Genomic DNA, 84,027 nt, shown 5'->3' with positions numbered 1-84,027 from the left:
TCGGGATTCGGGATTCGGGATTCGGGATTCGGGATTCGGGATTCGGGATTCGGGAGCGAGCGTTGCCGCAGGCGGAGCGAGATGCAAGGTCTAGCCTAGGCTCGCGTATTCATAGGGTGGGCCCTGGCCCACCGGAGCTGCAGGCCCGCCTCGGGTCGGCGAGTGCGTACCAGGCGTTCGCGCTCACACCATCGACGTTCATCCGCTGAACATCGCGCCAGGCATGCGCCCTGGCCCGCATTCGATGTGCCTTGTCGAAGGGCATGGTCAAGGCAGGTGCGAATCCACCGTGGGCGAGGGACAACCCTACGGCTTGCGGCGGCCCGAGATCCGCACCCAGTCCTCGCGGCGATCCACGCGCAGTTCGGTGAAGTGCGGCGCATAGCGCAGCAGCAGCTCGTCCTCCTGCCCATCGAGGATGCCGGACATGGCGATCAAGCCGCCGGGCGCGGTGCGCGCTGCCAGCAGGGGTTCGAGCTCATCCAGCGCGGTGGCGAGGATGTTGGCGACCACGACCGGATACTGCGCGGTCGGCTCGTCTTCCGGCGCGTAGACGCGCAGACGAGCGCCGACGCCATTGCGCTCGGCGTTGTCGGCGGTGGCAGTCAGCGCCTGCGGATCGTTGTCGACACCGACCGCAGCCTCGGCTCCCAGCACCAGCGCGGCCAGCGCCAGCACGCCCGAGCCGCAGCCGAAATCCAGCACGGTCTTGCCGCGCAGGTCGAGGCCATCCAGCCACTCCAGACACAGGGCCGTGGTCGGATGCGTGCCCGAGCCGAAGGCCAGACCCGGATCAAGCCGGATCACTGCCAGCTCGGGATCGGCCGGCGGCTCGATGTTCCAGGGATAGACCCAGGTGCGGCGGCCGAAGGCCATCGGCTTGAACTGGTCCATCCAGGCCCGTTCCCAATCCTGGTCGGGCACTTCCTCGGTACTGGCGCTGGCGGCGACCTCGGCCGGCATGCGCGCGGCGAGTTCGTTCTGCAGCAGCGCGGTATCGACGTCATGCTCGAACAGCGCCTCCAGCACGATCTCGCCCCACAGCGGCATCTCGCCCACGCCGGGCTCGAAGATCGCCTGCTCGTCCGGCGCATCGGCGTGCGCATCGGCCAGGGTCACCGCGAGTGCGCCCAGCTCTTCCAGCGCTTCTTCGACGGCGGGCTGCTGCGGCAGGGTGCAGGTGAGGCGGAGTTTGAGGTGGGGCATATCAATCGTCGTCTTCGTTCATGTGATCGTTGGAGCGCGCAGTCTGACTCTCGACAAACTCCTGGATCTGAATGGCGAGGTTCACCAAGCGGGTGGATTGAACTCCATCGATGTGTTCGTGGAGATGATCGCCAATGGCTCGCCCCATCGGATCAAGCATGAAATCGATGCCCTCACGCCGCGCAAGCTTGGCCGCAGGGAGGAAGTCCGCATCACTGGTGACCAAGATCACTTGATCAACCAATCGCCGATAAGCAAGCGAAGCAATATCGAGCCCGATGCGCATGTCGACGGCCTTCTGCTGAACCGTCAGCTGGAAATCGTCGTCGGAAAGCTCTGACCAGGACCGTTCGCGCTTGAGCAAACTCTTTAGGACAGCATCCTTCAGCGCCCAGCCTACGTGGTCGGACAGCTGTCCCAGACGAAGCGCGACCTTTCGCTGACGGCGGAGAGCCTGATGCATCGCGATTCGAAACTTGGCCTCGTCACTCGTTGCCAGATCAACGCTTCGATTGCTGATCGGCCTATGCATGCGCTTGAGGAGAGGCGGAGCGTCGTAGAAGAAGATCCGATACAGCGCTTGCTGATCGCGCCCCAAGCGCTTCAGGTGCTCCTGCGCGAGGACATGAACGGTGTGAGCTATGACAGCTGGACTCCGGAGGCTTCCATCAGGAAACACTCGCCGAAATCGCTTGAGAAAGAACGCGCCATCGACCAGAACCGCAGTACGCATACAACACCCCACCCCATAAAAACAGAGCCCCCGGGCTCGGCAATCGACGGATAACCGCTTGCGCGGGTCGAGAGCGTACTACCGGGGGCACGATTCAGGGCAACTTTCGTGTTGCAGCGGATGCAACAGTACGTGAGCCTAGGCGCCTAGGTCAAGCTGGGTTGACATCGGTGTTCAGCCCAGCCCAATCCCCTTCTCCCGCGCCTCCGCCAGCTTCTTCTCAAGGTAGTGGATGTTGGCGCCACCGGCCTGGAAGCCGCCGTCGGCCATGATCCGCTGCTGCAGGGGCACATTGGTCTTGATGCCGTCGACGACCATCTCGCTGAGCGCCACACGCATGCGGGCGATGGCCTGGGCGCGATCGGCGCCGTGCACGATCAGCTTGCCGATCATCGAGTCGTAGTTCGGCGGCACGCGATAACCCTCGTAGATGTGGGTATCGACGCGCACGCCGGGGCCGCCCGGCGCGTGGAAGTGCTTGATCAGGCCCGGCGAGGGCATGAAGGTCTCGGGGTCTTCGGCATTGATGCGGCACTCGATCGCGTGGCCGCGCAGGACCACGTCTTCCTGCTTGATCGAGAGTTTGTGCCCGGCGGCGATCAGCAGCTGCTCGCGCACCAGGTCGATGCCGGTCACGAGCTCGGTCACCGGATGCTCGACCTGGATGCGGGTGTTCATTTCGATGAAGTAGAAGCGGCCGTTCTCGTACAGGAACTCGAAGGTGCCGGCGCCGCGGTAGCCGATGCGGATGCAGGCCTCGACGCAGGTCGCGCCGATCTCGGCGCGCTGCTCCGGCGTGATGCCGGGCGCGGGCGCTTCTTCGACCACCTTCTGGTGGCGGCGCTGCATCGAGCAGTCGCGCTCGCCCAGGTGGATCGCGCTGCCCTGGCCGTCGGCCAGCACCTGGATCTCCACGTGGCGCGGGTTCTCCAGGAATTTTTCCATGTAGACCATGTCGTTGCCGAAGGCCGCCTTGGCTTCGGCGCGAGTGGTCTGGATGGCGTTGTTGAGCGCGGCCTCGGAATGCACCACGCGCATGCCGCGACCACCGCCGCCGCCGGCCGCCTTGATGATCACCGGAAAACCAATTTCGCGCGCGATGCGGATGTTCTCCGCGCCGTCATCGCCGAGCGGCCCTCCCGAACCCGGCACGCAGGGCACGCCCGCGGCTTTCATCGCCTTGATGGCTTCGACCTTGTCGCCCATCAGGCGGATGGTGTCGGCCTTGGGCCCGATGAAGACAAAGCCCGACTGCTCGACGCGTTCGGCAAAGTCGGCGTTCTCGGACAGGAAGCCGTAGCCCGGATGGATGGCCTGGGCGTCGGTGACCTCGGCCGCCGCGATCAGCGCCGGCACGTTGAGATAGCTCTCCGAGGCCGGCGCCGGGCCGATGCAGACCGACTCGTCGGCCATGGCGACATGCTTCAGGTTGCGGTCCACCGTGGAGTGCACGGCGACGGTCTTGATACCGAGCGAGTGGCAGGCGCGCAGGATGCGCAGCGCGATTTCACCTCGGTTGGCGATGACGACTTTATCGAGCATTGGAGGGCCGGGAATCGGGAATCGGGAATGGGGAATCGTCAGAAGCGGGCGCGCCGCGGTCCGTACGACTGAGGGAGTTCATAAGGGCGGTCAGCTTGGCGAAGCAGCGGTCCACCAGCGCATCCAGGTTGACGTCCGTTTCCGCGAATTTGAGTCGTCGCGCGATCTGGACGTGCGTGTCGACTTCAGACAGCGAGCCTCGCGCGATGGACAGAAAACGCAGGTACTCCTGTTTGGACCTGCGCGCCGCACCTTCGGCCACGTTGGAGGGAATGCTCACGGCCGCGCGCCGGATCTGCGAGACGAGACCGAAGCGCTCCGAATCCGGAAAGCGGGAGGAGAACCGATAGACCGCCTCGACGAGGTCCATGGCGTCGCGCCAGACCTCCAACCGCTCGTGCGGCCGCTTCGACGATTCCCGATTCCCCATTCCCGATTCCCGTCGGCGTCAGCCGATCACAAACATCGGCTCATCGAACTCCAGCGGCTTGCCGTTCGAGACCAGTACCGCGACCACGGTGCCGGACACATCGGCTTCGATCGGGTTGAACATCTTCATCGCCTCGATGATGCCCAGCGTGTCGCCGGCCTTGACGCTCTGGCCGAGCTTCACGAAGGGCGGCGAGTCGGGATTCGGCGAGGCGTAGAAGGTGCCGACCATGGGCGAGCGCACCACGTGGCCCTCGGGCAGGGCGGCGCTGGCGGTGTTCTTCACCGAACCGGTGGCGGCTTCGGTCGGCGAGGCCATCGGCACCGCGACCGGTGCGGCGACCTGCACCGGCGCGGGGGCGGCATAGACCGGGGCGGGCGCCGGCGCGGCGGTGCTGGCGCGCGACAGGCGCACCGACTCCTCGCCCTCGCGGATCTCGATCTCGGTCAGGTTCGACTCTTCCAGCAGATCGATCAGCTTCTTGATCTTGCGCAGATCCATGCAGTCCTCGTTGCGTGTTGCCCGCGCGGGCGGGCGAGAAAGGTCAGCCCGCGCCCAGCCGCGAGAGCGCGGCGGTGAGCGCGAGGCGGTAGCTGTCGGCACCGAAGCCGCAGATCACGCCCACCGCGAGGTCCGACAGGTAGGAGTGCTGGCGGAAGGGCTCGCGGGCATGCACGTTCGACAGGTGCAGCTCGATGAAGGGGATCGCCACCCCGGCCAGGGCATCGCGCAGAGCGATGCTGGTGTGGGTGAAAGCGCCCGGATTGATCAGGATGAAGGCGGTGCCGTCGCTGCGGGCGGCGTGGATGCGCTCGATCAGGGCGTGCTCGGCATTCGACTGGAAGCAATGCAGGGGGTAGCCTGCGGCTTCGGCGCGTTGGCTCAGATCGGCCTCGATGTCGGCGAGCGTGGTGCGGCCGTAGACCTCCGGCTCGCGCGTGCCGAGCAGGTTGAGGTTTGGTCCATTGAGCAGCAGCAGTGCCGACACACGCCCCCCGGTTCAATCGCCGCGCATCCTGCGCGGGGCGCGTAGTGTGCGCGTGAAGCCCGAAGCTGTCCAGCAGATGCGCGGCTGTTTGCGGGAGATCGCGGGCGTTTGAAATTTCTGGATACGGGCGGATGCGGCCTTCCTGGCCGCACCGCCCGGCGCCCTGCGCGGAGTGAATCCGCACAGGGCTACGCCATACCGGCCTACGGCCGGTCTGCGGGCGCGCCTTCCATGGCGCGCGAACTCGCTCCACGCTGTCGCAAGACTCCTGTGCGGCCTTCCTGGCCGCACCGCCCGGCGCCCTGCGCGGAGTGAATCCGCACAGGGCTACGCCGGCTCGGCCTGCGGCCCAGCCGCGGGCGCGCCATCCGTGCCGCGCGGGCACAATCCCAGACTCGTCAGGCCCGGCGCCTGTCCTAGGCCCCCAGCGCTTCGCGCGCTCGCGCGCACTGCTCGGGGCTGCCGAACACCACGACGGTGTCGCCGGCGGCGAGGCGCAGGTCCTGGGGCGGGTTCAGCAGGCGCCGGCCCTCGCGCACGATCACCGCGATTTCTCCGGCCAGCTGTCCGCCCTCGGCGGCCAGCTCGGCAAGGCTGCGGCCAACGACGGCGCTGCCGGCCTCGACGCGCACGCTGCGCAGGCGCGCCGCGTCGTCCAGTTCGCGGCCGGTCGCCAGGGCATCGCCCGGAAACAGCTCGCGCAGCAGGCGGTACTTGGCGCTGCGCTGCTCGTCCATCAGCTGGGCGACGCGCGGTGCCGGCACGCCGAGCACGCGCAGCACCTGGGTGGCGATCATCAGGCCGGCCTCCAGGGTCTCTGGCACGACCTCGGAGGCGCCCGCCGCACGCAGGGCATCGACCTGGCTCTCGTCGCGGGTGCGCACCATCACCCGCAGGCCGGGCTGGTGGCGACGCACGTACTCCAGGATGCGCAGGGCGGCGCCCGTGTCCTCGCTGCTGATCACCAGCAGGCGCGCCCGCGCCAGGCCGACCAGTTCCAGCACGCCGTTCTCGCTGGCGTCGCCGTAGAACACCGGCTCACCGGCCCGGTGCGCCTCGCGGACCCGCGAGGGGTCGAGGTCGAGGGCGACGTAGGCGATCCGCTCGGCTTCGAGGAAATTGCCCACGCTCTGGCCGATACGACCGTAGCCGCAGACGATGACGTGGCCATCGAGGCCGGCACAGGCGGACGAATCCGGACGCGGCAGATCCTTCAGGTCGGGCGCGATCTGGCGCCCCGAGAGCCAGCGAGCCAGCGGCCCGTTGTAACGGATCAGGAAGGGCGCCAGCACCATCGAGAACAGCACCGAGCTCAGCACCACCTGGCCGGCCTCCTGCCCGATGACCCCGCCCTGCAGGGCCAGGGCCAGCAGGGCGAAGCCGAACTCGCCGCCGACCGCGAGGATCAGCGCGGTGCGCCAGGCGGTCGCGGTCTCGATGCCGCTGGCGCGCACGATCGCGACCACCACCAGCACCTTCAGCAGCAGCAGGGCGAGCGCACCGAGCAGGGCCAGATGCCAGATCTGCGGCAGCGCGGCGGGGTCGAACAGCATGCCGATGCCGATGAAGAACAGGCCCAGCAGCACGTCGCGAAAGGGTCTGATCGTGCTTTCGACCTGGTGCCGGAACTCGGTCTCGCCGAGCACCATGCCGGCGAGAAAAGCGCCGAACGCCATCGACAGGCCAAGGCCGTGGGTGATCGCACCCGCGGCCAGCGCGACCAGCAGCACGGCCAGGGTGAACACCTCGGCGGAGCGGTTGCGGCTGACCAGATGGAACAGCGGCCGCAGCAGCCAGCGCCCGGCGAAGAACACCAGCAGCAGGGCCAGCGCGGCCTTGAGCAGGGCCCAGCCCAGAGCGCCGCCGAGCTGGGCGGCGCCGGCCGCCGTGCCCAGCACCGGAATGATCACCACGAAGGGCACGGCGGTGACGTCCTGGAACACCGACATCGCGGTGCCGAGGCGGCCGTGGCGCGAGGCGTCCTCGCCCTGGTCGGCGAGCTGCTTGCTGATGATGGTGGTGGAGGACTGCGCGAACACCGCGCCGACGACGAAGGCCGCGGCGGCCGGCAAACCGATCAGCCAGGCCATCAGGCCGACCACCGCCGTGGTCAGCGCGACCTGGCCGGTGCCCAAACCCAGCACCTGGTGGCGCAGGGCGTGGATCTGCGGCAGCGAGAAGTTGAGACCGATGGTGAACAGCAGGAAGACGATGCCGAACTCGGCGACGGCCTGGATCGGCCCTGGCTCCATCACCACGCCCGGCGTGTGCGGGCCCAGCACCAGGCCGACCAGCAGGTAGGCGAGGCTGGTCGGCACATGCATGCGCTGGAAGCCGAGGATGATCGCCACGGTGATGGCGAGCAGGATCAGGACGTGGGTGAGGTCGATGCCCATTGCGAGGCCGATGGCTGAAAGCCGCCGAAGTGTAGCAACGACGATCCTGCGCCCCGCTGCAGGCAGCACATCAGCGCTGCCGCCAGAACGCCTCCATCTCGATGTAGGTGAAGCTCGCCGACCAGCCGATCAGCAGCAGCCCGACCAGGGACTCGGTGCCGATCAGGAAGCGCAGCGGCCCCAGCGGCGCGACGTCGCCGAAGCCCACCGTCGTGTAGCTGGCTGCAGACAGGTAGACCGCGTCCAGCAGCAGCGGATGCGCCATGCCGGCGATGCCGCCCGCGCCCGGCACCCACATCAGCACGTACAGCGAGACCCCGAACAGCCAGATCTCGACGACGTGGATCAGCACGAGTGCGTAGACGCCCACCAGCACCCGCCGGCGGCGCCGGCCGGCCATGCGGCGCAGGCGCTCCGACAGCCACTGCAGGGCCTCGTAGTGCAGCAGCACGCACAGCGAGACGATCACCACGGTCGCCGCCACCACCAGCGCATTGACGCCCCAGTCGCCGTAGTCCCCGAACATCGCTCGTCCCCCGCCCTGCCTCGCGCATCGTATGCCGCCGGCAGGACCGATGGCGCAGGCCGCCGCGTGAACGCCTTGCTACCATCGGCGCCCCTTCGCACTCCAAGGAATGCCGCGCATGCGACTGCTACCGCTCGCCGCCGCACTGACGCTGGGCCTCGGCCTGGCGGCCTGTTCATCCGAATCGCCGGCACCTGCGCCGGCCACGCAGGCCGAAGCGCCCGCCGCGGCGGCACCCGCTGGGGAAGGCCACGCGTTCTCGCCCGACATCAGCACCGCCGACTGGGCCGAGCACGTGCGCGTGCTGGCCTCCGACGAGTTCGAGGGCCGCGCGCCCGGCAGCGCCGGCGAGAAGAAGACCGTCGAATACCTGATCAAGGCCTTCCAGCAGATGGGCCTGGAGCCCGGCAACAAGGGCAGCTGGGTGCAGACCGTGCCGATGGTGGCCACCACCACCGACAAGGGCGCCAAGCTGAGCTTCAAGGTCGGCGACAGCGAGCTGGCGCCGACCTACGGCAGCCAGATGGTGATCGGCACGCGCACCGGCGCGCCGGAGTCGACGCTCGATGCCAGCGAAGTGATCTTCGTCGGCTACGGCGTCAACGCCCCCGAGCAGGGCTGGAACGACTACGCGGGCCTCGACGTCAAGGGCAAGACCGTGGTCATGCTGATCAACGACCCCGGCTTCCACGCCAACGACGAGAGCCTGTTCGAAGGCAAGCGCATGACCTACTACGGGCGCTGGACCTACAAGTTCGAGGAGGCCGCCCGCCAGGGCGCGGCACTTGCCCTGATCATCCACGACGACGCCGGCGCGGCCTATCCCTGGGCGGTGGTGGAGAACGGCTGGACCGGCCCGCAGTTCGACCTGCCCACCAGCGTCGACCCCGAGCCGCGCCTGCCGCTGCAGGGCTGGATCGACACCCCCACCGCGACCCAGCTGATGGCGGCCGCCGGTCAGGACCTCGACGCCCTGCGCGCCGCCGCCAACCAGCGCGGCTTCACCGCGGTGCCGCTGAACGCCACCGCCAGCGCCGCGATCAAGAGCAGCGTTCGCGAAGGCCAGTCCGACAACGTGCTGGCGATGCTGCCGGGCACCAGCCGCGCCGACGAGGTCGTGGTCTACATGGGCCACTGGGACCACCTGGGCCGCAGCTTCCAGCCCGGCGGCGACCAGATCTACAACGGCGCCATCGACAACGCCTCGGGTGTGGCCGGCATCCTCGAGATCGCCGGCAAGTTCGCCGGCGGCCCGCGCCCGGCGCGCTCGCTGCTGTTCACCGCGGTCACCCTGGAGGAATCCGGCCTGCTCGGCTCGAAGTACTACGTCGCCAATCCGGTGGTGCCGCTGCACAAGACCGTGGCCACCATCAACCTCGACGCCATGAGCGTGATCGGCCGCGTCCGTGACTTCACCGTGGTCGGCTACGGCAGCTCCGAGCTGGAGGACATCCTGCGGCCGATCGCCGAAGGCCAGGGCCGCATGCTGCAGCCGGAGTCGGCGCCGCAGGGCGGCTTCTACTTCCGCTCGGACCACTTCAACTTCGCCAAGGCCGGCGTGCCCTCGCTGTACGCCAAGGGCGGCGTCGACCACTTCGAGAAGGGCGAGGAGCACGGCAAGCAGCTGGCCGCCGACTACACCGCCAACCGCTACCACAAGCCCGGCGATGAGTTCGACCCGAACTGGGACCTGGCCGGCGTGAAGGAAGACCTCGACGCCCTCTACCAGGTCGGCGAGCGCATCGTCACCAGCGAAGTCTGGCCGAACTGGTACGCCAGCAGCGCCTTCAAGGCGACCCGCGAAGCCTCGCTGGAAGCCGGTCGCCAGGCGGATGCCACGGCGGCGGGTACCGGCAGCGCGCAGTAGGCGCCCGCCACAGCAGGTGTTGCGGCAGACCGGGCCCGTGTGGCCCGGTCTGCGTTCGGGCGGAGTGGACAGCGGGCGCAGCATTGCGGTGTCGGCGAGTCGGCGAAAAAGCTGGTGGATGCGCTTCGCTTATCCACTCTACGCGCACAACGGTGGTGGGCTTCGTTGGAGAGATCGCGTCGCTCGTGGTCGTAGGGCGGATAAGCGCAGCGCATCCGCCGCAGCCTCACGTCACGCACGGACGTTGCGATACCCAAGCATTGGGATGCCGCGCGCCGCTCGAAGGTCCGCTTGAGGCGGCACCCACCCGCGGCGGAGACGGTCGCGCCCCTCAGCCCTCGAACCCGTCAGCAAACACTTCCGTCGGACGCTGCAGCTCCAGGGTGATCTCGGCGCTGGCGCCGGTGCCGAGCTGGGGCACCACCAGCACGCGGTAGTCGATCGGCGCGCCCAGACCGTGCGGACGCGCCTCGGTATTGGCGACAACGCCGTCGAGCCTCACCTGCCACGGGAACTCCGCCGGCGGCGGGCGCAGCCATAGCGAGGCGCCCGCCACCGCGATGTCGCCGTCGTTGTGCAGGCGCAGACGCAGCAGGTCGACGCGGCGTTCGACCAGCTCGATGCGGAGGTCCTCGCGCTGCAGCCACCAGGCCAGGACGGTGTCGAGGCGCTGCATCCAAAATCCGCCGTCGTCGCGGGCGGCGCTGAGGATGGCCTCGACGTTGGCCATCACCCCCGGACGCACCGGTGGGCCCGAAACGTCGCCGGCGGTGCGGCCCTCCAGCACCCAGGGATGGGTGACCCAGTTGAACAGGCCGCGCCGGCTGGCGACATAGGCGGCCTTGTCGATCATCACCGCCTCCAGCTGGGCGCCGCTCAGCTGGTACTGGTCGATCAGGATGTAGTCCATCGGCGCGGTCGGCGGCAGGCTCCAGACCTCGCCGGTCCACCAGGGCAGGCTGCATTCGCACCAGACGTCCTGGTCGCTGCTGTCGTAAGCGAGCCCTGCAGTCGCGGCCGCCCGCCAGGTCGCGCGGTCGATCGCCAGCCCCGGCGCGCGGAATCCGAGCAGCGGCGGCACGCCCGGCGCGCTGCTCTCGATCAGTTGACGCATCGACTGCAGACGCTGGGTCTGCAAGGCCTCGGACTGGCCGACGAAGCGCAAATGCACGTCGCCATGGCCGGCGATTTCGGCGCCGGCCTCCAGCAGGGCCTGCACGATCTGCGGATTCTCGACCGCGCCCTCGCTGCCGGGGTCGCCACCCGTCGTGCCGACCAGGAAGAAGGTGCCGAAATCGCCGAGCTGCAGGCGCTCGAACATGTCGAGCAGCACCGGCACGGCGGTGCGCATGGCGGCGCTTTCGGTGTCGGCAGTGAAGGCGTAGGCCGCGCGCTTGGCCTGCGGCCAGTGACCGAGCTGGACCAGGGCGCCGCGCCGGTTGACCCAGGCCAGGCCTTCCTGGATCGGCTCGCGCCAGCCCAAGGGATAGGCCCAGTCGGCATAGACCCCGGGAAGCGCGCCGAACCACAGGGTCCGACCTTCGCCGTGCGCGTGCGTGAACACGGCGGGAGCAGCGTCGGCCACGCTCCAGGCGTCGCTGCTGCCGCGCCAGCGCGCCAGGGTCTCGGCGCCCGCGCTGGCGGCGGTATAGGCCGGCCAGACCGCGCGATTCAGCAGCTGCGGCACCGTCGGCAGCTCGGAGCCGGGCATCGGCGGCACCTGCATCGAGGCACCGTTCCAGTAGCTGCCGGTGGCGGCAGGATGGGCCACGCCGAAGCGGATCTCGTCGAGGGTGGACTGACCCGGGCGCTCGCGCGCCAGTGCCTGCACGCTGGCGAGGCCGAGCGCGGCCTGCAGCCCGAAGGCCGAGCGCCCGGTCGCGAACAGGCCGCCGCCGGCCTGCACCCAGGCCTCCACCGCGGCCGCATCGGCGGGATCGAGCTCGACATGTGCCAATGCCAAGGCGGTGCGCCCGTCCAGGGCATCCGACGGCAGGCGCTGGCCCGGCGCCAGCGCGAGTTCGTCGAAGGGCGCGCGCTGCTCCTGCAGGGCCTCGCGGATGCCGCGGGCGTCGAGCTCGGACACCGGATCGCCGGCGGCATGAACGAGCAGGACATCGGGCTGCGCGGCACTGGCGACAGCGGCGAAGGCAAGGCCGAACACAAGCACGAGGACACGCAGCAGCGGGCCGACCCCCATGGCTGGAAGGCGCACGCGCACCGTCAACTTGGGACACACAGGGGCAGACATTCGGACGCTCGAAGACGGGGCCTATGCCTCAAGCAGCATGCGTGCCACGGTGCCTTCGCGGGCGTGAATGCAACGCGGCCACGGTTGAGCCTGGGGCTCGACCGTGGCCGCATCAGTGCGGATCGCGGGGTGATCAGCGCTCGTCGCGACGGCTCTGGGCGCTGTAGTCGGCGCGCTCGCGCGCGGCCAGGGCGCGCTCCTTGGCCGTCTCGAAAGCGGCCTCGGCATTCGCCTGGCAGGCATCGCGCTGGGCGCCGGCGTCGATGCCCTCGCAGCGCTCAAGGGCGACCTTGCGCTCGCCCTCGGCGCGGGCCACCGCCAGCTCGTAGGCGGCTTCGGCCACGCTCTCGCCGGCGTCCGCCTGGGCCTCGGCCACCGAGTCGCGGGCCTCGCGCTGGCGCTCGGCCAGCTCCTCGGCATCGACATCGGGGTCAAGCTGGGCGTCGCGCACCTCGTACTGGGCCTCGGCGAGGTTGCGATCGACCTTGGCATTGGCATCGGCGACCGTGGTCTTGAGCTCGCGCTCGGCCTCGGCGACTTCAGCCGCACGCTCGCGCTGCGCTTCGGCGACATCGCGGGCGGTCTGCTCGGGCGATTCGGTGCAGCCGCCGAGCACGAGGGCGAAGGCCAGCGCGCCGGCCAGCGGATGGATCAGGGTGGTGGTCTTCATGGGGCTCTCCTGGGGAGGGGAATCGATGGACCCGCACGCCATGGGCGCAGCGGGTGTTGGCTTGGGGGGCCGGGTCGGCGACGCCGCGCAGGGTGCGGCCTTACAGCGAGGACTCGAAGCGCTTGACCTGCTCCTCGGCCTTGTCGCGGGCGATGCCGTAGCGCTCCTGGACCTTGCCGACCAGGTAGTCGCGGTGGCCCTCGACGTAGGCGAGGTCGTCATCGGTCAGCCGGCCCCACTCGGACTTCATGCGGCCGGTCAGCTGCTTCCATTTGCCCTTGATGCGATCACTGTTCATGCGATGTCTCCAGTCTTGAAGGAAGGAAGGAAAAACGGCGCCGCCTCAGCGACGGCGCACCAGCAGCGAACCCGCGGTGAGCAGGCCGCCCAGGGCCAGCAGTGCGTAGCCGAGCACCGGCGGCGCCTGCTCGCGCGTCTCCACGCTGAGCGAGGCCTCGCCCACGCTGACCAGGGTCTTCTCGTCCGGAATGCCGACTGCTCCAGTGGCGAACAGCGCACCGGCGAGCAGACAGACAATGCCAATCACCAGAACGATCTTTTGCATGGGTCACTCCTTGGCTGCAGGTGGAGGATGGATTGGCGATTGAGCCAACACTCGGGCGCCACCGGAACCCTTCCGGCTGCACCCTGACCATGCTTCAGCAGCAGCCGTGCCAAGTGCGGAAAGCGCCCCATGCGGACGCGGCAAGCCTCTGTATTTCCTGCCCTTTTTCAACTATCGCCCTGGCGCTTGGCGGGCGCCACGGAGGAGCCCTCCAGCGCGTGCGCGCAGCGAACTGCACGATGCGGCCTGCAGCCTGCAAGCCGGGGAGCTTCCCCGCCCCGCGCGGCGGATCAGGCGATCTCGAAGACGCATGGATTCACCGGCTCGCGCTGAGCGCGAAGTCACCGGCACGCGCTGTGTGTAGAAGCCTGCTCACAGGCGACCGCAGCCTGCGCTCTGTGCCTGCGCAGCGGGTCGCGAGCAAGCTCGCTCCTACAAACAGCCGGGAATCGGGAATCGGGAATCGGGAATCGGGATTCGGGATTCGGGATTCGGGATTCGGGATTCGGGATTCGGGATTCGGGATTCGCAGCGCCGCCGACAGTGAGCGACACGCGAGGCGCCTCCGCTCCTGGTAGGAGTCTGCTCGCAGGCGACCGCAGCCCGGGCCTCGCAGCGAGCCTGCCGGTCGCCAGCAGGCTTGCTTTCGCGTTCGGGCAGCACGCACGGGGCAACAAGGGCAGCAGGACACCCGGGAGGGCCAAACGCCGCCCCGGGCGTCGTGCCCAGGCCCCTGGCAGAGATCCCGCGCCCGCCCTCAGCAGTCGGAAGCGGGGTCGCGCAGCGCGTCCTCGACGTGGGCGTCGAACTGATGCAGCAGGGATTCCATCTGCACCACGTCGAAGCGCTCGACGGCACCGGCCAGGCGCTGTGCATAGGCGGCCAGGGCCTCGCTGCCGAGGGTCTGGGCCAGATCGCCGAGCTCCTCGGCCAGGCCGCGCACCTCGGACACGCGCAGCGAGCGCAGCAGGCCCGGCAGCAGGGTCTGCTGCAGCTGGCGCAGGCGCTCGCAGGCATCCGCATGGCGCTGAGGATCGATGCTCGATAGCGATGCCTTCGCTGCTGGCGTGGCGCTCAAGCTGGGGGCGTGCGCAGCGACAGCCGGTTCACCAACGGCCTCCGCATCACGTGCCGGCAGCAGGCGGGCCAGGGCCTCGAACAAGGCCTCGCGACTGACCGGCTTGCGCACATAGGCCTCGAATTCGCCGCGCACCGCGCGCTCTTCCGCCGCCATGCTCGACGCGCTGACCGCCACGATGCGCAGCGGCGACCGCTGCGGCGCATCGAGCTGGCGGGCGGCATCCCATTCACGCAGACGGCGGGTCGCCTCGCGGCCATCCATCACCGGCATGCGCAGGTCCATCAGCACCAGTTCGGGATCGAAACGCTCGGCCACGGTCAGGGCCTCCTGGCCGTGGCCGGCGAAGGCCAGGCTGTGCCCGCCTTCGGCGAGGAAGGCCGCGAGCAGCTCCCGGTTCCAGGCGACGTCATCGACCACCAGGATGCGGCTGGGTGCGAGACGCGCGAAGTCGACCTCGTCGCCGCGCTCGCTGTCGCTGCTCGGCGACTGGGTGCTGACCGCCACGCCCTGCAGCAGCACGCGGAAGCAGCTGCCGCGTCCGGGCGCGCTGTCGAGTTCGATCCGCCCGTCCATCAGGGACAGCAGGCGGCCGACGATGGCGAGGCCGAGGCCGGTGCCCTGCGGTGCATCGGCGCCGGCGACCGCGCGCTGGAAGGGCTCGAACACGCGCTGCTGCAGCTCCGGCGCGATGCCGGGCCCGGTGTCGCGGACCTCGATGACCAGATCGCAGCTGCCCGGCGAGCGTGGCCGCGCCTCGGCGCTGACCGTGATCTCGCCGCGCTCGGTGTACTTCACCGCGTTCGAGACCAGGTTGTTCAGCACCTGGCGGACCCGGTGCGGGTCCAGCCACAGGCTGGCAGGCAGGGCCGGCGAGATCCGCGCGCGCAGCTTCAGGCCCTTGGCCTTGGCGCTTTCGCCGAACACCGTCAGGGTGGAATCGATGAGCTCGCGCAGGTCGCTGCGCTGCGGCTGCAGGTCGAGCTTGCCTGCCTCGATCTTGGACAGGTCGAGGATGTCGTTGATCAGCGCGAGCAGGGCGCGGCCGCTGGTCTGGATGGCGCGGATGTACTCCTGCGCCTGCGGCTCGATGCGGGTACGCGCCAGCAGCTGCGAGAAGCCGAACACCGCGTTCATCGGCGTGCGGATCTCGTGGCTCATGCTGGCCAGGAACTGGCTCTTCTCGCGGCTGGCGCGCTCGGCCTCCTGCGCACGCACTTCGGCCAGCTCCTCGGCGGCGCGCGCGCGCGCGCCGCGGCGCAGCGAGACCAGCGCCACGCCGCCCAGCACCAGGGCCAGCACGTTCACCAGCAGCACCGTGACCGTGCTCTGCACGATCACCGCGTCGAGCTCGCTCTTGCGCGCCTGCAGCAGGCGGGCCTCCTCGCGCTTCATCTCGACGACCAGCGCCTGGGCACGGCTGAGGATCTCGTGCCCGCGGCCCGCGCGCACGCGCTCGACCGAAGCGGGCAGGCCCAGGGTCTGGGCTTCGCCGACGGCGGCGCGATAGAACTCGTCGCGCGCCGCCAGCAGGCCGCGCAGCTCCATCAGCCGATCGGCCTGGGCGGGGTTGTCGGCCAGCAGCGGGCCGATTTCCTGCAGCTGCATTTCGACCGCCTCGATCGCCAGCGCGTGCTCGCGCAGGTAGTCGTCGCGCTGGCTGAGCAGGTAGCGCAGGCCATAGGTTTCGACGTTGTGGACGGTGGCGATCAGCTGGTGCAGGCGCGCCTGCAGCCCCTGCGTGTGCGCGACCCAATCAACCGAGTTGCGGACCTTGCCGACGGTGCTGGCGCTGTAGATCGCGGCCGCGATGATCAGCAGCACCGACAGCGTGAGCAGGCCGCGCTGGAAGGCACTTCCCGCGCTGCCGGGAAGTCGCGGATTGTCGTCGCCGGTCGGATTGGAGCGCATCGTGTTCACTCGGAGCGCGGGGCACAGCCGTCGGCGGAGGGGTCGTAGGGCGGGGAGGGCGCGAACGGCCGGCGGACCCGTGGTTCGCGGCAGGCCTCAGATCGGATTCAGGGCGACGATAACGCCATTCAGCACCAATGCGAACGACACCCAGGCCAGCGTGGGCACCTGCAGCCAGCCTGCGGCGGGCCGCAGCTTGAATGCGGCGAGGATGCTGCCGAGCTGGGCGATCCACAACAGGCAGATGCAGACGAAGGCCAAGGAGGGCTGCTGCAGGCCGAAGAACAGCGGGCTCCAGGCCGCATTCAGCGCCAGCTGCACGCCGAACCAGACCAGGGCGACGCTGCGTCGCGGGCCCGGCCGCGCCTGCAGCAGCAGGGCCAGCGCGATCGCCAGCAGGGCGTACAGGCTCGACCACACCGGTCCGAACAGCCAGTTCGGCGGCTGCCAGGTCGGCTTGCGCAGGGCGGCGTACCAGTCGCCGGGCGGGAACAGGGCGCCGCAGGCCAGCACCACGGCGATGGCGGCGATGGCGATGCTCCAGGCCTGCGCCGGTCGCATGCCGGTGCGCGTTCGGTGGATATCCATTGGCTGGGTACTCATGGGCAGTCCTCGCAGCCATCGGCGCGTTCCAGCGCAGTGGCCGTCATGGTCGGGCGCTGTGTCGCGCCCTGGAGTGATGAGCCCGCGCGAGCGCGAGCCGTACGTGTCGCATCAGGCACAGCAGGGACCGTGCCATCACGCCGCCTGCATGTCCGCCGGCCCGGAGCGTGTCGCCCTGCACAGGGCGGCGCTGCGGGCGCGCGAGGCGGCGTGCAATCTGCACGCCTGCGGGGCGGATGGCCCTGCATTTCGCACGACCATTGGGCCGGCGCTTGCCGTGACCGACACCTGCAGCCGCCTCAACTCAGCCCGTAGGCCTTGCGCTTGCGATACAGGGTCGAGGCATCGATCCCGAGGATGCGCGCGGCCTCGTCGAGGGTTTCGGCGCGCGCCAGGATGGCCTCGATGTGCAGGCGCTCCAGCTGCTCCAGGCTGATGTCACTGCCGGCGCGCGCTTCGACCGCGCCCCCGGCCGCGCTGGCGCCCGCCCCAGGCCCGGACTGCAGGCTCAGCAGGCTGGCCGGCACGCGCTCGTTGGGGCTCAGGATCACCGCCCGCTCGATCACGTTCTGCAGCTCGCGCACGTTGCCGGGCCAGTGGTAGCCGGCCAGTGCGCGCTCGGCGGCGGGCTCGAAGGCGCGCGCCGGGCAGCCGTAATCGCCGGCGTAGCGGGCGAGGAAGGTCTGCGCCAGCTCGAGCACGTCCTCGCGGCGCTCGCGCAGCGGCGGCAGGGTGATCGCCACCACGTTCAAACGGTAGTAGAGATCCTGGCGGAACTCGCCCAGCTCGCACTGCTTCGCGAGGTCGCGGTTGGTGGCAGTGACCAGGCGCACGTCGGCCTGGCGGGTCACCGGGTCGCCGACGCGCTCGTACTCCTTGTCCTGGATGAAGCGCAGCAGCTTGGGCTGCAGGGCCAGGGGAAACTCGCCGATCTCATCAAGAAACAGGGTGCCGCCCTCGGCCAGGGCGACCCGGCCCTCGCTGCTGTCGGCGGCGCCGGTGTAGGCGCCCTTGCGGTGGCCGAACAGTTCGTTCTCCAGCAGGTCGGCACCCAGCGAGGGGCAGTTGACCGCGACGAAGCCGGCGGAGGCGCGCGGGCTCCAGCCGTGGATGGCGCGCGCGAACACGTTCTTGCCGGTGCCGCTCTCGCCGAGGATCAGCACATTGGCCGGCGTGCGCGCGACCTGCCGGGCCAGGGCGATCGCCTCCTGCATGGCCTTGGACTGGCTGCCGAGATCGCCGGGGCCGCGGGCGCGCACGTCGCGCTCCAGGGTCTCGACCTTGCGGTTCAAGCGCCGGGCTTCGATCTGCCGGGCCAGGGCGATGCGCAGCTGCTCGGGCGAGAAGGGCTTGACGAGGTAGTCGTCAACGCCGAGCCGCAGCGCTTCCAGCGCGGCCTCGGTGTCGCGGTGCGCGGTGGCCATGATGATGCGCAGACCCGGCGCCTGCTGCTTCAGCTCGGGCACGGCCTCGGTGCCGAGCTCGTAGCCGATGTTGCGGTCGAGCAGGCAGACATCGAAGGGCCGCGTGGCCGCCAGCTTCAGGCCTTCCGCCAGCGACTGCGCCGGGGTCAGGCGCATGCCCTGGGCCTCGACGATGGCGGCATAGCTGTCGAGCAGATCGGGCTCATCGTCGATGGCGAGGATGCGGGCGCTGGGCTCGGCGGTACGTGACATGGGAAATCCTTGAAAGGGAGGGAGGGCCGCGCCGACCGAGTCGGATCGTGCAGCTCGCAGGCCGCGACCGTGCCCCTTGCACGGACGTGGACTCGGCGTCGCCGCGTGCAAGGGCTCCAAGCAACTGAAAGAAAAGCAGAACTCAAGGCCGAAAGGGCTTGGCACGCATCCTGCGAATGCACTCCTGTGAAGCCCCGGGAGTTTGCCATGACCACCCTCTGCCTTTGCGACGTCAATGAACATGACCTTCAGGTCTTCGCCGAGATCGCTGCCGCCGGACGCCGTCCGGCCCAGGCCGATCGCTCCGCTGTGGATGCGGAAGGCCGCGTCGACGCGCTCGCGCCGCAGGCGTCGCGCCCGCTGCCGGTGGCTGCAGGAGCGCAGGCATGAATGGGCGTGGCCGCCACTTCGCCCTGCTCGCGCTTCTGCTGCTCGCAGCGCCGGTGATCGCCAGCGAAGACCGCGGGCGCGCACAGGGCGACGCGCGTGCCGCGGCGACTTCCGCCCTGCTGCGCGAGCAGCTGGGCAGCCGGGTCGAGGCCGCGCTGGCCCAGGGCGAGGCGCGCCCGCTGCGCTTCGAGGTGGTCGAGATCAGCCACTGGCAGCTGCGGCCACGCGACGCCGAGTTCGTGCTCTGGGGCCTGCTGCACGTGGCCGATGCGCCGGCGCGGATGCTCCGCGTCGAGAGCCGCATCGACCGCCGCAGCTTGGAGCTTGATGCCCTTCAGCTGCAGAGCTTCGACGAATTACAGGCGCGACAGACACCGATTCCACGCTGAACCGCGGCGCCCAGGCGGCGCCGACTCCCTCCCCACCAAGCCAAGGAGATCCACCATGGCCAGCAAGCGCAACTCCATCCAGGAAACCCCCGAAACTGTCGGCACCGGTGCCCATCTGCAGTCGGCCGGGCAGCATCTGCTGCAGGCCGCCCGCGAGGCCGCAGCCGGCGTCGGCGAAGCGCAAACCGCGGCGCGCGTCGCCCTGCAGGAGGGTCTGGCCGCCGCCGGCCCCGAGCTGGGCGCTGCGCGCAGCGAAGTGCGCGAGGCCGGCCACGCCGCGGCCGTGCAGGCCCAGCAGCAGTGGCAGGACCTGCGCCTGCGTTCCGAAGGTTTCGTCCGCGAACATCCGCTGGCTGCACTCGGCATCGCTGCTGCCGGTGGCTTCCTGATCTCGCGGCTGCTGCGTCGCTGACCATGGACGCGCGGCCTGCAGCCAGCAGCCCGGCGAGCGGCGTGGATCCCCGCGCCGCATCGCCGAACGCCGTTCCCGCGACATCGTCAGCGGAGGACGCAGTCGCCCTGCCCTCGCTGCGGCAGCTGATGGACGACCTGCAGGCGACCCTGCTGGCCCTGGCCGCGCTTGCCCGCAGCGAGCTGCGGCTCAGCTTCGCCCTGCTGCTGCGCGCCGGCGTGCTCGCCGTCATCGGCCTGCTGCTGATCGGCCTGGCGGTAGTGCTGGGCTGCGCCCTGCTGGTGGCGACCTGTCTGGCCCTGGGCCTGTCCTGGCCTGCTTCGCTGGCGATCAGCCTGACGCTGCTGCTGGCGGCAGGTGCTGCCTGCTGGCTGCGCGCCTCGCGCCACCTCGGCGACTGCGGCCTGCCGCGCACGCGCGAACAGCTGTCGGCGCTGTGGCGGGAGCATGCGCCATGAGCCTCGGCCGGCGTCGCGCGGACGTGCGTGCGCAGACCCGCGAGGTGCAGGCGCTGCGGGCACGCAGCGCCAGCGAGGCGCGCAGCGTCGCGGGTCGCGTGCGCGAGCTCTGGCCCTGGCTGTGGGTCGGCGGCGGCGCGGTGCTCGGTGCCGTGCTGGAACGCGACCTCGACCGGCGGCCGCGCGCGCGGCCCGGGCTGTCCTTCTCGGTGCTGGCCGCCCTGCCCTGGGGCATGCTGGTGCCGCTGCTGGAGCGCGCCCTGCGCGCACCCGCCAGCGAGGATGCGGCGCCGACTGTGGCGTCCAGCGAGGAGGGAACCGGCAGCCCATGAGCGCGAGCACCGAAGCGGCGGCGGAGTCCGCAGACGCGGAACCGTCCCAACACGCAGCGAGGATGCGTGCGCCGGCACGCTACAGCCGCTGGTCTCTGGTCGTGCTCGCCCTGCTGGCGCTGGGCGTGGCTATCGATGTGGCGGCGCCGATCCTGCTGCCGGTGCTGCTGGGCGGCTTCATCGCCCTCCTGCTGAACCCCGCCGTGCGCGGCATGGCCGCCTGGGGCCTGCCGCGCGGACTCGCCGCAGCGCTGGTGGTGGGCAGCCTGATCGCCAGCCTGGGCGCGATCGGCTACGCCGTGCAGGCGCCCGCCCTGCAGGCCGTCGAGCAGTCGCCGCGGGTGATCGGCGAGCTCAAGCGCCGCATGCAGCGCATGACCCAGCCCGTGCTCGCCGCCGGCAAGGTCAACGAGGCCCTGCAGGCGATCGAGTCGATCGGCGGCGAGGCGCCGGCCCAGCGCAAGGTCGAAGTGGTGCGGCCGCGGGCGGGCTTCAGCGAACGCTTCGGCGGCCTGCTGTTGGTCGCCGCCTCGGTCGGCAGCACCCTGATCCTGGTGTATCTGTTCCTGGTCTTTGGCGAAGGCCTGTTCCGGCGCGCAGTGACCATCGCACCGACCCTGCGCGAAAAGCGCACCACGGTGGCGATCGTGCGCTCGATCCAGAGCGACATCAGCCGCTACGTCGGCACCGTGACCCTGGTGAACCTGCTGCTCGGCGCTGCTACCGCGGGCGCCCTGCACCTGCTCGGCGTGCGCGATCCGCTGCTGTGGGGGCTGCTGGCCGCCCTGCTCAACTTCATCCCCTATCTCGGCCCGCTGATCTGCGCGCTGGGGCTTGCCGCCCTCGGCATCCTGCAGTTCGACACACTCGGCGCGGCCCTGCTGCCGGCCGCCGCCTACCTCGTGCTCAACACCCTGGAAAGCCAGTTGGTGACCCCCCTGTTGCTGGGCCGCAGCTTCGCCCTGAATCCCGTGGTGATCGTGCTGTGGCTGCTGTTCTGGGGCTGGCTCTGGGGCGTGCTCGGCCTGCTGCTGGCGATGCCGCTGCTGGTCTGCGCCAAGATCGTGCTGGGCCACAGCGAATCGCTGCGACCCTGGGCGCAGATCATCGAGCGTTGAGGGGCGCGCCCATCAGCCAGCGATTTCGATGCAGTCCCGGCGAACGACCAAGCACATTCCGTGGGCCTGGCGCTTGGAACGAGGGGTAGCGAACAGTCACTGGTGGCTGGGTTCGAGGCAGGGCGTCCTTCGAATTCGTAGGGCGGATAAGCGCAGCGCATCCGCCAGCGAGTCCCGCGGAGTCCGGGCCAGGAACGAAGCACATCTCCTGAGCGAGGGGCTCGATCGAAGCGCGGCGAACAGCTGGCAGCGCTTCGCCACCACGCCACACCCGCAAGCGACCCAGAAACGAAAAGCCCGGAGCCGCAGGGCCCCGGGCTTCCGGTGCTGCACCTCGGCTGCGTCAGACCCGCGGTCGGCGGCCCAGGATCAGGGACACCACGAACAGCACCAGGAACACCAGGAACAGGATCTTGGCGATGCCGGCGGAGGCACCCGCGATGCCGCCGAAGCCGAGCACGGCAGCGATGAGGGCGATGATGAAGAAGACGACGGCGTAGTGAAGCATGGGTGGACTCCTTGGAATGGGATGCGCCATTCGCGCATCCAAGGCAGTCCACGCTTCGTGCCAAGCGCGCATTGTCTGAAAATTCATGCACTTGCAGAGCCCGCTCCGACAAGCCGCGTGGACGCTTCGTGCACTCTGCGGTGCGTGGTGATGCAAAACGCCGGCCCGTCGCGCAGCCGGCTCACCGCCCCGCAGGCGGCTGGGCCATGCCCGCTCCGTCGCGCGTGCGGCCTCGCCCGCGCCGAGCCCGCAGGGCCTACACCACCGGCGCCAGCGGCAGCTCCAGCACGAAGGCCGCACCGCCGCCGGGGGCGTCCTCGTACCACAGCTCGCCGCCCATCCAGCGCGCTTCCTTCAGCGCGTCGGCAAGGCCGAGGCCGGTCGAGCTCTCGCCGCCGGTGGGCTGCGTCGACAGGCGCATGAAGCGCTGGAACAGCTTGGGCCGCTCCGCTTCGGGAATGCCGGGGCCCTGGTCGATCACCGCGATCTGCAGATGGCCGGGCTTGCCGCGCCGGCAGGCCAGGGTGATGGTGCTGCCCGGCGGCGCGTACTTGCTGGCATTGGACAGCAGGTTGCGCAGCACCAGCCCGACCGCCTCGACATCGGCGAGCACCGGATCGAGCTCCTGCACCTCGCGCACCAGGCGCTGCTGTTTGTGCACCAGCACGGTGTCGAACTCGCGCTCCAGCACGGTCAGCAGCGCATCGCAGTCGCAGACCGAAGGCTGGTAGTCGCGACGCAGCTCGACTTCGGCGCGACGCTCCAGGTAGTTGCTGACGAACTCCATGGTCCGCTGCGCGGCCGCCTCGATGCGCGTCGCCAGTTCGCGCACGCGCTCGGGGTCATGCGCCTGCTCGCGGATCACGCCGGCCTTCAGCGCGATCGTGAACAGCGGGTTCTTGAGATCGTGGGCCACCATGCTGCTGGTCTCCTCGCGCTCGCGGATGGCCCGCCGCAGACGATCGCGCAGCTGCTTGGCCTCGGCGTGCGCACGCACGCGGGCGATCAGCTCCTCGGCCACGAAGGGTTTGGTCAGGTAGTCGGCAGCCCCCGCCTCGATCGCCTGCACCACACGCTCGCGATCGTGCTCGGCGGTCACGAACAGCACCGGGATATCGGCCAGCTCAGGGTCGTGCTTCAGCCGCTCGAGCACGCCGAAGCCATCCATGCCGGGCATCCGCATGTCGAGCAGGATGGCGTCGGGCGCCTGCGCGCGCACGCGCTGCAGGGCCTGCTCGCCGCTCAGCGCCGGCATCACGTCGAAGCCGACGGCGCCCAGCACCTTGCCCATCAGCTGGATGTTGGCCTCCTGGTCGTCAACCACCAGCACCAGGGGGGCCTGCGCCGCGCTTCGCCATGGGGACATCGCTGCTTCCTTGCCGGGGTCGCGGCCTGCGCCGCACGGCTGGGGATGATGCCCGCTTGCCGCGACGCCGTCAGCGTCCGGTTTCGTTCAGATGCGCGACAGATTGGGGCCGGCCGACCTTGCAGGGCGCATGGCCTGATCTGTCGATCTGCACGGACAGGCCGCGTGGCGACTTCGAGCTCGATTCACAGGCCCTTGATTCTTATCGCTTTTCGCAGTTGGCACGGAAGCTGGATTGACCACAGTGGGCGCAGCGATCCGGGTTCCCACCGCCTCCCTCCCCCGGGCCGGGCCCGGATCGCGCCCCACCTCTCCGATCCGGCACCTGCGTGCCCGATCCGCGAGGGCGCCAGCCCCGGCGCGCGGCAAGGCTGAACGCTTCGGCCTTGCCCTCTTTCCCTCAATGCAAGGAGCAGCCCAATGAGCACTTCGATGAACCATGCCGACACCGTGCAGGACCTGGTGCGCATCGCCAACGACGGCGCCGAGTTCTACGGCGAGGCCATGGTCAAGACCAGCAACCCGCAGCTGCGCAACGTGTTCAGCCGCATGCGTGAACACAAGCAGCGTCTGGCCAGCGCGCTGCGCGGCCAGCTGCACTTCAACAACGAGGACGCGCCGCGCGACGGCACCTTCGCCGGCACCCTGCGCCAGACCTACACCGAGCTGCGCGCCAAGCTGAGCAGCAATGAGGACAAGGTCTACGTCGCCCAGCTTGAGGAAACCGAGGACCGCCTGCTCAAGCACTTCCAGGAAGCGATGACCGAAGTCACCGACCCCTCGGTGAAGGCGCTGCTGCAGACCCACGCGCCGCAGGTGCGCGCCTGCCACGACGAGATGCGCAGCCTGAAGAAGTCCTTCAACGCCTGATTCGCCAGGCCTGACCCCAAGGTCATGACCCCGGTCGAGCGGCGCGCCGATGCCGCCGGCCAACGCCCTGCACTACCCCCCCCCAGAAGGAGAGACACCATGAATACCCTCAAGACCTCGCTGATCGCCGCCTCCATCGCCGCCGTGCTGGCCACCGCCGCCCTGCCGCTGAGCGTCCACGCCAGCGAAGCCGCGCCGCAGCGCACCGCCGGCCAGGCCATCGACGACGCCACCATCACCGCCAGCGTCAAGACCAAGCTGCTGGCCGACGAGCGCACCAAGGGCTTCGACATCAATGTCGATACCCGCCAGGGCCGCGTGACCCTGAGCGGCGGCGCCGACAGCGCCGCGGCCAAGCAGGCGGCCACCGAGCTCGCCACCCACGTCGATGGCGTGGTCAGCGTCGACAACCAGCTGGTCGTTGCCGCCCCGGGCACCCAGGCCCGCCAGGCCGCCAACACCGCCACTGCCTCCGGTGAGGTGCGCGCCGCCGCCAGCGAAACCGGCGAAGTGATCGACGACGCCTGGATCACCACCAAGGTGAAGTCGAAGCTGGTCGCCGACAGCAACGTGCCGGGCACCGACATCAGCGTCGAAACCAAGAACAACGTGGTGCACCTGCGCGGCGTGGTCGCGACCACCCAGGCCCGCGCCGAGGCGATCCGCATCGCCGAAACCACCGAGGGCGTGCGTGGCGTCGAAGCCAAGGACCTGGTGGTCCGCGGCAGCTAAGCCCTCAGGCACCGCACCGTGCCCTTCGGCCGCCACGACCCTGTCGTGGCGGCCATTCTCTTGGATGGGCTTCGCGCTGGGGCGATAGGCGATCGCCGCAGCAACCCGGGGCTTCATGGGCGCATAAGAAACACGAGTCTCGTAGCGCCACTGACCTCATCCCCAGCGCAAGTCTGCTTTTTGTAGGAGCGAGCTTGCTCGCGACCCGCAGCGTGGGTCGCAACGCGCAGGCTGCGGTCGCCTGCAAGCAGGCTCCTACAACGCGCGCAAGCGAATGAATCCGGTTTGCTCAGGAACGGCCGTGCTTCGACGCGTTGTCCTCCAACTCTCAAGAAACTGAACGATTGCGACCCCATCGATCGTCGCCCCCGCGTAGGCGGGGGCCCAGTGTCGCTTGCCGCGGTCGCACGAGTCCTGGATCCCCGCCTCCGCGGGGATGACGACCCCGTGTTTCTTCGAGAACACCTGACCCGCGACGCGGGGCCGAGAGGCTCTCACGCCGCCGCAGCGAGCTCCACGCCGCCGAAGGCATAGGCCGCCATCGACAGCACGCCGAACTCGATGCCGTCGGCGATGCGTCGCGGGCGTTCGCCCTCGGCTGCCGCACCCACCGCCGCCAGCAGCGGCAGGTAGTGCTCCTCGCTGGGATGCGCGCGCGCGCCGCCTTCGATGCGCTGGCGGTAGTGGATCAGGCTGTCGACATCGCCCTGCACCAGGGCGCCCTCGACGCCCTCGACGAAGGCCTGCGCGTAGGCCACGGGCGGGCTCTGCGGCGCCTGCAGCTCGTACAGGTTGTGGGTCAGGCTGCCCGAACCCAGCACCCAGACGCCCTGCTCGCGCAGCGGCCGCAACGCCAGGCCGAGTTTGTGTGCCAGCACCGGCCCGGCCATCTGCGGCAGCGAAACCTGCAGCACCGGCACCTCGGCCGCCGGCAGCAGGTGCATCAGCGGCACCCAGGCGCCATGGTCAAAGCCTCGCACCGCGTCGAGCTGGGCCGGCAGGCCGGCCGCCACCAGCAGATCGCGCACCTCGGCAGCCAGCGCGGGCGCACCGGGCGCGGGGTACTGCAGGCGATACAGCACCTCGGGAAAGCCGGCGAAATCGTGCACGGTCGAAGGCTGCGCCGCCGCCTGCACGCGCAGGCCCGGCGTCTGCCAGTGCGCCGACACCACCACCACCGCGGAGGGCCGCGGCTGCGCTGCGCCGAACGCGCGCAGCGCGCGGGCCGGGGCCGACTGCGCCAGCGCGAAGGTCGGCGCACCGTGGGACACGAACAGGCTGGGAGCGAGCGACATGGTCATCCATCCTTCTTCTGACATGCCATGAAGGATGGGCGCGCGTTGGAGCACCGACAATCCGCCACCCTGCAACGCTGTGTCGCGCCGCAATCGCAGGCCTATGTCCCAAGGCGATGAATTCCGCCCGCGGGCCTCGCCGTTTGCCATCAAGCGCGACGCATGGCTTACGTAGGTTGGGCCAAGCGCAGCGCGGCCCAACGCCCCGCGTAGGAGCCTCGCCGCAAGCCAAGAACGCCGCGACTGCGATCGCGCAAAGGGAATCCCATAGGGTGGGCCCTGGCCCACCATGGCGTGAACACTCGCCACTGCATTGCCCTGTCTTGCCAGCGCTGGCTCTGCCGCCAGCGCCTGCAACATCGACAGCGACATCGGGGCCGGCGTTGAGCTCACGGTGGGCCAGGGCCCACCCTATTCGAGCTCTGATTCCTCTGCGTGGGCCACGGGCAACGCGGCCCAATGCGTTCGCTCAATCCTCCCTTCGAACTCCAAGGCTCTTGCCAATCGCCCTGCCGTAACCGTCGCCGCGACGAAAGCCGCGGCGGCGATCAACGCCTCAGCGCAGGCCCTTGCAGTTGGCGTAGAAGCTGACCGTCGCCGGCCAGTCGGTGAAGATGCCGAGCACGCCGACGTCCTGCGCCAGCACGTCGATCACCTCGAATACATCGCCCTCGCGGCGGATCGCGCTGTCGAAGGTCTGGAAGTAGAAGCCGTTGTTGCCGTCGGCGAGGATGCCGCTGCGCTCCAGCGTCCAGGTGATGATCTGCAGGCCGGCGGCGCGTGCATCGCGGGCGTACTGCGAGGGCATGATCCGGTTCTGGCCATCGACCGCCAGCAGCGCAAAGGTTGGCGGCGCAACGATGCGGATGCCCTGGCTGCGGTAGTTGCGCAGTTCGGCAGCACTCGGCAGGTCGGCGACGGTGTTGGCGTCGTCGAGGAAGACCGCCTGGCGGCCGTAATCGCCGCCGCGCTGCACCCAGTACAGCACGTCGGCCTGGTTGAAGCTCTGCGGCCAGACGCGACGCGCCGGCACGCGCGCAGCGCGGTATTCGTCGAGCAGCTTCTGCGCGTAGTCCTGCTGGCTGAAGCCCTCGAAGGGCATGGCCACCACCGGCGACTTCAGCTCCGGCGTCATGTCCACGCCGAGCTGCTTGAACAGCTCGATGCTCTCGGCGTGGGTCATCAAGGTGCCGCTGCTCGGGCCGGAGTACAGGTCCGTGCGCCAGTTGGCGGTGCCCGCCATGTACTCGGTCACCGTGCGGGCGCGTGGATTGAAGGCGTCCATCTTGCCGCGCAGGGTCTTGAATTCGGCCAGCGTGATGTCGCTGGTGCGGCACTCGGCGCTCGCCGCGCGCACGAGGGTGCCGGCGGCGTCGAACTCGGCCGGCGTGAACGGCCGCGTGCACTTGGCCGCCAGCGGCGTGGCCAGGATGTTGGTGGTGGTGTGCAGGTCGTCCTGGGCGTGGCGACAGACCAGTGCCTTGTCGCGGGTGAAGGCCACATCGCACTCCAGCACGCCCGCGCCCATGCGCGCCGCAGCGATGTAGGACTCGCGCGTATGCTCGGGGAACTGCATCGGCGCACCGCGGTGGCCGATCGAGAACTGGCTGGGCCGGTACAGCGGCCGGGTCGCGGCGCAGCGCTGCAGATCGCGCTTCAATGCGCCGTCCTGCATGTCATCTACCAGGAAGAAGGGACGCGGACCCAGCTGCACGGGCAGTGCACCCAGCAGCTTGGCCTCGGCAGGCTCGGCGGACGGCTGTGCAGCGCAGGCAACGGGCAGCAGCAGGCTCAACAGCAGGACGAGACGCATAGAGGACGCTCCGCAGCGAAAGGAGCGCGCATCCTGCAGCCCGGGCATGACTGTTCATTGACACAGCGATGACAGTCGAGACGGAGCAGTCCCACCCTGCGAACCGCGACAGCGCGTCGCTCGGATCGCAGCGCGAGGCGTCATAGGGTGGGCCCCGGCCCACCATGGGCTTCACACTCGCCCCGTTCTAGCGCGCAAGCGAGCGCTCGCTTCCAACGCTCAACGCTGGCCGCGGTCTTACCTGCAGGAGTGCACGCGCGTCCGGACAGCGGCGGAGCCGGAACCGGGGCGAGCATTCGCGTCATGGTGGGCCAGGGCCCACCCTATGGGTGCGGCTTGCGCTGATCCTCGACGATCCGCCCGTCGACGAGCCGGACGATGCGGTCGCAGCGCTCGGCCAGCCGCGGATCATGCGTCACCACCAGCACCGCGAAGCTGCGCTCGGCGTGCAGCTGGCGCAGCAGGGCGAACACCTCATCCGCAGTCTGGGTGTCGAGGTTGCCGGTGGGCTCATCCGCGAGCAGCAGGGCCGGCTCGCTGACCAGGGCGCGCACGATTGCCACGCGCTGCTGCTGGCCGCCCGAGAGCTCATTGGGCTTGCGGTGGGCCAAGGCGCCCAGGCCCACCGCATCCAGCAGCCGCTGCGCGCGCTGGCGCTGTTCGGCCGAGGGCTTGCCATGCCGCGCCATCAGCGGCATCAGCACGTTCTCCAGCGCGGTGAACGCCGGCAGCAGATGGTGGAACTGGAACACGAAGCCGATCGATTCGGCGCGCAGCCGCGTGCGCGCGTCGTCATCCAGCGCCCGCGTCGGCTGGCCCACCAGGCTCAGCTCGCCCGCGGTCGGCGAATCCAGCAGACCCAGCAGATTCAGCAGGGTGCTCTTGCCCGAGCCCGAGGGCCCGATCAGCGCCGCGAACTCGCCGCGTGCGAGGGTGAGATCGAGCCCGTGCAGCACTTCGATCTCGGCCGGCGTGCCGATCGCATAGCGCTTGGTCAGGCCGTGCAGTTCCAGAACGGGTGAGGACTCAGCCACCGCGCATGGCCTCCACCGGATCGAGCTTGGCCGCGCGTCGCGCGGGCGCCACCGCGGCCAGCATGCCGACCACGGTCGCCAGCAGGGTCGCACCGATGAACAGCTCGGGGCTGACCGCCAGTTCGAAGGAGCCGCGACCCGAGCGCGACAGCCCGGCCGCGCTCCAAGCACCAATCAAGCCCGCGCCGCCCAGCGCACCCAGCGCCGAGCCGAGCAGGCCGACCACGCCGCCCTGGATCAGGAACACCCGCAGCACCTGGCCGCGGCCGGTGCCCATCGCGCGCAGGATGCCGATCTCGCGGCCGCGCTGGACCACGCTCACCGCCAGCACGCTGGCGATGCCGAAGGCCGCCGACAGGCCGACGAAGAACTTGATCAGGTTGGTCGACATGCTCTGCGCCGACAGCGCGTCCAGCACGTTGCGGTTGAGCGTCATCCAGCTCTCGGCATTGACCCCGAGCCGCGCGCTGATCCTTTGCGCGATCGGCTCGGCCGCGAAGATCTCGGTCACGCGCAGATCCAGACTGCTGACCCCGCCGGGCAGATCCAGCAGCGCCTGTGCGGGCTTCAGCGCGGTGTAGACGAAGCGCTGGTCGATGTCGCGCACGCCCAGCTCGAAGATGCCGACGATGGTGAACACGTCGGCGCGGCCGTCGCCGGCATCGAGCCGCAGCCTGTCGCCGAGCCGCGCGCCGAGCTCGGTGGCCAACTGGCGACCGATGGCGATGTCGTTGCCGACGATGGCAAAGCGGCCTTCCTGCAGCGAGTCCTGCACCGGCACGATCCGCGTGTAGCGCTCGGGCTCGATGCCGAGGATCACCACCGATCGACTGGCCGCACCGCGGCGCGCCAGCGCCGGGCCCGAGGCCAGCGGCGAGACCGCGGTGATGTCGTCGGCGGCGAGCAGGCTCTGCTCGATGCGCTGCCACTGGTCCAGCGCGCGCAGGCGCTGGGCGCGCTGGTCGACCTGCGAGATCAGCCCGGCCTCGGCGTCGGCCTCGGTGCGCAGCGGCCGCGCCAGTTCCTCGGGCGGACGCACGCGGATATGCGCCTGCGTGCCCAGCGTGCGGTCGATGATCTGCTTCTGCAGGCCGCCGATCAGCGCGGTCAGGAACACGATCACGCACACGCCCACGCCGATGCCGCTGATGATCAGCAGACTCTGCGCGCGGCCCTCCAGCAGCAGGCGGATCGCCAGCAGCCATTCGAACCACAGCGAGTCGAGCGCGCGCTTCAGCATCGTGGATCAGCCCGCCGGCCGCGGGCGCACGCGGGCGCCGGGCTCGATCGCCGCGCGTGCCGGCAGCACGAACTCGCCCGCGGCCAGCCCCTCAAGCACCTCGACGCGCCCCAGCCCGCGCAGACCGGTGCGCACGGTCACACGCTCGACGCTGCCCTCGCGCACTACCAGCACTTCGGCCGCCCCCGCGCGCGGATTGCGCAGCGCGTCCAGCGGCAGGCTGAGCGCGTCCTCGCGGCGGCCAACCTCGACGTCGATCGACACGGTCATGTCCTGGCGCAGATAGGCCGGCGGCTCCGGAACGCGCACGCGCACTTCGACCGTGCCGGTCTGCGGGTCCACGGCGGGCGCGATGAAGCCGACCTCGCCGGGCTCGCGGCGCTCGGGGAAGGCATCAGCCGAGACCAGCGCGGGCTGGCCGAGCGCGAGCCGATCGAGATTGCGCTCATCGACCTGGGCAACGATTTCGGTCGGCCCATCGACCGCCACTTCGACGATGCCGCGGCCGGCGCTCAGCACGTCACCGGGCTCGGCCAGTCGCCGCAGCACCGTGCCGGCGATCAGGCTGCGCACCTCCGTGCGCGCCAGCAGCGCGGTGGCGGTGGCGATGCGCTCGCGCAGCAGCTTCTCCTCGACGCCACCGGGCGCCAGCGCCTCGGCCACGGCCGCCGCACGCGCGGCCTGCGCCTGCGCGATCTCGCGGGTCTCGGCGGCCTGCTCGGCCTGTTCCCTGGCGATCAGCCCGCGCGCCAGCAGGGCCGCCGCGCGTTCGGCCTCGCGTGCCGCCTGTTGGGCGCGAGCGCGCGCCTCGCGCAGCGCGGCCTGGCTCTCCGGCCGCTGCCGTAGTTCGAGTTGCGCCAGCGCGGCCTCGGCCTCGTGCAAGCGCGCGCGCAGCTCATCGTCGCGCAGCCGCGCGATCACCTGTCCCGGCGCGACGCGATCGCCATCGGTCACGCTGCGCTCGACCAGCACGCCGGCGATCTCGCTGCCGAGGGTCACGCGCGAAGGCGTCTGCACGCGCCCGGTCGCCACCACGTTGGCCAGCAGCGGACCGTGCTCGACCGCATACACCGTGACCTCCGGCCCCTGCACCCAGCCGGGCACGCGCAGCAGCACCAGCACACCGACAGCGATCGCCAGCAGCCAGGGCCATCGCGGCAGACGCAGTCGCGCCATGGGGGTTCTCACGGAAGTGAAGAGTCAGCGCGCGAGCATACGCAGACGGATGCGAAAGCAGCCTTCACGGCGGATCATGCGTCTACCGGGCCGGCGCCTCGATCCCGAGCGCGAGCCCAGCGACCCAATCATCCTCACCCTATGCGGGCCTTGAGGATGCACGCCGCACGACCTTGGCTCAGCGCCTGCGTCCTGCGCGCAGCGTCCGGTCGCGAGCAAGCTCGCTCCTACAAACAGCCGGGAACCGGGAGTAAGAACGAGGAACGAGGAACGAGAAACGAGAAACGAGGAACGAGGAACGAGTAACCAGTAACCAGTAACGAGAAGCGAGAAACGGCGCAGGAGCGCGCCATCCGCCGCACCACGGCTCTTTGTAGGAGCCTGCTCGCAGGCGACCGCAGCCTGGGCCCTGCCTCACAGCCTGCGCCCTGCCCCAGCCCACAGCCTGCGCCCTGCCTCAAGGTCTGCGCCCCGCACGCAGCGGCCGGTCGCGAGCAAGCTCGCTCCTACAAAGAGCCAGACGGCGCCGCTGGCCTCCCCACCGTGGCATCCTCGCCGCTTCCTCTTCGATGCCTTCCCGACCTCCTGCATGAGCGCCGATACGCACACCTTCGATCTCGCCGCGGTCGAGGCTTTCATCGCCAAGTGGAACGGCGTCAATGCCTCCGAGCTGTCGACCTCGCAGAGCTTTCTGATCGACCTCTGCCACCTGCTCGGCGTCGACACCCCGCACCCCACGGCCGAGCAGAACTACATGTTCGAGCGGCCGATCAGCTTCAGCCATGGCGACGGCAGCAGCAGCGCCGGGCGCATCGATCTGTATCGCCGCGGTGCCTTCGTGCTGGAGTCGAAGAAGCTGCGCAGCGCGCTCTCGCCCAAGGGTTTCGACCACGCCCTGCTCCGCGCGCGCAGCCAGGCCGAGGCCTATGCCCGCGCCCTGCCGGCCAGCGAGGGCCGGCCGCCCTTCGTGCTCGTCGTCGATGTCGGCCAGCGCATCGAGCTGTACAGCGAGTTTTCGCGCTCCGGCGCCACCTACACGCCCTTCCCCGATCCGCGCAGCCACCGCATCGCGCTCACCGACCTGCGCCGGCCGGAGTTGCTCGCACGCCTGCGCCGCATCTGGCTGGACCCGATGGGGCTGGACCCTTCGCGCGAATCCGCCCGCGTCACTCGCGAGATCGCCGCCAAGCTGGCCAAGCTGGCGCGCAGTCTGGAGGCCAGCGGCCACCCGGCCGAAGCCGTCGCCCAGTTCCTGATGCGCTGCCTGTTCACCATGTTTGCCGAGGACGTGCGCCTGCTGCCGGCCGAGAGCTTCCGCAACCTGCTCAAGACCCACGTCGAGCGCCCCGACACCGCCATGCGCATGCTGGCCCAGCTCTGGCGCGACATGGACAGCGGCGGCTTCTCGCCCGCGCTCGCCGCCGACGTGCTGCACTTCAACGGCAAGCTGTTCAAGGACCCAAGCACACTGCCGCTCGACCGAACCCAGATCGAGCTGCTGATCGAAGCCGCGCGCGCCGACTGGCGCTATGTCGAGCCCGCCATCTTCGGCACCCTGCTGGAGCGCGCGCTCGACCCCACCGAGCGCCACAAGCTCGGCGCCCACTACACCCCGCGCGCCTATGTCGAGCGCCTGGTGCTGCCCACCGTCATCGAGCCCCTGCGCGAGGAATGGGCCATCGCCCGCGCCGCCTCCGGCATGCACGCGCAGGAAGCCGCCGAGCTGGGCGAACGCCTGCTGGCAAAGGGCCTGAAGCCGCGCCAGTTCGACGCGCTGAAGCGCCAGCAGAGCGCCGCGCTGGATGCCGCAGCCGCCGAGCTGCGCGCCTTCCACCACCGTCTGTGCAGCGTGCGCGTGCTCGACCCCGCCTGCGGCAGCGGCAACTTCCTCTACGTCACCCTCGAACACCTGAAGCGCCTCGAAGGCGAAGTGCTGAACGCACTCGACGATTTCGGCGACCGCCAGACCGGGCTGGCCCTGGGCAGCGAACGCGCCGACGCCGCCGCCGGCGAAACCGTCGACCCGCACAACCTGCTCGGCATCGAGCTGAACCCGCGCGCCGCGGCGATTGCCGAAGTGGTGCTGTGGATCGGCTACCTGCAGTGGCACTTCCGCACGCAGGGCGACATCCACCCGCCGCAGCCGGTGATCCGCGACTTCCGCACCATCGAGAACCGCGACGCCGTGCTGGCCTACGACCGCGTCGACTACGCCCGCGATGCCAAGGGCGAAGTGCAGACCCGCTGGGACGGCCGCACCATGAAGCCCTCGCCGGTCACCGGCGAACCCATCCCCGATGAGGCCGCGCGGGTGCCGATCGAGGTCTATGTGAACCCGCGCAAGGCGGCGTGGCCGGAAGCGGATTTTGTGGTGGGGAATCCGCCATTCATCGGCAACAAGCGCATGCGTATCGCCCTGGGCGACGGCTATGTCGAAGCCCTGCGCGCGGTATGGAGCGATGTGCCGGAGTCGGCCGATCTCGTCATGTACTGGTGGCACCACGCCGCCCAGCTCACGCGTCGCGGCGCGCTCAAGCGCTTCGGCCTGATCACCACCAACTCGATTCGGCAGGCCTTCAACCGCAGGATCATCGAAGCGGCGCTGGCCGAGCCCAGCGGCAAGAGCAAGGGCAGCGAGCGGGCGATCTCGCTGGTGTTCGCGATTCCGGATCATCCTTGGGTGGATACGGCGGATGGCGCGGCAGTTCGCATTGCGATGACGGTCGCAGAAGGCGGGCGATCTGGCTTGGGGCGTCTCCTCACAGTTGTCTCCGAAGAGGCGCTAGCTGATGGTGAGGTGTCGGTTGGATTGCGCTCCCTCACGGCGAAGATCCATGCTGACCTCGCGATTGGAGCCAACGTCTCCGGCACGCTTCGCCTTGACGCGAACAGCCGGTTGGCATGCCCTGGTGTTCAACTCTCGGGTCAGGGCTTTGTTCTAGCCAGGGCTGACTTGGACAACTTCAGCAATGAAACCCGTCACTCGATCGTCCGGCCGTACCTGATCGGCTCTGATCTCGCGAAGTCAAGGCAAGAGAAGTGGGTGATCGACACGTTCGGACTGGACGAGAACTCGCTGCTATCGAAGTTTCCTGACGCCTTTCAGTGGCTGAAAGAGAGGGTCTTTCCAGAGAGACAGACAAACCCGCGCGCCACCTATCGAACATATTGGTGGCGCCACGCGGAACCCAGATCGAAGTTCCGTACATCATTGGTCGGGCTCTCTCGGTTCATCGCGACTTCGCGGACGGCTCGACATCGATGCTTTCAGTTCCTGCCAGCAGAGTCCCTGCCCGAGACGAAGGTGCTGCTGATCTCGCTAACCGATGCCAGCTATCTGGGGATTCTCTCAAGCGTAGTCCACACGACGTTCGCGGAGGTTGCCGGCGGCCACCACGGCGTTGGCAACGATCTCACATACAACCACAGTGACTGCTTCGAGAAGTTCCCCTTCCCCACCCCCACCGAAGCCCAGGCCGAGCGCATCCGCGCGCTCGCCGAACAGCTCGACGCCCACCGCAAGCGCCAGCAGGCGGCCCACCCCGGCCTCACCCTCACCGGAATGTACAACGTGCTGGAAGCCCTGCGCGAAGGCCGCGAGCTCAGCGCCAAGGAGCGCGGCATCCACGGCGAAGGCCTGGTCAGCGTGCTGCGCCAGATCCACGACGAACTCGATGCCGCCGTGCTTGAGGCCTACAGCTGGGCCGACCTGCTGCCCGACCTGCGCATCGCCCACGGCCTTGATGCCGCGCCCAGCGGCGACAGCCGCGTCGAGGCGCGTCGCCGCTTCGACGAAGCCGTGCTCGAACGCCTGGTCGCCTTGAACGCCGAACGCGCCGCCGAAGAAGCCCGCGGCCTGATCCGCTGGCTGCGCCCCGAGTACCAGAACCCGGACCACCGCGACCGGGACACCCCCAACCCCGCCACGCACGCCGCCAGCGCAGCTGCGGCCGCCCCCGCGGTCAACGCAGAAGACGCCGTCGGCAGCGCGAGCGCCATCACCTCCGACAGCACCGCGGACGCGCAGGCCGCAGGCGCAGCGATCGTAGGCGCGCAGCACAGCGCAGCGCAGGCCAGCCTGCTGCCAACAGCAGCGGACGGAGGAACCGACGAAGCCGACGCCAGCGGCGACGATTCCGCCGCCGACAGCACGCCTGCGCCGCTCACCCCGATCAAGGCCCAGCCCTGGCCCCGCGACACCGTCGACCAGATCCGCGCCATCGCCGACCTGCTGCTCGCCGCCCCCGCCCCGCTGAGCCTCGACCAGATCGCCGCCCACTTCAGCAGCCGCGGCCCCTGGAAAAACCGCCTGCCCCAGCTGATCGACATGCTGCTCGCGCTGGGCCGCGCCGAGGCCAAGGGCGAGGGCTATGTGGGGAGGCGGTGAGGTCAAGGAGCAGGGCTATGTGGGGCAGCGGTGAGGGTGGCAACCACGCCCTTACCCGCCTCTCCGAGCTGTTTGTGGAGCCTGCTTGCAGGCGACCGCAGCCTGCGCCCGGCCTTAACGCCGCGGGTCGCGAGCAAGCTCGCTCCTACACACAGCCGGCTTTGGCATCGTCTGCCGCACAGCCGGCTTTGCCAGCGTCTGCCGCACAGCAGGCTGTGGCAGCGTCTGCCAAGGCTCCAAACGCCCCCGCTGTTTGTAGCCTGCTTGCAGGCGACCGCAGCCTGTCCCTCGCCTCACGGGCTGCGCTTCGCCCAATCCCACGGGTCGCGAGCAAGCTCGCTCCTACACACAGCCGGCTTTGGCATCGTCTGCCAAGACTTGAAACGCCGACGCTGTTTGTAGGAGCCTGCTTGCAGGCGACCGCAGCCTATCTCTCGCCTCACGCGCAGCGCTGGGCCCAAGCCCGCGGGTCGCGAGCAAGCTCGCTCCTACACACAGCCGGTTTTGGCACCGTCTGCCGCTCAGCAGGCTTCTGCACCGTCTGCCGCAGAGAAGCTTTGGTCGCGCATGCCAGGCCCTTGCAGCGAATGCACCTCCGCGTCTGGATGGGCAACACTAACCAGAGGACTCCCGCCCTCACCTTTGCCATGAGCCCCCAGCCGACTGCGTTCAACGGAACCCGAAGCGGGCACCGCGCGTTGCGCAGGGGGCGTGTCTCCATGCCAGAGCAGGCCTATCTGGTGACCACCGTCTGCCAAGACAGAACGCCGATCTTTCTGGATACATCGCTCGCAGCGCAGGCGACCGCCCTACTGAACTCGGCCGAAGCTTGGCCAAACGCCTCCGTCGAGGCCTGGGTGCTGATGCCGGATCACTGGCACGGACTTGTGATACTGACGAGCGACGAACCCCTCAGCCGGGTCGTCCAGCGATTCAAGGCACTGGTGTCGCGGCAGCTGCCAAGACCGCATGGGCAGATCCGGCAGCTCTGGCAACGCGGTTTCCATGACCACGCACTTCGGAACGAGGCCTCACTTGTGAAGGCCGCGCGCTACGTGCTGGACAACCCGGTGCGCGCCGGGCTGTGCGCACGGTGGAGCGATTGGCCGCATCACGGAGGGCGCCTCATCAGCACCCTCGATCCCGCGGATCCGATGTGGCTGTAGGCATGCGCATGTTTTCTATGAGCAGCTCCAAACGCCCCCGCTGTTTGTAGGAGCCTGCTTGCAGGCGACCGCAGCCTGTCCCTCGCCTCACGGGCTGCGCTTCGCACAGAGCTACTGGTCGCGAGCAAGCTCGCTCCTACACACAGCCGGGTTTGGCACCGTCTGCCGCACGGCCAGCTTTGGCTCGTCTGTCGCACAGCCGGCCTTTGGAGCGTCTGCCAAGACTCCAAACGCCCCCGCTGTTTGTAGGAGCCTGCTCGCAGGCGACCGCAGCCTGTCCCTCGCCTCACGGGCTGCGCTTCGCACAGAGCTACTGGTCGCGAGCAAGCTCGCTCCTACACACAGCCGGGTTTGGCACCGTCTGCCGCACGGCCAGCTTTGGCTCGTCTGTCGCACAGCCGGCCTTTGGAGCGTCTGCCAAGACTCCAAACGCCCCCGCTGTTTGTAGGAGCCTGCTCGCAGGCGACCGCAGCCTGTCCCTCGCCTCACGGGCTGCGCTTCGCACAGAGCTACTGGTCGCGAGCAAGCTCGCTCCTACACACAGCCGGGTTTGGCACCGTCTGCCGCACGGCCAGCTTTGGCTCGTCTGTCGCACAGCCGGCCTTTGGAGCGTCTGCCAAGACTCCAAACGCCCCCGCTGTTTGTAGGAGCCTGCTCGCAGGCGACCGCAGCCTGTCCCTCGCCTCACGGGCTGCGCTTCGCACAGAGCTACTGGTCGCGAGCAAGCTCGCTCCTACACACAGCCCGCATGGAAAGCGCCTGCCGGCATCCTGTCCGCTCGCGCTGGTCGTAGGCACTTCGATGGGTGACCCCACGGACGCTAGCCGGGACACCGGTCAGTCCCAAGCAGGCACTTGGTCGTTCGCGCCACGCAGGGTCGATGCAAGGCTAGCGCGAACTGCGAGGCCCGTGCGACGGTGTGTCGGAGAGTTGCCTGGCTAGCGCGCCCATGTTCACCCTACACCCCAGCCCTGCCTTGAACGCCCTGTTCGCCGAGCGCCCCTGGCAGGGGGCCGATCCGCTCGTGGCGCGCATCCTCTTCATTGGCCTGGACGCGAACTACGCCGCCGACATCGAGAGCAGCCCGATCTTTCCGGCCCTGCTGGACTACCACCGCGACGGCGCGGCCTTCTGGCGACGCCATGGCGTGCATCACCCCTTTCTGCTGCCGCAGTACCGCGGCGATGGCCGGCGCTACCACCGCAATTTCGCGCGCCTTGGCTTCACTGCCGAGCATGCGGAGCAGGTCTGCTTCATCGAGCTGCTGCACCTGCCAACCGTCGGACGCAACGCGCTGCGTCCGTCGGACTTCAACGCCAGCCACCTCGCCACGCTTGACCAGTCGATTCGACATGGCAGCGCGCAGCTCGTGTTCGCATCGGATGGCGTGCTGAGGCTGATGCAAGCCAGCCAGCGCTTCCCCTGGCTGCAGCTAGCGCGCGTTGGCGACGGCGTGCTTCCGCTCGTCTGGAGCGACGGCGAACGTCGACTCCATAAGCACCTGCACTTGTCCAACTATGGAAAGTTCGAGGCGCGGATGCGGGCGGAGGCGGAGGCGATCCGAGCGCTACACTCCGCCCAGTCCGGGGCGCCCCCGTAAGCGCCCACACCCACCACGCCATGCGCTACCAAGGCCGTCTGATCGAATGGAACGATGAACGCGGCTTCGGCTTCATCGAGCCGAATGGCGGTGGAGAACGCGTCTTCCTGCACATCAAGGCGGTACGCGGGGCGAAGGGCCGACCCGCGCTGGGGCAGGCGTTCAACTACACCCTCGGTACGGACGAGCGAGGTCGCCCGCGCGCCCTGGTCGCCGAGACTCTGCAACTGAGTGCGCGCCGACACCTTGCCGAAACACGCCAAGGCAGCAGTGCATGGAGGCTTGAGGCCGGCATCGCAGGGCTGATGGCGCAACTGCTGCTGGTGCTGCTGCTGGGGCTGCCGACGGAGCTTCTCGGTGTGTTCGCAACCTTCAATCTGATCGCCTTCGGCATGTACTGGGTGGACAAGCGGGCGGCGCGTGCCGAGGCGCAGCGCACCCCGGAGGCGCACCTGCACCTGATCGCCGTGCTCGGCGGCTGGCCCGCCTGCCTGATCGCGCAGCGCCTGCTGCGGCACAAGTCGATGAAGCAGCCCTTCCAGACCGTGTTCTGGATGACAGTGGCTGCGAACACTCTGGTGCTGCTTCTGTTGGCCGCAGGGCCTGGCCGGGAGCTGCTCGATACCGCACTTGGCGTGAGGTGAGCAGCCGGGTTTCCGTTGTCGCCGAAGTGCACGCGGCCCTGCGCATCACTTTCCGTGTTGAGGCGCAGCGTGCGCCTGACCCTTCCCGAGAGGCTGCGCGCGCCACAGCATAGGGTGGGCCCTGGCCCACCATTGGCTCGACACTCGCCCCGCATACACACCAGCCCATCGCGAGATTCGCGGCCACGGCGGGCCAGGGCCCACCCTATGCGGGCATGACGCGGCGCGGACCGCCACTCGCGGCACAATGCCGCCTCACCGCTCAGCGCGGACGACTCGGAGACAGCGTGGCGAAGGTGCAGCACATCGATGGGCGCAGCGCGGGCGCGGGGCTGGTGGTGTATCGCGCCAGCCGGCTGGAGGCCCTGCTCGAACCGCTGCTGGAGCTGCTCGATGCCGCGCCGCCCGAGGACGTGCTGACGCCGCAGACGGTGCTGGCCGCGCATCCGGGCATGCGCCACTGGCTGACGCGGGCGCTGGCGAAGGCGCGCGGGCCGCGCGGCATCGTCGCCAATCTGGAGGTGCTGCTGCCGAGCAGCTTCATCGACCGGCTGGCGCAGGACGTGCTGGGCCGGCAGGCGGTGTCGCTGCCGCAGTGGCGCAGCGCGCAGCTGCGCTGGCAGGTGTTCGATCTGCTGGAGACCGCGCGTGGCGAGCTCGACGCCGCGCGGCTGGCCTCCTATCTCGACCACGGCGCGCCCGAGGATCGCCTGCGTCGGCGTTTCGAGCTGGCCGACCGGCTGGCGCGGCTGTACGCGCAGTACCTCGTCTATCGGCCGGACTGGCTGCGCCGCTGGGAGCGCGGCGAGCGCGCGCTGGCGCACCTGGATGCACCGCGCGCGCGGCTCGAAGGCGAGCTGGTCGCGCCGCTGTGGCGCGCGCTGAAGAAACGCCTGGGCGAGCACCGCGCCGACATCCTGCAGCGCCTGCTGCCGCGCCTGCGCGCGCTGCCGGCGTGCACGCCGCTGCATGTGTTCGGCCTGAGCCACGCGCCGCCGCAGGAGCTGGCCGTGCTGCGCGCGCTGGCCGACTCGCGCCTGGTCGCGCTGTATGCGCCCGACCCCTGCCGCGAGTTCTGGGGCGGGCTGAGCCGGGATCTCGATGCGCTGGCCGCGCGCCGCGCGCAGGAGGCCGAGGCCATCGAGCGCGCGGGCGAAGGCGACTGGTTCATCGAGCAGGGCCATCCGCTGCTGGCGCGCTGGGGCCGGCTGGGCCAGCAGTTCTTCATGGCGCTGTCGGAGATCAACGAGGTCGCCGAGGACGTCCGCCACTGGCAGGACCGCCGCGATCCCGAGCCCGCGAATCGCCTGCAGCGCCTGCAGGAAAGCCTGCGTCGACTCGATCCCGGCCTGCTGCGCGAGCCGCTCGACGACGCCATCGACGAAGCCCATGCGCGCGCCGATGACAGCCTGCGCGTGCACGCCTGCCACACGCGATTGCGCGAGCTCGAAGTGCTGCGCGAGGTGCTGCTCGACGCCACCGGCGCCGACCGCAGCGGCGAGGCCGATCTCACCCCCGGCGAGATCGTGGTGATGGCGCCCGATATCGGCGCCTACCTGCCGCTGATTCCGGCCGTGTTCGGCCCGCCCGGCGACGCTCGCGCACGCCTGCCCTACCACCTGGCCGACATCAGCACCGCGCGCAGCCACCGCCTGTTCGCCGCTTTCCGCCGCCTGCTGGCCTTGCCAGCGACGCGGCTGTCCGCGCCGGAACTCCTTGACCTGCTGCAGCAGCCCGAGCTGGCGCGGCGCTTCGGCCTGGATGCCGCGGCGGTGGAATCGCTGGCCGACTGGCTGCAGGCCGCGGGCGCGCGCTGGGGCCTCGATGCGCGTTTTCGCGAGCGCTTCGATCTGCCCGCTTTGTACGCGCACAGCCTGGCCTTCGGCATGGACCGGCTGATCGCCGGCTATCTGATCGAGGACGCCGCCGGCGAGGACGCGCCGCGCGCGCTGACCCTGGGCGACGGCAGCGAACTCGCGACGGTGTCCGGCCTGCATGGCCCCGAGGCCGAGCCGATCGGCGCGCTCGATGCCCTGCTGCAGGCCCTGCAGGGCCTGTTCGATCTGGCCTCTGAGACCCTGCCGCTGGCGCGCTGGTGCGAGCGCTTCGAGGCCCTGCTCGACGCGCTGTTCCGCACCGACCCCGAAGATGGACCCGCACGCGAAGCCGAACAGCTGCTGCGGCAGATGCTGCAGGGCCTGGCCGCGCAGCCGCCGGCCGCGCAGCAGGCCACGCCCCTGCCCTTCGCCCTGGCGCGCAGCCTGCTGGAGGAAGCGCTGGATGCAGTGCCCGAGCGCCAGGCCTTTCTGCTCGGCGGCATCACCTTCTGCGGCATGGTGCCGCAGCGCGCGATTCCCTTTGGCTTGGTCGCCGTGCTCGGCCTGAACGAGGGCGAGTTCCCGCGCCGCGGCGCCGACGGCGGGCTGGACCTGATGCGCGCCGCCCCGCGTCTGTACGACCGCGAGCAGCGCAGCGACGACCGCTACCTGTTCCTGGAGACGGTGATGTCGGCGCGGCAGCGCCTGCACTTCAGCTACCTCGGCCGCGCGGTCAAGGACGGCGCACCGCGCAACCCGTCGGCGCCGCTGGCCGAGCTGCTGGCCCTGCTCGACCTGCACTGCGCCTTCGATGCCGAGGACGCGAAGCGCGACCGCCCGTGGATCGTCGCGCATCCGCTGCAGCCCTTCGATGCGCGCTATTTCGATGGCAGCGATCCGCGCCTGTTCTCGCATGCGCAGGCCTATGCGGCCCTGCCGACGCGCGGCGACCTGCCCGAGCTGCCGCCCTTCGTCGACAGCAGTGCCTGCGCGCCCGCGGCCTTGCCAGCCCAGCTCGGCCTGCGCGAGCTGCAGGCCTTCTGGCGCGACCCCGCGCGGCAGGTGCTGGCGCAGGGCCTGCAGCTGCATCTCGATGCGCTCGACGCGCAGCGCCTGCCCGACAGCGAGCCGCTGGACGCGGAAGTCGATGCGCGCGAGCGCCTGTCCGATCGCTTGTTCAGCCGCCTGCTCAAACGCTGGCCGCAGTGCGAAGCGCCGATCGAAGCGCCGGCCTGGCTGCGCCTGTCCGGCCTGCTGCCACCGGGGCGACTGGGTGCCGCCGCCTGGGCGCAGGAGCGCGCCAAGCTCGAGGCCCTGCTGTCGGCGCTGCGCGAGGTGGAGGGCTTCGACGGCGGCGAGGCGAGCAGCCTGCCAGTGGACGTCAGCATCGACGGCTGTCGGCTGGTCGGCGAAGTGCCCGGCCTGCATGCGCGCACGGGCGGCGGCCACTGGCTGCTGCGCGGCTTCGCGCGTACGCGTGTGAACAGCGAGAAGAGCGATCTGCTGGCCGAGGACGAGCTCGACTTCCGCCGCCGGCTGCCGCTGTTCCTCGACTGGGCCCTGCTGCGCCTGATGACGGTGCAGGGCGCAGCGCAGCTGGAACCGCTGCGCGTGCTGGCCCTGATCGACCGCGACGCGTCCAGCCCCTGGACCGACGGACTCAATGCCTGGGATGCAGCGCTGTGTAAGGCCGATGCGCCGACGCGGGCGCGCATGCTGGACGAACTCGTCCAGCGCCTGAGCCTGCTGCTCGACTTCTGGCGCGAAGGCCAGGGCGCTCGCCTGCCCTACCTGCCGCGCACAAGCTGGGCGGCGCTGTGCGAGCCGGTCGAAGGCAAACGCGCCGATTCCGCGCCCTACTCCGAACGACTCGCCAAGGCGGTGAGCGAAGCCTGGAGCGGCGGCGACCAGTTCACAGGCGAAGCCGACTACGGCCCGGGCTATGCGCGCCTGCTGTTCGGCGCGCTCGACACCGAGTCTGGCAGCGAGGATATCGCCCGCCTGCTCGACTTCGCGCAGCGGCTGCTGGCCTGCATCACGCTGGTCGCGCCGGAGCGCGAAGGCGCGGCGTGAGGCCCGTCGCGCCGAGCTGCGGAACGCGAACGAACCCGGGCTGACGGCGCAGCGTCGCACATCGCGTTGAGAGTTGAGAGTTGAGAGCTTCTCAGCCCCAAGTCCCGGGCCGGATGTTCTTGCGCAAGCCACGATTCGTCATCCCCGCGCAGGGCCTGCCCGCGCGAAGGCGGGGGCGGGATCCAGTGCTCTGGCCGTTGCTGCAGGTCCGTTCTGGGCCCCCGCCTTCGCGGGGGCGACGAGCCAGGGGTCGCTAGACGCTGTTCCGGCCGGTTTTTCATGCCGCGCCGCCGCGAGAGCGATCCCCTGAAATCCATCACCTGCGATTCTGTTTCTTGAGAGCTGCGCATTGAGGATGCGCGGTTTGCGCTTCGTCTGCCCTGATCCGCTGCGCCGCGCTCGGCTGGATCCGAGCCGGCGCTGGCCCGAGCTCTGCCGCTAGCCTGGGCCTTCTCGTGCGGGCTCGGCGCCGACATCAACGCGCAGGAAACGTCCGCGGCCGCCGCGTTTCGAGCCATACAGCGCGGCATCGGCTGCGCCCAGCAGGGCCTCGGCCTCGATCTCGCCGTCCGCGCAGTAGGCGATGCCGATGCTGGTGCCGACCACGCGCGGCTCGCCGGCCAGCTGCATCGGCTCGGCCATCCGCGCCAGCAGCCGCTGCGCCGCGAGGTCGCAGGCCTCGGCGCCGGCGAGCTGCTCCATCAGCACGGCGAACTCGTCGCCGCCCAATCGCGCCACCAGATCGGTCTCGTAGACGCTGGCGCGGATGCGTCGGCCGAACTCGACGAGGGCTTCGTCGCCGGCCGCGTGGCCGAGCGTGTCGTTGATCTGCTTGAAATGATCGAGGTCCAGCGCGAACACCGCCAGCGGCTGGCCGTAGCGGCGCGCACGCGCCAGCGCGCGGCCCAGGCGCTCATCGAACTCGCGGCGATTGGCCAGCCCGGTCAGCACATCGGTGCGGGCCTGCTCCTGCAGGGCCTGTTCGGCCTGCATGCGTGCGCTGACGTCGCGACCCGAATAGACCACGTCCCAGCCCTCGCCGTCTTCGCAGGGCACGCGCTCGGCCAGGGCCTCGATCCACACCCAGTGGCCCTCACGGTGGCGCACGCGGAACTCGACGCGGGCCTGGCCACCCTCGCGGAACAGCTGGCCGAGACGCTCCTGCAGCATGGCAGCATCGTCGGGGTGCACCAGCTCCCAGCGCGGCTGCATCAGCTCGTCCGGCCGATAGCCGAGCATGCCGAAGCTGGAGGCCGACACGTAGCGGCGCTGGCCGTCGGCGGCCAGCCGCACCACCAGGTCGCGGGTATCTTCCGCCAGCAAACGGTAGCGCGCCTCGCTGCGCCGCAGGCGCTTCAGCAGCCGTCGCCGCTCGGCGACCAGCAGCCCCAGCGGCAGGGCCAGCAGACTGGCGGTCAACACATAGACCTGCGGCAGCAGGCTCTGTACGAAGGGCTGTTCGGGCCCGACCAGCTGGAACGGCCCGAGCCGCAGGATCGAGGCGCCACCGGCCATGACCGCCACGCCCAGAACGCCCATCACCGCGCCGCCGACACCGTGGCGAAAGGCCAGCCAGGCCAGCGGCAGCAGCGGCAGGAACAGCAGCGGGTAGCGGGTCTGCGCCATCACGCTGGCCAGCACCGCCACCAGCAGCAGCCACGACAGCGCGAAGCCGCCGCGACTCCCGCGCGGGCCGAGCAGACGCCCACGCTGGCCGATCGCCATCGTGACCACGCTGGCGGTGGTGACCATGCCCAGCAGATGTGCGCTGAACAGCGCCAGCGCGGTGAGCACAAAGCCGAGAGCCCGCTGGCCGATCAGGCCCAGGCCCACCGCCGCCAGCAGGGCGAGCACGGCGCAGGCCAGCACGCTCGCGAGTGCCCCGATGAATGCGTTGCGCAGCAGGTTCTGGCGCTCGGCGAGCGGTCGTCCGAAGCGCCGCACGGCGCTGACCACCAGGGCGACCTCGGTAAGGTTCAGGCTGCTCATCAGCGCGATGCGGGCCGCGCCATCGCCAGCCAGCACGCGCGCGCCGGCCAGCGCCAGCGCGAGGGTGAGCCAGGCCAGGATCGGAATGCGGCCCGGCCAGGACAGCAGCACGCCGACCGCCAGACCGCTGCTGAGCCAGACCAGGGCGACGCCGGCCTCGAGCCGGGTGAGCTCCAGCGAGAACAGGGACAGCACGAACACGCCGAGCCCGAGCACAGCCAGCCAGCGCGCGCTGGCCGTCGCGTTCATCGTCGGCGTTGTGGGCAGGCTGGACATGCGAACGGACGCCGCGGGCCGGAGCGAGACCGGACCATGCCAGAACGACCGCGGCCCGCGCCAGCCTCAGGGCGTGAAGAATGCGCGGGCGGCGCGCCGACGCCTCAGGGCCAGAACAGCCACAGCAGCAGGCCGCCCAGCAGCAGCCGGTAGATCACGAAGGGCAGCATGCCGATGCGGTTGATGAAAGCGAGGAAGTAGTGGATGCACGCATAGGCCGCCAGCGCCGACAGCAGGGTGCCCCACAGCAGCGCATTCCAGTCGACCTGCGCACCCGGCTCGAACAGGTCCAGCGATTTCAGCAGCACCGCCAGGAAAGTCACCGGAATCGACAGCAGGAAGGAGAAGCGCGAGGCCGATTCGCGGCAGAAGCCGAGCAGCAGGCCGGCGGTCATGGTGATGCCCGAGCGCGAGGTGCCGGGAATCAGCGCCAGCGCCTGCGCGAGGCCGATCAGCAGCACGTCCTTCCAGCCGATCTGCTCGACCGTGCGCGCGCCGCGGAAGCGCGCATCCGCCAGCCACAGCACCAGGCCGAAGAAGATCAGGCCAAAAGCCATCACCAGCGCGCCGACCTCGGGCGTGCGCAGCACGGTCTCGATCTGCGGCTTGAAGGCGAGGCCGGCCAGACCGACAGGAATGGTGCCGAAGCCCACCGCCCAGCCCAGCCGCGCGTGCGCATCGGTGCCGCGTCCGGCCACGCTGCGCAGCAGTGACTGGCTGATCTGCGCCAGCTCGCGGCGGAAGTAAAGCACCACCGCAGCGAGGCTGCCGAGGTGCAGGGCCAGATCGAAGGCGAGGCCCTGGTCGCGCCAGCCGGTGAGCATGGGGACGAGGATCAGGTGCGCCGAGCTGGACACCGGGAGGAACTCGGTGAAGCCCTGCAGCAGGGCGAGGACGATGATCTCGATCAGGCTCATGGGGCCGTGGGCCGGAGGGTGAAGCCGCACAGGGTAGCGGCTGTGCAGGCTCTTGCGCTGGCGCTTGGGCGAATGCGGCGGCGGCGATCCACTGTGGCGATGCGTCTGGCCGCAGGAGTCGCGAACCCATGAGATGGGTGGGCCGCAGCGAGCGCAGGGCTCACGGTGGCCAAGGCCCTGCCCATCGAAGCCACAGCCTCCGCTCATCCATAGGGTGGGCCCTGGTTCGTGGAGCCGGGATTGGGGATTGGGGATTGGGGATTCGGGATTCGAAGACGCGCGGCGATTGAGGGGCCCAACGGGCGTCCCGCTTGCATAGGGTGGGCCCTGGCCCACCGTGGCCTGCACGCCCGCCCCGGTGCCTGCCAGCGAAGGCTCCGCGAAAGCATGCAGGATGCGGGAGGGCGCGACCGCCGGGATGGTCGGAAGCCGGGCGAGGCTTCGCCGCTTCGGGGATGGGCTCGGCGTCTTGCAGGTCGCGGAACCGTGGCGAGCGTGCGGCGCGTGGTGGGTCAGGGCCCGCCCTATGCGATGCGTCGACCGCGGCGAGTGTGGAGCTCACGGCGGGCCAGGGCCCACCCTATGCGCGCTTGAGGTTGGCCGCCTCGCGCGCCAGCGCTTCGATGCGCGCGTAGTCGCCGGCCAGCAGCGCCGACTCCGGGGTCAGCCAGCTGCCGCCCACCGCGCGGATGTTCGGCAGGGCCAGGTACTTGGGCGCATTGTCGAGGCTGATGCCGCCGGTGGCGCAGAAGCCCAGCTGCGGCAGCGGGCCACCGAAGCCCTTCAGCGCGTTGACGCCGCCCGCGGCCTCCGCGGGGAAGAACTTGAGCAGGCGATAGCCCTCCTCCAGCAGCGCCATGCACTCGCTGGCGGTGGCGGCGCCCGGCAGCCAGGGCAGGGTGTGCTCGCGCGCCGCCGCGAGCAGGCGCGGGCTGGAGCCCGGCGACACCGCGAACTGCGCGCCGGCCTCCAGCGCCTGATCGAACTGCCGCGGCTCGATGACCGTACCGACGCCGACCACGGCGCCCTCGACCTCGGCGGCGATCGCTCGCACCGCATCCAGCGCCGCTGGCGTACGCAGGGTCACCTCGATCGCCGGCACACCCCCCGCCACCAGCGCCCGCGCCAGATCCACCGCCTGCGCGGCGTTATGCACCACCACGACCGGCACCACCGGCGCAAGATCGAGGATGGCGGCGAGACGGTGGGTGTGCGATTCGAGCAGGTTCATGGCGAGGTTTCCGGTGAGCGCAGGGTCAGCGCAGGACGAGGCGTGGGAAGGGTGCGGCAGAGCCGTCGGTGCGTCCACCGGCCGTCGGCGGTGGCGTTGGCAATGCGGGAGGTTGGGCGGAGTCCGGGGCGCATTGAGCCGCACAGCCGCAGGCGGTTCGGAGCGCGTGTCGCGCCGCGATGTCGTTCGACATCCGGCGCGAAGCACCGATGCGAAGTGCGAGATGCGAAGCCGGAGGCATCGAGCCCGGAATGTGTACTCGAGAATCCGATGGCGCCGGCGACATCGATGCGCGCAGATCAGCTGCACCGCGCTTAGCCCACCGCATCCAGCGGCCCGAGCCTAGTGGGCTTTGGCTTTGGCTTTGGCTTTGGCTTTGGCTCTTGCTCTTGCGGGCAGGAGCCCGCGCTCTTTCACGGGGCCCCTGGGGAGCGGCGGGAGGCCGTGGATCAGCCCGCAGGGGCGCCGGCAGGGAGGCCGGCGATGTTCGTGACAGGCCAGGGACGGCCTGTCCACGAACACCCACGGACTCACGCGAACCCTTCGCGCACGGATGCGCGAAGGGCGCGGACGAGGGGTGGCCTTTCTCTTGCCTACTTCTCTTGACTCCGGGCTTCCTGCCCTCCGCCCCTCCGGGGCCGCCTTCGGCGTTCGCGCCGCTCCTGCGGCGCAGTGGCCACGCAAAGAGAAGTAGGTCGGGCAGCCCGCAGGGCTGTCCGAAAGCTCTTGCTCTTCGCTTTAAGCGACGAACGTACAGAGCCAGACCGAGACGAGCGTGGAGCTCATGGTGGGCCAGGGCCCACCCTATGACGCCCTCCAAGTCGGGCGGCCCGAAGGGCTGTCCGAAGGCTCTTGCTCTTCGCTTCAAGCGACGAACGCACAGAGCCAGACCGAGACGAGCGTGGAGCTCGTGGTGGGCCAGGGCCCACCCTATGACAGCACCGAGGTCGGGCGGCCCGCAGGGCTGTCCGAAGGCTCTTGCTCTTCGCTTCCAGCGACGAACGCACAGAGCCAGACCGACGCGAGCGTGGAGCTCATGGTGGGCCAGGGCCAACCCAATGACGCCCTCCAAGTCCGGCGGCCCGCAGGGCCGACCGAAAGCTCTTGCTCTTCGCTTCCAGCGACGAACGCACAGAGCCTGACCAAGGCGAGCGTGGAACTCGTGGTGGGCCAGGGCCCACCCTATGACGCCCTCCAAGTCGGGCAGCCCGAAGGACGGACCGAAAGCTCTTGAGCTCTTCGCTTCCAGCGACAACGACGACAAACACAAAACGAGGCGAGGGTGGAGCTCGTGGTGGGCCAGGGCCCACCCCATGCGCGAGACATTCACAGCAGCGAATTGGCGCCGAGGTCGGCGGCACCGACCGCCGCTCGCATCGCCGCGAACAGCTCGCGGCCGAAGCCGCGGTGGTAGTGGCTGACATCGGCCACGACAGGCTCACGAGTAGCGAACTCGGCAGGATCGACATCGACATCGAGCCGGCCCTCGATCGCATCGACGGTGACCACATCGCCATCACGCAGACGCGCCAACCCACCGCCCTTGGCGGCTTCGGGCGTGCAGTGGATCGCCGCCGGCACCTGGCCCGAGGCGCCCGACATGCGGCCGTCGGTGACGAGCGCCACGCGGAAGCCGCGCTTCTGCAGCACGGTGAGCAGCGGCGTCAGCTTGTGCAGCTCGGGCATGCCGTTGGCAGCCGGGCCCTGGAAGCGCAGCACCACGATGACGTCGCGCTCCAGCTCGCCGCGCTCGAAGGCCGCCTTGACCTCGTCCTGCTGGTGGAAGATGCGCGCCGGCGCCTGCACCACCATGCGGTCGTCCTGCACCGCCGAGACCTTGATGACGGCGCGGCCCAGCGGGCCCTGCAGCAGGCGCAGGCCGCCGTCGGCGCGGAAGGGGCGATCCACCGGACGCAGCAGACTCTCGTCGCCGCTCGGCGCGGTCAGCGGCGTCCACTGCAGGCGATCGCCATCGAGCTGCGGCACCTGCGCATAGTCGGCGAGGCTGCCGCCCCAGACCGTGCGCGCATCGAGATGCAGCAGACCGGCGCGGCCCAGCTCGCGGATGATGAAACCCATGCCACCGGCGGCGTGGAAGTGGTTCACGTCGGCGCTGCCGTTGGGATACACCCGCGCCAGCAGGGGCACCGCATGCGAGAGCGCATCGAAGTCGTCCCAGCTCAGCTGGATGCCCCCGGCCGCAGCCATCGCCACCAGATGCAGCAGGTGGTTGGTGCTGCCGCCGGTCGCATGCAGTCCCGCGATCGCGTTGACGAAGCTGCGCTCATCGATGACCTCGCCGATCGGCCGGTAGTCGCCGGCCGCGTGGGTGATACGGAACACCTGCTCGATCGCCGCTTCGGTGAGCGCCTCGCGCAGCGGCGTGCTGGGGTTGACGAAGCTCGATCCGGGCAGATGCAGGCCCATGATCTCCATGAACATCTGGTTCGAGTTGGCGGTGCCGTAGAAGGTGCAGGTGCCGGGGCTGTGGTAGCTGGCGGCCTCGGCTTCCAGCAGCGCCTCGCGCCCGGCCTTGCCCTCGGCGTAGAGCTGGCGCACGCGAGATTTCTCGCTGTTCGGCAGGCCCGAGGGCATCGGCCCGGCCGGGATGAACAGGGTTGGCAGATGCCCGTAGGCCAGTGCGCCGATCAGCATGCCCGGCACGATCTTGTCGCAGATGCCCAGGCACACCACGGCGTCGAACATGTCGTGCGACAGCGCGATCGCCGTGGCCTGCGCGATGACATCGCGCGAGAACAGCGACAGCTCCATGCCGGCGCGGCCCTGGGTGACGCCATCGCACATCGCCGGCACGCCGCCGGCCACCTGCGCGGTGTAGCCCAGCCTGCGGGCAATGCCGCGGATCCGCTCCGGGTAGCGCTCGTAGGGCTGATGCGCCGACAGCATGTCGTTATAGGCGGTGACGATGCCGAGGTTCGGAATCGCGCCGCCGCGCAGACGCGCCTTGTCGGTGTCGGCACAGGCGGCGAAGCCGTGCGCGAGGTTGCCGCAGGACAGCGCCCGCCGATGCGTGCTCTCCGCCCGCGCGCGGCGGATGCGTTCGAGATAGGCGGCACGCGTCTCGCGGCTGCGCTCGACGATCCGACGGGTGACTTCGTCGAGGACGGGGTGCAGGGGGACGGTGGGAAGGGTGGCGGTGTTCATGGGGGGCTCCGGGTCAGACGAACACAGCAGCAACGCCGCTGTTCACCCCTCTCCCCGTGGGAGAGGGGTCGGGGGAGAGGGTTCGCTCGAAGCAAGCGCTCCGAGGCTCGCGAAGCAAGGCTTCAGGGAGCTCGTCAATGCGCTGCAAGCATGGGACGCCGGAGGGCTCCCGGACCCTCACCCCAACCCCTCTCCCGCCGGGAGAGGGGCTCAAGCGTGAGGGCTTGGTGTGGGAAGGCACGCGCCCATGCGCTGCAAGCCCGGGAAGTTCGAAAGGTTCGCGAAACCGGCCAAGGTCTTCAGCGAATCCCGAATCCCCAATCCCCAATCCCGGCTTCACGCACATGTCCACACATCCACCGCCCGCTCACAGGCCGCCAGCACTTTCGCGATCGGCAGTTCGCCGCGCGCCATCGCCTCGCGCAGCACCGCCTGCTTGGCCGCGCCCTCGATGTGCAGGTGCAGGTGCCGTGCCGCCACCAGCGCCGGCAGGGTGAAGGTGATCCGCGGCTCGGGCGCGCCGGGCGCCTGCATCGGCAGCAGCCTGCGCGTGCCCGCGGGATCCAGCGCCGCATCGAGCTGATCGCCGCCGGGAAACAGCGAGGCGGTGTGGCCGTCGTTGCCCATGCCGAGGATCAGAACATCGATCGGCAGGTGCCGCGCGAACTCGCGCTCCAGCGCCTCGGCGCCGCTTTCAGGCGTGTGTCCGTCGAGCTGCAGCGGCACGAAGCGTGCGGCAGCGGCCCCGTTGACCAGCAGCTGCTCGCGCACCAGGCGCGCGTTCGAGCGTTCGTCGCTGGCCGGCACCCAGCGCTCGTCGGCGAGGGTGATCGCCACCGCACGCCAGTCGATGCCAGCTTTCGACAGTTCGGCGAAAAAGCGTTTCGGCGTGCTGCCGCCGCTGACCGCCAGCAGGGCGCGGCCGCGCGATCGCAGCGCGGCTTCGAGCTCGGTGGCGACACGTTCGGCGAGGCCGCGGGCGAGCTCGACGCCATCGGCGAACCTCCGCTCGCGCGGCTGCGGAATCAGCAGAGGCACATCGCGGGCGCGCTCATTCGACATGGTCGCTCCAGGTGCGGCCATCGCGCTCGATCAGTGCCACCGCGGCGCTCGGGCCCCAGCTGCCGGCGGTGTAGGGCTTGGGCGCGTCGTCGCTGGCCGCCCAGGCGGCGAGGATCTGGTCGGCCCAGACCCAGGCGGCTTCGACTTCATCGCGGCGCATGAACAGCATCGGGTTGCCGCGCACCACGTCCATCAGCAGGCGCTCGTAGGCATCCACATGGCGCAGGCCGCTGAAGGTCTCGGCAAAGCTCATGTCCAGCGGCACATGGCGCAGGCGCAGGCCGCCGGGGCCGGGCACCTTGTTGGTCAGCCACAGGGTCACGCTCTCATCGGGCTGCAGACGCAGCACGAGTCGATTCGGATGGATCGGCCCCGTGACCTCGCCGAAGATCGAATGCGGCACCGGGCGGAAGGTCACCACGATCTCGGAGACGCGCTCGGGCATGCGCTTGCCGGTGCGCAGGTAGAAGGGCACGCCGGCCCAGCGCCAGTTGGCGACTTCGGCCTTCAGCGCAACAAAGGTCTCGGTGCGTGAGCTGCCGCCCAGCTCGTCGGGATAGCCCGGCACGGCCTGGCCGCAGACCGCACCCGCGCGATACTGGCCGCGCACGCTCATCAGGCTGGCGTTGGCAGTGGTGATCGGCTTCAGCGCGCGCAGCACCTTCAGCTTCTCGTCGCGGATGGCGTCGGCCGAGAAGCTGGCCGGCGGCTCCATCGCCACCAGACACAGCAGCTGCAGCAGATGGTTCTGGATCATGTCGCGCATCGCGCCGGCGCGGTCGTAGTAGGGCGCGCGGCCTTCCACACCGACCGTCTCGGCGACGGTGATCTGCACATGGTCGATGTGCTCGGCGCGCCAGATCGGCTCGAACAGCGCGTTGGCGAAGCGCAGGGCGGTGAGGTTTTGCACCGTCTCCTTGCCGAGGTAGTGATCGATGCGATAGGTCTGGCCTTCGTCGAAGCAGTGGCCCACCGCATCGTTGATGCGCGCGGCACTGGCGAGGTCGGTGCCGATCGGCTTCTCGATCACCACCCGCGAGCTCGGGCCGTTGAGACCGCAGTCGCGCAGGCGCTCGCAGATCGGCACGAAGATGTCCGGCGCGGTGGCGAGGTAGAACACCCGCACGCGCTCGCCGCCCTCCCTGATCAGCGCGGTGACCTCGTCCCAGCCGGCTTCTTTGCGCGCATCGAGCGCGCGGTACTGCAGCATCGGCAGGAAGCCCTCGAGCAGTTCGGGGCCGGCGGCGTGCTTCAGCCAGTCGCGCACCTTGGCGCGGTAGCCGGCGTCGTCGAGGCCCTCGTCGCGGGCGACGCCGAGGATGCGCGTGCCGGGCAGGATCTGGCCGTCGGCGAAGCGGTGCAGCAGGGCCGGCAGCAGCTTGCGCAGGGCGAGGTCGCCAGTGCCGCCGAAAATGACCAGATCGAAGGGATCGGCGGGAACGATCGCCGGGCTCATGCGTGACCTCGGATGGGCGGGGGAGATCCGGTCTGCTGGGCCGAAGTCCATCGGCATACCAATGCAGCCCGGTGGTCTGCGAATTTACCCCTTTCCAAGGCGCTTTCAAGGGGCTTATGCTGCACCCGGTATCCAATTGGTCTTGTATACGTATGCATCGACTGATCGCCGAAATGCTCGCCCAGACCGACGTGGCGCCGATCGGCAGCCGCCCGCTGGCCTATATGCGGCTGCGCGAAGCCCTGCGTCGGCTGATCGAAAGCGGCCGGCTGGCGCCCGGCCAGGCCCTGCCCGGCGAGCGCGATCTCGCCGAGAGTCTCGAGCTCTCGCGCGTCACCGTGCGCCGCGCGATCAGCGGCCTGGTCAAGGACGGCCTGCTGGTGCAGCGCCAGGGCGCGGGCACCTTCATCGCCGACCGCATCGTCAAGGCGATCAGCAAGCTGTCGAGCTTCACCGATGACCTGCGCGCGCGCGGCCTGCGCCCGCGCTCGAGCTTCCTCGAACGCGAGGTCGGCGAGGTGACGCCGGCCGAGGCGATGGCGCTGAACCTTTCACCCGGCGCGCGCGTGGTGCGGCTGACGCGACTTCGCTATGCCGGCGACGAACCGCTGGCGATCGAGCGCAGCGCGATTCCGCAGGAGATCCTGCGCGATCCGGAGATGGTGCAGGACTCGCTGTACGAGACCCTCGACCGTTTGGCCGGCCGCCCGGTGCGTGCGCTGCAGCGCCTGCGCGCCATCGCCTTCACCGCCGAACAGGCGCGCCTGCTGCACCTGCTGCCGGGCACCCCGGGCCTGTACATCGAACGCCGTGGCTTCCTGCGCGATGGCCGCGTGGTCGAGTTCTCGCGCAGCTACTACCGGGGCGACGCCTATGACTTCGTGGCGGAGCTGCATAGCGAGTGAGCCGGGATTGGGGATTCGGGATTGGGGATTCGCGGAGCGGCGCGAGGCGAGTGCGCAGCGCGGTCCGACCGCGCAGAGCCAGACCCCGCCGCCCGCTGCAGCAGGCCATCCGAGGAAGGCGCCACACGCGGAACGTCCTTGCTTTGGTGGGCCAGGGCCCACCCCATGGCCTGCCGCTGGCGCGCGCACGACCAGAATCAGGGACGCGCGGCATAGGGTAGGCCCTGGCCCACCATGGGCTAGACTCCGCCGCACGTTCGACGCCATCGTGGGCGCCACTTCGGCACGAGTCCCAGGTCCAGCAGCGGGCGAAGCGGCCCGCGACCGTCCTGCGCGCCGGCTGGCTGGCTGTACTCCGCGCACCGACGCCATCGCTCGGCTCCGCCCGGCCCGCTACACTCACGGACCATGCGCCTGCCCACGCCCACGCTGCTGCGCCTCGTCTGCCTGGCCCTCGCGCTGTGGGCGGCGCTGTTTCCTGCGCTGGGCGCCTTCGCGTCGGCGCATGTGGCGGTGGATGCGCTGGACATGGGCCTGCAAAGCGCGCACTGGGCGCAGGATCATGAGGCCCATCACGCCCATGTGCATGCCGACGCCGAGCACGGCGACGACAGCTGGGACGGCTTCGTGCACCTGCTGGCCCATGAGCTGAGCTGCTGCGCGCAGAGCTTCGCGCCCAGCCCGCTGCTGCCCGCCGCGCCCGCCGTGCTGGCGCCTGTGGCTCCCGTGCCCGCGGCGATCGCCGCCTCGCCGAACCCGCGCCTCGACAGCCTGCTGCGTCCTCCGATCGGCTGAGTGCGTGCCGGCATCGCCGCGCGCTGTCGCCTCGTCGCGAGGCCTGCAGCGCGGGGGATGACCCGCGTACCGCTCCGGGCCTTCGCCGCCTATCGGCGTCGGCAGCACACACCCCTTTCGGAGATTCCCATGCGATTGCTGTGGACCGCGTTCGCGGTCGTTGCCGCGTGGCCGGCGCTGGCCGCGCCCGCTGCGTCTGAACTCAGCCTCGATGATGCGCTCGACCGCGTCATCCACAACCACCCCGAACTGCGCGCCTATGCCGCGCGAACGGCCGCACTGAACGCCGACATTGAACTCGCCGCGCAAGCGCCGCCGCTGCGGCTGGCCGCCGAACTGGAGAACGCACCCGGCAGCGGTTCGCTCGCCGGCTTTTCGGGGGCCGAACTGACGCTCAGCCTGGCCGGCGTGCTGGAGCGCGGCGGCAAGCGCGAAGCGCGCCGCGCGCTGGCGGCGAGCCGCCTCGATGCGCTGGGCCTGCAGCGTGCGGCCGCTGAGCTCGACCTGCTGGCCGAAGTCGCGCGGCGCTATCTGGAGCTGGCCGAATGGCAGGACCGCGCGCCCCTGCTGCAGGCCGAGCTTGAGGCACGACGCGACGTCGCCCGTGCGGCGCGCGAGCGCTTCCAGCGCGGCGCCGAGCCCGAGACGGCAGCACTCGCCGCCGACAGCGCGGTGATCGCGATCGAGATCGAGATCGAAGCGCGCGCGCAGGCCGAGGCCGCAGCCTGGCAGCGCCTGGCATTGCTCTGGGGCGAAACGGACAGCGACGCGATACCCGACCTCGCCAGCCTGCCCGCGCGCTCACCCGCCCTGCCCTCGCCTACCGCGCTGCGCGATCTCCTGCAGCGCACGCCGGAGCTGCGCGCCTTCGCCGACCAGCAGCGGCTGGCCGAAGCCCAGCTTCAGCTCGCGCGCACCGCGGCGAGCTTCGACCTCGACTGGCAGCTCGGCCTGCGCCGCCTGCAGGACGGACGCGATACCGCGCTCGTGGCGGGCCTCTCGCTGCCGCTGAGGGCTGCGCGCCGCGCGCAGCCGGGCCTTGCCGCGGCAGACGCCGAGCTGGCCGCGCTCGACAGCGCGCGCGCCGCCGAAGCGCTACGGCTCGAAGCCCTGGCCCTCGCCGCGCTCGACCTGGCGCAGCGCCACAGCGCCCGCGCGGACGGCCTGGAGCGTCGCGTGCTGCCGGCCCAGCAGCGCGCCGCCGACAGCGCGGCCCGGGCCTATCGCAGCGGTGCGCTGTCCTGGCTGGAGTGGGCCAGCCTGCAGAACGCGGTGCTCGCCACCCGCATGGACCTGCTCGCCGCGCGCGCCGAGGCGCAGCGCGCCCTGATCGAACTGCAGCGCCTGACCGCCGAGCCTTTCGGCACCGGCGCGCATGCCGGAGACGCCCGATGATCCGCCCCGCACGCAACACCCTGCTGCTCGTCCTGCTGACGCTGGGCCTCGCCGCCTGCGGCGAGCACGCCCATGACGATGCGCACGGCCATGGCCATGACGAGCACGGCCACGACGACCACGCCGACGAAGCGCCCAAGGGCCCGAACGGCGGCCGCCTGCACGAGGACAAGGGCCTCTCGGTGGAACTCAAGATCGAGGAAGACGGCCAGCCGCCGCGCTATGCCGCCTGGGTCAGGCTGGACGGCCAACCCGTGCCGGCTGCGAGCGCGCAGGTGAGCGTGCAGCTCGAACGCCTCGGCGGCCAGGTCGACACCCACACGCTGAGGCCGCAGAACGATCGCCTCGTCGGCAGCGACGTGGTCGGCGAGCCGCACAGCTTCATGGTCACGGTGCGCGCAGAAGCCGCAGGCCGCCGCGCCGAATGGCGCTACGAAAGCTTCGAAGGCCGCACACGCATCGCCCAGGCCGCGGCCGATGAGATCGGCATTCGCGTCGCGCCCGTCGGCGGCGGCCCCATCGAACAGCGCCTGCGCGCGCAGGGGCGCGTGGTGCTGCCGGCCAGCGCGCAGGCCGCGGTGTCGGCACGCTTTCCGGGCCTGATCCGCAGCCTGCGCGCAGACATTGGCGAGCGCGTCAGCGTCGGCCAGGTGCTGGCCGAGATCGAGAGCAATGCCAGCCTCGGCCGCTACACGGTGGCGAGTCCGATCGACGGCGTCGTGCTGGAGCGCGCCGCCGCGCTCGGCGGCATGGCCGGCGACGCACCGCTGTTCGTGATCGGCAGGCTGGATGCACTCGTCGTCGACCTGCCGGTGTTCGGCGCGGAGGCGCTGGCGCTCGCGCCCGGCACGCCGGTGCGCCTCAAGCGCCTGCTCGATGGCCGCGTGATCGAGGCCTCGCTACAAGGCCTGCTGCCGCAGGCCGATGCGCACAGCCAGAGCCTGGTCGCGCGCGTCGCCCTGACGGTCGATGACGGCCAGTGGCGGCCGGGCCTGGCGGCCGAGGCGGCGCTGCAGCTCAGCGCTGACGAGGTGGCGCTGCGCCTGCCGCTGTCGGCCCTGCAGCGCTTCCGCGACTGGCAGGTGGCCTTTATCCGCGAGGGCGAAGACTACGAGATCCGTCCGCTCGCACTCGGGCGCAGCGATGGCGACTGGGTCGAGGTGCTGGACGGTTTGAACGCGGGCGACGAGGTCGTGGTCGAGCAGAGCTTTCTGATCAAGGCGGACATCGAGAAGTCCGGCGCCAGCCACGACCACTGAGGGAGCACGGACCATGCTGGATTCATCGATCCACGCTGCCATCCGGCAGCGCTGGGCAGTGCTGGCCGCGGTGCTGGCGCTGGCCGCCTTGGGCGCCTGGAACCTGCGCCAGCTGCCGATCGACGCCGTGCCCGACATCACCAATGTGCAGGTGCAGATCAATACCGAGGCGCCGGGCTACTCGCCGCTGGAGACCGAGCAGCGCATCAGCTTTCCGGTCGAGACCGCGCTGGCCGGCCTGCCGCGGCTGGACTACACGCGCTCGCTGTCGCGCTACGGGCTGTCGCAGGTCACCGTGGTGTTCGAGGACGGCACCGACATCTACTGGGCGCGCCAGCAGATCGCCGAGCGCCTGCAGGAAGTGCGCGGCCAGCTGCCGGCGGGCCTGGAGCCGGCGATGGGGCCGATCGCCACCGGGCTGGGCGAGATCTACCTGTACACGGTCGAGGCCGCGCCCGAGGCGCGCAAGGCCGATGGCAGCGCGTACACGCCCACCGACCTGCGCGGCGTGCAGGACTGGATCGTGCGCCCGCAGCTGCGCGGCGTGCCCGGCGTGGTCGAGGTCAACACCATCGGCGGCCATGCGCGCGAGCTGCAGGTGGCGCCCGATCTGGCCCGCCTGCAGGCCCTGGGCTTGGGTCTGAACGATCTCGTCGACGCCATCGAAGCCGGCAATGCCAATGTCGGCGCCGGCTACATCGAGCGCTTCGGCGAACAGGTGCTGGTGCGGGTGCCCGGCCAGCTGCAGGACATCGAAGCGCTGGAGGCGCTGGTGGTGGCGAGCCGCGGCGATGCGGTGATCCGCCTGCGCGATGTCGCCCGCGTGCAGGAGGGCCGCGAGCTGCGCAGCGGTGCGGCTACCGAGAACGGCCGCGAGGTCGTGCTGGGCACGGTGTTCATGCGCATCGGCGCCAACAGCCGCGAAGTGGCGCGCGCGGTCGATGCGCGCGTCGAGGACATCCGCGCCTCGCTGCCGGCCGGCGTGCGGCTGACCACGGTCTACGACCGCACCGCCCTGGTCGATCGCACGGTGCGCACGGTGGCGACCTCGCTGGCCGAGGGCGCGCTGCTGGTGATCGCCGTGCTGTTCCTGCTGCTCGGCAATCTGCGCGCGGCCTTGATCACCGCCGCGGTGATCCCGCTGAGCTTCCTGATGACCGCGATCGGCATGCGCCAGGCCGGCGTGTCGGGGAATCTCATGAGCCTGGGCGCGCTCGACTTCGGCCTGATCGTCGATGGCGCCGTGATCATCATCGAGAACGCGCTGCGCCGCTTCGGCGAGGAGCAGCAGCGCCAGGGCCGCCTGCTGTCGGCGCGCGAGCGCTATGCGCTGGCCGCCGAGGCGACCACCGAGGTGATCCGCCCGGCCCTGTTCGGCGTCGGCATCATCACCGCGGTCTACCTGCCGATCTTCGCGCTGGAAGGCGTGGAAGGAAAGATGTTCCACCCGATGGCGATCACCGTGGTGCTGGCGCTGACCGCAGCCCTGCTGCTGTCGCTGACCTTCGTGCCGGCGATGATCGCGGTGGCCCTGGGCGGCCGCGTGCAGGCGCACGAGAGCCGGCTCATGTCCGTGGCCTCGCGCGCCTATCGGCCGGCGCTGCGGCGCGCGCTCGGCGCGCGACTGCCGGTGGTGGCCGTGGCCGCACTGCTGGTGCTGGGCGCGGGTTTCGCCGCCAGCCGCATGGGCAGCGAGTTCATCCCCAGCCTGGACGAGGGCGATATCGCCCTGCATGCCATGCGCATTCCCGGCACCTCGCTGAGCCAGGCCATCCACATGCAGGCCCAGCTGGAAGCGCGCATCGCGGCGCTGCCCGAGGTCGAGCGCGTGGTCGCCAAGATCGGCACCGCCGAGGTCGCCACCGACCCGATGCCGCCCTCGGTCGCCGACATCTATGTGCTGATGAAGCCGCGCGCCAACTGGCCCACGCCGCGCAAGCCGCGCGCGCAGTTCGTCGCCGAACTGCAGGCGGTGCTGGACCAGGTGCCCGGCAACAACTACGAGATCACCCAGCCGATCCAGATGCGCTTCAATGAGCTGATCTCGGGCGTGCGCGCCGACCTCGCGGTCAAGGTGTACGGCGATGACCTGGACACGCTGGCCGAACTCGGCGAGGCGATCCGCGAGGTCGTCGAGGGCAGCGTCGGCGCGCAGGACGTGGCGGTCGAGCAGACCACCGGCCTGCCGATGCTGCAGATCGAGCCGGACCGCGAAGCCCTGGCCCGGGTCGGTCTGCGCGTGTCCGACCTGCAGGACGCGATCCGCATGGCCATCGGCGGCGTCCAGGCCGGGCTGTACTACGAGGGCGATCGCCGGGTACCGGTCGTGGTGCGCCTCGACGAGGCCCAGCGCGCGGATCTGGCGCGGCTCGGCGAGCTGCCGATCCTGCTGCCGCAGGCCGGCGATGGCCTGCCGCGCAGCCTGCCGCTCGCCCAGCTCGCCGCGCTGCGCATCGAGACGGGACCCAACCAGATCAACCGCGAGAACGGCAAGCGCCGGGTGGTGGTGACGGCCAACATCCGCGGCCGCGATCTCGGCGGCTTCGTCGAGGACCTGCGCGCGCGCATCAACAGCGAGGTAACGCTGCCGCCGGGCTACTGGATCGGCTACGGCGGCAGCTTCGAGAAGCTGATCAGCGCCTCACAGCGGCTGTCGATCGTGGTGCCGCTGACGCTTGCGCTGATCCTCGGCCTGCTGCTGATGGCCCTGCGCTCGGGCCGCGATGCGCTGGTGGTGTTCTCGGGCGTGCCGCTGGCGCTGACCGGCGGCGTAGCGGCGCTGCTGCTGCGCGGCCTGCCGCTGTCGATCTCGGCCGGCGTCGGCTTCATCGCGCTCTCGGGCATCGCGGTATTGAACGGCCTGGTGATGCTGAGCTTCATCCGCCAGCTGCGTGCGCAGGGGCTGGGCCTCGATGCCGCCATCGAGCAGGGCGCGCTGACCCGCCTGCGCCCGGTGCTGATGACCGCACTGGTGGCCAGCCTGGGCTTCGTACCGATGGCGCTGGCCGTGGGCGCCGGTGCCGAAGTGCAGCGGCCGCTGGCCACCGTGGTGATCGGCGGCGTGCTGAGCTCGACCCTGCTGACCCTGCTGGTGCTGCCAGCGCTGTATCGGCTGGTGCATCGGCGGGAGGTGGAGACGATGCGCTGAGCCGCTGCGGCCGGCCACATCGGCAACCGGCCGCAGCGAGCGTGTGGGCCTGATGACGCGTCGTCATCGCCCCGCACCCCATAGGGTGGGCCCTGGCCCACCGTGAGCTCGACATCCGCCACGCCCTGGCGAGGACCGGGGCGAATGTCCTGCTCACGGTAGGCCAGGGCCCACCCTATGCGACGCCGCACGCCTGCAGCCGTCACGAGCCCGGCCGCATGCAAGCGCCGCATGCGTGCCGCGGTAACGACCGCAAGCTCGCAGCTGCCCCACCGGGGGCGACATCCGGTCCGCTGCTGGTACTCCGCGGCCAGAGCTGCAAGCATGCGTCGACCTCTGAACCGTTGATCGCATGAGCACCGAGCAGATCCTGATCCTGTTGATCCTTGCCGCCACCGTCGGCCTGTTCCTGTGGGGCCGCTTTCGCCATGACGTGGTGGCGATGGCCGCGCTGCTGGCCTGCGTGGCGGCCGGACTGGTCGCGCCTGAGGACGCCTTCGCCGGCTTCGGCCATCCGGCAGTCATCACCGTCGCCTGCGTGCTGGTGCTGAGCCGCGCCCTGCAGCTGTCCGGCGCGGTCGATGCCCTGACCCGGCGCGTGCTGCCGGCACAGGCCGGGCCCACGCTGAGCCTGGCGGCGCTGACCGGACTCGGCGCCCTGCTCTCGGCCTTCATGAACAACGTCGGCGCACTGGCCCTGCTGATGCCGGTGGCCCTGCAGCTGGCGCGCCGCCTGGAGATGCCGCCCGGGCGGCTGCTGATGCCGCTGGCCTTCGGCTCGATCCTTGGCGGCATGACCACGCTGATCGGTACGCCGCCGAACCTCATCGTCGCCGGCTTCCGCGCCGAGTCCGCAGGCATGGCCTTCGGCATGTTCGACTTCAGCCCGGTCGGCGTGGCCGTCGCCGTGGCGGGTCTGCTGCTGATCGTGCTCGGCGGCTGGCGGCTGGTGCCGGCGCGGCGCGAGGCCACTGCCGACAGCTTCGAGAGCGGCGCCTATCTGACCGAGGCGCGCGTGCCCGAGGGCAGCAGCAGCGCCGGCAAGTCGCTGCGCGAGCTGGAGGCCAAGCTCGAGGAACTCGATGTGCAGGTGCTGGCCCTGGTGCGCAACGAGCTGCGCCTGAACGCGCCGAGCCCGACGCGACGCATCCGCGTCGGCGACATCCTGGTCATCGAGTCCGAAGCCGAAGGCCTGGCCAAGGCGCTGGACGCGCTGGGGCTCCGGCTGGAGGAAGACAAGCGCGAGCCCGAACCCGAGTCCGAGGCGGACGAAGCAGCGGAGCGCGCGCCGGAGGCCTCGGCGGGCGCAGCGGAAGCTGGGCGCGGCGACAGCGCCACAGGCGCCGACGGGAAGGCGAAGTCGCCTGCGCGCCTCGCCAGGAACGACGCCAAGGACGAGGACAGCGGCCGCGACAGCTCGCGCGCCGAACTCGGCCTGATCGAACTGGTGGTGCTGCCCGGCGCGTCGATCGTCGGCCGCAGCCCCACCGACCTGCAGCTGCGCACCCGCCACGGCATCAACCTGCTGGCAGTGTCGCGGCAAGGGCGTCGCAGCCTGGCGCGCCTGCGCGCGCTGCGCCTGCAGCCGGGCGACCTGCTGCTGATGCAGGGCACGCCCGAGGCCCTCGCTGGCTTCGCCGGCGACGCCGGCTGCGTGCCGCTGGCCGAGCGCGAGCTGCGCATTCCCGATCACCGCCAAGCGCTGCTGGCCTCGCTGGTGATGCTGGCCTCGATCGCCGCGGCCGCCGTCGGCCTGCTGCCCACGGCGGTGGCCTTTGCCGCCGGCGCGCTGGCCAGCCTGGTGCTGCGCACGCTGCCGGAGCGCTCGGCCTACAGCGCCATCGACTGGCCGGTGATCGTGCTGCTGGCGGCGCTGATTCCGGTCGCCGGCGCGATGGAGAGCACGGGCGCGGCCAGCCTGATCGCCGGCGTGCTGATGGACGACCTCGCCCGCGGCCAGCCGGTATTCGCCCTGGCCCTGGTGATGGTGGTGACCATGACCCTGTCGGACCTGATGAACAACGCCGCCACCGCCGCGGTGATGTGTCCGATCGCAGTCAGCACGGCGACGGCGCTCGACTGTTCGGCCGATCCCTTCCTGATGGCGGTGGCGATCGGCGCCTCCTGCGCCTTCCTCACGCCGATCGGCCACCAGAACAACACCCTGATCCTGGGCCCGGGCGGCTTCCGCTTCGGCGACTACTGGCGGCTGGGCCTGCCGGTGCAGGCGGTGGTGCTGCTGGTGGCGATGCCGATGCTGCTGTGGGTGTGGCCGCTGTAGGGCGTCGCCTGCGTGGCGCCATTGATGGGTGCTGGCGGCCGAGCCCCTGATGATTCGGGGTGCGGGTGCGAATGCAGGTGGCCACACATAGGGTGGGGCCCGGCCCACCAGGGGCGCCACTCTTGCCTCGGTTCTTGATGCAGCCCTGGCAGATGTGGAGCCCTGAGTGGGACAGCGCCCATCCAGTTCGGGACCGGGGCGAGGTTCGAGGCCATGGTGGGCCAGGGCCCACCCCATGCGGGGACCGGGGCGAGGTTCGAGGCCATGGTGGGCCGGGGCCCACCCTATGCGGGGACCGGGGCGAGGTTCGGGGCCATGGTGGGCCGGGGCCCACCCTATGCGGCGATCGGGGCGCCGTTCGAGGTCGAGGCGCAGGCCTCGCGCGCCGAGACTGCCCGCATTCCGCCACAAGCGCTCCCCGCCGCGGCCCGCTGGCGCGCGCAGCCTGTGTTCCGACGCAGCCCGCGTCGCCCACCGGATACGAGCCCGCCATGAAGCGCAGCCTTGCCCTCGCCCTCCTCCACTCCAGCCTCGCGCTGAGCGCGCTCGGGCTGCTGACCACACCGGCCCACGCGCAGACGGCACGCAAGGACTGCGAAGAGCTCAAGTCCGAGATCGCCGCGCGCATCGAGGCCAACGGCGTGCGCCATTACCAGCTGCAGATCGTCGAGCCCGAGGCCACCGACGTCGGCCGCATCGTCGGCAGCTGCAACGGCGGCACGGCACGCATCGCCTACCAGCGCGGCACGCCGCCGCGCGAGCCCGAGATCGAGACGCCGGTCGCCAGCACGTCGGTCAGCGCCGCCGACGCCCTGCACATGGGCCCGCCCGCGCCGCTGGAAACGCTCGCCCAGCACGAGATGTAAACGAGGTCCTTGGGGCTGCGACGGTCTCCCGGCCGCCGCCTGCCCGGGCCAGGGACGGCCCTTCTTTTCGCTCGGGACGCAGCACACCCCGTCTCTACTGTTGCCACTGCCCCTGTGACAACCGGCTGTTTGTAGGAGCGAGCGGGCTCGCGACCCGTGGCCCTGGGCGAAGCGCAGCCCGTGAGGCAAAGGACAGGCTGCGGTCGCCTGCAAGCAGGCTCCTACAAGCGGCACCCGCTGACGAACCGGGATCTCTTCACCAGTACCGACCCACCACAAGGCCGTGCTGGGAATCCCTCAAGCGCCCGAGGCCGCCGGCTGCGCACGCCGCCGGGTGAGGAAGTCGATGACCGAGCGCGCCGCCGGCTGTGCCACCAGGTACAGGCAGGGCACCAGCACCAGGGTCAGCAGCATCGACGACAGCAGACCGCCAACCACCGCGACCGCCAGCGGCTGCATCAGCGCGCCGCCGGCATCCAGGCCGATCGCCAGCGGCAGCATGCCGACCACGGTGGTGAGCGTGGTCATCAGGATCGGCCGCAGGCGCACCGCGCCGGCCTCGATCACCGCGTCCATGTCGGCCATGCCGCGCGCGCGGCCCTGCTCGATGTACTCGACCAGCAGGATGGCATTGTTCACCACGATGCCGATCAGCAGCACCGCGCCCAGGAACACCGGTGCCGACAGCGGCGTATCGGACACCCACAGCGCCACCAGCGCGCCGCACAGCGCCAGGGGTGCTGCGGTCATGATCACCAGCGGGTTGGTCAGCTGCTCGTACTGCACGATCAGCACCACCAGCACCAGGAACACGGCCAGCAGGATCACCGTGTTCATCTCGCGCTCGGTCTCGGCCAGGGTCTCGAACTGCCCGCCCAGGGCCACGCCGTACTGCTCGGGCATGTCGATGCCCGCCAGCCGCCGCTGCACTTCTGCCATGATCGTGCCGACATCGCTGGCGCTGGTGTTGAAGCTGCCGACGATGCGCTGGATGCGCAGCTGGTTCTCGCGGCCGATCTCGGCCGGGCCTTCGCCCAGCGTGAAGCTCGCGACCTGGCGCGCCTGGATCGGCCCGTTGGCTCCATTGGCGACGATCACTTCGCCGAGCCGGTCGAGGTTCTCGACTTCCTCGCGCGGCATGCGCACGCGCACGTCGTACTCGTTGACGCCGGTGCTGTAGCGGGTAGGAACGGTGCCGGTCACGGCCTGGCGCAGGGCCTGGGCGACCGCGCGCACGTCGAGACCCAGCGCGGCGGCGCGCTCGCGATCGACTTCGATCTGCAGGGCCGGGGTGCGGTCCTCGTCGTCCATCTCGACGGCTTCGAGGCCGGGGATGTCCTCGATCGCGCGGATGATCTCGCGGGCCAGGCGCTGCAGGGTGGCGAGGTCCTCGCCCAGCACCTTCAGCTCCATATCGTTGCCGGAAAGCCCGAAATTCAGCCCGCGGATACCGCTGGTGCGCACCGCGATGTCGGCGCCGGCGATGTCGAGCGCGCTGACCTGGCGCTGCGCCTCGCGGGCCCAGCGGCCGACCGGCCACTCGGGTCGCTGGCTGGCGTCCTCCAGCTGGATCGACAGCCAGCCGCGGCCAGCGCGCTCGGACACCGTGCCGCCCCAGACGTTGCCGCCGGACACGGTGAACACGCTGCGCACATGCGGCAGCGCGCGGATCGCAGCCTCGACCTCACGGGTGGCTCGGTCGGTCTGCTCGGGCGTGGTGCCCGCCGGCAGCGCCAGACGCACATTGAGGCTGCCGTCGTCGAGCTGGGGCAGGAACTCGTTGCCCAGCCGCGAGCCCAGGGGCAGGACAGCAAGCACGCTGGCGAACGCAAACAGCAGCACCCAGCCGCGGCGCGGCAGCAGCGCGCGCAGCAGGCCGCGATAGCCGTCGGTCACCGACCGCAGCATCCGGCTGAAGGCGCGGTACGGCAGGCTGCGGTCGAAGCCCGAAGAGAAGCGCAGCTTGGCCATCTGTGCCGCGAGCATGGGCACCAGGGTCAGCGCCACCGCCAGCGAGGCGATGACCGCGAACGAGATGGTCACCAGCAGCTCGCGGAACACCAGGGTCGCGAGCCCGGTGATCAGCAGGAAGGGCAGCACCGCGGCGAGGTTGGTGAGAGTGCCGGCAGTCACTGCCGAGATCACCTCGTCGGCGCCGGCGTGCGCGGCCTGCTGCGGATCTTCGCGCAGCTGGCTGCGGTGGCGCTCGATGTTCTCCAGCATGACGATGGCGTTGTCCAGCAGCAGGCCGACGCCGAGCGCCAAGCCGCCCAGGCTCATGACGTTGAGACTCAGCCCGGCGCCGCCCATCAGGGCGAAGGTGGCCATCAGTGCCAGCGGGATGGACAGCCCGATCACCACGCTGCCGCGCACGCTGCCGAGGAAGAACAGCACCACCAGCATGGCCAGCACGCCGCCCAGCACCGCAGCGGAGGCCACCGACTCGACCGAGCCACGCACGAAGAAGGCGCCGTCGCGGGTGGTGCTGAAGACGATGTCCTCGGGAATGAAGCCCGAGGCGCGCAGCGAGTCCAGCCGCGCCTGCACCTCACCCACCACCTGCACCGTATTGGCGTCGGGCTGCTTGAACACCGAGAGCTGGGTGGCCGACTCGCCGTTCAGGCGCACGAACACGCGCTGCTCGCGGTAGCCGTCGCGCACCTCGGCAACTTCATCGAGGCGGATGCGGCGATCGCTGCCGGGAATCTGCAGCAGCACCGCGGCGATGTCGGCGGCCGACTTGAAGCGGCCTTCGGTGCGCGCGCGCACGTCGAGGCTGCTGCTGGTGATGTTGCCGGCGGAGACGTTCTGGTTCTCGGCGGCGAGCTGGGCCGACACATCGGCCAGGCTCAGGCCATACGCGCGCAGGCGCTGCTGGTCGACCACCACTTCGAGCTCACGCTCCTGCCCGCCGACGCTGAGCACGCCGGACACGCCGGGGATCGACTGCAGCTGCGGCGCCAGGCGGTTGTCCAGCCAGTCGCGCACCTCACGCGAGCTGCGTCGCTGCGAAGAGAAGCCGGCCTCGAACACGGCCTGTGCGCCCGGATCGAACTTCGACAGGCGCGGCGGTTCGATGTCGTCCGGCAGCTGCCCGCGGGCGCGCTCCAGCAGGCGCGCGGCGTTCTGCAGGGCGAGGTCGAGGTCGGTGCCATAGCGGAACAGCAGGCTGATATCGGTGCTGCCCTCTTCCGCCTCGCTGGCCATCAGGGTCAGGCCTTCGGTCGAGGCCAGCTGGCGCTCGATCGGCCGGGTGACCTGCTCCTCGATCACCTCGGGCGCCACGCCCGGATAGGACACGTCGACGCGGATCAGCGGATAGACCACCTCGGGCAGCAGGTCGACCGGCAGGCGACCGACGAAGAACAGGCCCAGCACCAGCACCACGCTGGTGATCGCAGCGGTACCGATCGGCCGCCGAATGGCCGCATGGGTCAGACCGCGGTAGCGGCGCGCGGCCTTGTCGCGGATCGAGCCGGGCCCGCTCACGCGCCGCCTCCCACCGTCTCGACCACGCGCACGCGGTCGCCGGCGGCGAGCTCCAGCGGGCTGGTGGCGACGATCTGTTCGCCGGCTTCCAGCCCGGCGGTGATCTCACGCCACTCGCCGCGCACCACGCCGGTTTCGACCTCGCGGCGCGCCAGCCGGCCCTCGGCGTCGATCACCATCACGAAGCTCTGCTCGCCCAGGCCCACCGCCCCGACAGGCACCGCCAGCACATCGCTGCGCGCCTCGATGGCGAAGCGCGCGCGCGCCAGAAAGCCAGGGCGCACGCCGAGCGCATGCGCCTGCGGCAACTCCAGCTCGACCGTGACCAGGCGGCTGCTGGGGTCGGCCGCCGGGAACACGCGACGCACGCGGGCCTCGACGTTCTCGCCGCCGAGCGCATCGACCGCGACTTCGACGTCGGCGCCCGGCGCGATGCGCGCGGCATCGAGCTCGGACACGCCGACCCGCAGCACCAGCTGGTCAAGATCGGCCAGTTCGAACGCGGGGGCGAGGCGGCCCACGGCGGCGCCCGGCTCGATCATGCGGGCGATGACGTAGCCGTCGATGCTGGCCTCGATGCGGCCGAACTGCACGCGGGTGCGCCACAGCTCGACCTCACTCTGCGCGACTTCCAACGCCGAGCGCGCGCTGAGCACGCTGGCGGCGTCGACGAAGCTGCGGTCGCGCAGCGCGTCCAGCCGCTCGAAGTTGGCGCGCGCCTCGCGCAGCGAGGCTTCGGCGCGGGCCAGCTCGGCCTGCTGCTCGCTGACGTCGATGCGCGCCAGCAGCTGACCGGCACGCACGCGGTCGCCGGCCTCGACCTCGACCTCGGCGACCACGCCGTCGGTGCGCGCAGCGAGCTGGATGCTGCGCAGCGGCTCGACCGTGCCGGCCACCAGCACGCTGCGGCCCAGCGTGCGCGGCGCCAGGGTGTAGGCGCGCACCGGCTTGCCGCGCTCCTCCGCGGCCGCGCCATCGCCAGCGGTCTGCGCGCGCGTGGCCGGCGCGGGAGACGAGTCCGAACAGGCGGCCAGGCCGAGGCACAAAGCCAGGCCAGCCAGCAGCGGCAGGGGGCGGAGAGTATTCATTGACATTTGTGCAGGTTGCCCGCGGCCGCGTGTGCATCCTGCGAAGCGCGCGGTCTGTCGCGACGCCTGTGTCCGTCTACCCGGCGACGGCTTTACTCGAAGCCGTTCGCGAACAGCGGCGGCTGGTATTCGTAGGCGCCGATATCCAGCCGCCCTTCCTGCTGCCGCGGCTCGCCCTGCGCGTCGAAGGAGCTCGGCATCCAGCTGCTCAGCAGCGCGCCGCCGTTGCGCAGTGGCGAGTCGGCGCGCGGGACGAGATGGATGCCGGACTCGATGACGCGGGGATCTCCGCTGCTGTTGTCGATGCCGGAGCCGGCGAACGCTCCAACGAAGAAGTCGGGCTGCAGTCGGTTGTTGCGGAAGCTGCCGGGCGCGGCGTACAGACTCAGGTCCATCGGTCGCGGGGAAACGCCAGGCGCCGGCGCGGGGATCTCGTTGCCCCAGATCAGGTTGTTCTCGACGCTGGCGACCGCGTCTTCCCGAAGCAGAAGTCGCTCGAGATTGGTGCCGGCATTGATGCGGTTGTAGACGAGGGTGTTGTTGCCCAGCAGCACCGAACCGGCACGCTGCCCGCTGAACATGTAGCCGTTGATCAAGGGGCCGCCAAGCTCGTTATCGGCGAACACGCTGTTGACGATGCGCAGCTCGCCCGAAGCCAGCGCGAACATGAGGCCGGAACCGCTGCAGTTGACGTCACGCACCATCAGTGAATCGATGTCGACATCCATGCCTCCGCTGATCTCGGCGGCGCAGGCACTCACACCCGTGCGCGGCAGACCGAGGGTACTGAGCATGAAGCGGCGCAGACGCAGTTTTGGGCGGGGGCTCTGGCCAGCAGCGGTAGTCACGTTCAGCACCGTGCGATTGCCGAGTGGCACCAACTGGGTCTGCCAGCTCTTCGGCGTGAATGCGGTACAGCCGGCATTGTTCCAGCCGCCGGAGATTTGCACATCGCGGCCATCGGTGATGCTCAGCGCATAGGTTGCGGCCGCGCCGGCCGCGGCAACCGGCGCACCAATGCTGACCAGGATGCGGATCTCGTCCGCCTCGCCGTTGCTGCCGGCCGCGGTCAGGGCGGACTGCAGCTGACTTGAGCTGCCGACACAGAAGGTGGCCGCCTCGGCGCGCGCGCCGGTGTACAGCAGGATCGAAGCACACAGGACGGCAGCAAGAACATGGGGGAAGCGGATCGACAGGGGCATGGGCGGATCTCCGTTGGGCTTGTCCGGGAGAAACGCGTTCGCCGCCGCATCCGGACAGCGCCCGTGCAGCACTCGCGCGCCGCCGTTCCGGCCAGACGCGCAGCTGGCGAGTGCAGCGATGTCCGCATCGCAAGCGCCTCGGCGTTTCCCTCTCCTGCCCACGACCGAAGACACGATGTCCGTGCAGCGCGCTCCTTCCATCCGTCACCGCAGGCCCCGCCCATGTGCAAAGACCACCCGCTCGCCCTCGCCCTGATCGGCCTCCTGCTGTTCGGCCTGCACTGCCCGCTGGCGCGCTGCGCCGAGGACTGGCTGGGCGAATGGCGCGTGTTTCTCACCCAGCCCGCGCCCTGGCTCGCCGACGCCCAGGCGTCAACGTCTGCGCTGCCGGTGGGCGCGCGCCTGCGCCTGCGTGCCGACGGCATCGACGGCCCGGCCCCGCTGGCCTGCACGCGGGGCCGCAGCGAGGCCTTGATGACGCCGCCGGAGGGTCTGTTCCAGGGCCAACTCGATGCGCCGCAGACGCAGGCGCTGGCGCTGGGCTTGGCGGCCGGCGCGCGGCCCGGCCTGCGCATCGACTGCGGCAGCGGCAGCTGGGACTTCCATGCCGCCGACGCCGACACCCTGCTGTTCGCGCTGGACGGACGCGTGTACGGCCTGAGCCGCGCCGCTGGCGCGCTGGCCGCAGCCGCTGCGCCGGAGGCGGCCGTGCAGGCGCTGCTGGAACGACACTTCGCCGGCAACCGCGGCTTCAGCATCGATGCGTGGTCAGCGCTGCGCGAAGCGCTGTCTGGCGGCCTGTGGCTGGCACTCGAAGCCTATGTTGCGGCCCCCTGGCCGGCCGACGAGGTGCCGCCCATCAACGGCGATCCGCTGACCGACAGCCAGGAACCGCCGAGCCGCTTCGCGGTGGGCGCAGCACGGCTCGAAGGCCTGCACACGGAGGTGCCGGTGCGCTTCGCCGATGCCTATGGCGAGCGCAGGCTCGTCTATCGACTGCTGCAGGAGGACGGCCGCTGGCGCGTGCAGGACCTGCGCTACGCCGACGGCAGCTGGCTCGGCGAGCTGCTGGCGGAGCGGCCGCAGTGAACGCGCCGACCTCACCCGTGGATGCTCGGCAGCAGAACGAGCGCTCGCTGCTGCGCTGGCCACCGGCCAGCACCGCCGCCACCTGGGTGTTCGGCCTGTGCCTGCTGGTCTGCCTGCTGGTCTGCCTGCTGGCGGCGGGCAGCGCCGGGCTGTTCTTCGCGATCGGGCTGATCGACGGCTCGGTGTCCTTCGGCAATGCCGATGACTGGGCGATCGCGCTGCTGGTCTGCTTTGGCATCCCGGCGGCGGGCCTTGCGCTGCGCCTGCGCGGACAGACCTGGCTGGCCGTGGCGGTGCTGGCCCTGCTCGCCCTGCCGACCCTGCTGGTGGGCTTCGCCGTGCTTGTGTTCGTTGTCGGCGGCGGCCGCTGGCAGTAGCTCAGCGCGCGGCCGGCACCACGCTGGCGCCCGCGTCCAGCGCCCAACGCGAAGCGAAGCGTGCGTAGGGCTGGAACGGCGGATCGATCGGCGGCAGGGCCGGCATTGCCAGCCCGGCGTCGCGCGCCAGCAGGCTGTACTCCTCCAGCCAGACCCCGGTTTCGACTTCGAGCGCACGCGCCTCGTCGAGCGCCTCCCGCGCAGTTTGCAGATCCGCGCGGCGCAGCGCGGCGCGTGCACGCAGCAGGCTCTGCACGACCGGCGGATAGGCCGGATCGACGACGGGCGTCTCGTCGAGCAGGCGCGCGGCGAACAGATCGACAATCGGGTCGCGCGGGCTGCCGCGCTGCTGCTGGCGCAGCGCGCGCGCCTGCGCGATGTGTTCGGCGACGGCAGCGTCGTCGCCTGCGTCCGCCGCCAGCTGGGCCAGGGCCAGCGCGGAATCGACAGCGAAGTTGAACTGCCCTCGCACCTGCAGTCGCTGCTGGGCCTGGCGCAGGTGCTGCTCGGCGTCGGCCGTCTCACCCAGGCTGCCTTCGACGACGCCGAGATACAGCAGGGCGCGTGCCTCGATCGCGAGGTGCCCGATCGCGCGCGCCTGCTCCAGGGCAATGGAAAATTCACTGCGCGAGGCGCGCAAGTCGCCGGCGCTGTAGGCCAGCCGCGCCCTCAGCATTTCGCGCTCGGGCACCGCGATCGTCGAATCCAGGGCCGCCGCCGCGGCGCGCGCGCCGTCGAGATCGCCCAGCGAGGCGCGATCGGCGATGGCATCCACCAGCTTGCGGTGGTCAACCTGCGCCACCGCGATGCCCTGCAGCTCACGCAGGGCGGCGACGCGCAGGCCGCGACCGTTGAAGTTGTGCGCGCGCGCCAGCCGGAAGTACCAGGCCTCGGGCCTGGCGTCGAGCAGGGCGCCGGCATAGCGCAGCGAGGCCTCGTGTTCATTCGCCACTTCGGCTTCGACGAAGCGCAGCAGCAGGTGCAGGTAGGGATCGTCGATGGCATCGAGCCGCAGACGTGCCGCCTGCAGCCAGGCGCGCACCGTCGCCGCGTCGCTGCGCACCGAGCTCCAGTAGCCCAGCAGCAGGGCCGGCACCGGCGTCGACAGATCCACGGCGTGCACGCTCTCCAGCAGGGCCAGGCTGCGGTCGAGATCGCCCTCGGCTTCCGCGCGCAGCGCGCGCAGGATCGCGTCCGCGCTGTCCTCGCGCGCCACGTGCAGGTGCTCGGGCGCCAGGCCCATCGCGTACAGCGCCGGCGACTGCACCCACGGGTCCTGCGCCCACGGCGCGCCGCGCGGCAGCCACGCGGCGGCAATTGCCAGGACAAGCGCCAGCACCCCCAGCGCCCGCCAGCGCCGCCGGATCGGCCCGCCCAAGGACGGCAGCGCCGCCGGCGCATGCGGCGTGCGCGCACCGGCACGCGTGAGGCCGCGCGCCGACTCCAGCGCGGCGATCAGCGCCTCCATGTCGGGCCAGCGCTGCTCCGGAGGCTTGGCCAGGCAGCGCGCCAGCAGCGCCCGCAGCAGGCGAAGCTGCATGCGCCGCTGGCGGCGCACGTCAGTGTCCGGCTCCAGCTGGTCGGGCTCGGGCAGCAGCCCGGCGGGGGTCTCGCAGACCGCGCGCGCGAACGCCAGCGGATCCTGCGGGCTCGCCGCATAGGGCAGGCGCCCGGTCAGCAGCCGGAACGCCAGCACGCCGAACTGGTAGATGTCGGTGGCCGGGCCCAGCGGTTCGCCGCGGAACTGCTCCGGCGCCGCGTACTCCGGCGTCATCGGCCCCAGCGCCTGCCGGGTCAGGCCGCCAGCCCCGTCCTCGTCGAGCAGCTTGGCGATGCCGAAGTCCAGCAGCTTCACCGCGCCCTCGGCGGTGACCAGGATGTTGCCGGGCTTGATGTCGCGATGGACCACGCGCTGCCGGTGCGCATAGGCCAGGGCCTCTGCCACGCGCAGCAGCAGGTCGATGCGGGTATCCAGCGAGGCCTCGCGGCGCTCCGCGTAATCGACCAGGGTCTCGCCCTCGACGTATTCGGCGGCGAACCAGGGCATGCCGTCCTCGGTCTCGCCGCCGTCGAGCAGCGGCGGGATGTTCGGATGCTTGAGGTTGGCGAGGATCTGCCGCTCCTGGGCGAAGCGCTCGGCCAGGCCCGGATGCAGACCGCCGATCAGCTTGATCGCCACGCGCTGGCGGAAGCCGCCGCTGACGCGCTCGGCCAGGTAGACCGCGCCCATGCCGCCGCTGCCCAGGTGCCGCACCAGTTCGAACGGACCGATGCGCCGGCCGAGAGGGTGCTGCGGGCCCCTCCGGGTGGTGTCGGCGCTGGCCTGGCTCGCCTCGAACAGCTCGGCTGCGCGCTCCGCCGCCGGCTGCGTCAGCCCGCCGTCGTCGCGGTGGCGCGCCAGCAGGGCACAGAGGTCGGCATGCAGCTGCGGCGCGCTGCGCTGCAGCCCGAGCAGCATGGCCTCGCGCGCCGGCGGCTCCAGCTCCAGCGCCTGCTCGAACAGCGGCTTCAGCTGGTGCCAGCGCTGAAGCAGGGACGCCTCCGCCGGCATCGGGGGCTAGCCCGCGGCGCCGTCGATCGCCTGCAGCAGCAGGGCGCGGGCCATGTCCCAGTGGCGCCGCACGGTGCGCTCATTGACGCCGCGCGCGGCGGCGATCTCGACGAAGGACAGCCCGCCGAAGAAATGCCACTCGACCAGCTGGGCGAGATCCGGATCGACCGCTTCCAGCTGCTGCAGGGCGCGGTCGATCTGCAGCAGTTCATCCAGTGAACCGCCCTCGCCCGGCAGGCGCTCGGTGAGTTCGACCCGCTGCTGGCCGGCGCCATGCTTGACCGTGCCGTCGCTGCGCACGAGGTCCAGCAGCACCTGCCGCATGGCGCGCGCGAACAGGCTGTAGAAGTGGGTGCTGTCGTTCAGCCCGCCGACCCCACGGGCGATCTTCATGTAGGCCTCGTGGACCAGGGTCGTGGGGTTGATGCTGCGCTCGCCGCCGGCGCGGCGCAGAGTGCCGCGGGCGATCCGTTTCAACTCCTCGTAGGCGACGTCGAACAGCCGCCTCTGCGCCTCGGCATCGCCGCGGCCGGCGGAGTGCAGCAGCTGGGTCAGCGCGGGCTCGGTCATGGTCGGGCAGAACGGTATCGGGGCGGCGCGAGTGTAGCCCGCACTCGAGCCGCGATGTCCGCCTGCCCCGCGATCCGGCGTTGCTGCAGGGACATCCCCACTGGACCCCACCGATGCACGCCGACCCTGCCCCGTTGTCCGAAGCGTCCGCCGACGCGACCGTGTCCGAGACCTGCCTGCCGCACGCAGCGCCCACCCTGCTCAGGCTCGGTCTGACCCGGGTGCTGGCGGATCCGGGCCAGTTCGGCGCGCGCTTCTATGCGCGCCTGTTCGAGCTTCTGCCGGAGGCACGCGCGCTGTTTCCCGCCGCGCTGGAACCGCAGCAGCAGAAGCTGGTGCAGGCCCTGACCCTGCTGGTGCGCAGCCTCGACCGCGGCGAGGAAGTGGCGCCGCTGCTGCGCCAGCTCGGCCAGCGCCATCGCCAGTACGGCGCCGAAGCCGCGCACTACGCGGTGGTCGGCCAGGCCCTGATCGACACCCTCGACGCCTGCGGCGACCAGCCGCTGCGCGCCGATGTGCGCAGCGCCTGGACCCGCCTGTACGGCTGGGTCGCCGCGAACATGCTGGAGGGTTCGGCGACTACCTCGCCGGAGCCACAGCCGCTGCGCTAGCAGCTTGTGGAAAGAGTCCCTTCCGGGGAGTTCTTGAAGTCGGCGGTCCGGCGCCGGTCCGTACCGCCTCACGACAAGACAATCGCTCACGCGCTAGCTTCGTCGTCCCGGCCATCCCAGGCCGGACTAGCAGGCTGTCTTTCAACAGCCTGCCCGCCGCTACTCGCGACAAGGCCGCGAGGGCCTCGGTTTCCGATGCCCCGGGCGTTCATCGGCCTCAGCGCCGCGGATCGAGGCCGGCGATGCTCATGCCGTCGAGCTCATGGCTGGTCGGCCCGCCCTCCAGGCGGATGCGCAGGGCCAGGTCGGTGCGCGAGTCGGCGTGCTCGATGGCCTGCTCGTAGCTGATGCGGCCGCCGGCATAGAGGTCGTAGAGGGCGCCGTCGAAGGTCTGCATGCCATTTTCCTTCGAGGCCTTCATCGCCTCCTTGATGCTGGCGATCTCGCCCTTCTCGATCAGGTCGGCGATGTAGGGGCTCGACATCAGGATCTCGACCGCCGGCACCCGGGTGCCATCCACTGCACGGATCAGGCGCTGGCTGATGACCGCCTTCAGGTTCAGCGAGAGATCGATCAGCAGCTGGTGGCGAGCGGTCTCGGGAAAGAAATTGATGACGCGATCGAGCGTCTGGTTGGCATTGTTGGCGTGCAGCGTCGACAGGCAGAGGTGGCCGGTCTCGGCATAGGAGATCGCCGCCGCCATGGTCTCGCGGTCGCGGATCTCGCCGATCATGATCACCTCCGGCGCCTGCCGCATCGCGTTCTTCAGCGCCGCGGCATAGCTGAGGGTGTCGATGCCGATCTCGCGCTGGTCGACCACCGACTGCTTGTGCTCGTGCAGGAATTCGATGGGATCCTCGACGGTGAGGATGTGGCCGGTGCGCGTGCGGTTGCGGTGGTCGATCATCGCCGCCAGCGTCGAGGACTTGCCCGAGCCGGTCGCGCCCACCACCAGGATCAGCCCGCGCGGCAGCAGGATCAGCTCGTTCAGCACCGGCGGCAGGTTGAGCTGCTCCAGCGAGGGGATCTGGCTGGTGATGTAGCGCACCGCCACCGCGATGCTGCCGCGCTGGCGGTAGATCGACAGGCGGAAACGACCGGTGCCGGGCAGCGCGATCGCCAGGTTCATCTCCAGCGTGGCTTCGAACTCGCGCTGCTGCTTGTCGTTCATCGACGCGTAGGCGAGGTCATGCAGGGCCTCGGCCGTCAGCAGCTTGTCGCCGACGTGACGGGTCACGCCCTGGATCTTGATGCTGGGCGGCGCGCCGACCGAGAAGAACAGGTCGGAGGCGTGGTGCTCGGCCATCAGCCGCAGGAAGGGAGTGATCTCGACGGTGGCCATGGTCTGCTCTGTGCGTGGGTCGGCGCCGCGACGGCGTCCGGTGTCGATCAGTCGAGTTCGGTCTCGAACAGGTTCATCAGGGTCCGCACGCGCTCGGCCAGCCGATCGCGCAGGTGCCGATAGGCGGCGTCATCGAGGCCCGCGGGCTCCGGCAGCACCCAGTGCACGTCGACGTTCAGCCCCGGCGCGCGCAGCTCGGCCGGCCCGAGCAGCACGCAGCAGTCGAAGCCGAGGTCGGCGTGATCGGCCAGCGACTGCGGCGCCGGCAGGCGCGGTGCCAGCCCCAGCTCACCCAGCATCGGCAGCAGCCGGTATTCGAAGCGCTCCGCGCCGCGCAGGCCGGCGCTGTAGGTCAGGGTGCCCTCGTCGGCATACAGGCGCGCCAGCGCATGCGCCATCGGGCTGAGCACGCTGTTGTCGGAGCAGAGGAAGAGGATTCGCTTCATGGAGGGGATCGCTGCAGGGCAAGGGATTCGGAGCTGGCGCACGCCCCTGCGATGGACGCAGGCATGGCGGCGGAGCCCGCCCTGCGGCAGGCAAGAGCTGTGCCCACTGGCGCGCCGCAAAGCCCGGCGCAGGGACGATCCCGGCTGACGCGGCCGTCGCGGGCCGCCACAATGCGCGGCATGACATCCCTTGTTCGCGAACACCTGGCCACACCGCTGGGCAAGCTGCTGGTCTTCAGCACCTCGGACAGACGCCTGGCCGTGGTCGACTGGATGGACACGCTCGATCGCCTGAAGGGCACGCGGCGCGCGGCGCTCACGGCGGCGCCGCCGGCCTCCGCGGAATCCCCCGCCGTGGCGGCGCTGCGCCGCTATTTCGCCGGGGATCTGCAGGCCCTGGATGCGCTCGAGGTCGATCCGCAGGGCAGCCCGCTGCAGCAGCAGGTCTGGGCCGCGCTGCGCGCCATTCCCGCCGGCTGCACCTGCAGCTACGCTGAGCTGGCCGAACGCATCGGCCGCGCCGGCAGCGCGCGCGCGATCGGTGCTGCGGTCGGCGCGAATCCGCTGCTGCTGGTGCTGCCCTGCCACCGCGTGGTCGGCGCAAACGGCGCCCTCACCGGCTATGCCGCGGGGCTGGAGCGCAAGCGCTGGCTGCTGGAACACGAGGGCGTGCTGCCGCGGCTGGCGCACGGCGCTTCGGGGCGGGCGCTGCGGGTGCCGGGATAGGTCCGCGCAGGGACCGTGCTTTCCGGATCTTTGGTCAGCCGCCGAACCAGCGCTGCAGGCGCGGTCGCCAGCGCAGGAAGCGGACGTAGGCACGTTCGAGCACGCGCAGCACGAGGGGCACACGCGCGAGCTGGCCCAGCGGCCACAGCAGGGGCAGCTGCCGCCACAGCGCCGCAAACGCCGCCGCGCCGTCGTACAGGCGCTGGCCATCGCTGGCGTGCATGCGCGCCAGCAGCTCGGCAGGATCGAGCGGGCAAGCCTCCGGCGCGGCGTCGCTGAGGTTCACGAAGGCCACGCGCCAACGCCAGTCGAGCCGCTGCATCAGCGCGATCTCGCGCCGGCACAGCGGACAGGCGCCGTCGTACCAGACCGTGAGCGCGGGCGTGCTCACAGCCCGGGCATCCCGAGCGCACGCAGCTCGTCGGCGATGTGCTCGCGGAAGGCGAAGAAGCCGCGCGTGGCGCGCGGCCAGAAGCGGCTGTCCCAGTCGCGGCGCAGGCGCTGCAGGCGCAGGCCGCGCGTGCCCAGCGCCGACTCCAGCGCATCGAGCGCATCGGACACCGGGCCGATGGGCGCTTCCGCCGTCACCACCGCGCCTGCGCTGACATCGCCCGCAATCGCCGCGATGCTTGCTGCGTCGAGGTTCGACAGCCGCGTCACCGCCTGCCCGTCCGCCACCAGCCGCGCTTCCAGATCGAGGCAGGCGCCGTGCACGAAGGCGCGGGCCTTGTCGCCCCAGGGCCAGTCGCGGCCGTCGCTGGGCGTCCCGGGCCCGGCCGCGCCGACGCCTTCGACAATCAGCACATGGCGCGGACGCAGTCCTTGCGGCAGCAGACTGTGCGGGTCGAGATCCTCGCCGTGGACCAGCAGCAGGCAGGGCGTGGCGGGATCGAGCGGCGCACGCGCGGGCAGTGATTGCGCACGCGGCAGCGGCGGTTCGCTGAGCGCCTCGCAGACGCTGGCCAGGCCCTGCGGACGGAAGCGCCCGCCGCTGTAGCGGGCGATGTTGTCGGCGCTGGCCGCATAGGTCTTGCCCGGCGTCTGCAGGCCGGCCACCCAGCGCCAGCCCAGGGTGTTGGATGCAGGGTCGGCATCCAGCAGATGGCGGGCGAAGAAGTCGGCGCCCAGCGTCCACGGCAGGCGCAGGGTGAAGATCCAGATCGAGGCGAACCACATGCGCGCGTGGTTGTGCAGGTAGCCGGTGTCGACCAGTTCGTGCGCCCAGTCGTCGAAGCCCTCGATGCCGGTGGCGCCGCGCTCGGCCTGGGCCAGCGCATGCGCGCGGCCGGCATTGGCCGCGCTCGCGGCACGCTCGCGCGCGAGTTCGGCGCGATAGCGGCGCCAGGCCTCGGGCCGCAGCTCCAGCCAGCCCTTCCAGTAGGTGCGCCAGAGCACTTCCTGCACGAACTTCTCCGCCGCCGCATGGCCATGCCGCGCCAGCACCGCGCGCACCACCTCGGCCTCGGTGAGCAGGCGATGGCGCAGGTACGGCGAGAGCATCGAGACATTGCCGCGGTTCTGCAGGCCAAGGTCATGGTTGCGCTCGGCGGCGTAGCGGGCACCGGCGCGCGGCAGGAAAGCCTGCAGCCGGCGCAAGCCCTCGGTGCGGGTGGGCGGAAACAGCTCGGAAGCGGAGGGCGGGTCGATGGGCATGCGCGCATCAGAGCAGCCCGGGCGCGCAGGCGATGTGGATTCGCGCGGTAGGCGGGGCGTGGCGACACGCGAAATCCCGCATAGGGTGGGCCCTGGCCCACCGTGGCCATCGATCTCGCCACGACACCCAAGCCCACGCCGATTAGGCCTAGCAGGTTCCGTGGGGGCTGCGTCGAAGAACAGAGGCAAGGGTCAAGCCCATGGTGGGCCAGGGCCCACCCTATGCACGCGAGAGGCCCGCTGGGGTGCGCAATCACCGCGCTTCTGCGAATCCCGAATCCCGAATCCCGGCTCTCCAGAGCCGGGGCCCACCCTAAGCAAGCGCGTCGAGCGCAATCCGCGTCGCCAGCGCCAGGCCCTCCTCGCGCTGGCTGGCGGAGAAACGCTGGCCGCTGTGCAGTTCGTCGCTGATGGTGAGCAGACAGCCGGCCTCGACGCCGTGCTCGACGGCGATGCCGAACAGCGCCGCGGCTTCCATCTCGACCGCCAGCAGGCCCATGCGCTCCAGCAGCGGCAGCAGAGCCGGGTCATCGCTGTAGAAGCGGTCGGTGGAGAACACGCCGCCGGCGCGCAGCGTCGCGCCGTTCGGCTCCGCCACCTCGGCGATGCGCCGGCACAGCGCGAAGCCCGCCGGCGGGGCGTAGTCCATGCCGTCGAAGCGGCGGCGGTTGAGGCTGGAATCGGTGCTCGCCGCGGTCGCCAGCACCAGCTCGCCGAGCTTCAGATCACGCTGCAGGCTGCCGGCCGTACCCAGCCGCAGCAGGCGACGCACGCCGTACGCGCGGATCAGCTCGGTGGCATAGATCAGGCACGACGGCATGCCCATGCCGCTGCCGAGCACGCTGATGGGCCGGCCGCGATAACTGCCGGTGTAGCCGAGCATGCCACGCACGCGGTTGACCTCGACCGCGCCATCAAGGAACTGCTCGGCGATATGGCGCGCGCGCAGCGGGTCGCCCGGCAGCAGCACGGTGTCGGCGAAGGCGCCGGGTTCGGCGCCCAAGTGGGGGGTACTCATCGAAGGCTCCAGCGACAGATCGGAAGGTTGGGCACCGGCCGCTACTCGAACAGGTCACGCCCGGCGGCGAGCGGCGCCAGCCCGAAGGCCGAGGCCAGGCCCTGGGCGAGGTCGGCGAAGCTGTCGCGCAGACCGAGGCTGACGGGCGCGATGCGGGCGCCCGACACCAGCATCGGCACGTGCTCGCGGGTGTGGTCGCTGCCGCGCCAGGTCGGATCGTTGCCGTGGTCGGCGGTCAGCACCAGCAGGTCGTCGGAGTCGAGCCGCGCGCGCAGCTCGGGCAGGCGCGCGTCGAAGCGCTCCAGCGCCGCGGCATAGCCGGCCACGTCGCGGCGGTGCCCGTACTCGCTGTCGAAGTCGACCAAGTTGGCGAACAGCAGGCCGGGGCGTTCGAGCGCGTCGATCGCGGCGAGCGTCGCATCGATCTGGCCGTCGAGACCGCTGGCGTGGATCTCCTCGTCCAGCCCGCGATGGGCGAACAGGTCGCCGATCTTGCCGACGCCGACCGTGGCCAGCCCGTTCTGCTGCAGCACGTCGAGCAGGGTCGGACCCGGCGGCGGCACCGCGTAGTCGTGACGGTTGCCGGTGCGACGGAAATTCCCGGCGCTGTCACCGACAAACGGGCGCGCGATCACCCGGCCGATGTTCCAGGCATCGACGCGACGCCGCGCGGCCTCGCACAGCGCGTACAGGTGCTGCAGGCCGAAGTGCTGCTCATGCGCCGCGATCTGCAGCACCGAGTCGGCCGAGGTGTAGACGATCGGCTTGCCGCTGGCGAGGTGCGCCTCGCCGAGGCGCTTCAGGATCTCGGTGCCCGACGCGTGGCAGTTGCCCAGCCAGCCGGGCAGGCCGCATTCGGCGACCAGCGCATCGAGCAGCGCGGGCGGAAAGCTGTCGACCGGCGCGGTGAAGTAGCCCCACTCGCGCTGCAGCGGCAGGCCCATCAGCTCCCAGTGGCCGGTGACCGTGTCCTTGCCGGGCGAGCGCTCGCGCGCCGCGGCCCAGGCGCCCCTCATGGGCGCGGTCTCATCGAAACCGGTCGGCAGACGACCCGTCGCCAGCCGTGCGGCGCGACCCAGGCCGAGCGCCTCAAGATTCGGCACCCGCAGCGGCCCGCTACGCTGCAGCCACTCGGGCAGGCCGGCGCGGCGCGCGCTGTCGGCTTCGCCTGCGGCGCACGCGGCCGCGATATGGCCGAGCGTGTCGCTGCCGGCATCGCCGAAGCCCTTGGCATCCGGCAGGGCGCCGATGCCCAGCGAATCCAGCACCACCACCACGGCGCGGCGGACGCGCGGCGCGCTCATGTGCACAGCCCTTCGGCCCGACACTGCTGCTGCGCTCGCGCTGCGAGCAGCGCTCGCGGGCCGCCGCAGCCGAGCTCGCCGCAGTCGACACAGGCGCTCTGCGCGGCGCAGGGCATGCGCTCGGGCGGGCTCGGAGGCTGCCCGCCCAGCCAGCCCTGCAGCAGGGGTCGCGGTTCCGGGACGCGATCGCTGATCTGCAGGGCCGGGCCCAACTGCGCGCGCGCGGCCTGCAGGGCGTCGACCGAATGCGCGTGAATGCGCAGCAGGGGCTCGCCGCGGCGCACGCGCACGCCCACCTCGAGGATGTCGGACAAGCCAACCCTCGGATCGATGCGGGCATCCGCACGCCCGCGGCCGGCCCCCAGCTGCAGGCAAGCCTCGCCAAGCACGCGGGTGTCGATGCCGGCCAGCACGCCATCCTCGGCGGCGCAGAGCTCACCGATGCAGGGTGCCTGCTCGCGCCAGCGCTGCGGTGCCGACAGCGCATCGGCCGGGCCGCCCATGGCCCGCACCATCGCTTCGAAGCGCTGCGCGGCTGCACCGCTGCACAGCGCCCAGTGCACTCGGGCCTGCGCCTGCGCAAGGTCGGCGCAGAGGCCACCCTGCAGGAGAAGTCGCGCGCACAGCGACAGGTTCAGGCGATACAGCCGCGAGCGCGTGTCCTCGCCGCGCAGTACGCGCGCCGCGGCATCCAGCTCCAGCGCGTTGCCGGCGGCATTCGCCAGCGGCTGATCCATGTCGGTGAAGGCCAGCTCGCAGCCCAGGCCCAGCGCCGAGGCGGTCGCCGCCAGCAGCCGCGCCAGGGCCTCGCCCTCGCCGCGCTCGCGCATCAGCGCACCCGAACCGAGCTTCAGATCCAGCAGCAGATGCTGCACCCCGGCGGCGAGCTTCTTCGACAGGATCGAGCTGACGATGAGGGGCAGGGAGTCGACCGTGCCGGTGCGGTCGCGGATCGCATACAGGCGGCGATCGGCCGGCGCGATTTCGTTCGACGCGCTGACGATCGCGAGACCATGACGGCGCACGCAGGCGACAAGCGCGTCCAGATCAAGCTCGGTGCTGAGTCCCGGCAGAGCTTCGAGCTTGTCGAGCGTGCCTCCGGTGTGGCCCAGGCCTCGGCCCGACACCATCGGCACCGCCGCGCCGCAGGCCGCCAACGCGGGCGCCAGCACCAGGCTCAGGCAGTCGCCGACGCCACCGGTGGAATGCTTGTCCAGCACCGGCGCCTCGACGCCCAGCGAAGGCCAGTGCAGCACGCGGCCGGAATCGCGCATGGCGGCCGTCAAATCCACGGTCTCGCGCGCGGACAGCCCGCGCAGGCAGATCGCCATCGCCAATGCACCGGCCTGCGCATCATCGAGGCTGCCATCGGCCAGGCCGCGGGCCAGCCCGGAAAGTTCACAGGCCAGCAGGCTGCGGCCAGCGCGCTTGGCGGCCAGCAGCAGATCGAAGCGGAGCAGGTTCGAGCTCATGGCAGGGGCTCAGAGCGTGTGAAACGTCCAGACGTCGTCGCGAGGGCGTCGCTGGGCGTTCGTGGCAAGGCGCGGCATGAGAATTCGAGGACGTTTGGCGAGCCAGACGACCGCGGAATTCGCGGAGCGCGCCACCGCCACGGGCGTCCAGCGGCAGCCGCAGTAGGCGGATGGTTTTTCACAGGCTCTCAGTAGCCATCGGCCTTGGCGGCGTGCGAGTCGCCGAGCGCGGCCTCGATCCGGTCGAGCAGCGCGCTGGCACCGATGCGCAGCCGCGCCGGGCTGCGGGCCGCGTCACCGAGCTCGCGCGCGACCAGGTCGCGGTAGGCGGCCGCCTGCTCGATGCTGCGGATGCCGCCTGCGGCCTTGAAGCCCGCGGCTGATCCCCGGCTGCGGATGGCGCCGAGCATCAGCTGCGCCGCCTGCAGGGTGGCGCCGACCGTGGCCTTGCCCGTGCTGGTCTTGAGGAAATCGGCGCCGGCTTCGAGCGCCAGCTCGCTGGCCAGCACGATGCGATCGGGCGCGGACAACTCGCCGCTTTCGAGGATGATCTTCAGCAGCGCGCCGCCGCTGGCCTCGCGGGCTGCGCGCAGCATCGCCAGCGCCGGAGCCTCGCGCCCCTGCAGCAGAGCCTGCCAGGGCAGCACGGCGTCGATCTCCTGCGCGCCGACGGCGCGCGCGCGACGGATTTCGCGCGCCACCCGCAGCGGATCCTCGCCGCCCTCGGGAAAGTTCACCACCGTCGCCACCGCGATCGATTCCGGCAGCAGCGAGCGCGCGTGCTGGACGTGCTCGGGATACACGCAGACGGCCGCCACGCGTCCGTGCGGACCATCGGCGCGGGCACACAGGGCGGCGATCTGCGCCGGCGTAGCGTCCTCGTCGAGACAGGTCAGGTCGAGCAGCGGCAGCAGCTGGCGGGCAGTTGCGGAATCGGCGGACATGGGCGCATCGCAGTCGGGAAGCCGAGCACAGCCTGCGCCGCCGGTACGCTCGCCGCGCTGATCAGAATCAAGCGGGCGGTGTCGGGATTCGGGATTCGGGATTCGGGATTCGGGATTCGGGATTCGGGATTCGGGATT

General features: G+C 70.6%; 66 protein-coding genes. 25 read left to right on the top strand and 41 right to left on the bottom strand.

Annotated elements, in window-relative coordinates; all coding sequences use genetic code 11:
• Positions 1–306: 306 nt before the first annotated feature.
• From prmA to Q0654_RS13355, 8 genes are all read right to left on the bottom strand, one after another.
• Positions 307–1,206, bottom strand: a complete 900-nt coding sequence (gene prmA, locus Q0654_RS13390) for a 50S ribosomal protein L11 methyltransferase (RefSeq protein WP_298854605.1) — start codon at positions 1,204–1,206, stop codon at positions 307–309.
• A 1-nt stretch (position 1,207) separates the two neighbouring features.
• Entirely contained in the window at positions 1,208–1,939 is a 732-nt protein-coding gene (locus Q0654_RS13385) for an NYN domain-containing protein (protein ID WP_298854603.1), read from the bottom strand.
• Between the two features lie 174 nt (positions 1,940–2,113).
• Positions 2,114–3,481: an acetyl-CoA carboxylase biotin carboxylase subunit gene (gene accC, locus Q0654_RS13380; protein ID WP_298854600.1), complete on the bottom strand. Its 1,368-nt coding sequence runs from the start codon at positions 3,479–3,481 to the stop codon at positions 2,114–2,116.
• Positions 3,471–3,911, bottom strand: a complete 441-nt coding sequence (locus tag Q0654_RS13375; protein WP_298854599.1) for a four helix bundle protein — start codon at positions 3,909–3,911, stop codon at positions 3,471–3,473. Before Q0654_RS13375 ends, accC begins: the two co-directional genes overlap by 11 nt.
• Before the next feature lie 18 nt (positions 3,912–3,929).
• The gene (gene accB / locus Q0654_RS13370; protein WP_298854598.1) at positions 3,930–4,412 is read right to left on the bottom strand and encodes an acetyl-CoA carboxylase biotin carboxyl carrier protein; all 483 of its coding nucleotides are present in this window, start codon (positions 4,410–4,412) and stop codon (positions 3,930–3,932) included.
• A gap of 43 nt (positions 4,413–4,455) precedes the next feature.
• Positions 4,456–4,899, bottom strand: a complete 444-nt coding sequence (gene aroQ / locus Q0654_RS13365) for a type II 3-dehydroquinate dehydratase (protein ID WP_298854597.1) — start codon at positions 4,897–4,899, stop codon at positions 4,456–4,458.
• A gap of 416 nt (positions 4,900–5,315) precedes the next feature.
• The gene (locus Q0654_RS13360; RefSeq protein ID WP_298854596.1) at positions 5,316–7,295 is read right to left on the bottom strand and encodes a monovalent cation:proton antiporter family protein; all 1,980 of its coding nucleotides are present in this window, start codon (positions 7,293–7,295) and stop codon (positions 5,316–5,318) included.
• Positions 7,296–7,365: 70 nt separating this feature from the next.
• Positions 7,366–7,821: an ion channel gene (locus Q0654_RS13355; protein ID WP_298854595.1), complete on the bottom strand. Its 456-nt coding sequence runs from the start codon at positions 7,819–7,821 to the stop codon at positions 7,366–7,368.
• A gap of 109 nt (positions 7,822–7,930) precedes the next feature.
• On the opposite strand from Q0654_RS13355, the gene Q0654_RS13350 reads away from it, so the two are divergent.
• Positions 7,931–9,688 (top strand): M28 family metallopeptidase, encoded by a 1,758-nt coding sequence (locus Q0654_RS13350; RefSeq protein WP_298854594.1) that lies wholly within the window; start codon positions 7,931–7,933, stop codon positions 9,686–9,688.
• Positions 9,689–10,019: 331 nt separating this feature from the next.
• On the opposite strand, the gene Q0654_RS13345 is transcribed toward Q0654_RS13350, so the two are convergent.
• The 7 genes from Q0654_RS13345 to Q0654_RS13315 all read right to left on the bottom strand — a co-directional run bounded on the left by Q0654_RS13345 (position 10,020) and on the right by Q0654_RS13315 (position 18,442).
• Positions 10,020–11,939, bottom strand: a complete 1,920-nt coding sequence (locus Q0654_RS13345; RefSeq protein WP_298854593.1) for a polysaccharide deacetylase family protein — start codon at positions 11,937–11,939, stop codon at positions 10,020–10,022.
• A 133-nt stretch (positions 11,940–12,072) separates the two neighbouring features.
• Positions 12,073–12,609, bottom strand: coding sequence for a hypothetical protein (locus tag Q0654_RS13340; protein WP_298854592.1), 537 nt, complete (start codon positions 12,607–12,609; stop codon positions 12,073–12,075).
• A gap of 100 nt (positions 12,610–12,709) precedes the next feature.
• Positions 12,710–12,907 carry a CsbD family protein gene (locus Q0654_RS13335; RefSeq protein ID WP_298854590.1) on the bottom strand — a complete coding sequence of 66 codons (198 nt, stop codon included), beginning with the start codon at positions 12,905–12,907 and terminating at the stop codon, positions 12,710–12,712.
• 45 nt (positions 12,908–12,952) lie between these two features.
• Positions 12,953–13,174, bottom strand: a complete 222-nt coding sequence (locus Q0654_RS13330; protein ID WP_298854588.1) for a hypothetical protein — start codon at positions 13,172–13,174, stop codon at positions 12,953–12,955.
• A gap of 757 nt (positions 13,175–13,931) precedes the next feature.
• The gene (locus tag Q0654_RS13325; RefSeq protein WP_298854586.1) at positions 13,932–16,163 is read right to left on the bottom strand and encodes an ATP-binding protein; all 2,232 of its coding nucleotides are present in this window, start codon (positions 16,161–16,163) and stop codon (positions 13,932–13,934) included.
• Positions 16,164–16,259: 96 nt separating this feature from the next.
• A complete protein-coding gene (locus Q0654_RS13320; RefSeq protein WP_298854584.1) occupies positions 16,260–16,766 on the bottom strand; it encodes a TspO/MBR family protein in 507 nt (168 codons plus the stop codon).
• A gap of 299 nt (positions 16,767–17,065) precedes the next feature.
• The gene (locus Q0654_RS13315) at positions 17,066–18,442 is read right to left on the bottom strand and encodes a sigma-54 dependent transcriptional regulator (RefSeq protein ID WP_298854582.1); all 1,377 of its coding nucleotides are present in this window, start codon (positions 18,440–18,442) and stop codon (positions 17,066–17,068) included.
• Positions 18,443–18,649: 207 nt separating this feature from the next.
• On the opposite strand from Q0654_RS13315, the gene Q0654_RS13310 reads away from it, so the two are divergent.
• From Q0654_RS13310 to Q0654_RS13285, 6 genes are read left to right on the top strand one after another with little or no spacing between them, the layout of a single operon-like run.
• Positions 18,650–18,832, top strand: coding sequence for a hypothetical protein (locus Q0654_RS13310; RefSeq protein WP_298854580.1), 183 nt, complete (start codon positions 18,650–18,652; stop codon positions 18,830–18,832).
• Positions 18,829–19,221 (top strand): hypothetical protein, encoded by a 393-nt coding sequence (locus Q0654_RS13305; protein ID WP_298854578.1) that lies wholly within the window; start codon positions 18,829–18,831, stop codon positions 19,219–19,221. The genes Q0654_RS13310 and Q0654_RS13305 overlap by 4 nt, the downstream gene beginning before the upstream one ends.
• Before the next feature lie 55 nt (positions 19,222–19,276).
• On the top strand, positions 19,277–19,633 hold the full coding sequence (locus Q0654_RS13300) for a hypothetical protein (RefSeq protein WP_298854576.1): 357 nt from the start codon (positions 19,277–19,279) through the stop codon (positions 19,631–19,633).
• Between the two features lie 41 nt (positions 19,634–19,674).
• Entirely contained in the window at positions 19,675–20,091 is a 417-nt protein-coding gene (locus tag Q0654_RS13295; RefSeq protein ID WP_298854575.1) for a phage holin family protein, read from the top strand.
• Positions 20,088–20,423, top strand: coding sequence for a hypothetical protein (locus Q0654_RS13290; RefSeq protein WP_298854573.1), 336 nt, complete (start codon positions 20,088–20,090; stop codon positions 20,421–20,423). The genes Q0654_RS13295 and Q0654_RS13290 overlap by 4 nt, the downstream gene beginning before the upstream one ends.
• Positions 20,420–21,541 carry an AI-2E family transporter gene (locus Q0654_RS13285; RefSeq protein ID WP_298854571.1) on the top strand — a complete coding sequence of 374 codons (1,122 nt, stop codon included), beginning with the start codon at positions 20,420–20,422 and terminating at the stop codon, positions 21,539–21,541. The genes Q0654_RS13290 and Q0654_RS13285 overlap by 4 nt, the downstream gene beginning before the upstream one ends.
• A gap of 343 nt (positions 21,542–21,884) precedes the next feature.
• Here the strand turns inward: Q0654_RS13285 and Q0654_RS13280 are convergent, their stop codons facing one another.
• Both Q0654_RS13280 and Q0654_RS13275 read right to left on the bottom strand, forming a co-directional pair.
• Positions 21,885–22,049: a DUF1328 domain-containing protein gene (locus tag Q0654_RS13280; protein ID WP_298854569.1), complete on the bottom strand. Its 165-nt coding sequence runs from the start codon at positions 22,047–22,049 to the stop codon at positions 21,885–21,887.
• Positions 22,050–22,305: 256 nt separating this feature from the next.
• Positions 22,306–23,415 (bottom strand): hybrid sensor histidine kinase/response regulator, encoded by a 1,110-nt coding sequence (locus Q0654_RS13275; RefSeq protein ID WP_298854567.1) that lies wholly within the window; start codon positions 23,413–23,415, stop codon positions 22,306–22,308.
• A 420-nt stretch (positions 23,416–23,835) separates the two neighbouring features.
• On the opposite strand from Q0654_RS13275, the gene Q0654_RS13270 reads away from it, so the two are divergent.
• Both Q0654_RS13270 and Q0654_RS13265 read left to right on the top strand, forming a co-directional pair.
• On the top strand, positions 23,836–24,285 hold the full coding sequence (locus tag Q0654_RS13270; RefSeq protein ID WP_298854565.1) for a PA2169 family four-helix-bundle protein: 450 nt from the start codon (positions 23,836–23,838) through the stop codon (positions 24,283–24,285).
• Between the two features lie 99 nt (positions 24,286–24,384).
• A complete protein-coding gene (locus Q0654_RS13265) occupies positions 24,385–25,017 on the top strand; it encodes a BON domain-containing protein (protein ID WP_298854563.1) in 633 nt (210 codons plus the stop codon).
• A 494-nt stretch (positions 25,018–25,511) separates the two neighbouring features.
• On the opposite strand, the gene Q0654_RS13260 is transcribed toward Q0654_RS13265, so the two are convergent.
• The 5 genes from Q0654_RS13260 to Q0654_RS13240 form a co-directional block, all read right to left on the bottom strand.
• Positions 25,512–26,312, bottom strand: coding sequence for a class III extradiol ring-cleavage dioxygenase (locus Q0654_RS13260; RefSeq protein ID WP_298854561.1), 801 nt, complete (start codon positions 26,310–26,312; stop codon positions 25,512–25,514).
• 556 nt (positions 26,313–26,868) lie between these two features.
• Positions 26,869–28,125 (bottom strand): glycerophosphodiester phosphodiesterase family protein, encoded by a 1,257-nt coding sequence (locus Q0654_RS13255; RefSeq protein WP_298854559.1) that lies wholly within the window; start codon positions 28,123–28,125, stop codon positions 26,869–26,871.
• A 323-nt stretch (positions 28,126–28,448) separates the two neighbouring features.
• On the bottom strand, positions 28,449–29,159 hold the full coding sequence (locus Q0654_RS13250; protein WP_298854557.1) for an ABC transporter ATP-binding protein: 711 nt from the start codon (positions 29,157–29,159) through the stop codon (positions 28,449–28,451).
• Complete coding sequence (locus Q0654_RS13245; protein WP_298854554.1) at positions 29,152–30,399, bottom strand: FtsX-like permease family protein; 1,248 nt, start codon at positions 30,397–30,399, stop codon at positions 29,152–29,154. The genes Q0654_RS13250 and Q0654_RS13245 overlap by 8 nt, the downstream gene beginning before the upstream one ends.
• A gap of 6 nt (positions 30,400–30,405) precedes the next feature.
• Positions 30,406–31,575: an efflux RND transporter periplasmic adaptor subunit gene (locus Q0654_RS13240; protein WP_298854552.1), complete on the bottom strand. Its 1,170-nt coding sequence runs from the start codon at positions 31,573–31,575 to the stop codon at positions 30,406–30,408.
• A gap of 589 nt (positions 31,576–32,164) precedes the next feature.
• Between Q0654_RS13240 and Q0654_RS13235 the strand changes: the two genes are divergently transcribed.
• From Q0654_RS13235 to recC, 5 genes are all read left to right on the top strand, one after another.
• On the top strand, positions 32,165–35,962 hold the full coding sequence (locus Q0654_RS13235) for a DNA methyltransferase (protein ID WP_298854550.1): 3,798 nt from the start codon (positions 32,165–32,167) through the stop codon (positions 35,960–35,962).
• Positions 35,963–36,681: 719 nt separating this feature from the next.
• On the top strand, positions 36,682–37,128 hold the full coding sequence (locus tag Q0654_RS13230; RefSeq protein WP_298854548.1) for a transposase: 447 nt from the start codon (positions 36,682–36,684) through the stop codon (positions 37,126–37,128).
• 949 nt (positions 37,129–38,077) lie between these two features.
• Entirely contained in the window at positions 38,078–38,728 is a 651-nt protein-coding gene (locus Q0654_RS13225; protein WP_298854546.1) for a hypothetical protein, read from the top strand.
• A 20-nt stretch (positions 38,729–38,748) separates the two neighbouring features.
• Complete coding sequence (locus tag Q0654_RS13220; protein ID WP_298854545.1) at positions 38,749–39,372, top strand: DUF1294 domain-containing protein; 624 nt, start codon at positions 38,749–38,751, stop codon at positions 39,370–39,372.
• Between the two features lie 287 nt (positions 39,373–39,659).
• Positions 39,660–43,262 carry an exodeoxyribonuclease V subunit gamma gene (recC, locus tag Q0654_RS13215; protein WP_298854543.1) on the top strand — a complete coding sequence of 1,201 codons (3,603 nt, stop codon included), beginning with the start codon at positions 39,660–39,662 and terminating at the stop codon, positions 43,260–43,262.
• 438 nt (positions 43,263–43,700) lie between these two features.
• Here the strand turns inward: recC and Q0654_RS13210 are convergent, their stop codons facing one another.
• From Q0654_RS13210 to zwf, 6 genes are all read right to left on the bottom strand, one after another.
• Complete coding sequence (locus tag Q0654_RS13210; protein WP_298854541.1) at positions 43,701–45,527, bottom strand: sensor domain-containing diguanylate cyclase; 1,827 nt, start codon at positions 45,525–45,527, stop codon at positions 43,701–43,703.
• Positions 45,528–45,631: 104 nt separating this feature from the next.
• On the bottom strand, positions 45,632–46,444 hold the full coding sequence (locus Q0654_RS13205; RefSeq protein WP_298854539.1) for an undecaprenyl-diphosphate phosphatase: 813 nt from the start codon (positions 46,442–46,444) through the stop codon (positions 45,632–45,634).
• A 580-nt stretch (positions 46,445–47,024) separates the two neighbouring features.
• The gene (gene eda, locus Q0654_RS13200) at positions 47,025–47,675 is read right to left on the bottom strand and encodes a bifunctional 4-hydroxy-2-oxoglutarate aldolase/2-dehydro-3-deoxy-phosphogluconate aldolase (protein ID WP_298854537.1); all 651 of its coding nucleotides are present in this window, start codon (positions 47,673–47,675) and stop codon (positions 47,025–47,027) included.
• Between the two features lie 1,326 nt (positions 47,676–49,001).
• On the bottom strand, positions 49,002–50,840 hold the full coding sequence (edd, locus tag Q0654_RS13195; RefSeq protein WP_298854535.1) for a phosphogluconate dehydratase: 1,839 nt from the start codon (positions 50,838–50,840) through the stop codon (positions 49,002–49,004).
• Positions 50,841–51,176: 336 nt separating this feature from the next.
• Positions 51,177–51,902, bottom strand: coding sequence for a 6-phosphogluconolactonase (gene pgl / locus Q0654_RS13190; RefSeq protein WP_298854533.1), 726 nt, complete (start codon positions 51,900–51,902; stop codon positions 51,177–51,179).
• Complete coding sequence (gene zwf / locus Q0654_RS13185; RefSeq protein ID WP_298854531.1) at positions 51,892–53,358, bottom strand: glucose-6-phosphate dehydrogenase; 1,467 nt, start codon at positions 53,356–53,358, stop codon at positions 51,892–51,894. The genes pgl and zwf overlap by 11 nt, the downstream gene beginning before the upstream one ends.
• A gap of 152 nt (positions 53,359–53,510) precedes the next feature.
• Here zwf and Q0654_RS13180 point away from each other — a divergent pair, with 152 nt between their 5' ends.
• The 7 genes from Q0654_RS13180 (at position 53,511) to Q0654_RS13150 (ending at position 64,007) form a co-directional block, all read left to right on the top strand.
• Positions 53,511–54,263 carry a GntR family transcriptional regulator gene (locus Q0654_RS13180; RefSeq protein WP_298854528.1) on the top strand — a complete coding sequence of 251 codons (753 nt, stop codon included), beginning with the start codon at positions 53,511–53,513 and terminating at the stop codon, positions 54,261–54,263.
• A 408-nt stretch (positions 54,264–54,671) separates the two neighbouring features.
• A complete protein-coding gene (locus Q0654_RS13175) occupies positions 54,672–55,058 on the top strand; it encodes a hypothetical protein (protein ID WP_298854526.1) in 387 nt (128 codons plus the stop codon).
• Positions 55,059–55,187: 129 nt separating this feature from the next.
• Positions 55,188–56,453 (top strand): TolC family protein, encoded by a 1,266-nt coding sequence (locus tag Q0654_RS13170; RefSeq protein ID WP_298854524.1) that lies wholly within the window; start codon positions 55,188–55,190, stop codon positions 56,451–56,453.
• Positions 56,450–57,712, top strand: coding sequence for an efflux RND transporter periplasmic adaptor subunit (locus Q0654_RS13165; RefSeq protein ID WP_298854522.1), 1,263 nt, complete (start codon positions 56,450–56,452; stop codon positions 57,710–57,712). Before Q0654_RS13170 ends, Q0654_RS13165 begins: the two co-directional genes overlap by 4 nt.
• Positions 57,713–57,725: 13 nt before the next feature.
• Positions 57,726–60,860 carry a CusA/CzcA family heavy metal efflux RND transporter gene (locus Q0654_RS13160; RefSeq protein WP_298854520.1) on the top strand — a complete coding sequence of 1,045 codons (3,135 nt, stop codon included), beginning with the start codon at positions 57,726–57,728 and terminating at the stop codon, positions 60,858–60,860.
• Between the two features lie 352 nt (positions 60,861–61,212).
• Positions 61,213–63,141, top strand: coding sequence for an SLC13 family permease (locus Q0654_RS13155; protein ID WP_298854516.1), 1,929 nt, complete (start codon positions 61,213–61,215; stop codon positions 63,139–63,141).
• A gap of 491 nt (positions 63,142–63,632) precedes the next feature.
• On the top strand, positions 63,633–64,007 hold the full coding sequence (locus Q0654_RS13150; protein WP_298854513.1) for a DUF1161 domain-containing protein: 375 nt from the start codon (positions 63,633–63,635) through the stop codon (positions 64,005–64,007).
• A 297-nt stretch (positions 64,008–64,304) separates the two neighbouring features.
• Here the strand turns inward: Q0654_RS13150 and Q0654_RS13145 are convergent, their stop codons facing one another.
• From Q0654_RS13145 to Q0654_RS13135, 3 genes are all read right to left on the bottom strand, one after another.
• A complete protein-coding gene (locus Q0654_RS13145) occupies positions 64,305–67,496 on the bottom strand; it encodes an efflux RND transporter permease subunit (RefSeq protein WP_298854511.1) in 3,192 nt (1,063 codons plus the stop codon).
• Complete coding sequence (locus Q0654_RS13140; RefSeq protein ID WP_298854509.1) at positions 67,493–68,584, bottom strand: efflux RND transporter periplasmic adaptor subunit; 1,092 nt, start codon at positions 68,582–68,584, stop codon at positions 67,493–67,495. The genes Q0654_RS13145 and Q0654_RS13140 overlap by 4 nt, the downstream gene beginning before the upstream one ends.
• 92 nt (positions 68,585–68,676) lie before the next feature.
• A complete protein-coding gene (locus tag Q0654_RS13135) occupies positions 68,677–69,786 on the bottom strand; it encodes a choice-of-anchor Q domain-containing protein (RefSeq protein ID WP_298854507.1) in 1,110 nt (369 codons plus the stop codon).
• Between the two features lie 222 nt (positions 69,787–70,008).
• On the opposite strand from Q0654_RS13135, the gene Q0654_RS13130 reads away from it, so the two are divergent.
• Positions 70,009–70,875 carry a hypothetical protein gene (locus Q0654_RS13130; RefSeq protein ID WP_298854505.1) on the top strand — a complete coding sequence of 289 codons (867 nt, stop codon included), beginning with the start codon at positions 70,009–70,011 and terminating at the stop codon, positions 70,873–70,875.
• The gene (locus tag Q0654_RS13125) at positions 70,872–71,252 is read left to right on the top strand and encodes a hypothetical protein (RefSeq protein ID WP_298854503.1); all 381 of its coding nucleotides are present in this window, start codon (positions 70,872–70,874) and stop codon (positions 71,250–71,252) included. The genes Q0654_RS13130 and Q0654_RS13125 overlap by 4 nt, the downstream gene beginning before the upstream one ends.
• Position 71,253: 1 nt before the next feature.
• Here the strand turns inward: Q0654_RS13125 and Q0654_RS13120 are convergent, their stop codons facing one another.
• Both Q0654_RS13120 and Q0654_RS13115 read right to left on the bottom strand, forming a co-directional pair.
• Positions 71,254–73,803, bottom strand: coding sequence for a serine/threonine-protein kinase (locus tag Q0654_RS13120; protein WP_298854501.1), 2,550 nt, complete (start codon positions 73,801–73,803; stop codon positions 71,254–71,256).
• 6 nt (positions 73,804–73,809) lie between these two features.
• Complete coding sequence (locus Q0654_RS13115) at positions 73,810–74,373, bottom strand: ECF-type sigma factor (protein WP_298854499.1); 564 nt, start codon at positions 74,371–74,373, stop codon at positions 73,810–73,812.
• 113 nt (positions 74,374–74,486) lie between these two features.
• Here Q0654_RS13115 and Q0654_RS13110 point away from each other — a divergent pair, with 113 nt between their 5' ends.
• Entirely contained in the window at positions 74,487–74,984 is a 498-nt protein-coding gene (locus Q0654_RS13110) for a globin domain-containing protein (RefSeq protein ID WP_298854497.1), read from the top strand.
• A gap of 217 nt (positions 74,985–75,201) precedes the next feature.
• On the opposite strand, the gene Q0654_RS13105 is transcribed toward Q0654_RS13110, so the two are convergent.
• Positions 75,202–76,326, bottom strand: coding sequence for a PilT/PilU family type 4a pilus ATPase (locus Q0654_RS13105; RefSeq protein WP_298854495.1), 1,125 nt, complete (start codon positions 76,324–76,326; stop codon positions 75,202–75,204).
• Between the two features lie 47 nt (positions 76,327–76,373).
• Positions 76,374–76,772, bottom strand: a complete 399-nt coding sequence (locus Q0654_RS13100) for a hypothetical protein (RefSeq protein ID WP_298854493.1) — start codon at positions 76,770–76,772, stop codon at positions 76,374–76,376.
• A 180-nt stretch (positions 76,773–76,952) separates the two neighbouring features.
• On the opposite strand from Q0654_RS13100, the gene Q0654_RS13095 reads away from it, so the two are divergent.
• Positions 76,953–77,498: a methylated-DNA--[protein]-cysteine S-methyltransferase gene (locus Q0654_RS13095; RefSeq protein ID WP_298854491.1), complete on the top strand. Its 546-nt coding sequence runs from the start codon at positions 76,953–76,955 to the stop codon at positions 77,496–77,498.
• Between the two features lie 34 nt (positions 77,499–77,532).
• Here Q0654_RS13095 and Q0654_RS13090 read toward each other — a convergent pair whose 3' ends face one another.
• The 6 genes from Q0654_RS13090 to deoC form a co-directional block, all read right to left on the bottom strand.
• Complete coding sequence (locus Q0654_RS13090; protein WP_298854489.1) at positions 77,533–77,889, bottom strand: DUF393 domain-containing protein; 357 nt, start codon at positions 77,887–77,889, stop codon at positions 77,533–77,535.
• The gene (locus Q0654_RS13085; protein ID WP_298854487.1) at positions 77,886–79,151 is read right to left on the bottom strand and encodes an FAD-binding domain-containing protein; all 1,266 of its coding nucleotides are present in this window, start codon (positions 79,149–79,151) and stop codon (positions 77,886–77,888) included. The genes Q0654_RS13090 and Q0654_RS13085 overlap by 4 nt, the downstream gene beginning before the upstream one ends.
• Positions 79,152–79,464: 313 nt before the next feature.
• Positions 79,465–80,169: a purine-nucleoside phosphorylase gene (deoD, locus tag Q0654_RS13080; RefSeq protein WP_298854484.1), complete on the bottom strand. Its 705-nt coding sequence runs from the start codon at positions 80,167–80,169 to the stop codon at positions 79,465–79,467.
• A gap of 41 nt (positions 80,170–80,210) precedes the next feature.
• On the bottom strand, positions 80,211–81,473 hold the full coding sequence (locus tag Q0654_RS13075; RefSeq protein ID WP_298854482.1) for a phosphopentomutase: 1,263 nt from the start codon (positions 81,471–81,473) through the stop codon (positions 80,211–80,213).
• On the bottom strand, positions 81,470–82,945 hold the full coding sequence (locus Q0654_RS13070; protein WP_298854480.1) for a thymidine phosphorylase: 1,476 nt from the start codon (positions 82,943–82,945) through the stop codon (positions 81,470–81,472). Before Q0654_RS13070 ends, Q0654_RS13075 begins: the two co-directional genes overlap by 4 nt.
• Positions 82,946–83,133: 188 nt before the next feature.
• Positions 83,134–83,889, bottom strand: a complete 756-nt coding sequence (gene deoC, locus Q0654_RS13065) for a deoxyribose-phosphate aldolase (RefSeq protein ID WP_298854478.1) — start codon at positions 83,887–83,889, stop codon at positions 83,134–83,136.
• Positions 83,890–84,027: the final 138 nt, after the last annotated feature.

The sequence above is a fragment of the uncultured Aquimonas sp. genome (assembly GCF_937888285.1).
Classification (GTDB): Bacteria; Pseudomonadota; Gammaproteobacteria; order Xanthomonadales; family Xanthomonadaceae; genus Aquimonas.
The sequence above is the reverse complement of the archived record's forward strand: the minus strand, read 5'-3'. Positions and strand labels throughout refer to the sequence as shown.

Bases quoted from the DNA above. Each gene is read 5' to 3' on its own strand.
- prmA (WP_298854605.1), bottom strand. From the start codon at position 1,206: ATGCCCCACCTCAAACTCCGCCTCACCTGCACCCTGCCGCAGCAGCCC.
- Q0654_RS13385 (WP_298854603.1), bottom strand. From the start codon at position 1,939: ATGCGTACTGCGGTTCTGGTCGATGGCGCGTTCTTTCTCAAGCGATTT.
- accC (WP_298854600.1), bottom strand. From the start codon at position 3,481: ATGCTCGATAAAGTCGTCATCGCCAACCGAGGTGAAATCGCGCTGCGC.
- Q0654_RS13375 (WP_298854599.1), bottom strand. From the start codon at position 3,911: ATGGGGAATCGGGAATCGTCGAAGCGGCCGCACGAGCGGTTGGAGGTC.
- accB (WP_298854598.1), bottom strand. From the start codon at position 4,412: ATGGATCTGCGCAAGATCAAGAAGCTGATCGATCTGCTGGAAGAGTCG.
- Q0654_RS13360 (WP_298854596.1), bottom strand. From the start codon at position 7,295: ATGGGCATCGACCTCACCCACGTCCTGATCCTGCTCGCCATCACCGTG.
- Q0654_RS13355 (WP_298854595.1), bottom strand. From the start codon at position 7,821: ATGTTCGGGGACTACGGCGACTGGGGCGTCAATGCGCTGGTGGTGGCG.
- Q0654_RS13350 (WP_298854594.1), top strand. From the start codon at position 7,931: ATGCCGCGCATGCGACTGCTACCGCTCGCCGCCGCACTGACGCTGGGC.
- Q0654_RS13345 (WP_298854593.1), bottom strand. From the start codon at position 11,939: ATGTCTGCCCCTGTGTGTCCCAAGTTGACGGTGCGCGTGCGCCTTCCA.
- Q0654_RS13340 (WP_298854592.1), bottom strand. From the start codon at position 12,609: ATGAAGACCACCACCCTGATCCATCCGCTGGCCGGCGCGCTGGCCTTC.
- Q0654_RS13335 (WP_298854590.1), bottom strand. From the start codon at position 12,907: ATGAACAGTGATCGCATCAAGGGCAAATGGAAGCAGCTGACCGGCCGC.
- Q0654_RS13330 (WP_298854588.1), bottom strand. From the start codon at position 13,174: ATGCAAAAGATCGTTCTGGTGATTGGCATTGTCTGTCTGCTCGCCGGT.
- Q0654_RS13325 (WP_298854586.1), bottom strand. From the start codon at position 16,163: ATGCGCTCCAATCCGACCGGCGACGACAATCCGCGACTTCCCGGCAGC.
- Q0654_RS13320 (WP_298854584.1), bottom strand. From the start codon at position 16,766: ATGAGTACCCAGCCAATGGATATCCACCGAACGCGCACCGGCATGCGA.
- Q0654_RS13315 (WP_298854582.1), bottom strand. From the start codon at position 18,442: ATGTCACGTACCGCCGAGCCCAGCGCCCGCATCCTCGCCATCGACGAT.
- Q0654_RS13310 (WP_298854580.1), top strand. From the start codon at position 18,650: ATGACCACCCTCTGCCTTTGCGACGTCAATGAACATGACCTTCAGGTC.
- Q0654_RS13305 (WP_298854578.1), top strand. From the start codon at position 18,829: ATGAATGGGCGTGGCCGCCACTTCGCCCTGCTCGCGCTTCTGCTGCTC.
- Q0654_RS13300 (WP_298854576.1), top strand. From the start codon at position 19,277: ATGGCCAGCAAGCGCAACTCCATCCAGGAAACCCCCGAAACTGTCGGC.
- Q0654_RS13290 (WP_298854573.1), top strand. From the start codon at position 20,088: ATGAGCCTCGGCCGGCGTCGCGCGGACGTGCGTGCGCAGACCCGCGAG.
- Q0654_RS13285 (WP_298854571.1), top strand. From the start codon at position 20,420: ATGAGCGCGAGCACCGAAGCGGCGGCGGAGTCCGCAGACGCGGAACCG.
- Q0654_RS13280 (WP_298854569.1), bottom strand. From the start codon at position 22,049: ATGCTTCACTACGCCGTCGTCTTCTTCATCATCGCCCTCATCGCTGCC.
- Q0654_RS13275 (WP_298854567.1), bottom strand. From the start codon at position 23,415: ATGTCCCCATGGCGAAGCGCGGCGCAGGCCCCCCTGGTGCTGGTGGTT.
- Q0654_RS13270 (WP_298854565.1), top strand. From the start codon at position 23,836: ATGAGCACTTCGATGAACCATGCCGACACCGTGCAGGACCTGGTGCGC.
- Q0654_RS13265 (WP_298854563.1), top strand. From the start codon at position 24,385: ATGAATACCCTCAAGACCTCGCTGATCGCCGCCTCCATCGCCGCCGTG.
- Q0654_RS13260 (WP_298854561.1), bottom strand. From the start codon at position 26,312: ATGTCGCTCGCTCCCAGCCTGTTCGTGTCCCACGGTGCGCCGACCTTC.
- Q0654_RS13255 (WP_298854559.1), bottom strand. From the start codon at position 28,125: ATGCGTCTCGTCCTGCTGTTGAGCCTGCTGCTGCCCGTTGCCTGCGCT.
- Q0654_RS13245 (WP_298854554.1), bottom strand. From the start codon at position 30,399: ATGCTGAAGCGCGCGCTCGACTCGCTGTGGTTCGAATGGCTGCTGGCG.
- Q0654_RS13240 (WP_298854552.1), bottom strand. From the start codon at position 31,575: ATGGCGCGACTGCGTCTGCCGCGATGGCCCTGGCTGCTGGCGATCGCT.
- Q0654_RS13235 (WP_298854550.1), top strand. From the start codon at position 32,165: ATGAGCGCCGATACGCACACCTTCGATCTCGCCGCGGTCGAGGCTTTC.
- Q0654_RS13230 (WP_298854548.1), top strand. From the start codon at position 36,682: ATGCCAGAGCAGGCCTATCTGGTGACCACCGTCTGCCAAGACAGAACG.
- Q0654_RS13225 (WP_298854546.1), top strand. From the start codon at position 38,078: ATGTTCACCCTACACCCCAGCCCTGCCTTGAACGCCCTGTTCGCCGAG.
- Q0654_RS13220 (WP_298854545.1), top strand. From the start codon at position 38,749: ATGCGCTACCAAGGCCGTCTGATCGAATGGAACGATGAACGCGGCTTC.
- Q0654_RS13210 (WP_298854541.1), bottom strand. From the start codon at position 45,527: ATGTCCAGCCTGCCCACAACGCCGACGATGAACGCGACGGCCAGCGCG.
- Q0654_RS13205 (WP_298854539.1), bottom strand. From the start codon at position 46,444: ATGAGCCTGATCGAGATCATCGTCCTCGCCCTGCTGCAGGGCTTCACC.
- eda (WP_298854537.1), bottom strand. From the start codon at position 47,675: ATGAACCTGCTCGAATCGCACACCCACCGTCTCGCCGCCATCCTCGAT.
- edd (WP_298854535.1), bottom strand. From the start codon at position 50,840: ATGAACACCGCCACCCTTCCCACCGTCCCCCTGCACCCCGTCCTCGAC.
- pgl (WP_298854533.1), bottom strand. From the start codon at position 51,902: ATGTCGAATGAGCGCGCCCGCGATGTGCCTCTGCTGATTCCGCAGCCG.
- zwf (WP_298854531.1), bottom strand. From the start codon at position 53,358: ATGAGCCCGGCGATCGTTCCCGCCGATCCCTTCGATCTGGTCATTTTC.
- Q0654_RS13180 (WP_298854528.1), top strand. From the start codon at position 53,511: ATGCATCGACTGATCGCCGAAATGCTCGCCCAGACCGACGTGGCGCCG.
- Q0654_RS13175 (WP_298854526.1), top strand. From the start codon at position 54,672: ATGCGCCTGCCCACGCCCACGCTGCTGCGCCTCGTCTGCCTGGCCCTC.
- Q0654_RS13170 (WP_298854524.1), top strand. From the start codon at position 55,188: ATGCGATTGCTGTGGACCGCGTTCGCGGTCGTTGCCGCGTGGCCGGCG.
- Q0654_RS13165 (WP_298854522.1), top strand. From the start codon at position 56,450: ATGATCCGCCCCGCACGCAACACCCTGCTGCTCGTCCTGCTGACGCTG.
- Q0654_RS13160 (WP_298854520.1), top strand. From the start codon at position 57,726: ATGCTGGATTCATCGATCCACGCTGCCATCCGGCAGCGCTGGGCAGTG.
- Q0654_RS13155 (WP_298854516.1), top strand. From the start codon at position 61,213: ATGAGCACCGAGCAGATCCTGATCCTGTTGATCCTTGCCGCCACCGTC.
- Q0654_RS13150 (WP_298854513.1), top strand. From the start codon at position 63,633: ATGAAGCGCAGCCTTGCCCTCGCCCTCCTCCACTCCAGCCTCGCGCTG.
- Q0654_RS13140 (WP_298854509.1), bottom strand. From the start codon at position 68,584: ATGAATACTCTCCGCCCCCTGCCGCTGCTGGCTGGCCTGGCTTTGTGC.
- Q0654_RS13135 (WP_298854507.1), bottom strand. From the start codon at position 69,786: ATGCCCCTGTCGATCCGCTTCCCCCATGTTCTTGCTGCCGTCCTGTGT.
- Q0654_RS13130 (WP_298854505.1), top strand. From the start codon at position 70,009: ATGTGCAAAGACCACCCGCTCGCCCTCGCCCTGATCGGCCTCCTGCTG.
- Q0654_RS13120 (WP_298854501.1), bottom strand. From the start codon at position 73,803: ATGCCGGCGGAGGCGTCCCTGCTTCAGCGCTGGCACCAGCTGAAGCCG.
- Q0654_RS13115 (WP_298854499.1), bottom strand. From the start codon at position 74,373: ATGACCGAGCCCGCGCTGACCCAGCTGCTGCACTCCGCCGGCCGCGGC.
- Q0654_RS13110 (WP_298854497.1), top strand. From the start codon at position 74,487: ATGCACGCCGACCCTGCCCCGTTGTCCGAAGCGTCCGCCGACGCGACC.
- Q0654_RS13105 (WP_298854495.1), bottom strand. From the start codon at position 76,326: ATGGCCACCGTCGAGATCACTCCCTTCCTGCGGCTGATGGCCGAGCAC.
- Q0654_RS13100 (WP_298854493.1), bottom strand. From the start codon at position 76,772: ATGAAGCGAATCCTCTTCCTCTGCTCCGACAACAGCGTGCTCAGCCCG.
- Q0654_RS13095 (WP_298854491.1), top strand. From the start codon at position 76,953: ATGACATCCCTTGTTCGCGAACACCTGGCCACACCGCTGGGCAAGCTG.
- Q0654_RS13085 (WP_298854487.1), bottom strand. From the start codon at position 79,151: ATGCCCATCGACCCGCCCTCCGCTTCCGAGCTGTTTCCGCCCACCCGC.
- deoD (WP_298854484.1), bottom strand. From the start codon at position 80,169: ATGAGTACCCCCCACTTGGGCGCCGAACCCGGCGCCTTCGCCGACACC.
- Q0654_RS13075 (WP_298854482.1), bottom strand. From the start codon at position 81,473: ATGAGCGCGCCGCGCGTCCGCCGCGCCGTGGTGGTGGTGCTGGATTCG.
- Q0654_RS13070 (WP_298854480.1), bottom strand. From the start codon at position 82,945: ATGAGCTCGAACCTGCTCCGCTTCGATCTGCTGCTGGCCGCCAAGCGC.
- deoC (WP_298854478.1), bottom strand. From the start codon at position 83,889: ATGTCCGCCGATTCCGCAACTGCCCGCCAGCTGCTGCCGCTGCTCGAC.